The sequence below is a fragment of the Methylorubrum sp. Q1 genome, assembly GCF_004683995.1.
GTDB lineage: Bacteria > Pseudomonadota > Alphaproteobacteria > Rhizobiales > Beijerinckiaceae > Methylobacterium.
Genome location: NZ_SRHQ01000002.1, coordinates 114002 through 226770 on the forward strand (window position 1 = coordinate 114002; position 112769 = coordinate 226770).

Genomic DNA, 112769 nt, shown 5'->3' on the forward strand with positions numbered 1-112769 from the left:
CGATCATGCGGGCGGCCGCGCCGCCGCCGGCCAGAAACGGGAGCAATTCGGTCATGTTCGGATCGGCTTACACAGGTTAAGCTCGTTCGGACAGGGCCGTTTCGAGACCGATGATCGTTGCCGGGCGAGCGTATCCGGGGCGCTACGCCGCGCGCCCGCGCCGCCCCTCGACCAGCCACATCGCCAGCACGGCGGCGGCAAGCGCCACCAAGGCCCACAGGCCGATGCCGAGGGGATAGACCTCGACGCCGCGGACCGTGGCGCTGTCGCTCGGGCGGAAGCCGATCCAGTCGGCGCCGCCCAGACGGCCGCCGCGGGTGATCTGGAGGCGGGGCACCTCGATGCCGCCGCCGGCCGCCGCGACCCGGCGCACCGTGCCGCCGGAGCCGTCCGCCACGCCCTTCAACCGATCGGTATCGCTGAACACGTCGGCGAGTTCGCGCGGGTTGGCCGGGCCGACGCTGACGAAGGCGACGAGGTTGCCCGAGCGGATGGTATGGAGCCCGAGCCCCTCCGCCTCGAAGGTCGCGGTGAACAGGCCGGTCTCGGCCTTCGACAGGTCGAGCTCACGCTCCTTGCCGGTCGGACCGGTGATCGTGACCGGGCCCGCCGCCTCGGCCATGGTCTGGCGCTCGACGCGGACCTCGCGGCCCCGGCCCGTGGTCTGGGCCCGCAGGGCCTCTTCTTCGAGGGCCGGCTCCTTCATCAGCCAGTGGGCGAGGCGCCGCAGCAGATCGAGATAGGGGCCGCCCTGCTGGTAGCCGCGGGCCCAGAGCCAGGCCTGATCGGACAGCATCAGGGCAACGCGGCCCTTCTCCTCACGCGAGAGCGCCAGGAGCGGGAGGCCGTTGGCGCCCGACAGGATCGGCTGCACGCCGGGCCGTGTCTGCGCCGAGACGATGCGCAGCCAGTCGCCCCAGGCCGGCGGATTCGCCTCCGAGCCCGGCAGAGCCCGGGTGACGGGGTGGCGGTGGCCGGTCTCGGTGAGCGTCGCCTTGAACGGCTGCTCGACCACCTTCATCGAGGGATCGCCCGGCAGGATCGAGGCGAGCCGGGTGCGGGCAAGGCTCGCAGGGCCGGCGAATTCCGGCCCGGCGGCGATGAGCAGCGCACCGCCCTCGCGGACATAGCGGGCGATGTTGTCGAAATAGGCGGACGGCAGCACGCTCTGGTTGGCGTAGCGGTCGAAGATGATGAGGTCGAAATCCTTGATCTTCTGGACGAACAGCTCGCGGGTCGGGAAGGCGATCAGCGAGAGTTCGGAGATCGGGGTGCCGTCCTGCTTCTCCGGCGGCCTGAGGATCGTGAAGTGGACGAGATCGACGGAGGCGTCCGACTTCAGGAGGTTGCGCCAGGTGCGCTCGCCCTGATGCGGCTCGCCGGAAACGAGCAGCACCCGCAGTTTCTCACGGATGCCCTCGATCGGCAGCACCGCGCGGTTGTTCACCGTGGTCAGTTCGCCGGGCAGCGGCTCGACCTCGATCTCGACCACGTTCGGGCCGCCATGCTCGATATGCGTGGTGAGCGAGAACGGCACGCCGGTCGCGATGCTCTGCCGGTCGATCTCCTCGCCGTCGCGGCGCACGGTGACGGTCGCCGTGCCGGTGCCGCCGCGCTCCATCACCTCGCCGCGCAAGGTGACGTCCCGGCCGACGATGCCGAAGCGGGGCGCTTCCAGCATCTTGATCTGACGGTCGCGCTCGTCCGGCCGTCCCGTGACGAGAACGTGCAGCGGCGCCTTGAGCCCGAGCGCTTGGAGCGAGGCGGGGATGTCGTGCACCACGCCGTCGGTGAGCATCACCACGCCGGCGATCCGCTCCGGCGGGACATCGGCGAGCGCCTGGGTGAGCGCCGTGAACAGCTTGGTGCCGTCGTCGCCCTCCCCGCCCTGTGCATCGCCGACCTCGATGAAGCGGGGCTCGATGTTCGCGAGCGCACCGAAGCGCCGCTCCAGCTCGGCTTTCACCGCATCGGTCATGGCCGGGCGATCGCCCAAGCTTTGCGAGCCGGAGCGATCGACGACGATGGCCGCCACGTCCTTCACCGGGTCGCGGTCCTCGCGCACGAGCGAGGGGTTGGCGAGCGCGGCGATGACGAGGCCCAGCGCCACCGCCCGCAACAGGGCCGTGCGCCCGCGGGCGAGGACCGCGACGACGGCGAGGATCACGGCGAGCACGCCGAATCCGACGAGCACCGGCCAGGGGACGAGAGGCGTGAAGCTGAGGCTCAGCATCGGGCGGGGCCTTCAGGATGAAGCGCAAAAACCCCTCTCCCCGCAGCGGGGAGAGGGTTCGAGACGCGGCGTGGTCGCGCGGAAAAAATCACTGTCCCAACCGCTCCAGCAACGCCGGCACGTGGACCTGATCGGCCTTGTAGTTCCCGGTCAGGGTGTAGATCACGATGTTGATGCCGCCGCGGAACGCCATCTCGCGCTGGCGCTGGTCGCCGCCGGTGACGGGGTAGAGCGGCTCGCCGTTGCGGCCCACCGCCCAGGCGGCGGCGAGGTCGTTGCCGGTGATGATGAGCGGGGTGACGCCGTCGCCGGCCCGGGCCGGACGGCGCTCGCCGCCCTCGCCCGCGGGCGGAAGCGTCTCGACCCAGGTCTGGCCGGTACTGAGCCGGCCGGGGAAGGAATCCACGAGGTAGAACGCCTTGGTGAGCACGTGGTCGGCCGGCACCGGCTCCAGCTCCGGCACTTCGAGGGTGGCGAGCATCTTGCGGAGATACGCCGCCTCAGGGCTCGGCGGGCCGCCGGGGCGGGCGGGGCGGGCGGTCTGGGCATCGCGGGTGTCGAAGATCACCGTGCCGCCGTTGCGCATGAAGGCGTCGATCTTGCGGATCGCCGCCTCGCTCGGTTGCGGACGGCCGGCGACGATCGGCCAGTAGATCAGCGGGTAGAAGGCGAGTTCGTCCTTCTCCGGATTGAGGCCCGCGGGCTCGCCGGGTTCCAGGGCGGTGCGGGCGGCGAGCATCTGGCTCAGGCCCGACAGGCCCGCCCGGCTCGCCGTATCCGTCGCGGCGTCGCCCGTGACGACGAAGGCGAGGCGGGTGGCGAGCGCCGACTCGATGCCGTTCGGCCGGTTGGCCGGTGGCTCCTGTGCCCGCACCGGCAACGGGGTGCAGGCCAGCGCAAGGCCGAGCAGCGCCGGCAGAAGCAGGGCGGCCGGTGCGGCCTTTCCGTGTGACCCTCGACCGAAACTGCGAAAAAACCCGCCGAGCCAGAGGCCGGCCAGGGTATCGAGGGCCAGCAGCGCGAGGGCGAGGGTGAACAGGAACGCGCGCAGATCCAGTGTCTCGGCGCCCGCGAGCGAACCCGTGCGGGCACCCTTGAGGCCGGTGAGGTCGAGGGGCTGGAGCCGATCGCCGGGCGCCAGGGCGTTGACGGCGATGCCGCCCTCCGCCGTGCCGTAGAAGCCGGGCGGGTGTTCGAGGCCGGCGCGGTCGGCGAAATCGGCCGGCACCGCAGTCGCGCTCGCCGGCGGCGAACCGAGCGCACCGAAGCCGTCGAGGGTCAGGCGCGGCGCCAGCAGCGCCGCCTTCGCCTGACGCCCATCGCCCTCGCCGAGCTTGGCCGACGGGCCGGCGAGTCCGACGACCCGGCGCAGCATGTCCACGAACAGGCCCGACAGGGGCAGGTTCGACCATGTCGTGTCGGCGGTCACATGAAACAGCACCACGAGCCCCTGCCCCCGCTTCTGCGCCGTGACGATGGGCGTGCCGTCCTCAAGCGCCGCCCAGGTCTTGCCCGGCAGGTCGCCATCGGGCTCGGCGAGGATCTGGCGGCGCACGCCGATATCGGCCGGCGGGTTCAGGCCGGCGAAGGGGCTCTCGGGGGCAAACGCCGCAAGCGTGCGCGGCCGGTCCCAGGAGAGGGTGCCGCCGAGGGATCGCCCGCCCCGGCGCAGGCGCACCGGCACGAGCGGGTCGTTGCCGGCGGCGAGGCGGGGGCCGGCGAAGCGCAGCAGCAGCCCGCCCTCGTCCACGAACTGCTCCACCCGCGCCAGCGTCCGGTCGTCCAGCGCGCCGACATCGGCGAGCGCCAGAACCGAGACCTGATTGTCGAGCATCTGGCCGATGGATTCGGCCGTGCCCTGGCCGCCGCGGGGCTGCTGCACGTCGGCGAAGGGGTTGAGCGCCTTGGCGAGGTAGTAGGTCGGCGCGAGCAGCGGCTGGGCCTGATCGAGGGTGCCGCCGAAGACGAGGCCGACCCGGCGGCGCTTGCCGCGCTCGTCCATCAGCACCACGGCGCCGGCCGATCGCTCGCCCTCGATCTCGAGGCGGGCGATGGCGTTGCGCAGTTCCACCGGCAGGTCGAAGCTGACACGCGTCTCGCGTGCCTCCGGTTCCAGGGTGAAGCGGCTCTCGGCGAGCGGCAGGCCCTTCTGATCGAGCGCCCGCACCAGCCCCGCATCGCGGCCGTTTCCTTCGGCCCGCAGCACCTGCGCCGAGAGCTTTTCGCCCGGCTGCACGGGCGAGCCTTCGAGCGCCAGCGCCGGGGATCGCTCGGCCTTCAGCACGGTCACCGCGCTGCCGTGGCGGGTCGCCATCTCGCCGAGGGACGTGGCAAAATCGGCCTCGCCCACGCCGCGCACGCCGTCGCTGATCCAGACGATCGAGGCGCCCGGCACCCGCTCAAGGAAGGTGCCGATCGCGGGCAGGTGCGCCCCGCGGCCACCGAGATGCGGGCGCGGTGTGATCGCGCGCAGGCGCTCCAGCGCGGCGGCCGGGGCCTTCGCCTCGAACGGCGCGGGGGGCTCGGCGCTCGCCACCAGTGCCACCGGGCGCCCGTCGCGGGCGGCGGCCTCGATCTCGTCGGTCGCCGCGCGCAGGCGGTCGCGCCAATCGTGGGCGGCGGCGACACCGTTGTCGAGGATGAGGAGCAGCGGGTTGCGCCCCGAGGCGGCACCGATGCCGCCGGGATTCCAAACCGGCCCGGCCACCGCGAGGATCAGGCAGGCGGCGGCGAGGATGCGCAGGATCAGGAGCCAGGGCGGCGTGCGGGCCGGCGTCTCGCGCTTGGGCAGCAGGTCGGCCATCAGCGCCAGCGGCGGGAAGTGGATGCGGCGCGGGCGCGGCGGCGTGACCCGCAGCAGGATCCACAGGGCCGGCAGCGCGACGAGGGCGGCCAGCGCGAGGGGGGCGGCGAAGGTGAGCGGAATCCCGAACAATGCGCTTCGCCTTTCAGCCGAGGCCGCGCGCGGCGGCGACGAGCGTCAGCAGCCGCAGGGCCGCCTCGCTCGCCGGCCGGTCGGTCCGGTGGATCGTCAGCGTCCAGCCCCGCTGCCGGGCGATCTCGGACAGGCCGTCGCGATGGGCCGCGATGCGGGTGCGATAGGCCTCGCCCCAGGCGCCCGCCTCGCCGATGTCGAGGCTGAGGCCGCCCTCGGGATCGTGCAGCACCGCCTGGCCGGTGAAAGGGAAGGTCTCCTCCACCGGATCGGCCACCAGCACGAGATGGCCGTGGGTGCCGCGCGCCGAGATCGTCTGCACGGCGCTGCGCACCCGATCCAGCGGCGTGAGGAAATCGCTGATCAGCACCACTTCGTCGAACCGGCCGGGTGTGGCTGCCGGCGGCAGGTCCTGGGTCAGACCGGCCCGGTCGTTCACGAGCGCCTGGGCGAGCCGCTCCACGATGCCACGGGTCGCGCTGGAGCGGGTGAGCCCGAGCAGGCCGACGCGCTCGCCGCCCTCGACGAAGGTATCGGCCAGCGCCAACCCCAGCACCAGGGCCCGCTCGACCTTGGAGGTCTGGGCGAGGTCCGAGGCGAAGCCCATGGAGGCGGAGCGGTCGATCCAGATCCAGATGTTGTGGGCCGCCTCCCACTCGCGCTCGCGCACGTAGAGCCGGTCGTCGCGGGCGGAGCGGCGCCAGTCGACCCGCGCCGCGGCCTCGCCGGGCACGAAGGGGCGGAACTGCCAGAAGCTCTCGCCCGGCCCCGCGCGGCGGCGGCCATGCAGGCCGTGCGCCAGGGTGCCGGAGACGCGGCGCGATTCGAGCACGAGCCGCGGCATCACCTCGGCGAGCGCCAGGGCGCCACCGGTCTCGGGACCGCCGGGGCGGCGGCTCTCGGCCTCGACGAGCCGGGTGGAGGCCATCCGCGGCGGGCTCAGAGTTTCGCGGCGAGCTGGCCGATCAGGCCGGTCACCGTCTCGCCGTCGGCGCGCGCCGCGAAGGTCACCGCCATGCGGTGCTTGAGCACCGGCTCGGCCAAAGCCTTCACGTCGGCGACGGAGGGGGCGACCCGCCCCTCGATCAGCGCGCGGGCGCGCACGGCCAGCGTCAGCGCCTGACTGGCGCGGGGGCCCGGCCCCCAGAGCAGCTTCTTGCCAACCGACGGATCGCCGCCCTCGGGACGCGCCGAGCGCACGAGGTCGAGGATGGCGTCGACAACGGCATCGCCCACCGGCAGGCGCCGCACGAGGCGCTGGGCCGTGAGCAACTGCTCGGTGGTCATCACGGTCTTGGCCCGCGCGTCCTCGACGCCCGTCGTCTCGATCAGGATGCGGCGCTCGGCGGCGCGGTCGGGGTAGCCGACATCGATCTCCAAGAGGAAGCGGTCGAGCTGCGCCTCGGGCAGCGGGTAGGTGCCCTCCTGCTCGATCGGGTTCTGCGTCGCCAGCACGTGGAAGGGGCGCGGCAGGTCGTGGCGCTCGCCCGCCACCGAGACGAAATGCTCCTGCATCGCCTGGAGCAGCGCCGATTGCGTGCGCGGGCTGGCGCGGTTGATCTCGTCGGCCATCAGGAGCTGGGTGAAGACCGGGCCCTTGACGAAGCGGAACGAGCGGCGGCGCTCGGCATCCTCATCGAGGATCTCGGTGCCCAGGATGTCGGAGGGCATCAGGTCCGGCGTGAACTGCACGCGGCGGGCGTCGAGACCGAGCACGGTGCCCAGCGTCTCGACCAGCTTGGTCTTGGCCAGGCCCGGCAGGCCGACGAGGAGGCCGTGGCCGCCGGCCAGAATCGTGACCAGCGCCAAGTCGACGATCTTCTCCTGGCCGAAGATGACGCCGTGGATCGCCTCCCGCGCCTGCTCGATCGCGGCGAGGCAGGTCTCGGCGGTGGCGACGATCCCGTCGTCGAGGCTCGTCGTGCTGGCCGATCCGGCGCCCTGTGCCATGAAGTGAACCTTGCGATGGCCGGGCGCGGAGGCCCGGAAAGTGCGGAGTCTGGCGCCGAACGCGGGCCGAACGCAAGCGCGGCGCTGCCGCGCGGCAGATCGGCACTATATGGGCGCTCCAGACCCGGCGGGCAGGACGCCCGCGACATCGTGCATCGCGGGCGCAGCGCGTCCGCCCCGAGGAAAGCGAGACCGGATGACGGACGAGGAGCGCGCGGCCTTCCCCGAGGGGTGGGAGGCTTTCACCGATCCGGGCTTCATCGCCCATGTCGGGCCGGTCTATCACCGGACGGTCGAGGGCACGAAAGCGTTCGCCTTCCGCACCGACGAGCGGCACGGCAACCTCGTCGGCATCGTCCATGGCGGCGCGCTGCTCACCTTCGCCGACCGGGCGCTCAGCATCGTCGTGCGCGACGCCTGCGACGGGGCCCGCGCCGTGACGATCGAGATGTCGAGCCAGTTCGTCGGCGCGGCCCAGATCGGCGACCTGATCGAGACGGTGCCGGAGATCGTGCGGAAAACCGCGTCCCTCGTCTTCGTGCGCGGCACGCTCACCAGCGGCGGCCGGTCGCTGGCGGCGGTGACGGGAATCTGGAAGGTTCTGCGGGACAAGCCCGGCGACAAATCATGACCCAGAGCACACCCGACGATCCGGCGCTCGCCCGCCTCAGCGCCGCCCTCGGCGAGATCGGCAAACGCGGCCTGCCTCCGGTTGAGCGCTGGAATCCGGAGCATTGCGGCACGATCGACATCCGCATCGCCGCCGACGGCACGTGGTTCCACGACGGCTCGGCGATCCGTCGGCCGAAGCTGGTCAAGCTCTTCGCCTCGATCCTGCGCAAGGAGCCCGACGGCTCGACCGTGCTCGTCACACCGGCCGAGAAAGTCCGCATCACCGTCGAGGATGCGGCATTCGCAGCCGTGGAGATGGCGGTGGAGGGCGAGGGCGAAGGCCGCCGCATCGCCTTCCGCACCAACGTGGACGACCTCGTCCCGGCCGATGCCGAACATCGCTTGCGCTTCGAGGACGGGGCGGAGGGTCTCAAGCCCTACATCCATGTCCGCCGCGACCTCTGGGCCCTGGTGAGCCGCCCCCTGACCTACGATCTCGTGGAGATGGGCGAGGAGCGCGAGATCGACGGGCAGAGGTGGTTCGGGCTCTGGGCCGGGGGGCATTTCCACCGCATCGCCCCGGCAGAGGCGGCGTGAGGCTGTCCGAGGCGGCGGCCGGGCCTGGGGCGGAGGGGCGCGCGGATGATTTCGGCCTCGACGCCTTCCTGGCGCGGGCGGAAACCCGCTTGAGCCACGTGCCGCCGGGGCCGGGCGTGCCGCTGTCGAACCCGCGCGGCGACCACGACCTCCAGCCGGAGGGTCTTTCCGTTGCGCCGGCCACGCCCCACCGGCCGGCAGCGGTGCTGGTGCCTGTGATCGACCGGCCCGAGGGTGCGACGCTGCTGTTCACGCGGCGGGCGGCACATCTGCGTGACCATTCGGGGCAGGTCGCCTTCCCCGGCGGCAAGGTCGATCCGGAGGACACCACGCCGATCGACACCGCTTTGCGCGAGGCCTGGGAGGAAATCGGGCTCGAGAGCGACGCCGTGCGCCCGCTGGGCTATCTCGATCCCTATCTCTCCGGCACCGGCTTCCTCGTGATGCCGGTGGTCGGCCTCGTGGCGCGCGACGCCGTGCTGCGGCCGAACCCGGCGGAGGTGGCGGCCGTGTTCGAGGTGCCGCTCGCCTTCCTCATGGACCCGGCGCGTCATCTCGTCCGTTCGGCGGAATGGAAGGGCCGGACGCGCTATTTCTACGCCATCCCCTTCGCCGAGCACCTGATCTGGGGCGTCACGGCAGGGATCGTGCACAACCTCCAAGAATGCCTCTATCCCTGAACGCCTCGACGCTTGACGGGCGCCCCGCGGCCCCTCGCAGAATTGCGCCATCCATGCTCCGCCTCGTCCTCCAGGAAATCCTCCTGTTCTCCCTGCCCTTCCTCGCCTTCGCGGGCTGGCTGCTGTTCGCCCGGCGCTCGCCGCTCGACCATGCGCATTGGAAGCCGCACTGGACGCGGCTGATCCTGGCCGGACTGTTCATCGTCATCGCCTCCCTCATCACGGTCGGGTTGACCGGACAGGACATGAAGGACGGCTACGAGCTGCCGCGCTTCGAGAACGGCCGGCTGGTGCCGGGCCATTTCCGATGATCACCGACACGCTGCCCTCATCCCTTGTCCCGCCGCTGGTCGCGGACGGCCCGGCCCGCCTCCTGGCGCGGGCAGGCGTGCAAGCCTGCCTCGCGGCGCTCGATGCGCCGGGCGAGGAGACGCGTCTCGTCGGCGGCTGCGTGCGCGACGCGCTGCTGGGCGCCATCGTCGCCGACATCGACCTTGCCACCACGCTGCGGCCCGAGGCCGTGATGGCCTGCGCCCGCGCCGCCGGGATCAAGGCCGCGGGCACGGGGATCGAGCACGGCACGGTCACCCTCGTCGTCGGCGGCGAGCCGCACGAGGTGACGACCCTGCGCGAGGACGTGGAGACCGACGGACGCCACGCGGTGGTGCGTTTCGGCCGCGACTTCGTTCGCGATGCCGAGCGGCGCGACTTCACCATCAATGGCCTCTCGCTCGATGCGCAGGGACGCCTCCACGATACGACCGGGGGCGTCGCCGACCTCGCCGCCGGCCGGGTGCGCTTCATCGGCGACGCCGCGACCCGCCTGCGCGAGGATGCCTTGCGGCTGCTGCGCTTCTTCCGCTTCCACGCCCGCTACGGGAGCGGCGCACCGGATGCGGAGGGCCTCGCCGCCTCCATCGCGGCCCGCGGCAGCCTCGACCGGCTCTCGCGGGAGCGGGTGCGCGCCGAGTTCCTGAAGCTGCTGCTCGCGCCCCGCGCCGTCGATGCGGTGGCGATCTTGAGCGAGACCGGCCTGCTCCCGCGCATCCTCGGCGGCGTCGGCGAGCTCGGCCGACTCGCCCGCTGCGCGGCGGCCGAGCTGCGCCTCGACGCCACGGCGCGCTTTTCCGCGCTCGCGGTGCGGACGATCGAGGACGCGGACCGGCTGCAGGCGAGCCTTCGCCTGTCGCGGGCCGAGCACGCGCGCCTCACCGGCTACGCCATCGCCCTCGCGGCCCTCCACGACCGGCCGGTGATCGAGGCCGACGCGGTGCCGGCTCTCGTCGCCACCTACGATGCCGGGCCCCTTCGTGAGTTGCTGATCGCCCTCGATGGCGAGCCGCGCCCGCGCATGACGCCGGAGGCGCGGGCCGTGCTCGATCAGATGGAAGCCGCCGGCACGCGCCCCGTCCTCCCCGTGACGGGCGGCGACCTCGTGGCGCGCGGCGTAAAGCCGGGCCGGGCGGTCGGCACGGGGTTGCGGGCGGCCCGGGAACTCTGGCTCGCCAGCGGATGCCCGGACGACGCCGAGGCGCGCGAGCGGCTGATCGCGCGAGCGCTGGAAGCTGCATCCGCGCCATAGCCGGCTCGCCCGGCAGCATCCGCACGCACGATGCTCTGGCCTCTTGTTTTCGCATCCTCTTTCTTCGAAAGCCGGAGGCCACCTTTCGGGATGGTGCTCCAGCGCAAAAACACGAAAAGGCGCCGGTTTCCCAGCGCCTTCCGAAATCCGAAGCCCTGACGGAAATCAGCGGTTCAGCGTGTTCTTGGCTTCCTGCATCTGAACGATCTGGGCGTTCAGCGCCTCGCGCTTGGCGAGATCCTGGGTCGCATCGCGGGCGAGTTCCGCCGCCTCGATCTCCCTGTCGATCATGGCGGGGGTGACTTCTTCGATCGGCGCGGCGCGCTCGGCCAGAACCGTCACGCTCTTGGGTCCGATATCGGCGAAGCCGCCCTGGACGTAGATGCGCTTGCCGTTGCCGGTCGTCTCCGTGACGGTGATGACGCCGACCTTGAGGGTGGTCAGCACCGGGGCATGGCCCGGCAGCACGGTCATCTCGCCCTCGGAGCCGGGAAGCTGCACGGCCTCGACTTCGCCGGAATACAGCGTCCGCTCGGGGCCGACGAAATCGAAGTGGAAGGTGGCCATCGTCAATCAGGTCCCGAGGTTTGATGTCAGCGCCGGCTGCGGTCGGCGACGAAGCCTGCTCCGAAGCCGACGACGGCGCCGATCAGGGCGAACAGCCCGACATGCTGGAGCTGGCCGGTGGTCAGCTCTCCGCCGCGTGCGCCCGCCGCCGAGTCCTTGTCCTGGATCTCGACGCTGAGCGGGCCGAGCTTGAGCTCGGCGGCCTGCGGCCGGGTCAGGTAGCCGACGAGGCCCCCGACCACGACGCCGACGAGAAGGAGAACGACTTTGGCGTTCATGATCGTTCCCGCGCCCGTGCCTTAGAGCATTGTCTTGGATATCGGATCCACGACAATGCTCTAGCCTTTTGTTCTTGCATCATCTTGTTCCGAAAGCCGGTAACCACCTTTCGGGATGATGCCTTAGGCGGCCGCGAGCTTCTTGGCCTTTTCCTGGGCGTCCTCGATCGTGCCGACCATGTAGAACGCCGCCTCGGGCAGGTCGTCGTACTTGCCTTCGACGAGGCCCTTGAAGCCCTTGATGGTGTCTTCCAGCGGCACCTGGATGCCCGGCGAGCCGGTGAAGATCTCGGCCACCGAGAAGGGCTGCGAGAAGAAGCGCTCGATCTTGCGGGCGCGGGCCACCGTCAGCTTGTCCTCTTCCGACAGCTCGTCCATCCCGAGGATGGCGATGATGTCCTGAAGCGACTTGTAGCGCTGCAGCGTCTGCTGGACCTTACGGGCGACTTCGTAATGCTCTTCGCCGAGGATGGCGGGCGACAGCATGCGCGAGGTCGAGTCGAGCGGATCGACGGCCGGGTAGATGCCCTTCTCGGCGATCGAGCGCGACAGCGTCGTGGTCGCGTCCAAGTGGGCGAAGGAGGCGGCGGGCGCCGGGTCGGTCAGGTCGTCGGCCGGGACGTAGATCGCCTGCACCGAGGTGATCGAGCCCTTGGTCGTCGTGGTGATGCGCTCCTGCAGGGCGCCCATGTCGGTGGAGAGCGTCGGCTGATAGCCCACCGCCGACGGGATGCGGCCGAGCAGCGCCGAAACCTCGGAGCCGGCCTGGGTGAAGCGGAAGATGTTGTCCACGAAGAACAGCACGTCCTGGCCCTGGTCGCGGAAGTCCTCGGCGATGGTCAGGCCGGTGAGCGCGACGCGCGAGCGGGCGCCGGGGGACTCGTTCATCTGGCCGTAGACCAGCGCGCACTTGGAGCCCTCGGCCGAGCCGCCGTTCTCCTTGGGGTTCTTGTTGACGTTGGACTCGATCATCTCGTGGTAGAGATCGTTGCCCTCGCGGGTGCGCTCGCCGACGCCGGCGAAGACCGAGTAGCCCGAGTGAACCTTGGCGATGTTGTTGATCAGCTCCATGATCAGCACGGTCTTGCCGACGCCGGCGCCGCCGAACAGGCCGATCTTGCCGCCCTTGGCGTAGGGGGCGAGCAGGTCGACGACCTTGATGCCGGTCACCAGGATCTGCGACTCGGTCGACTGATCGGTGTAGGGCGGGGCGGGCTGGTGGATGGCGCGCAGGGTGTCCGACTGGATCGGGCCGGCCTCGTCGATCGGCTCGCCGATGACGTTCATGATGCGGCCGAGCGTGTTGTGGCCGACCGGCACCTTGATCGGCGCGCCGGTATCGCGGACTTCCTGGCCACGCACGAGGCCCTCGGAGGTGTCCATCGCGATGCAGCGGACGGTGTTCTCACCGAGCTGCTGAGCGACTTCGAGAACGAGGCGGCTGCCCTGGTTCCGGGTCTCGAGCGCGTTCAGGATTTCCGGCAGGTGGTCTTCGAACTGCACGTCCACGACGGGGCCGATGACCTGGGTGATCTTGCCCTTGGCGCCGGTCGTCTGCAGGGGGGAAGCGGTGTTCGCCATTGCGATGGTTCCTTTATGCGGCGGTCAGAGCGCTTCCGCGCCCGAAATGATCTCGATGAGTTCCTTGGTGATCATGGCCTGACGCGTCCGGTTGTAGATCAGCGTCTGCTTCTTGATCATCTCGCCCGCGTTGCGGGTCGCCGAATCCATGGCGCTCATGCGTGCGCCCTGCTCGGAGGCGGCGTTCTCGAGCAGCGCCCGGAAGATCTGGACGGTGAGGTTCTTCGGGAGCAGCGTCTCGAGGATGATTTCCTCGTTCGGCTCGAATTCCATCGCGGCATCGGAGCCGGCGCCGGTGGCGGCTGCGCCCTCGGCCTTCGGCAGCTCGGCCGGGATGAGCTTCTGCGCCGTCGGGATCTGCGAGATCACCGAACGGAACTCCGAGTAGAACAGCGTCGCGACGTCGAACTCGCCGGCCTCGAAGCGGGCGAGGATGTCGTCGGCGATCTCGGCGGCGAAGGGGTAGTCGACCGGCTTGTTGCCGCGGATGTCGCGGGAGGCGACGATCTGGTCGCGGAACTGCCGGCGCAGGACGTCGAGGCCCTTCTTGCCGATCGTCATGATCTTGACGGTCTTGCCGTCGGCCATCAGCCGGTTGGCGTGGTCGCGGGCGAGACGCGCAATCGAGGAGTTGAAGGCGCCGGCCAAGCCGCGGTCGCCGGTGCAGACGACGAGCAGGTGCACCCGGTCCTGACCCGTGCCGGAGAGCAGGCGCGGGGCGCCGACGCCGCCGATCAGGTTGCCGGCCAGGTTGCCGAGCACCTGGGCCATCTTCTCGGCGTAGGGACGCCCGTTCTCGGCAGCGTTCTGGGCGCGCCGCAGCTTTGCGGCGGCGACCATCTGCATCGCCTTGGTGATCTTCTGCGTCGCCTTCACCGAGGTGATGCGGTTCCGCAGATCCTTCAAGCTGGGCATCGGTGGGCGTCCGGGTCCGTTCGGAAGGGCCTCTCCTCACCCTGCGGGGAGGAGCCGGAGGTCGGGGTGGCTCGAGCGGCGCCGGGAGCTTCGTCCGGCACCGCCCGCCCCCTGCCCCCTCCCGCATGCGGGAGGGGGCGTGCGTTCGTCAGGCGAACGGCGTGTTCTTAAGCGAACGACTTGGCGGTGGCCTCGACCACGCCCTTGAGCGTGTTGGCGTTGGCCTCCGACAGGTCCTTGGAGTCGCGCACCGCGTTCAGCCAATCCTGGTGCTTCGAGCGCAGGGTGCCGAGGAGTTGCTCCTCGAAGGCACGGACCTTCGCCACCGGCAGCTTGTCGAGGTAGCCGTTGACGCCGGCGTAGATCACCGCGACCTGCTCTTCCATCTTCAGCGGCGAGAATTGCGGCTGCTTCAGAAGCTCGGTGAGGCGCGCGCCGCGGTTGAGCAGACGCTGGGTCGAGACGTCGAGATCCGAGCCGAACTGCGCGAAGGCTGCCATCTCGCGGTACTGCGCCAGCTCACCCTTGATCTTGCCGGCGACCTTTTTCATCGCCTTGGTCTGGGCCGAGGAGCCCACCCGCGAGACCGAGAGGCCGACGTTCACCGCCGGGCGGACGCCCTGGTAGAACAGGTCGGTCTCGAGGAAGATCTGGCCGTCGGTGATCGAGATCACGTTGGTCGGGATGTAGGCCGAGACGTCGTTGGCCTGGGTCTCGATCACCGGAAGCGCGGTGAGCGATCCGTTGCCGGCGGCGTCGCCCATCTTGGCGGCGCGCTCGAGCAGGCGCGAGTGGAGGTAGAACACGTCGCCGGGGTAAGCCTCGCGGCCCGGCGGGCGGCGCAGCAGCAGCGACATCTGGCGGTAGGCCACGGCCTGCTTGGAGAGGTCGTCATACACGATCACGGCGTGCATGCCGTTGTCGCGGAAATACTCGCCCATGGCGCAGCCGGCGAACGGCGCGATGAACTGCATCGGCGCGGCGTCCGACGCGGTGGCGGCGACGACGATGGAGTATTCCAGGGCGCCCTGGTCCTCCAGCACCTTCACGAACTGGGCCACCGTCGAGCGCTTCTGGCCGATGGCGACGTAGACGCAGTAGAGCTTGGCGTTCTCGTCCGCGCCGGCATGGGCCGACTTCTGGTTGAGAATGGTGTCGAGCGCGATGGCGGTCTTGCCGGTCTGGCGGTCGCCGATGATCAGCTCGCGCTGGCCGCGGCCGACCGGGATCAGGGCGTCGATCGCCTTGAGGCCGGTGGACATCGGCTCGTGCACCGACTTGCGCGGGATGATGCCCGGCGCCTTCACGTCGACGCGGCGACGCTCGGTCGACTGGATCGGGCCCTTGCCGTCGATCGGGTTGCCGAGACCGTCGACCACGCGGCCGAGCAGGCCCTTGCCGACCGGCACGTCCACGATGGAGCCGGTCCGCTTGACGGTCTGGCCTTCCTTGATGTCGCGGTCGGAGCCGAAGATCACGACGCCGACATTGTCCTGCTCGAGGTTGAGGGCCATGCCGCGCACGCCCGACTCGAACTCGACCATCTCACCGGCCTGGACGTTGTCGAGGCCGTAGACGCGGGCGATGCCGTCGCCGACCGCGAGCACCTGCCCGACTTCCGTGACCTCGGCCTCCTGGCCGAAATTCTTGATCTGCTCTTTCAGGATCGCGGAGATCTCGGCGGCGCGGATGTCCATCGTCGGGCCTCTTTAAAGGTCTGGGGCTGTCTGTTCGGCTGTCGGGAGGTTCGCGAGGGTCTTCTTGAGACCGCTCAGCGGGCTTCCCGCATGGCGAGGCGGATGCTGTTGAGCTTGGTCCGGAGCGAGGCGTCGACCATGCGCGAGCCCATCTTGACGACGATGCCGCCGATCAGGCTCGGGTCGATGTGGAGATCGAGATCGATCTCGCTCTTGGCGACGTCGCGCAGCGAGGCCTTGATGTCCTCGATCACTGCGTCGGAAGGCTTCTCGGCGACGCGGACCTCGGCGCGGATGATGCCCTTGGATTCACGCACCTTCTCGCGATAGGCGCGGATCATGCCCGGCAGGGCGAAGAGGCGGCGGTTGGCTGCCGAGAGCTTGATGAAGTTGGCGGCCAGACCCGAGATCCCCGCCCGATCGAGCAGGGCGCCCATGGCAGCCGTCTGCTCCGCGGCCGAGTAGGCCGGGCTCTTCACGAGGCGGCGCAGGTCGTCGCTCTCGCGATAGAGCGCGTCGAACGCATCGAGGTTCTTCGCGACGTCATCGACCTGACCCTGATCGTGAGCCAGTTCGTACAGGGCCAACGCGTAGCGGCCCGCCACACCGGCCAACAGGGGACCCTCGGAACCGTTCTGCGCCACCCGTCGCTCTCTCTTGTCCTTGCCCGCCGGCCCCTCATGCTCGAACTCGCCTTGTGACGGCGAAAGCGTGAGACCCGTGGGGATTGGAATTGCACCGGGCTCGGAAGGCCTTGATCGGTCTCCCCGCGGCGCGGCTGTCGCCTAGCATGCGTTCCGAGGGGGCGCAAGGCAACGTTAGGGCCATGGTTGAGCGCGTCCGCAGCATGGCGAACCGCCGCGCCGGATCACGACGGACCCTGCGCGGCGTTCTTCGCGCCCGGTCAGATCCAGCCCTGCAACTCCCGCCGCACCACGTTCTCGATCACCCGCATGCCGAGGTCGGAGTCGTTGAGGCAGGGAATGAAGGCGTATTTCTCGCCGCCGTTCTCCTCGAAATAGTGGCGGTTCTCGCCGTCGAGTTCCTCGAGCGTCTCCAGGCAGTCGGCGGTGAAGCCCGGCGCCACGATCGCCATGCGCTTCACGCCGGCCTTGGCCAGGCCCTGCACGGTCTCGTCGGTATAGGGTTTGAGCCATTCCTCGTTGCCGAAGCGCGACTGGAAGGTCACCCGCATCCGCTCGGGCGAGTAGCCCATCGCCTCGCGGATCAGCCGGCCGGTCTTGAGGCACTGGCAATGGTAGGGATCGCCCTTGAGCAGGTAGCTCTTGGGCACGCCGTGGAAGGAGGTGAGGATCACCTCCGGCTCGAAATCGAGCTTGGCCAGCCCCTCGCGGATCGATTGGGCCATGGCTTCGATGTAGACGGGATCGTCGTGGTAGGGGGCTGAGACCCGCACGGTCGGCTGCCAGCGCATCTGCATCAGGGCCTTGAAGGCCTGGTCGCAGGCGGTGGCCGAGGTCGCCGCCGCGTATTGCGGATAGAGCGGCACCAGCAGGATGCGGTCGCAGCCCTGGTCCAGCAGCGCCTGGATGCGCAGGCTCACTTCCGGCTTGCCGTAGCGCATCGCCCAGTCGACCACGACGGAATCGCCCATCGCCGCCTGGAGCTTCTCGCACTGGCCGCGGGTGATCGTCTTGAGCGGGCCTTCGTCGCGCTCGTTGTTCCAGATGCTGGCGTAGTCGCGGCCTTTCGGCCCCGGCCGTTTGGTCAGGATGATGAGATTGAGGAGCGGCCACCAGATCAGCCGCGGCACCTCGATCACCCGGCGGTCGGAGAGGAACTCCTTGAGATAGCGGCGCATCGGCCAGTAGCTCGTGCCCTCGGGGGTGCCGAGATTCATCAGCAGGACGCCGACGCGGCCAGTCCGCACCGCCGGGTGGTCGGGCGGCAGGGCGGTGGGCGCGACCGGCACGGGATCGCGCAGGAGGGTTTGGGGTTCGACGCGTTCGTTCATCGGATTTCCGGTCACGGGCTCCCCGCCTCCCTCAATGCGGCAAGCGATCCGGTTGTGCGGACCGGCCGTTCGATCTAGAGCAGGCGGCTTTTCAAGGCCGAGACTCACCCGAAAGAGAACACTCTTGCGGGGCGTCCGGCCCGAATCTCGGCAAACCCTTTGCCCGAAATCGCTCCGGAGGCCAGCGCGACATGCCGTCCCCCCGCTACTTCCTGAAGCACTTCGTGCCGTTCACCGGCTATCCCTACGAGGGGGCGCCGGCCGCGTGCAACCTGTGCGGATGTCGCGACGCCGTCACCGTGGCCGAGACCGACCGGCGGCTCAAGACCCTGCGCTCGATCGCCTGTCTGCAATGCGGCCTGATCCGCACAGACCCGATGCCGACGCCGGACGAGCTGGCCGAATATTATTCGACCGCCTACCGCGCCGATTACCAGCTCGCCTTCGCGGGCGGGCCGCCGCGCCACCACCTCAACCGCTCGGCCCGCGAGGCGACGTTCCGCGCCGACCTGCTGGCGCCGAAGCTGAAGCCCGGCGCGCAGCTGCTCGATTTCGGCTCAGGATCGGGCGAGTTCCTGGCGGAGGCCAAAAGGCGCGGCTGCGAGGTGATCGGCGTCGAGCCCGGCCGCGACTACGCGACCTTTGCCCGGACACATCACGGCGTCGAGGTGCTCGACGAGGCCGAGGATCCGAACCGCTTCCCCGCCGGCCATTTCGACGTGATCTCGACCCACCACGTGCTGGAGCATCTGCGCAACCCGGCCGAGACGATGGAGCGGCTGGCCGGCTGGCTGAAGCCCGACGGCATCCTCTACGCGGCGGTGCCGAACATGGCCGCCACCGGCAAGCCGCCGCACGAGCGCTTCCACTTCGCCCATGTCCACGGCTACGTGCGCGAGACCTTCGATCTCTTGGCCCGCCGCGCCGGGCTCGTGCCGCATACCGATTACTGGCGCGAGGACACCACGGTGGTCTACCGCAAGACCGATGCGCCCGCCGTGCCGCTGACGAATCCCGGTCTCGCCGACCGGCTCGCCATCGATCTGAAGCCGATGTCGGCGGGGCTCTACTTCGCCTCGGGCGCCTGGATCTGGCCGGCGCTGCGGCGCAACGCCAAGGCGGTGCGGGACGGGATGAGCAAGGACGGGCTCGCCAAGCGCTGAGGCGCCGATGCGCCCCACCCGCCGCGAGACCGTCGCCGGGCTCGGCGCCGGGCTTCTCGCAGCCGGCAGCGGTGCGGCGCTTGCCGGCACGCCGACCTTCACCCTGCTCCTCGTCAACGACATCTACGCGATGGACGCGGTGGAGGGGCGCGGCGGCTTTGCCCGGCTCAATGCGGTGGTGAAGGCCGAGCGCGCCCGCGGCGTGCCACTGCTCTACGCGCATGCCGGCGACAGCTTCTCGCCCTCGCTGATGTCGGGCTTCGACCGGGGCGCGCATATCGTCGAACTGCTGAATCTGGCGCCGCCGGACGTGTTCGTGCCGGGCAACCACGAGTTCGATTTCGGCCCCGAGGTGTTCGCCGAGCGACGGAACGAGGCCCGTTTCCCCTTCCTCGCCGCCAACCTGCGCGGGGCCGACGGCCAAACGCTGCCCGGCATCGAGGATACGCGGCTGATCGAACTCGGCGGCATCCGCGTCGGCCTCGTCGGCATCGCCCTGCAGGCGACGCCGGAAAAATCGCAATCCGGCAACCTCAGCTTCGGCCCCGAGATCGAGACGCTGGCGCGCGAAGCGGACGCCCTGCGCAAGGCCGGCGCGCAGATGATCGTCGGCATCGCCCACACCGCGCGGGTGACCGACGACGCGATCGTGCGGGCGCGCCTCGTCGATATCCTGCTTTCGGGCCACGATCACGACCTCGTCGTGCGCGACGACGGGCAGACGGTGATGGTCGAATCGAGCCACGACGCCCACTCCGTCACCGCGGTCGACGTCTTCGTCACGGCCAAGGCCGACGGCTCGGTGCGCTGGCGCGCCGGCTTCCGCATCCACGACACCGCCGAGGTGACGCCTGATCCGGAAACGCTCGCCGTGGTGCGCCGGCTCAGGGGTGAGCTGTCGCGGGAGCTCGACGTCGTGATCGGCACGACGCAAGGCGCGCTCGACAGCCGGATCACCTCGGTGCGGGTGCGGGAAGCGAGCTTCGGCGATCTCGTCGCCGACGCGGTGCGGGTGGGGACCGAGGCCGAGATCGGCCTGATGAACGGCGGCGGCATCCGCGGCGACCGGCTCTACCCGGCGGGCACGGCGCTCACCCGGCGCGACATCCTCAGCGAATTGCCCTTCGGCAACACCACCGTGCTCGTGGCGATCGACGGGGCGACCCTGCGCGAGGCCCTGGAGAACGGATTTCGCGATCTCGGCCGCCCCTCGGGCCGGTTCCTGCAACTCTCCGGAATGGTGGTGACGCTCGACCCGAACGCGCCGCCCGGCCGGCGCGTCGTGTCCGCGACGATCGACGGCGCCCCCCTGGACGACGCCCGCATCTACCGCGTGGCCGCCAACGACTTCATGCTGCGCGGCGGCAACGATTACGGGATGCTGGCCCGGGGCCGCGTCCTGATCGGCGGCACGGACGGGCGGCTGCTCGCCAACGAGGCGATGGCCTATATCCGGGCCCACACACCGCTGCCGGCCGAAGCCGGCGGGCGAATTCGGGTGCGGCCGTGAAAAGCGGCATGAGAGGGGACTTCACGTGACCGGACCCGTCGAGGCCGCACTCGCCGCGTTTCGCGCCAGCGGCTCCCCCTGGCTCGACCTGCCCTTCTTCCGGGAGGGCGCGGCGGATCGGGTTGCGAAAAAGGTCGAGGCGCGCGTCGCGGCCGGGGCGACGGTGCTACCGGAGCCCGCCGCGATCTTCCGTGCGCTGACGCTGACGCCCCTGCCCGCGGTGAAGGCGGTGATCCTCGGCCAGGACCCCTACCCCACGCCGGGCGACGCCAACGGGCTCGCCTTCTCCTATGTCGGCCCGCGCCGCCTGCCGGCCTCGCTCAAGGTGATCCTGGCCGAACTCGCGCCCGAGGGGGAGACGCCCGACCTCTCGACCGGCGACCTCACACCCTGGGCGGAGCGCGGCGTCCTGCTTCTGAACGCGGCGCTCACGACGGAGGCCGGCAAATCCGGTGCGCATCTGCGGCTCGGTTGGGCGCAGCTCACCGACGAGGCGGTGAAAGCCGTCTCGGCCCGCGACGAGCCGGCGGTGTTCCTGCTCTGGGGCGCCCAGGCCCGCGCCCGCGAGGCGCTGATCGACACCGGCCGTCACGGCATCATCGCCTCGGGTCACCCCTCCCCGCTCAACCGCGCCCGCGACTTTCCGGGCTCGCACCCGTTCGACCGGGCGAATGCGTGGCTCGCGGCGCAGGGCCGCGCGCCGATCGACTGGCGGCTGGATGGGAATTGACATCGCGCCAGTTTGACGCGGCGAGAAGCTGCTTTCGATCCGGCCCGGCGTGAACGCCTGATACGGTTTCCGCTCGATCCAAGCGGGGACCGTATCGCTCAGCCCGCGCGGCGCCTGAGGAGGGTACCCCATCGCGCCAGCGCGATGGGATCCCGCCGAAGCCCAAATCCGCCATCCCGAAGGGATCAAACAGATTTGGTATGATTGCGGTCCCCGGCCCCGTCAGGCGTCCGGTCCATGCCTGCGAACCGGTCTGAGGATCCGAGGGGAAGCCTGATCTTCGGCAGGGACCGCGAGGTTCCGGCAGTCGGCGATCGTCGCCTTCGCTGTGTCGATGGCGATCGAGACCGCGGCCATCGTCCGGTCGTTCGGCTCCCGTTCCCGAGCATAGCGCACCGCTTCCGTTGCGAGCCGGTCGACCTCGACGTTGAGCGCCTCGATGGCGGCCGGATCGGTCAGCGCGCGTGCCTGCTCGGTCACCTCCAGCAATCGGTCGATGATCTCGTCGATCCGCTCGCGGCGCAGGCTGGACAGGCGCTGGCGCAGCCAAGCCAGCGCCGAGAACAGGCCGCCGGCCAGGGCGCCCAGTAGATAGAGCGTGTCGCCGTAGCGATCGACGAAGCCGTGCTGCTCGCGCTCGTAGTAGTCGATCGCGCCGGGATGGATCGGAATGCGTGCGCTCGTCGCTGCCGCCGTCGTGTCGTAGGCCGGTGCCTGCACGTACTCTGCGGCATCCGTCTTCACGGCTGCGGCGGTGCGCTTCTCGAACAGCTGCTGTGTGACATCGGCCGCGATGACACGACCGAGGGAAGCGCGCGCCATCAGCCGGTAGGAGGCCCCCACGGTCTTCACGTCATCGGACGGCAGCTTCGGGTCGCCCGCGAACAGGCCGCCGGGGATCGTCACCGCCTGGAGCCGCGGGAAGCGCTCGAGGATCGCCCCGTCATCCTCGACCGCCACGAACTCGACCTTGCCGTTGCGGGCGACCGAGCGCACGGCGCCGACCAGGGCCAGCGCCTTCGGGGCCGAAGACGCGATGATGCTGACGAAGGCGTCGATGCGCTTGTCCCTGAAGGCAGCAGCGACGGCGTCTTGGTCGATCCGGACGAGATGGACCGTGCCCTCGCGCACCGGCCCGCCGGCTGGCTGCGTGTCGAGGGCAAGGCCGTGATAGCCGAGGATGTTGTTCAGGAGGGAGAAGTCGGCATCGCGGTGTGCGGCGATACCGAGCCGCTTTCCGGCGAGCTTCGGGAAGCTCTTGATGCCGGATTGGGAGGGCGAGGCGATGATCATCGCCTGGTCCCGCAGGATGGCGAGGGTCAACCCGTTGGTCGGCAAGAGCACGTCGGGCCGGACCACCGCGAGATCGGCTCGCCCGTCCTGCAAGGCGGCGGCGCTCTCGCGCACATCATCGAACGAAACGATCTTCAGGCGGATATTCTCGTGGCCCGTATCGAGGGCATCGGCGTAGGCCTTGATGAGTTCCGGCTCGGTGCCGTCACGGGGCGCGACCGCGATCGTGAGCACCGTCGCTTGCAGCAGATACCAAGCGATGCCGAGGCTGGCCCCGATCGCCAGGGTCGCCGCCAGAAGCAGCGTCTCACGACGCATCAGCCAAGCTGGAACGGCAGGCATGGGCGTCGCGCCTTGCGGAGGAGACGAAAGCTGCGCCGTCAATTCCCAAGACCGCGAGAAGTGCCACTACGGCGCACCCCAAAGGCAAAAGTCTCGAAGACCGGACGTCCGATCCGCATGCCGGTCGCTCGAAGCCTGACGTGGCGAGAGAAGATGCGATCACGCGGCCCCTCGGGCGAGCCGGCACTACGATCGATCGAGGGAGGCAGATCGCCCAAAAAGAAACCGCCCCCGGCCGGGCGGCGCGGGGGCGGTTCTGATCGTGCGGAGTGGAAGCGCTGTCAGGCGGCGATCTTGGTCGCGGTGACGGCGATGTTCTCGTTGGCCAGCCTGACGGCGGCAGCCGGAGCGCGGCCGGGGGCCCGGAGGCTGGTCATTTCGCCAGCGGAGGCATGCACGCCGCCCTCGGAGCCGAAACGCTCGGCCAGCATCACGACGAAGATCACGTTGGCGATGGCGGCGGCGAGAACGACGAGGGCGATCATGGCGGGCAGGTCCGTTGCTGCGTTGCGATGAAGCCTATATCGCACCGCACTTCGGTATCTGGTATACCAGATACCGAAGCTCCGACATGCAGCCGACGCATGGCGATGTGCCAGCCGGCCTCTGCTCATTCCCTCAGGGCTTCTTGGTCTCGCCCCCCGCAGGCGCAGAGCCGCTGCCGGCGCGCTCGACCTTGGCCGCCTCGCGCAGCTTCACGATCGTGTCCTGCTGCGCCTTGCGGGTGAGGTACTGGTCGATCTGCTCCTTCATCTCGTCGAAGGTCGGCACGGGCTTCGTCCGCTTCTCCTCCACGCGCAGCACGTGCCAGCCGAACTGGGTCTTCACCGGATCGGAGACCTGCCCCGGCGTCATCTTGAAGGCGGCGTCGGCGAAGGGCTTCACCATCCGCTCCTGGCTGAACCAGCCGAGATCGCCGCCCTCGGTCTTGGAGCCCGGATCCTTCGAGACCTCGCCCGCGATCTTGGCGAAATCCTCGCCGCCCTTGACGCGTGCGGCGATCTTCTTGGCCTCGTCCTCGCTCTCGACGAGGATGTGACGGGCCCGCACCTCCTCCTCGGGCTTCATCGACTTCACGGTCTGTTCGTAGAGCGCCTTGGCGGCCTCGGGCGTCACGGCCTTCTTGGCCTCGCGCTCGAGGTAGTCGTCGAGCAGGAGCTTATCGCGGAAATAAGCGAGCTTACGCTTGAACTCGGGCGCGTCGCCGACCTTGGCAGCTTCGGCGGCCTGCGCGCCGACCTTGAGATCGACCATGTAATCGACGAGCAGGTTCTGCTTGGCCCCCTCGTCGACGCCCGGCAGCGACAGCGCCGGATCCTCGGCGGCGATCGCGAGGTCCGCGGCGGTGATCGCCTGACCGTTGACCCGCGCCACCACCGTCTCCGGCGGAACCGCCGCCGAGACGGGAGCGGGCGCGCTGGGCGTCTTCTGGCCCGCAGGCGCCTGAGCAAGGGCGGCGCCCGGCAGGGTGAGCATCAGCGCGAGGGCGCTCGCGCGCCGGAGGGAGAACGAAATCGGCATCGGAAGCGTCGTTCCTTGGGCGTCATCCCCGCCGGGCCGGTCTTTACGCCGTCCGGCTTCGTCCCGCGGGGCTCGTCGGGAATGCGGCAGGCGCCGCGAAGCGCGACACAGGTGGAACCTCTTCCGGCCAAAGGCAAGCGTGGCCTTGATGGCCGCGCGGTCTCGTGACCGCGGGTCGATGAGGCCGTCGCGCGAAGAGCGATGGCAGCGCCTGTCGGGCGCGAAGAGCGCCGCGCGGAGCGGGCTTTTCAGGGACTTCGGGTCCTGAAACGCGTCGAGCGGAGCGAAAGTTTGAGCCCGCGGAGGCGGGCGCCGGCGACGGAGGCCGGCCAAAAGACAGAGCCGGGCGACCTCCCGGTTGTCCGGTCCGGCACTACCGGATGCGCCTGCGGATATTTACCTCTATAAGCCCGCCCAACACAGGCCGGCGGCGCCCGAAAATGCCGCCCGCGACGACCTCACGACCGCAGGTTCACGATGCTCGGTGCCCTCGCCAAGAAGATTTTCGGCTCGTCCAACGACCGCCGCGTCAAGGGTTTTCGCCCACGCGTCGCGGCCATCAATGCCCTCGAACCGGAAATCAGCGTCCTCTCCGACGAGCAGTTGCGCGCCCGCACGCAGGCATTCCGCGATCAGCTCGCGGCCGGCACCCGCCTCGACGACCTGCTGGTGCCCGCCTTCGCCACGGTGCGCGAGGCGGCCAAGCGCGTGCTCGGCCAGCGCCACTTCGACGTGCAGATGATCGGCGGCATGGTGCTGCACGAGAGCGGCATCTCGGAGATGAAGACCGGTGAGGGCAAGACCCTGGTGGCGACGCTGCCGGTCTACCTCAACGCGCTCGAGGGCAAGGGCGTCCACGTCATCACCGTCAACGACTACCTCGCCTCGCGCGACGCGGAGTGGATGGGCCGGGTCTACCGCTTCCTCGGGCTCACCGTCGGCACCATCGTGCACGGGCTCGACGACGGGCAGCGCAAGGAAGCGTATGCCTGCGACATCACCTACGGCACCAACAACGAGTTCGGCTTCGACTACCTGCGCGACAACATGAAGTACGAGCTCTCGCAGATGACGCAGCGGGGGCACCACTTCGCCATCGTCGACGAGGTCGATTCGATCCTCATCGACGAGGCGCGCACGCCGCTGATCATCTCCGGCCCGGTGGACGACCGCTCGGAACTCTACGTCGCGGTCGATACGGTCATGCCGCGGCTCACCCCCGAGCATTACGACCTCGACGAGAAGCAGCGGCAGGTCTCGCTCACGGAAGCCGGCAACGAGTTCATCGAGGAGGAATTGCGCGCCGAGGGCATCCTCAAGGAGGGCGACCTCTACGACGCGCACAACGTCACCATCGTCCACCACGTGAACCAGGCGCTGCGCGCCCACACCCTGTTCACGCTCGACAAGGACTACATCGTCAAGAACGACGAGGTCGTCATCATCGACGAGTTCACCGGCCGCATGATGCAGGGCCGGCGCTACTCGGAAGGCCTGCACCAGGCGCTGGAGGCCAAGGAGCGGGTGACGATCCAGCCCGAGAACCAGACGCTCGCCTCGATCACCTTCCAGAACTACTTCCGCCTCTACAAGAAGCTCGCCGGCATGACCGGCACCGCCTCGACCGAGGCCGACGAGTTCGCCGAGATCTACAAGCTCGACGTGGTCGACATTCCGACCAACAAGGAGGTCGAGCGCGTCGACGAGGACGACGAGGTCTACCGCACGGTCGAGGAGAAGTACGAGGCGATCATCAAGGAGATCGACAAGGCGCATGCCCGCCACCAGCCGATCCTGGTCGGCACCGGCTCGATCGAGAAGTCGGAGCTGATCGGCGAACTCCTGAAGAAGGCCGGCTACACCCTGCTCGACTATTCCGACCCGAACGCGCTCACCGACGTCTACAAGGCCGCCCGCGAGAACCGGGTCACCAAGCGCTTCGCGGTGCTGAACGCCCGCTTCCACGAGCAGGAAGCCTACATCGTGGCCGAGGCCGGCGTGCCCGGCGCCATCACCATCGCCACCAACATGGCCGGCCGCGGCACCGACATCAAACTCGGCGGCAACCTCGAGATGCGCATCGAGAAGGAACTCGGGCAGATGCCCGAGGGCCCCGAGCGCGACGCCGCGATCGAAGCGCTGAAGGCCGAGATCGCCGAGAACCGCGCCAAGGTGCTGGCCTCGGGCGAGAAGGCCGATCCGGAGGCGGGCCGGAAGAAGGATCTGCCGGGCGGGCTCTACATCATCGGCACCGAGCGCCACGAATCGCGGCGCATCGACAACCAGCTCCGCGGCCGTTCCGGCCGCCAGGGCGATCCCGGCCGCTCGAAATTCTACCTGTCCCTCAAGGACGACCTGATGCGGATCTTCGGCTCCGACCGCATGGACGGGATGCTGCAGCGGCTCGGCCTGGAGCAGGGCGAGGCGATCATCCACCCCTGGATCAACAAGGCGATCGAGAAGGCGCAGCAGAAGGTCGAGGCGCGCAACTTCGACATGCGCAAGAACGTGCTCAAGTACGACAACGTGATGAACGACCAGCGCAAGGTCGTGTTCGAGCAGCGCCGCGACCTGATGGGCCAGGACAGCGTGCGCGAGACCGTGGACGAGATGCGCCACGGCGTGATCGACGACTTCGTCGCCACCCACATCCCCGAGAACGCCTATGCCGAGCAGTGGGACGCCGAAGGGCTGAAGCACCGCGCGCTCGACGTGCTCGGCCTCGACCTTCCGATCGAGGACTGGGTCAAGGAAGAGGGCATCGCCGACGAGGAGATCCGCGAGCGCCTGCGCAAGGCCTCCGACGAATCCTACGCTGCCCGCGTCGAGCGCAACGGCGCGGAGGTGATGACCTATGTCGAGAAGCAGGTGGTGCTGCAGGTGCTCGACCACCTCTGGCGCGAACACCTCGTCACCCTCGACCACCTGCGGCAGGTGATCGGCTGGCGCGGCTTCGCCCAGCGCGACCCGCTCAACGAGTACAAGTCCGAGGCCTTCGAGCTGTTCAACGGCCTCGTCACGGCCCTGCGCGAGCAGGTGACCGCCCAGCTCTCGCATGTCGAGATCATGCAGCAGCAGCCGGAGGGCTTCGCCGAAGGCGGGTTCGAGAGCGCCGGCTTCAGCGAGCCGCAATTGCCGCCGATGTTCCCCGAGCACCGCGACCCGGTGACCGGCGAGAACGAGTTCGCCTTTGCCGGCTCCGGCAGCGACGGCGGGGCGGGCGGCGCCTACGGCTTTGCCGCGCGCGAACTCTCGACGGACGCGGCCGTGCTGGAGCGCAAGCCCGACGACGCCTCGACCTGGGGCCGGGTCGGCCGCAACGAGCCCTGCCCCTGCGGCTCGGGCAAGAAGTACAAGCACTGCCACGGCCGCTTCGCCACCGAGGCGTGAGCCTGCGGTGAGCGGCGCCCTCGTCTACGGGCTCGAGCCGGATCTCGACGCGGCGACCTTCGAAGAGGTTCTCGTCGAATCCGGCCTCGATCCCCGACGGCCCGCGGCAGACCGGGAACGGCTCGATCGGATCCTGCGAGGCTCCGACCTGATCGCCACCGCCCGGCGCGACGGGCGCCTCGTCGGCGTCGCGCGCACGCTCACCGACTTCGCCTTCTGCGCCTATCTCGCCACCCTCGCGGTCGCCCGCGACTGCCAGGGCCTCGGCATCGGCCGCCGGCTGATCGACGAGACCCGGGCGGCGGTGGGCCCCGAGGCCTCCTTGCTACTCACCGCCGCGCCCGGCATCGAGGGCTATTACGAGGCCATCGGCATGCCGCGGGTGCCGCACGCCTTCCGCTACGACCGGGAGCGGTGACGGGTCAGGGCTCCTCGGCCGCCAACGCCTCCAGCACCGCGTGCGCCGCCGCGATGCGCGCTCGGATCGGAAACGCGCGGTTGGCCAGCATGACGAGGCCGATGCGTTTGGCCGGCACGAAGGCGACATAGGCGCCGAAGCCGTTGGTGGAGCCGGTCTTGTCGAACAGCGTGATCTCCGTCGGCGTCTGCGGCGGGTCGAGCCGGGCGGCGGGTTGCGCCTCGAACCGCATCGGCTCGGCATTGCCGGCCTGAAGGCGCTCCAGCGAGATCGGATAGGGCAACTGCTCCCAGCCGAGCCCCTGCACCATCCCGCCGACCCTGACATACCCGATCTGCGTGCCTTGAACCGCCTGCCGCATCGGCGGGTCGAGGCGGGTGGGGTCGAGATTGGCCTCGACGAAGCGGATCATGTCGGCAGCACTGGATTTGACGCCGTAGGCCTCTCCGTCGAGGACGCCCGGATCGACCCGGATCGGCGTGCCGTCCTTGCCGTAGCCCCAGGCGTAGCGCTCGCTCTCCGACGCAGGCACGCGGATGAAGCTGCGCTGCAGGCCGAGCCCCGGAAACAGCCGGGTTTCCATCAGGTCGGCGAAGTCGCCGCCCATGGCCGCGGCGGCGGCGGCTCCGAACAGGCCGAGGCTGGGATTGGAATAGAGCCGCTGCGTCCCGGGCGGCGCGGCGGGTTGCCAGCGGCGAAAGTAGGCGATCATCGCCGCCTCGTCGGCCACCGCATCGGGAAATTGCAGCGGCAGGCCGCCCGCGCTGTAGGTGCCGTAGATCGAGCAGGCTGACGCGATCGAGCGCGCTGCCCCGCAGCTCCGGCAGAAACCGGCTCGGCGCATCGGCGAGCGAGAGCCGGCCAAGCCCCTCCGCATAGGAGACGAGCGTCGCCGTGAAGGTCTTGCTGACCGAGCCGATCTCGAACAGCGTGTCGCGCGTCACCGGCCGCTGCCGCTCCCGGTCGGCGAGCCCGAAGGCGAAGACCGTGGAATGCCCCTCGCGGATGACGGCGACGGCGATGCCGGGCACGTCGTAAGCCTTCAGGAGCGGGCGATAGGCCTGCTCGACCGCGGCGGCGACCCGCGTGGAAGGCTCGGCGGCCAGAGCGGGCGTCGGGACCAGCGGCAAGCCGCTCAGGACGAGGGCGGCCAGCACGCGCTTTCGCATTGCGGAGATGGCGCATTTCCTTCTTGGCTGAGGCAAGAGAGGCGGACGGGCGGCCATGACGGGTGAGGAAAGCGCCGAAAGCGCGGCAGGTGCGGAGGCCGCTGTCCCGCTGGTGCGGAGCCTGCGTCTCACGCTCGAGGCACCCCGGACCGGCCCGATGCAGGCCACCCTGGCGCTCGCGAGCGCATCGCTCGATTGGCTCGACGCCCATCGCGGCGGCTTTCTTCACGCGGACGAGGAGGCGCTGCTCACCGACCGGCTCCATGCCCGCCGCCGCCACGGCCTGTTGATCGGGCGCTACGCGGCGAAATGCGCGCTCGCCGCATTTCGGCCCGACCTCGACCCGCGGGATCTGGCGATCCGGCCGGGTGTGCTGGAGCAGCCGATTCTCTCCGGCACCGGTGTCGAAAACCTCGGCATCAGCCTGTCCCATGCCGGCCCGGTCGCCGTGGCTGTGACCTTTCCCGAGGCCTGCCCGATGGGGATCGATCTGGAGCGGATTCAGCCGGCCAACGTCGCGCTGCTGACGCGCCAGACCCTTGCCGCCGAGCGCCGGCACATCGCCGCCCGGCTCGACGCGCCGGAGGCCGAGCGGCTGACGCGGCTTTGGTGCCTGAAGGAGGCGCTGTCCAAGACCCTGCGCTGCGGCCTCACCGTGCCGCTCGAACATCTCGCCGTCGGCAGCGTCGTGGCGGAGCCGCCGGGGCTCGACGTCACCTTCGCGAATTTCGCGCAATACCGGGGCCTGAGCCTCGCCGCGGGCGATCTCGCCGCCGCGCTCGTTCTGCCGCGCCCTCCGGCGGCGGCGCTTGCGGTCGAGGCGGCGGCCTGGGAAGAGTTGCGATCGGGCTTGGCCGAAGCCGCGATGCGGTGGCAGGCCGAAGACGCCGCACCGCCCCCTCGCGACGGCGATCACGAAGAGACCGGACACCGATGACGACCTGGCGCCCACCCCAACAGATCCGCGTCAAGGTGATCGGGCTGGCCTGGCGCGGGGACGCGCTGCTGGCCGTCGAGGTCCTCGACGATCGCGGCCGGATCAAGGGTGTGCGTCCGCCCGGCGGCAGCGTCGCCTTCGGCGAGACCCGCGAACAGGCCCTGGACCGGGAGTTTCGGGAGGAGCTGGGCTGCGGCGTGACGATAACCGGGCCCTGGACGGTGTTCGAGAACCTCTATCGCCACGAAGGCGCGCTCGGCCACGAGATCGTGTTCGCGGCCGATATCCGCCTTCACGACGCGGCCCTCTACGACCGCGACGTGATCCGTTTCAGCGAGGATGACGGCACGGCCTGCACCGCGCGCTGGCTCCGGCCGAGCGCCCTTCCGGACGGCGCCGTCCTCTTCCCCGACGGCCTTGCGGCCGCGCTGGCGCATCGCCCCGAACGGTGAGGACCGGCTTTCGGGACGATGCTCCGGCCTTGGCTCAACCCTGGCCGCCCGTCAGGCTGTGGCTGAGGAAGAAATCGAGCATCGCGCGCGAGGCATCCGGCCCGTTCGGGTCCGTGTAGCTGCCCGCCGGGCTGCCGCCGCACCACGCGTGGCCCGCGCCCTGCACCGACCATGCCTCGACCTGAACGCGGCCGGCCTCGTCGGCGTAGCGGATGCGGGTGTAGCTGTGACGGCCGTTGATCCCGCCCTCCTGGCGCGGCGTCAGGGCGTCGATGCCGGCCTGCGCCAGCACGGCGTCGGCGTTGCGGGGATGGACGGTGCCGTCACCCTCGCCATGGAAGACGATGGTGGGCACCCGCAATTTCTGCGTCACCGCGCCGGCGCCGAAGCCGGCCGCGCCCCCCGGCTCAGCCGCACCGGGCGCGCCGACCCGCATCGCCGAGAGCGCCGAGGACAGGTCGCGGGCGCAGCCCGCGGCGAGACCCGAATGCACGCCGAGGCCCGCGAACAGGTCGGGATAGGCCCGGGCGATGTTGGCCGCCGCCGCCCCGCCCGCCGAGAGCCCGGCGATGTAGATGCGGGAGCGATCGATCGGATGCTCGGCGCAGATCGCGCGGACGAGGCCCGCCACGATGCCGGCCTCGCCCATCTCCCGGCCCTGGTCGCCGGGCTCGAACCAGTTCCAGCACTTCTGCGCGTTGGCCCGGCTCGTCTGGCGGGGATAGGCGACGTAGGCCCCCTCCTCCTCGGCGAGCGTGTTCATCCGCGTTCCCGCCGCGAAATCCTCCGGCGACTGGCTGCAACCGTGCAGCATCACGAGCAGCGGGCGCGGTCCGCTCCGCGGGCTCGGGATGAACAGCTTGTAGTCCCGCGCCCCGGCGGCGTTGGAGAAGCTGCGCTCGACGAACGGGCCGCCCTCCGACTCGGCCCCGTCGGGTTCGGTACCGTTGGGTCTGGGCGCCTGCTGGCCACCGCCCGTCAGCCCGTTCAGCGAGGGAGCCAGCGAGCGCAGGCCCTGCATGACGTGGTCGATGTTCTCGCGAAGCCGTTCGGGGAGCAGCGTGGCGTGATCCGCATTCCGGGTCGCATCCACCTCCGGATCGAGCCGGGTCGCCGGGCCTTCGAGCCGATGCGTCCCCTGCGGGGCGGGCGACGCATCGGCCGGCCGCGCCCCCTCGGCGGACAGGTCCGCACCACCGAGGCTGCGCTGGATCAGGGCGGTCGCCTCGCCGAACCGTCCGGCCTGAGTCAGGCGGGTGGCCTCGGCGATATCCGTGAAGAAGGCGTTGTGACGTTCGGTCATGCGGGTCTCGCTTTCCGGGTCGGCGACGGGCGCGCGCGAGCGCAGCGGGTCACGAGGGGGATTTCCAGAGGGTCAGGGCAGACGGTCGGCCAGCACCCGCTTCACGGCGGGGCTCGCCTGGAGGCTGCCGAGCACTTCGATCGAGGCGATCGCGGCACTGGCGAGGTCGGCGGGAACGTCGTCGGCGATGACGGCGAGGCCGAGGACGCGGATATCGAGCCGTGCCCCCGCCGCCTGCGCCGCTTCCAGTTCGGCCCGGCCGTAGCGGCGCAGGCCGACTTCGATCGGTTTGCGGGCCACCGACTGGCGGGTGATGTCGGCGTGGCGCTCGATCTGGTTGCGGACCGCCGTGCGGATGAAGTCGCTGCGGTTGGCGTAGACGCCCTCGGACACGAGCAGATCGACATGCCCGAGATCAACGAAGCCGAGATTGACCGTGATCTTCTCATGGTCGCCGGGTTTGGCGCCGAGCCTCACGGCGATCGGAGCATCCGGCCGTGTCTCCTGAATCACGTCCATCATCGCGCGACATCCCTGCGCCAGCCATAGGGCAGGTATGGGAAGGCTTATGCTGCACCGCAAGATGAAGTTTTTTGCATCGCAGCAAGGCAGGCGATGAGGTGGGAGCGGTTCCGCTGGCGCCGCGTCGGCCGAAGGACGGGCGATTCGAACCCAAAGACCGCACGCCGAGAAAGACTTAACGGATCGTTTCCGGTGCGGTCACCGCCGCGGGCATCGGGTCACGGCTCCATGTACTCCCGCCAAATGGCGTTTGTTCCGAGGCTCTCGACAAAGCTGTCATGCCGCAAGCGCTCACCTTCGGTGAGGCGACTGCGAATCGCCCGCGGGCCGACCGGACCCGAATCGGTCAGGGCGCCGAGCGCCAGGGTCCCGACCGGCTCGGCGATGCTGAGCCCCAGGGTGGTCTGCTTGCCGCCGAGCAATTCGACATAGACCTCGGCCAGGATCTGCGCGTCGAGCAGCGCGCCGTGCTTGACGCGGCGGGTGGTGTCCACGCCGTAGCGGTTGCACAGGGCATCGAGGTTGTTGGCCGCGCCCGGATGCTTGCGGCGGGCGAGCAGCAGGGTATCGACCACGTCCTCCAGCGCGATCGGCTTCGGCGCGGCGGGCCCGAGCCGGGCGAACTCCATGTTGAGGAAGCCGACGTCGAAGGGCGCGTTGTGGATCACCAGCCGCGCATCGCCGCAGAATTCGAGGAAGGCATCGACCACCTCGGCGAAGACCGGCTTGTCGGCGAGCATCGCATCCGAGATGCCGTGCACCGCGAACGCCCCTTCGGACACCGCCCGCTGCGGGTTGATGAGCCGGTGGAAGGTCTCGCCGGTCTGGACGTGGTTGATGAGTTCGACGCAGCCGATCTCGATGAGCCGGTCGCCGTTTCGAGCCTCCGTGCCGGTGGTCTCGGTATCGAGGACGATCTCGCGCAGCATTTTTTCCGATCCGATGCAGGTGAACAGCCTGCGCGCAGCTCGCGAAGGATGCGTTAACCCGCAGAGCCCTTCAGCGGGTTCGGCTGGTCAGTTCCTCGACGATCCGCTCCACCTCCGCCTCCGCGTGTGCAAACCCGCGGCTCGTATCGATCACGTAGTCCGCCCGCGCCCGCTTCTCGGCATCCGGCATCTGCTTGGCGCGGATCGCCTCGAAGGCGTCCTCGGTCATGCCGGGGCGGGCGAGCACGCGGGCGCGCTGCACCGGCGCCGGGGCGGTGACGACGAGGACGGCGTCGCAGCGGGCGTCGGCCCCGGTCTCGAACAGGAGCGGGATGTCGAGGACGACCAGCGGCGCCCCGGCGTTGCGGGCGAGGAAGGCGCGGCTCTCGTCCCGGACCAGCGGATGTACGATCGCTTCCAGCCGGGCGAGTTTTTCCGCATCGCCCAGCACCGCCTTGCGCAGGGCCGGCCGGTCGACGCCGCCCTCCGGCGTCAGGGTGCCCGGAAAGGCCTCGCCGATCGCCTGCGCCGCGCCGCCGCCCGGCCCGTAGAGGGCGTGGACCGCCGCGTCCGAATCGTGGACCGGCACGCCGCGGGTGGAGAACATCGCGGCGGTGGCCGACTTGCCCATGCCGATCGAGCCGGTGAGGCCGAGTACCACGGGCGGGCGGGGGTGTTCAGGCGCGTTCATTTCGCGACGAGATCCGCGACGATGGTTTGGCGCAGGGCCGGCGTCACCTCGGGCCGCAGGCCGAACCAGGCTTCGAATCCCGGCACCGCCTGGTGCAGCAGCATGCCGAGCCCGTCGACCGCCGCGAGCCCCCGCGCCCGCGCCGCGGCGAGTAGCTTCGTCTCCAAGGGCACGTAGACGATGTCGGCCACCGCCGCGCGGTCCAGGAGCGGGGCGAGGTCGAGGTCGAGCGGCGGGTGGCCTGCCATGCCGAGCGACGTGGTGTTGACGAGAAGCCCGGTGTCGGAAAGTGCATCCGGCACGGCCTCCCAGGCCAGCGCCTCGATGTGTTCGGGATCGAGTTCGGCGAGCGCCCGCGCCCGCTCGGGGCTGCGGTTGGCGACGCGGACCGAGAGCCCCCGCTCCACCAGCCCGACGACGATGGCCCGCGCCGCGCCGCCCGCGCCGAGCACGAGGGCGGACCCGCCGGTCCGCTCGGGCCAACGCTGCCCGAGGCTGTGGTCGAGATGGGCGATGAAGCCCGGCGCGTCGGTGTTGTCGCCGCGCACGCGGTCGCCCTCGACGATCAGCGTGTTCACCGCGCCGATCGTCCTGGCCCGCTCCGTCAGGGAATCGGCCAACTGATAGGCCGCCTCCTTGTGCGGGATGGTGACGTTGCCGCCAGCAAATCCCGAGGCCGGAAGCCCGCGGATGAAGGCTTCGAACGCCTCCGGCGCCACGTCGAGGCGCTCGTAGCTGCCTTCAAGGCCGTGCTCGGCGAGCCAGTGCCCGTGGATCAGCGGCGAGCGGGAATGCCGGATCGGATGGCCGACGACGAAGGCCCTAATTGTCATGGAAACCTGCTGGGAAAGTCGAGAGGCATCACGCGACGCAGCTCGTCGGCAGCGTGCAGGCGGTCTGCCCCTCGATCTCGATCTGAAGGGTGGCGTGACCGATCCCGAAGCGCGCCCGCAACGCGTCCGCCGTCTCCTTGAGGAAGAGCCGGTCGGGCGCCGCGTCGGCGATCACGAGATGGGCGGTGAGGGCGACTTCGGTGGTGCTCATCGGCCAGATGTGCAGGTCGTGCAGCCCGCGCACGCCGGGGCGCGCGGCGAGATAAGCGCGAACGGCCTCCGGGTCGATGCCGGGCGGCACCGCGGCAAGCGACATCGCCACGCTGTCGCGCAGGAGCCCCCAGGTCGCGGCGATGATGAGCGCGGCGATGGCGAGGCTCACCAGCGGGTCGATCCAGTCGAAACCGGTGGCGAGGATGACGAGGCCCGCGAGCACCACGCCGGCCGAGACCGCTGCGTCGGCCACCATGTGCAGATAGGCGCCGCGGATGTTGATGTCGTCCTTGGAGCCCGAGGCGAACAGCCAGGCGGTGAAACCGTTGATGAGGATGCCGATGCCGGCCACCACCATCACCGTGGTGCCGGCGACGGGGGCCGGCTCGAGGAAGCGCTGCACCGCCTCGACGATGATGCCGCCGGTCGCGACCAGAAGCACCACCGCATTGAACAGCGCGGCCAGGATCGAGGAGCCGCGCAGGCCGTAGGTGAAGCGCGCCGACGGCGCCCGCCTCACCAGCACCGCGGCGATCCAGGCGGCGGCAAGTCCCAGCACGTCGGAGAGGTTGTGGCCCGCATCGGCCACCAGCGCCATGGAATTCGAGAGCCAGCCATAGGCCGCCTCGACGCCGACGAAGCCGAGATTCAGCGCGATGCCGATGGCGAAGGCCGGCCCGAAATTCTTCGGAGCGTGGACGTGCCCGAGCCCGCCATGCCCAAGCCCCCCATGTCCATGACCGTGGTCATGCTCATGCCCGGCATGATCGTGGCCGTGATCCGGATGGGCGTGGGCGTGCCGATGATCCTGCCGGTGGTCGTCCATCGTCCCTCGCCGTGTCAGAACGCCAGCAGGCCCATGCCCCGCAGCCGCGCGAGAAGGGGCGTGAGCGGCAGGCCGAGAACCGTCGAATGGTCGCCCTCGACCCGCTCGAACAGGTGGATGCCGAGCCCCTCAAGCTGGTAGGCGCCGACGGAAGCCGTGACCGCCGCGCCTGCGAGCCGCAGATAGGCGTCGATGGCGCCCGCATCGAGGGGGCGCAGGGTCAGCCGCGCGGTTTCGACGAAATCCTCGGCGCTGCCGCCGCGCCGGATCGCGACCGCCGAATGCAGCGCGTGGGTCCGGCCCTGGAGCCGGGCGAGATGGGCGTGCGCGTCCGCGAGGTCGGCGGGCTTGTGGAAGATCTGGCCCTCGCATTCGAGCACTTGGTCGGCGCCGATCACGACGCGGCCGGGATGGCGGACCGCCACCTCCTCCGCCTTGGCCTGGGCGAGCCGCCGCGCCAGTTCGACCGGGGCCAGGGCGCCGCCCTCGGCCTCCAAGGCGCGCTCGTCGATCCGCGCGGGCGCCGTCTCCACCGGCAGGCCGGCCCCCGTCAGGAGATCGCGCCGGGTGGCGCTCGCCGAGGCGAGAAGGAGCGGTGCGGGCGCAAGCCAGAGGGGGGAAGCGTTCACGTCGAAAATGATTCCGTCAGCGCAGGCCGCGCCAGTCGAGCCAATCGAACAGGAAGTCGATATCCTCGGGCGCCACCGAGAAGAACCCCTCCTCCGATCGTTCCGAGCCGATCACATAGCCGCTGGCATGGCCCAGCGTGTGGTCGATCGAGCTTTGCAGGAAGCCAAGTTCGAGCCCGTTGTCGCGCAAGGCCACCACGGTGGTGCCGGGCGGCGCGAACAGCGAACCGTGCAGCCCCGAACCGTACTCGCCGATGATCGTGCCGGCCGAGCGGAACAGGGCGATCTGTTCGGGCACGCTCAGCCGCTCGGGCCGGACGGGGGTGAAGCCGCGGGCCACCGCCTTCTCCTCGAACGCCGCCCGCTCCGCGAGGGTGCGCCGGTTATGCGTATCGGCATTGTCCGAGCGGGAGATCAGGAGTTTTTCGCTCCCCGGCTTCTCCCGCCGGCGGCGCGGCCGCCACAGGGGCCGCCAGCGAGCGGCGGGCGCCGCGCGCTCGAGAAGGAAGCGGCGGGCCTGCCGCATCAGCGGCGAGGCGCGGCTGATGAAGCGCAAAGCCGTCGGCACGAGGAGGGAGCGGCAGACGACGAGATCGCGGGTGCGGTCGTAGACGACGAGGCGGTCCTCTCCGATGCCGAGGAGGCCAAGCCAGTCTCGCGCGAAACGCGGCGTGTCGGCGGGCAGGAGGTAGGCCAGCCGCGTGATGTCGTGGCCGGCCCGGTCGAGCAGGAACAGCTTCGGCAGGAAATCGACCAGCCAGTGGCCGTACATCTGATGGCCCATGCCGGTCAGCAGCACGACCGGCTCCTCGACCGTGACCCGCCGCAGATCCGGCAGCCGCGCGGCGATGGCGCGGAAATGCCCCTCGAAATTGACGGAGAAGATGTTGAGCTGGGCGGCGTACTGGAACACGCCGTCGAGGAGCACGACGCCCTCCTCGGTCACCGCCGCCCCCGGCAATTCGTAGAGGCTCGTCCCGAGCACGGTGGTCTGCTCGTGGTAGACGCGCAGCAGCTTGGGCGTCACCGCGCCGACCAGCAATTCGGGCGGAGGCGCCCAGTCCCGGTAGGACAGGCTGAGATCGGTGCAGCGCCCGCGCCCGGCCTGGACGGTCTCGCGCAGATCGGCCGCGGCGAGGCCGGCGTCGTCCATATGCCGGAGCCTCAGGTCGCGATGAACTTGAGGCGGTGCTCACGGTAGAGATCGAGGATCGCGGCGGCCGTCTCCTCGATCGAGCGGCGGGTCACGTCGATGGTCGGCCAGCGGTACTTGGCGCAGAGCCGGCGCGAGGCGGCGATCTCGTCGGAGACCGATTGCCGATCGACATAGGAGGAGTTGTCGTCGGCCTTCAGGCTGAGCAGGCGGTTCTGGCGGATCTGCACGATCCGCTCCGGGCTGGCGATCAGCCCGACGATCAGCGCCTTCTTGACCCGGTCGAAGCTCGGCGGCAGCGGCATCGAGGGGACCAGCGGCAGGTTCGCGGTCTTGAGCCCGCGATTGGCGAGATAGATCGAGGTCGGCGTCTTCGAGGTGCGGCTGACGCCGACCAGCACCACGTCGGCCTCGTCGAGATCCGCCGGCAGGTTGCCGTCGTCGTGGGCCAGCGTGAAGTTCATCGCGTCGATGCGCTTGAAGTACTCGGCGTTGAGCATGTGCTGGGCGCCCGGCCGCTCGGTCGAGGTCGCGCCGAGATAGGAGCGCAGGAGCGCGTGCACCGGCTGGAGCACGTTGAGCGTCGGCGAGCCGGTCTCGCGGCAGGCCTCCTCCAGGCGCTCGATCAGTTCGTGGCCGACCAGCGTGTAAAGCACGAGGCCCGGCGCCGCCTTGATCTCGGAGATCACGCGTTCGAGCTGCGCGCCCGAGCGCACCAGCGGGTAGACGTGCTCGATCGCCGAGATGCCCTCGTACTGCACGGCCGCCGCGCGCCCGACATTGATCAGGGTCTCGCCGGTGGAATCCGAGACGAGATGAAGATGGAAATAGCTGCGGCTCATCGTCGGCCCGTCTCTGCCGTGACGCTCGGTCCGGGGCGACACACCCGCCCCGAGGGGATGCTTAGTGTCTCTCACAAAGCTCCCGCCGCGCTGTCATCGCCAGAGCGAGAACGGTCGGAGACCGGGAGTTTTGTGAGGCACTCTTAGAGCATTTTCTCGGGCAAGCGCGATGCCGAATTGCCGTCGGCCGTGGGGACTTCGGCTGCCATGCGGCCGGACAGCCCGTTACCGTGGCGGCCCGAGCGCGTCGCCGACCCTCGCGGATCATGCCGGAGCCCGACCCGCTCCGTGATGGAAAGACGGAGCCGAACCGTTCCGGCAGGGCGGCGCAGCGGCCGATTCCGTCACCACCCCGGAAAATTTCGATTGTGTTGTCAGCGCTTTAGCGTTCCGCCACCGCCACGCTGTCCCCAGGGCGCGTCCGGGGAGTCGATAAGTGGGGAAAACCAGGCCCCATCGGAGCGCGACGGTGGGTTGCCCCGAAATCCATCGACTCCGCCCTCAACACCCCGACCTTGCGCACACGGTGGAGTCGCCCGAATGGGAGAATCCGGGACCGAGGCGGCCATCAGGGCATACGGGCCCATGCAAGCCTCTGCTGAGCTTGGCCTATCGTGGACATTAGATCCAATCCGTTAAGAGGCGATTAACGCCGTGGCCGTGGGGAGGGCCTGTGGACGCGCTTGCGGCATCACGATCCAACGTCCAAGAGAAAAAACAGAGATTCTAGAATCTCTCTTTCTTTGAGTAGGACCGGGGTGGGGATGGCGCGGTCGCGATCCCTCCGGTCTCCCTCGAACGGCAATCAGGCAGGATGCGGACTTCAGGCATGGCGGAGGCAAAGACGGCGAATAGACCGGTGCTGCGGGTGCTGTCGGGAGAGGCGATCTCCCCGCCCCCGGCCTGGATGATGCGCCAAGCCGGCCGCTACCTGCCGGAATACCGGGCGACGCGGGCGGAGGCCGGATCCTTCCTCGATCTCTGCTACAACCCGGCCTTCGCCACCGAGGTGACGCTCCAGCCGATCCGCCGCTTCGGCTTCGAGGCGTCGATCCTGTTCTCCGACATCCTCGTGATCCCCCACGCGCTCGGCCAGGACGTGCGTTTCGTCGAGGGCGAGGGGCCGCGCCTCGATGCGCTCGAAGGCCGCGCCCAGTTCGACCGCCTGCGCGAGGCCGGCGACCCGGCGATCTTTTCGCATCTGGCACCGGTCTTCGAGGCCGTCGAGCGCATCCGCGGGGCGCTTCCCGACGAGACGACGCTGCTCGGCTTCTGCGGCGCGCCCTGGACCGTGGCGAGCTACATGATCGGCGGACGCGGCACGGTGGACCTCGCCCCGGCCCGGGCGCTGGCGGCGGCCGACCCTGCGCTGCTCGACGCGCTGCTCGACCGGCTCGTCGCCGTCCAGACCGAATATCTCGTGCGTCAGCTCCTGGCCGGCGCCGACGCGGTGCAGATCTTCGAATCCCATGCCGGCGTGCTGCCCGAGTCGAGCGATGGGGATGCCCTCAAGCGCTTCTCGCTCGGGCCGATCACGCGGATGGTTCAAGGCGTGCGAGCACAGGTTCCGGACGCGAAGATCATCGTCTTCGCCAAGGGCTCCGGGCTGGAGGGCCATGCCCGCGTCGTGCCCGAGACCGGCGCGAGTGCCGTCGGCGTCGATTGGGGTGTCGATCTGGCCGCCCTGCGCGCCCGTGTGCCGGCCTCGACGGTCACCCAGGGCAACCTCCACCCCGAGACGCTGATCGAGGGCGGGCGGGCCCTGGACGCGGCCGTGGATGCCATCCTGGCGGCGACCGAGGGCCTGCCGCACATCTTCAACCTCGGCCACGGCATCACCCCGCAGACGCCGATCGCCCATGTCGAGCAGATGCTGGCCCGGCTCAGAGGCGGCCGGTGACGCGTATCCGCGTCGTGGCCCTGGCTCTGACGCGCCGGGACGAGACGGGCGAGGCGTTGCTGCTGGTGCGCAAGCGCGGCAGCCTCCGCTTCATGCTCCCGGGCGGCAAGTTCGAGGCGGATGAGACCGACGCTGCCTGCCTTGCCCGCGAACTCCGGGAGGAACTCGCGCTCGCCTTCGACCCCCGCACGGCTGTGCGGCTCGGCCGGTTCGAGGCGGAGGCGACCAACGAGCCCGGCCACATCGTCGAAGCGACCGTCTATCGGCAGGCCGCCGCACCCGGCCTGAACCCCGTCTGCGGTGCGGAGATCGAGGAGATCCGCTGGCTCTCGCTCACCGGCGGAACGGACGCGGCCGCTTTGCCGCTCGCACCGCTTCTGACCGGACAAGTCCTGGCGCTCTTAAGCGCCGCATCCCCCACACGGAGTGCCTCAGCCGGTGCTTGAGACCCTGTACCCCTGGATCAAGGCCGTCCACGTCATCGCGGTCATCTCTTGGATGGCGGCGATGCTCTACCTGCCGCGCCTGTTCGTCTATCACGCGGCGCTGCCGGCGGGCTCGCGGGTGCAGTCCGAGACCTTCAAGGTCATGGAGCGGCGCCTGCTCAAGGCGATCATGACGCCGGCCATGATCGTCACCTGGATCCTCGGCCTGTGGCTGGCGTGGCAGAGCGGCTACTACGCCGCGCCCTGGCTCCAGGCGAAGTTCGCCCTGGTGCTGGCGATGAGCGGCGTACACGGCTTCCTCTCTCGCACGGTCAAGGACTTCGCCGCCGACCGCAACACCCGCAGCCAGCGCTTCTACCGGGTGATCAACGAGGTGCCGACGCTCCTGATGATCGGCATCGTCATCCTCGCGATCGTGAAGCCCTGGAGCTGATTCTTTTTTGCCCGGCTCCGGGCACCGGGGCGCGAACGAGCCGTTGGAAGGGCAAAGCGTGGCCGTTGCTCACGCGGGAGCCTGTCCGATGCGTACGCTGTTTCTCGCCCTCTCTCTGAGCCTCGCTGCGGCCTCCCCCGCAGCGGCAGCGAGCTTTGCCTGCGCCAAGGCCGAGACGCCGGACGAGAAGACGATCTGCGACACCCGCGCCCTCAACGATCTCGACGTCGAGATGGCGGTGCGCTTCGACATCCTCAAAGACCTGCTGCCGATGGGCAACCGCACCAAGATGCAGGACGATCAGGAGGCCTGGCTCAAGGACCGCCGCGCCTGCGGTGCCGATGTGGCCTGCCTCACCGCGGCCTACGAGGGCCGGCTCAAGATCCTTCGCGCCGTTCTGTCGGAGTTCGCCAAGCAGGGCGGGCAGTAGGGCGCTCTCCCACCGAGCCCCTCATCCCGAGGTCGCGGATGGGGGAAGCCTAGCTCAGAGCCGCGCCAGCAGCCGCTCCGCCAGCGGGTTCTCCGCCGCGAAGGCGTAGTCGATCCGCCGCACGGTGACGGACCGCGCCCCCGCCTGCACCAGGGCGTCGGAGAGGTCGAACACCGCGTCGACGGGGCAGCGCATCACGATCTCGCCGTCGGCGCCGCGCGGGGCGCCGTAGGGCAGTTCGGCCTCGTGCAGGCCGGCGAGGGTGGCCAGATCGATCACGCCGGATTCGGGCAGTCCCGCGCGCACCTCGCGGCTGGTGCGGGCGCGCTCCTCCGCCGCGATGCGGCCGAGCACGGTGCGCAAGGCGGCCCGCGCCGTCTCGCCCCAAGGGGCTTTCAGCGACGCGACGAGGTTGGCCTCCGAGCGCAGCATCACCCCGTCATCGAGAATCTTCAGCGCGTTGGCCGCGAGCGTGGTGCCGGTGGTGGTGATGTCGACGATGATCTCCGCCGAGCCCGCCGCCGGCGCGCCCTCGGTGGCGCCCAGGCTCTCGACGATGCGGTAATCGGCGATGCCGGCCTCGGCGAAGAAGCGGCGCGTCAGGTTCACGTATTTGGTGGCGATGCGCATCCGCCGGCCCTGGCGCAGGCGCATTTCGCTCGCCACCTCGTCGAGGTCGCTCATGGCGCGCACGTCGATCCAGGCTTGGGGCACCGCCACGACCACGCTGGCATGGCCGAAGCCGAGCGGCGTCAGCAGTTCGACGCTCGCGCCCGGATCGGGCAGCATCTCGCGGATCAGATCTTCGCCGGTCACGCCGAGATGGGCGGCGCCGCTGGCGAGCTGGCCGGCGATCTCGGAGGCCGAGAGGTAGCGCACCTCGACGCCGGGCAGGCCGGCGAGCGTACCGCGATACTCACGCGCGCCCGCCTTCTGCACGAGCTTGAGGCCCGCACGGGAGAAGAAGGCGCTGGCATTCTCCTGAAGCCGGCCCTTCGAGGGGACGGCGAGAACGAGGGGCGAATCGGTCACGCGGCAACTCCTTCGCTTCCGCCCGTGGTGCCTTCGCCCGTGGTGCCTTGGGCGCAACGCGACAGCCAGAACGCGCAGCCCACCGCCGGCAGCGGCACCGGGCTGCCGAGCTGCTGCAGGAGCCCGTCGTAGCGCCCGCCGCCGACCAGGGTCGGGCCACCCTGAGGACCCGTCACCTCGAAGATGAAGCCGGTATAATAGTCGAGGTTGCGCGCGAACCCGCCGTTGAACCGGAAGCGCTCGACCGGAAGACCCCGCGCCGCCATGAAGCCGGTGCGTTCCTCGAACAGGGCGAGCGCCGCCTCCAACCCTTCGTGGGTCAGCCCCGCCTCGCGCGCCAGCGCCCGCACCGCGGCCACGGCCGCATCGGGATCGCCGGAGATGGCGCAGTAGCGCTCGATCAGTTCGCGGTTCGTCGCGTTGAGGCCGGCGCCCCCATGCGCCTGCGCCGAGGCCTTGGCGAGGAAGCGCTCGGCGATGGCCCCGGCGCTGCGCCCGCCCACCTGCGAGATGCCGGCGATGGACAGCACGTCCTCCACGAAGGCGCGCACGGCCCCGGCATCCTGGCCCTGGATCGCGGCGAGCAGGCCGGCATGGCGATCCTCGGCCTGCACGCTGTTGGCGACCTCGTCGAGGGAGCGCCCGGCGGCGATGGCCCGCAGCGTCCGGCGCTTGGCCACCGGCGGCACGTGGAGGGCGTCGAGGAAGGCGTGGGTCAGGCCCATATCGCCGAGCCGCACGATAACGTCGGAGCGACCGAACAGATCGAGCCCCTCGAGGGCGAGCCCCAGCACCTCGGCATCCGCCGCCGGGGTGTCGGTGCGCCCGATCGATTCGATGCCGCCCTGGACGAACTCGTCGGGCTCGCCCGCCACGAGGCGGAAGACCGGGCCGAGATAGCTGTAATCGGCGCTCTCGCCGGGCCGGGTCGCCTGATGCAGGCGGCAGACCGGAATGGTGAATTCCGGCCGCAGGCACAGTTCGGCCCCGTTGGCGTCCTGCGTCACGAAGATGCGCCGCCGGATGTCCTCGCCCGACAATTCGAGGAACGGCTCCACTGGCTGCAGCACGGGGGGGGACGCGGGCACGTATCCGCAGGCGGAAAAATGCGCCGACAGGCGCACATGGCGCACCACCTCCGCGCCGCTCGGGCCGCCTGCCTCCGGTCTCGTCATCGTCTCGGATCCAGCTTGATTTCGGCCCCCATAGCAATCGCGTCACCGGTTGGCGACCGTGCCGAGGTCTTTCCGCGCGGATCGGACTGCGTAAGAGCCATAGAATGGGAAGGCAGGGGGGCCGGCTTTCCGCTGACCTCCTCGATTACCAGACCAGCCGCTCGATCACCGCGTCGGGCTTCACCTCCTGGCGCGACAGCCAATCGGCGATGTCGCCGAGGCTGTGATGCTCGGCTGTGACGCCGAGTTCCTCCGCATGGATGCCGCGGGCCACCAGCACCGAGGGGATGCCGTAACCGGCCGCACCGGCGATGTCGGTGCGGATCGCATCGCCCACGGCCACCGTGCGGCGCACATCCGGCGCAGGCATCCGATCGAGTTCCCCGGCCATGGCCAGCGCCGTCTCGTAGACCGGCCGATAGGGTTTGCCCGCATAGACGACCGCGCCGCCGATCGCCTCGTAGGCCTGGGCGATCAGGCCGGCGCAGGGGATCAGTTTCTTGTCGCGCTCGACCACGAGATCGGGGTTGGCGCAGATCATCGGCACCTTGCGCTGGCGGAACGCGGCCAGCGTCTCGCGGTAATCCTCCGCCGTCTCGGTGTCATCGTCGAACAGACCGGTGCAGACGATGCGCTGCGCCTCTGCCGCCGGCACCAGGGTGAGGTCGAGGCGATCGAAGACCGGCGCGTCGCGCTCCGGCCCCAGGTGATACACCCGCTCACCCGGATGCTCGGCGATCAGCCGCCGGGTCAGGTCGCCGGAGGTGAGGATCGCGTCGTAGGCCTCCCGCTTCACGCCGTAGCCGTCGAGGATTTTTTGGACGCCTTGCCAGGGGCGAGGGGCGTTCGAGACGAGAATGACGCGACGCGGCCGGAGTCCGGGGAGCCCGCGGAAGCGGATCAGCGCCTCGCCGGCCGCGACATGGCCCCGCGTCCCGTCATGCAGCACGCCCCAGACGTCGCACAGGATCAGGTCGTAGCGCTCGGCCACCGCCTCGAAGTGGCGCAGCGTCGGGACGGAAGGGTGGGTCATCGAAGGATCCGGTCGGGCGGTGTCAGCGGGCTCTATACCCGTCTTCGCGTCTCACTGAAGACCGCCGGCCGGTCCCGCTCGCGCGCCGCCCCTTCCCGCCGGGCGGAAAGGATCGCAAAACATCACCCGAGAAACCGCCCCACCAGCAGCCGGGCGAGATCCCGCGGCGGGTCGGGGGTGAGCACGGCGAGCTTGCGCGAGGTCGAGAGCGAGGCGAGCCCGTGCAGGGCGGCCCAGAGGGCGGCCACCGCCCGGCGGCGCTCGTCGGCCAGGACGATCAGCGGCGCCAGCACCGTATCGACGAGCATGACCGGCTCGGCCAGGGCCGCGGCGTACCAGTCCGGAAACGGCTGGTCCGGCGCGACGAGATGCTCGAACAGCAGGCTCCAGACCCGCGGGTCGGCGGCGACGAAGACGAGATAGGCGTCGGCCAGCGCCAGCGCGTTGTCCCGTGCCGCCCGCTCCGGATCGATCACGGCGCTCAGCGCCGTGTGCAGCCGGGCCAGGGTGCGGGCATTGACCCGCAGGACCACCTGATCGAGGTCGCCCACGGCGTTGTAGATCGAGTTCGGCGCATAGCCGATGGAAGCCGCCAGCCGCCGCATGCCGAGCGCACGATAGCCTTCGTTGCGGACGAGGCTCTCCGCCGCGCCCGCGACCAGGGCGATGAAACCCTCGCGGTCGTGCTCGCCCCGCGGTCCGCTGCCCCGTGCCTTGGGCGCCGCCTCTTTTGCCGCCTCTTTTGCCAATTCGTCTCCGTGCCTGCGTGCCGCCCGTTCCCGTGCCGGTTCGCACGCCTCGTCCGGGGTAAATTGCACGCCGTGCAATATCAAGCTTGCGGCCAGCGCGGACCCCGTTCATTTTGAACAACGTGCAAAATACGGATTTGACGCCTTGGCCGTCGGCAGGCAGTCATGCCCGGAGCCGGGAGAGACGACGATGTTCCGCACACTGATGACGACGCGACGCTTCGCGCCGCTGTTCTGGTGCCAATTCTTTTCAGCCTTCAACGACAATTTCCTCAAGAATGCGCTCGCCCTGCTGATCCTGTTTCAGGTCAGCGCGCGGGGGGAGAGTTCGGGCGGGGTGCTGGTGACGCTGGCGAGCGCCGTGTTCATCGGCCCGTTCTTCATCCTGTCGGGCCTCGGCGGGCAGATGGCCGACCGCTACGACAAGGCGGTGCTGGCCAAGCGGCTGAAATTCGCGGAGATTTTCGCGGCCCTGCTCTCGGTGCTCGGCTTCTGGCTCCACTCGGTGCCGCTGCTGTTTGGGGCACTCGGCCTGTTCGGGATCATCGCGGCGCTGTTCGGGCCGATCAAGTACGGCATCCTGCCCGACCACCTGAAGCGCGAGGAGCTGACCGCCGGCAACGCCCTGGTCGAGGCCGCGACCTTCCTCGCGATCCTGCTCGGCACCATCACCGCGGGTCTCGCCATGGCGATGGGCGGCCACGCGCTGGGGCTCGGCGCCGGCTTGATGGGCATGGCGGTGCTGTGCTGGCTCGCCGCCCGGATGATCCCGGCCACCGGCGAGGGCGCGCCGGACCTGCGCGTCGACCGCAACGTCGCCCGCTCCACCGCCGAACTCCTGCGCGACCTGTGGTCCGACACGCGGCTGTGGCGCGGCTCGGTGATCGTGAGCTGGTTCTGGCTCGTCGGCGTGGTCATCCTCTCGCTGCTGCCCGTGCTGGTGCGCCAGACCCTCAACGGCACCGAGATCGTCGCCACCACGCTGCTGGCGATCTTCTCCGTCGGCATCGCGGTCGGCTCCGGCCTCGCCTCGTGGCTCGCGAGCGGGCGTATCGTGCTGCTGCCGACGCCCGTCGGCGCGGTGCTGATGGGTCTGTTCGGCCTCGACCTCGCCTGGACGGTCTCGCAGGTGAGCCCGGCCGTGGGCGAGCCGGTCGGCGCCTGGGACTTCATCACCGGCGGCTCGGGCCTGCGCATCGCCGTCGACTTCTTCGGTCTCGCCGTCGCGGGCGGGCTCTACGTCGTGCCCTCGTTTGCCGCGGTGCAGGCCTGGACCGAGAAAGCCAAGCGCGCCCGCGTCATCGGCGCGGTCAACGTGCTGACGGCCGCCTTCATGGTCGCCGGCACCTTGGCGCTCGCGGTGCTTCAAGGCATCGGCCTCTCTACGGCGCAGCTTCTCGGCCTCGTGGCCGTGCTGAACCTGATCGCCGGCGCGGTGATCCTCGTGACCCTGCCGACGAACCCCCTGCGCGACGCCCTCTCGATCCTGTTCCGCGCCTTCTACCGCCTGGAGGTGAAGGGCCTGGAGAACGTGGAGAAGGCCGGCCCGAACGCGATCGTCGCCCTCAACCACGTCTCCTTCCTCGACGCGCCGCTGGCGCTCTCGCTCCTCGACAAGGAGCCCGTCTTCGCCATCGACCACGGCATCGCCCAGCGCTGGTGGGTGAAGCCGTTCCTCAAGGTGACGAAGGCGATGCCGCTCGACCCGACGCGGCCGCTCGCCACCCGCACGCTGATCAACGCGGTCAAGAGCGGCGAGACGCTGATCATCTTCCCCGAGGGCCGGCTCACCGTCACGGGCAGCCTGATGAAGGTCTATGACGGCGCGGGCCTCATCGCCGACAAGTCCGGCGCCATGGTCGTGCCGGTGAAGATCGACGGGCCGGAGCGCACCATCTTCTCGCGCCTGAAGCGCGATCAGGTCCGCCGGGCGTGGTGGCCGAAGGTGACGGTGACGATCATGCCGCCGGTCCGCCTCCACGTCGATCCGGAGCTCAAGGGCAAGAACCGCCGTCGCGCCGCCGGTGCGGCCCTCTACGACATCATGTCGGATCTCGTGTTCGAGACCGCCGACATCGACCGCGGCGTCTTCTCCGCGCTCATCGAGGCGGGCCAGCTTCACGGCTGGCGGCGCACGGCGCTCGAAGATCCGGTCTCGGGCACGATGAGCTATGCCCGACTCGTGATGGGCGCCAACATCCTCGGCCGCAAGCTCCAGGCGCTGCTGCCGGACCCGAAGAAACCGGTCGGGCTGATGCTGCCCAACGCCAACGGCGCGGCGGTGACGTTCTTCGCGCTGGCCAGCGCCGGCCGCGTGCCGGCGATGATCAACTTCTCCGCCGGGCCCGCCGCGGTGCTCTCGGCCTGCCGGGCGGCGCAGGTCGACACCATCCTCACCTCCCGCGCCTTCATCGAGAAGGGACGCCTCGGCGCTCTGATCGAGGGCATCCAGGGGACGATCCGCCTGATCTATCTCGAGGACGTGCGGGCGGGCGTCACCACCGGCGACAAGATCCGCGGGTTCTTGGAGCCCCGCCGTCCGCTGGTCGCGCGGCAGGGCCGCGATCCGGCCGCGATCCTGTTCACCTCGGGGAGCGAGGGCACGCCCAAGGGCGTGATGCTCGCCAATCGGGCGATGCTCGCCAACACCGCGCAGGTCGCCGCGCGCATCGATTTCGGGCCGCGCGACAAGGTGTTCAACGTGCTGCCGGTCTTCCACGCCTTCGGGCTGACGGCGGGGCTCGTGCTGCCGCTGATCTCGGGCGTGCCGGTCTACCTCTACCCCTCGCCGCTGCACTACCGGATCGTGCCCGAACTCATCTACGGCACCAACGCCACGGTCCTGTTCGGCACCGACACCTTCCTCACCGGCTACGCGAAGATGGCCCATTCCTACGACCTGCGGAGCCTGCGCTACGTCGTGGCCGGGGCGGAAGCCGTGAAGCAGGCCACCCGCAAGACCTGGGCGGAGAAGTTCGGGCTGCGCATCCTTGAAGGCTACGGCGTCACCGAGTGCGGCCCGGTGCTCGCGCTCAACACGCCGATGTTCAACCGCTTCGGCACCGTCGGCCGGCTGCTGCCGGGGATCGAATCGCGGCTCGAACCGGTGCCCGGCATCGAGGAGGGCGGGCGCCTTATCGTCCGCGGCCCCAACATCATGCTCGGCTACCTGCGGGCGGAGAATCCCGGCGTGCTCGAGCCGCCCGCCGACGGCTGGTACGACACCGGCGACATCGTCGCTCTTGATGCCGACGGCTTCGTGACGATCAAGGGCCGGGCCAAGCGCTTCGCCAAGATCGCCGGCGAGATGGTGTCGCTGGCCAGCGTCGAGGCGCTCGCCGCCGAACTCTGGCCCGACGCCCCGAGCGCGGTGGCCGCCGTGCCCGACGCCCGCAAGGGCGAGCGCCTGATCCTGTTCACGCAGGCCAAGGGCGCGACGCGGGCCGCCTACCAGAGCCACGCCAAGAGCCGGGGCGCGGCCGACGTCGCGGTTCCCGCCGAGGTGGTCGTCGTGGAAGGACTGCCGATGCTCGGCACCGGCAAGGTCGATCAGGTCGGCGTCGTCAAACTCGCCAAGGAGCGGGCGGCGACGGCCGAGGCGGCGTGAGGAGCCCGGCGCGGGCGGGCTCTGACCTCGTTTCCGGTTGATGGACTCGGTTCCTCACCCGTCATCGCGAGGCGAGGCGTGAGCGGTCCAGGGCACGACCCCTCCGAGTAGGGCGGTGCCCTGGATCGCTTCGCATTCGCTCGCGATGACGGAGGGGGCAAAGACCGGAGCGAGCAACCGGATGCCGTATGATCGGTCCGCCGATCCCGCGCGATCACGGGAGGATCCCGCGATGATGCCGGGCTGAAGCGGTGCAAAAATAAACCATGCTCGGTGGATACGGCGTGGCATGCGCGGTCCGCTCAGGCCGCGCCCGATCAGGGATCCGTCCATGAGCCTCGACCGCCGCCGCTTCCTCGCCTCCTCGCTCGGTCTCGCGATCGCCGGCCCCGCCGCCGCGCAGAGCTACGGCCAGACCTTCAAGGTCGAGAACGACGAGGGCCGGCCGGTCGCCAACATGCGGCTGCCCGGCGAGATCACCGGGCAGATCCAGGAATTGCGCGGCGTCACCTATGTCGGGCCGCGCGAGGCCGAGGTGACCCTCTACGAGTTCTTCGACTACAACTGCCCCTGGTGCCGCAAGGCCGCCGCCGACGTCACGGCGCTCGCCGCCAGCGATCCGGCCCTGCGGATCGGCCTCGTCCACAACCCGATCCTCTCGCCGATGTCGGCCCAGGCCGCCAAGGTCTCGCTCGCGGTCCAGCGCAAGCTCGGCTCGGCCGCCGCCTTCGCCTTCTACGGCCAGTTGCTCGCCACCAAGGGCCAGATCGACGGGAACAAGGCGCTCGACATCGGCGCCAAGGCCGGGGTGAGGCGGGTGGAGCTCGAAGAGATCGCCGACAGCGAGGAGGTGCGCGAGGCGATGCGCGGGCACATGAACGTCGCGGCCAATCTCGGCCTCACCGCGACGCCCTCCTACGTGCTCGGCAACACCGGCGTGCTCGGCCATCCCGGCGTGAAGTCGCTGGCGCGGATGATCGCGGCGATGCGGCGCTGCGACCAGATCGCCTGCGGGTAGGCGTGGCCTTTCGCCGTCGCGTCAGGCGCCGCCGATGAGGATGCCCGTCGCCAGCACGAGGGCGCCGCCGAGCACGATCTGGAAGGCGGCGCGCAGGAACGGCGTCTCCATGTAGCGGTTCTGGATCCAGACGATGGCCCAGAGCTCGAAGAAGACCACGGCGAAGGCGATGCTCGTCGCCAGCCAGAAATTCGGGATCAGGTAGGGCAGCGCGTGGCCGAGGCCGCCGAGCGCGGTCATCACGCCGGAGGCGAGGCCGCGCTTGAGCGGTGAGCCGCGCCCGGAGATCTTGCCGTCGTCGTGCGCGGCTTCCGTAAAGCCCATCGAGATGCCCGCGCCGATCGAGGCCGAGAGCCCGACGAGGAAGGTCGTCCACGGATTCTGGGTGGCGAAGGCGGTGGCGAAGATCGGGGCGAGCGTCGAGACCGAGCCGTCCATGAGGCCGGCAAGCCCCGGCTGGACCCAGGTCAGGATAAACTGGCGATGCGCGACCGCGTCCTCCTCGTCGCGGACGGAGCCGCCGAGATGCTCGTCCGTCAGCGCCTCGGCCGTCCGCTCGTGCGCGCTCTCCGCTGCGGCGAGGTCGCCGAGCAGGCGGCGCGTGTCGGCGTCGGTCGAGCGCCGGGCGGCGGCGAGGTAGAAGTCGCGCGCTTGCCGCTCCATCGCGGCGGCCTCCTCGCGGACGCGGTCGAGCCCGAGATTGCGCATCAGCCAGACCGGCTTGCGGCTGTAATAGCCGGCGATGTGCTCGCGCCGGATCGGGATGATGAAGTCGCCGAAGCGCTGCTTGTAGCACGCGATCAGGCGGCGGCGGTGCTCGTCCTCGGCCTCCGCCATCGCGTCGAACAGGGCGGCCGAATGGGGATAGTCTCCGCGCAGGCGCCCGGCATAGGCGCGGTAGATCTGGCCGTCCTCCTCCTCGGAGCCGATCGCCAGCGCCAGGATCTCCTGCTCGCTGAGATCGTCGAACCGTTTCCGGCCGCCGAGCGTCAGCATCGAGAGACGGCTCATCATGGCTCTATCGACTCTGGGGACGGCGCGTTGGAGAGGGCGTGGATGGCCCTACCCCTCCTGCTCCTGCAGCAGCCGGTACTCGCGCCCGTGCCGGCAATAGCCCTCGACGATGTGGCTCATCATCGCGCGCTTGGTCGGGTCGAGGGCGCCGAGGATGCGCGCGGGCCGCCCGCCCCAGAGATGGCCGCCCTCCAGCAACTGGCCCGGATCGGTGGTCGAGCCGCCGGCCAGCATCACGTCGTCGGCCACCACGGTGCCCGGCGCCAGCACCGAGCCGATGCCGATGAGGCTGCGGGCGCCGATCCGGCAATCGGCCATGCGCACGTTGTGGCCGATGGTGGTGTCGCGCCCGATCACCACGCCCTCGCCGCGGCTGCGGATCACGGTGTTATCCTGGATGTTGGTGTCGGCGCCGACCACGATCGGCCCGACCTCCGCGGCAAGTTCGCAGGAGAACAGCACCGTCGATCCGGCGCCCAGCGCGATGCGGCCGGAGAGCCGAGCGGTGCGGGCCACGAACACGCTGGCCTCGGTCTCCTGCGGCTCGGGTGGCGCGGGCGGGCTCGCCGCCTCGCCGGAGGCCTCGCGCAGGCGCTCGGCCCGCTCGGCCAGTTCCTCCGGCGTGACGGCGCGCAGGCGCTTGGCCGGGTTGCCGCCATAGGCGAAGCCGCTCTCGAGCTTCGAGCGGGGGAAGATGGTGGCGCCGGCCTCGATCAGGACGTTGTCGCCGACGACAGCGCCATCGAGGATGATCGCGTCGTCCTCGATCACCACGTCCGAGCCCACGGTGCAGGCATGCACCACCGCGTTGCGGCCGACCGTGACCCGGTCGCCGATCTGCGTCGGCAGCGATTCGGTGGCGATGTGGACGGTGGAGCGGGCCCCGAGCCAGAAGCGCTCGCCCGCGGTGATCGGCTGGCCGTCGCTGCGGATCACGCTGTCGTCGCCGAGCCAGGCCTGGCTCCCGAGGGTGGCGGCGCCGATCACGGTGCTGGCCCGCCCGCACCAGACGGGGCGGCTCGCGAAGACGGGCAGGATGCCGTCGTAGGGCAGGATCAGGTCGGGCGTCACGTCGCGGCTCGCTGTTCGTCGAAACGGCGCCGGTGGCGCGGTCCCATTCTTGAGCCATATAGGCTCACGGGCAAATGGGGTCACGGGCCGGCGCGACAAAGCCGGGGTTGGCCTGTCGGCGCCGCGTACGCGTTCGCGAAGAGTGGGTCATGACGGTCAGCATCCAGTCCGAGCCGTTCGACACCGCCGCCGAGATCGCCCGGATCGAGGCGGACCTGGCCGGGCGGGCGGGGGCGGTCGTGACCTTCTCCGGCCTGTGCCGCGACGAGGCGGGCCGGCTCGCCGCGCTGGAGCTGGAGCACTACCCCGGCATGGCCGAGGCCGAGATCGCCCGCGTGGTGGAGGAGGCGCGTGCCCGCTGGCCGGTCCAGGCCCTGCGGGTGATCCACCGCCACGGGCTGGTGCGGCCGGGCGAGGGCATCGTCCTCGTCGTCAGCGCCTCGCCCCACCGCAAGGCCGCCTTCGCCGCGGCCGACTTCCTGATGGACTACCTCAAGACCCGCGCCCCGTTCTGGAAGCGCGAGCACCTCGCCGACGGCACCACCGGCGGCTGGGTCGCGGCGACGGAGGCCGACGCCGCCGCCGCCCAAGCCTGGGCGTGATACACATTTGATTGTCCCGGGGTCCCCTGCGGCCCCGCATGAACCGCGAACGGATCCCCCGAACCATGACGGCTCCCCCTTTCAGCCCGCCGGCCAACCCGCCGGGCGCGCGGCGCCTCGCGGCCGCGGGCATCGCGGTCGTGGCCTTTGCCGCCGCCCTCTGGCTCGCCTGGACCGCGGCGGCGACGCTGCTGCTGATCTTTTCCGGCATCCTGTTCGCCGTCTTCCTCGACGGGTTGACGCGGGGCCTGGGCTACCTGCTGCCGATCGGGCGCGGCTGGCGCCTCACGCTCGTCTGCCTCGTGCTCGCCGCCCTCGCCCTCGGGCTCTCGGCCTTCGGCGGCGCCACCGTGGCGAGCCAGGCGCGCGACCTCGGCACCACGGTGCGCCAGCAATCGGAGACCGTGCGCGACTGGCTGAAGGAGCGCGGCGTCGAGATCGACCTGTCGCAGGGCGCGCCCGCAGGCGACGGTCAGGGCGGTGAGGGCAAGGACAAGAAGGAGGGCGGCCTCGCCGGCCTCGCCTCGGGCGCCCTCAAGAGCCCCGGCTCGCTCCTGTCGGATGCCGGCAGCGTGCTCGGGCCGGCGGCGAGCGTGGTGCTGGCGCTGTTCAACGCGCTGGGCAACGTCCTCGTCATCGTCTTCCTCGGCGTCGCCGTCGCCGCCGACCCGGGGAGCTACCGCGACGGCGCCCTGCGGCTCGTGCCCCCGCGCCACCGCGAGAAGGGTGCGCGCGTCCTCGACGGGTCGGGCGAGACCCTGCGGCACTGGCTGTTCGGGCAGCTCGTGACCATGGCCGCGATCTTCCTGCTGACCTGGGCGGGCTTGAGCTTCCTCGGGATCGGCGGCGCGCTGATCCTCGGGCTCCAGGCGGGCCTGCTCGCCTTCGTGCCGACCATCGGGCCGTTGATCGCGGGTCTGGTGATCGTGCTGAGCAGCCTCGCTTCGGGGCTGAACGGATTGCTCGGGGCGCTCGGCGTCTACCTCGCGGTGCAGGCGGCGGAGAGCTACGGGCTCACCCCGTTCATCCAGCGCCGCGCCCTCGACCTGCCGGCAGCGACGATCTTCGCCGGCCAGCTCCTGCTCGGCGTGCTGTTCGGCCTGTGGGGCGTGGCGCTCGCGCTGCCGCTCGTGGCCGTGATCAAGGTGCTGCTGGAAGAACTCTACATCGAGGACGGGGCCGAAGCGGAGGCCTGACGGTCCGCTCCGGCTGATCGCCGCGCAAGGTGCGGAGCCCCCCTCTCCCCGCTTGCGGTGAGAGGGGAACCGACGGCTCCCGAAGTCATCATCAGGAAACCGTACAGCGGTCCGCTCCGGCCCCGGTCGTCTTACGGCGCCGTGTTACGGCGCCATGTCGGGGACCGGCTTGACGGTCCCCATCTCGGCCGCGGGCGTCGGCTGGGCCGGAGCCCCGATCTGCGGCGGCGGGGTGAGCTGCAGGTGCTCGCTGGTATAGGCCAGCGCCTGCTGCACCCGCTGCGGATCGTCGTTCAGCCGCGTGCCGTAGCTCGGCACGATCTGGCGGATCTTCGCCTGCCACTCGGGGCTGGCGACCTTCTGCGCAAACACCTTCTCCAGCACGTTCAGCATGATCGGCGCGGCGGTGGAGGCGCCCGGCGAGGCGCCGAGCAGGGCGGCGATGCTGCCGTCCTTGGCGCTCACGACCTCGGTGCCGAGCTTGAGCACGCCGCCCTTCTCCGGGTCGCGCTTGATGATCTGCACGCGCTGCCCGGCCTGGACGAGGCGCCACTCGTCCTTCTTCGCGTCGGGGAAGTACTCGCGCAGGGCCTGGTGGCGGTCCTCGTCGGAGAGCATCACTTGGCCGGCGAGGTACTCGATCAGCGGGTACTGCTCGACGCCGACGCGGACCATCGGCCAGACATTGCTGGTCGTGGTCGAGGTCAGCAGGTCGAAATACGAGCCTTCCTTCAGGAACTTGGTCGAGAAGGTCGCGAACGGTCCGAACAGGATCACGCGCTTGCCGTCGAGCATCCGCGTGTCGAGATGCGGCACGGACATCGGCGGCGAGCCGACCGAGGCCTTGCCGTAGGCCTTGGCGAGGTGGCGCAGGGCCACGTCCTGGTTCTCGGTGACGAGGAACGAGCCGCCGACGGGGAAGCCGCCATAGTCGTCGGCCTCGGGAATGCCGGAGGCCTGAAGCAGGTGCAGGGCGCCGCCGCCCGCGCCGATGAACACGAACCGGGCATCGACCGTGTGGCGGCCGCCGTCCTTCAGGTTCTTCGACGTGACGCGCCAGGTCCCGTCCTTGTTACGCTCGAAGCTCTCGACCTCGGTGGAGAGGCGAAGGTCGAACTTCGGGCCGTTCTTCAGCGAGGCGATGTACTGGCGGGTCACCTCGCCCCATTCGCAATCGGTGCCGAGCGGCGACCAGGTGGCGGCGACCTTCTGCTTCGGGTCGCGCCCCTCCATCATCAGGGGGACCCACTTCTTGAGCTGCTCGGGGTCGGTCGAGAACTCCATCCCGGCAAACAGCGGGCTCGCCTTCAGCGCCTCGTAGCGCTTGCGCAGGAAGGTGATGTTGTCATCGCCCCAGACGAAGCTCATGTGGGGCGTGGAATTGATGAAGGAGCGGGGGTTCTTCAGCACGCCCTTTTGGACCTGCCAGGCCATGAACTGGCGCGTGACCTGGAAGGCCTCGTTGATCTCGACGGCCTTGTCGATCTGGACGTTCCCCTTGGAATCCTCCGGGGTGTAGTTCAGCTCCGCCAGGGCCGAGTGGCCGGTGCCGGCGTTGTTCCAGCCGTTGGAGCTTTCCAGCGCCACGCCGTCGAGCCGCTCGACCATCTCCAGCGACCAGTCGGGCTCGAGTTCGCGCAGCCAGACACCGAGCGTCGCGCTCATGATGCCGCCGCCGATCAGCAGGACATCGACCTTGCGGGGCTCGCCCGCGGCGAGCAGGGGCGAACCCGGCAGAGCCGTCGCCGCCAAACCCGCCAGTGCGCCGCCGAGAACATGACGCCGGTTCATCGGCATCAGATTATGCTGCACATTGGCGGGGCGGATGTGCAGTTTATCGTCATTATTCATTTTATTTTTCGCGCCGCTCAAAAATTTATTGGCCCGACAGGTCCGCTACAATACGCTCGGGCGAGCGACAACCCATCGATTACATGGCTGCCATGCCCTGAAATTTTGAACACTTGCAGCCGATTGTCAGGCCAACCCCAGGTCGCCCATCGCCCATTTTATGAACCCGTGGGCAAGCCCTCAGCGCGCCGCCGAGCGCTCCACCCGACGGACGCTGCCCAGCAGGGCGCGGGCGGCCCGGTGGCGGACTGCGCCGGTCTCGCAGGTCTTGCAGATCACCCCGAGAAAGCGGCCGTCGATCACGGTCTCGGCGAACAGGCCCGACTTGAACCGCGGCGCCGCCTCGGTCTCGACCGCAAACCACTCGCGGGCGCCGAATCGCTCGGGCCCGAGCGGCCGGCGGATCGTGGCGCCCGGGCTCGTGCTCTTCAGGACCGCGCGCAGGCGGAAGTAGCGGGAGAGCGGTGCGGTGTAGAGCCCGGTAAGCCTGGCCGCGTCGTCCGCGCCCTCGACCGGGGCGGTTCGCAGGCGCAGGGTGCAGGCCTCCTTGGTGTGGGCGCAGGCCGGCGTCTCGCACACGATCCGCACGACGCGCCGGCCGCGGGCGTCGCCAGGATCCTCATCGGCATCCTCCAGCACCCAGCCCGGCGGCAGGTCGAGCGTGAAGCCCTGGTCGAGGCGCAGCGTCGTCGGTCCCGGAAGGGCCTTCTCCGCGTCGGTGCTCGCCTCCGGTGCGGGTTCCTCGGTGGTGGTCGGCATCTCCTCGGCCCGGGCCGGAGCGATGCCGAGCAGGCACGACAGGAGAAGAGCCGCAGGGCCGTGGCGGAAAAGATCGGTCATCGGGCGCGAGCCTCCGGGAGGTGGCGTTCGATCAGGGCCTCGGCGCGGGCGCGCGCCTCCGGCTCGAAGATCCGCAGCGGCACGGGCAGCACCTCGTCCCAGCGCATCGGCAGGATCATCAGGTCGCCGGCCTGCGCGCGCCCGCGGAACAGCGGCCAGCCGAGATGAGCGTGCGCCCCGTCCTTCGCGGTGACGATGCCGGTCTCGCCGATCGCGATCTCGGCCTCGCCGGGCGGCGCCTCGGCTTCGAGCCGACGGGCGAGATCACCCGCGAACCAGCGGCGCGCGTAAGCGTGGACCGCGAAGACCCCTGCGATCACCACGGCGGTGAAGGCGGCGGGCTTCCAGAAGTCGCTGGCGATCATCTCTGCGAAGAGCGGCAGCGTATCGGACAGTGGCACCCGGTAGGGATCGACCGCCCAGAGCATCAGGAGCAGGGCGGGATAGAGCAGGGACAGGCCGAGGAGCCACGCGGCAGCCCCGGTGAGCCGGGCGCGGCGAGCCCAGGGATTCTCCAGGCTGCGCAGGATGAGCGGCACCCGCTCCTGCGCGGTCAGGCGCATCGTGGCGCGCACGGAATCGGGCCCCGTCTCCGGTTCGGCCGGCGGCGGGGCGGGGGCGGGCCGGTCGGCGCAGGCCTCGACCCAGCGCCGGATGCCCGCGAGGGTCTCCGCGCTCAGGGACGCCTTGGGCAGGACGATCGGCACCTCGCCGATCTGCGTCGTCAAGAAGAGGTGGTACCGGTCTTCCGCGAGGCCGCCGATGCGCGGCCAGGGTACGAAGCTCACGAGATCCGGCGCGGTCTGGGTCAGACCGGCCCCGTCGAGACGGTAGCGCACGGGGACCGGACCCGGATCGTGGCCGTCGCCGCCCGGTGGCCCCATCAGGGCCCGCACCCGGCGGCGGGCGAACCAGGGGTGGAGTGCGTGATTCGTAAGCAGGGCCAGCGCGATCAGCCCGAGGCCGGCGGCGAGCGGCAGCCAGTCGAAGCCCGGCAGGTCGCGCCAGAGCGCCGAAAGGCTGCGCCGGCCGCCGGACGTCGCCCAGGCCGAGACCGCGCCGAGCAGGGCGAGGAACCACAGCACCGGCAGGCCGAGGGTGAGGATGCGCCGCCGCTGCGCCGCGAGCGGCCCCCTCTGCGCGTAGAGGTTGCCCGTGACCCGGTGCTCGAAGGTGAGCGGGGCCTCGAAGCTCAGCGGCGCCTCCGGGACGGGCGGGCGGCCGGAGATGGCGGGGACGACGGGCAGGAAGAGCCTCCCGGGTTTCAGGTTTCGAGGAGACCGGAGCGCTCAGCCGTCGCGGGCGGCGGCCGGGACCGCGGCGATGCCGGCGCCGGCGGCCCAGGCGGCGAGATCCTGCTTGCGGATCGCCGCCGCCATCATGTCGGGGAAGAGATCCGGCGTGCAGGCGAAGGCTGGCACGCCGAGTGCGGCGAGCCGCGCGGCCAGCCCCCGGTCGTAGGCCGGCGCGCCCTCGTCGGAGAGAGCGAGCAAGGCCACCACCTGCACGCCAGCCGCAACGAGGCGCTGGGCCTGGGCGAGCAAGCCGGCCTCGACCCCGCCCTCGTAGAGGTCGGAGATCAGCACCAGCACCGTGTCCTCCGGCCGGGTGATGCGCGAGGCACAGTAGCCCACCGCCCGGTTGATGTCGGTGCCGCCGCCGAGCTGGACCGAGAACAGCACCTCGACCGGATCGTCCATCGCGTCGGAGAGATCGACCACCTCGGTGTCGAACACCACGAGCCGGGTCGAGACGGCCGGCAGCGAGGCCATCACCGCCCCGAAGATCGATGAGTAGACCACGGAATTGGCCATCGAGCCCGACTGGTCGATGCACAGGATCACGTCTTTGAGCGATCCGCGGCTCTTGCGCCCGTGGCCGAGGCGGGTCTCGGGGATGATGGTGCGATACTCCGCCTGATAGTGGCGCAGGTTCGCCCGGATGGTGCGGTTCCAGTCGATCTCGGCGTGGCGCGGGCGGCGGTTGAGGCTGGCGCGGTCGATCGCCCCGGTCACGGCCTGCCGCAGCGGCTCCTCCAGCCGCTTCATCAACGCGTCCACGACCTTGCGCACGACGAGCCGCGCCGTCTCCTTGGTGCGGCCGCCGAGCAGGCCGCGCATCGAGATCAGGGTCGAGACGAGGCTGACGTCGGGCTGGACCGCCTCCAGCATCTCCGGCTCGGTCAGCATCCGCTTGAGGTCGAGCCGCTCGAAGGCGTCGCGCTGCATCACCTGCACCACGGAGGCCGGGAAGTAGTCGCGGATGTCGCCGAGCCAGCGCGGCACGGAGGGCGCGGAGGCGCCGAGACCCCCCTTGCGGTCCGAATCGTAGAGGGCGCCCATCGCCCGGTCGAGGCGCCCGTCGCGCTCGGTGAGGGTGCAGCCGGTGCCCTCGGCCGCCCCGCCGCCGAGCACGAGGCGCCAGCGGCGCAGGCGTTCCGCTTCGCGCGCACTCATGCGGCGTCTCCCGTGGTTTCGTCCACCGTGCCGGCAGGCTCGGGGCCGAGCAGCAGGCGCAGGATCGGCAGCACCTTGGCCGCCCGCGCCGCGTCGAAGCCCTGGGCGCCTTCCGCCTCGCCGGGAGCGGCCCCGCCCGGCCGGGCCAGGGCCTCGCCGACCGCCCGGCGCTCGGCCGGCGCCAGGGTCGCGAAGGTGCGGCGCACGAGCGGCAGCAACTCGGTGAAGAGATCCGCGTCGAGGCCGCAGAGCCATTCATCGACCACCGCGAGCAATTCGCGCCCGTGGATCAGCACGGTGCCGCTATCCTCCAGAAACCCCTCGATCCAGGCGGCGGCCGGTCCCGCACCCGAGGCCCGCGACAGGGCGAGGCGCAGGCGCTCGCCGGCCGCATCCGCTGCAATGGCGCGGTCGTCGAACAGCAGGCGCACGGCGCGGCCGACGACGCGGCCGTGGACATGCTCCTGATCGGCCAGCGCCTGCAACGCCTCCCCCCAGACCGCCTTCAACCCCGGCTCCTCGATCAGCGCCACCGCGCCGGAGACGGCGACGATGCGCGCCTTGGCGGCGCTCGCCGCGTCGTCGTCGAGGCTCTGGCAGGCGGCGACGAGCCCGGCGGCGGCGCGGGGCACGAGGCCCCGCACCACGGCGAGCACGGGTTCGGTGTCGGAGGAGCGCACCGAGCCGTAGCGGGCGAGTTCGGCGAGCGGTGGCAGCGCGTCCATCAGGTCGAACACGTCGGCCGAGACCGCGGCGCGGTCGTTGAGCGCGCGGATCACCTCCGCCGTGGCCCCGGCGAGATCGGCGTCGAGCAGGGTGCCGATCAGGCCGGAAAGCTCGGCGACGCGGGTCGCCTCCCGCGCGCGGACCCGCACCCGGCCGGCGGCGGCCTCGGCGACGGTGCCGCCCTCGGCCGAGGCCGCCACCAGCTCCACCACCCATTCCGGCTGCCACGCCAGGAACCAGCCCTCCTTGAAGGTGCCGCGCCCGCGCGCCTCGCGCCGCTCCCCCCAGGGGATGCCGATCAGGGTCAGCCGGTTGAGGAAATGGCTGCGGGCGAGATCCGTCTCCTTGCGCAGATCGAGGGTGATCTCGCCGGCGGAAGCACCCGGCTTGAGGCGCAGGCGCTTGCACTGCGCCTCGAAATCCGCCTCGACCGGGGTGCCGGGGCTGTCCGGCGGGGTGGCACCGAGGCGCTCGCCGATGACGAGCTTGCGCCGGATCAGCCCCATCGGCGCCGGGTCGGCGAAGCAGAGCGTGGCCTGGGCGGCTTCATCGAGGTCGTCGAGGGAGGGCCGGGACCGGCCGCGGAATCCCGCCAGCGCCTCGGCGAGCCGGGCCGCCTCGATCACCGAGGCCGGCGAGGCGTCGAGGTCGGCCTCCCGCAGCAGGGCGGCGGCGCGGGCGAGCCAGCGGGCGGCGACCCGACCCTCGTGGTGCCACAGGGTGTCGTACCATTCCGGCGAGAGCACCCCGGCGCGGTAGCCGGAGGCGAAGGCGAGGCGCTCGTAGGACCAGGGCGCCCAGGCGGCGGCGACCTTGGTCTTGGGCAGGTTCTTCAGCGTTGCGGCATCGGCGCCGGCCTGGCCCCTGGCGTCGTGGCGGGCGAGCGCCGGCACGTGCCACGCGCCGCAGACCACGGCGATGCGCGCGAACCCCTCCTTGGCCGCCCGCCGGATCGAGCTGCGCATATGCGCCTCGCGCGCCTCCTCGCGGAAGGCCTCGTCGGGGTCGGTCCCGGCGCCCTCGCGCAGGGCCGCCATCGCCTCGCCGATGGCGGCGAACACGTCGCCGTCGGCGCCCGCGCGGCTCTCGACCAGCGCGTCCCACCAGCGCTCGCCGTCCGGGTAGCCGGCGAGTGCCGCGAGTTCGCCGAGCGGATCGCGCCGGATCGCGGCCGGCGCCGGCCCGTCCCCGGATGGGGTTTCGGCCGCCTCGGAGACCGGCTCCGCATCGATCGGTGCGGCCTCCGGCGGGGCTTCCGGCGTGCCGAAGCCGTCGGCGAGCTGGATCGCGTGCGGCAGGTCGATGAAGCGCAGGGTCGCGCCCGCCGCGATGCCGAAGCGCATCGCCACCCATTCCGGCGAGAAGGCCGCGAAGGGAAAGAAGGCGCATTCGCGCGGCCGGTCCGGCCGGTAGACGAGGAGCGCGACGGGGGGCGCCATGCCCTCCTGCGCGACGAGCGGGATCAGCGCGTCGGCGTCCGGCGGCCCCTCGATCAGCAGGCAATCGGGGTTGAGCGCGTCGAGCGCCGCCTTGAGCGAGCGGGCGGAGCCCGGGCCGTGGTGGCGGATGCCGAAGAGACGGATATCGGGCATCGCTCGGGTCACGCGCTCGCGCGGGCGGCCTTGTAGAAATCCTTCCAGCCGTCGCGCTCCTTCACCACGGTTTCGAGATACTCGCGCCAGACGATGGCGTCCTGCACCGGGTCCTTCACCACGGCCCCACTGATCCCCGAGACGAGGTCGTGGGCCGAGAGGCGGCCGTCGCCGAAATGCGCGGCGAGCGCCAGCCCGCTGCCGACGACGCTGATCGCTTCGGCCGTCGAGAGCGTGCCCGAGGGCTGTTTCACCTTGCTCTTGCCATCCGCCGTCACCCCCTCGCGCAGCTCGCGAAAGATCGTGACGACGCGGCGGATCTGCTCGGCGCCCGGCGGCTCGGCGGGGATCTCGAAGGCGCGCCCGAGCGCGGCGACACGGGTTTCGACGATGGCGATCTCGGCCTCGATCGTGGCCGGCGGCGGCAGCACCACGGTGTTGAAGCGGCGCTTCAAGGCGCTCGACAACTCGTTGACGCCGCGGTCCCGGTTGTTGGCCGTGGCGATGAGGTTGAAGCCCTTCTGGGCCGCGACCTCCTCGTTCAGCTCGGGGATCGGCAGGGTCTTTTCCGAGAGGACGGTGATGAAGCTGTCCTGCGTCTCGGAGGGGATGCGGGTCAGTTCCTCGACGCGGGCGATGCGACCCTCGTTCATCGCCCGCATGATCGGCGAGGCCACCACCGCCTCGCGGCTCGGGCCCTTGGCCAGCAGCAGCGCGTAGTTCCAGCCGTAGCGGATCGCCTCCTCGCTGGTGCCGGCGGTGCCCTGCACGATCAGGCGCGATGTGCCGCAGATCGCGGCGGCCAGATGCTCGCTGACCCAGCTCTTGGCGGTGCCCGGCACGCCGAGCAGCAGCAGCGCCCGGTCGGTGGCGAGCGTGGCCACCGCGACCTCCATCAGGCGCCGGTCGCCGATATATTTCGGGCTGACCTCGAAGCCCGACGGGAGTTTGCCGCCGAGCAGGTAGGTGACGACGGCCTGCGGCGACATCTGCCAGTTCGGCGGGCGCGGCCGGTCGTCGGATTCGCGCAGGGCGGCGATCTCCTCGGCGAAGGCATCCTCGGCGGCTTGGCGCAGCTGCGCGGTCTTGACGGCGTGGGTCGATGTCATCCTTGAGCCGTTCCCCCTGTGGTGGTCTCCGGTCGGAAGTCGCGCCGGATCGCGGCGCGCAGTTCCAGCACGCCCGTCAATCCCGTGAGCTGCGTGCGCAGGCGGTCGCCGTCCTCCTCCGGCAGGCGTGCCAGGATGGCGGCGGCGGCGGCCGCGCTGTCGTCGCTTGGCCAGAGCCGGTTGCCGAGGCGGGCGATCACCCAGGGCTTGGCCAGATCGCGCCGCAGGGCGTCGGAACCGCGGGTGACGAAGGCGAGCCAGTCGAGCAGTACGGCGCTGAAGGACTCGGAAAAGTGCTCCGGGCCTTGGCCCAGCACGGCCAGCACCACCTCGATCTTGCGGGCGCGGATCAGGCCTGCGACCCGGGCCTCCCATTCGGCGTCTGGGAGAAGGTCGAGCGCCTCCGCCCACATCCCCAAAACCTCGTTGGTGCGGCGGACACCGGTGACCTTGCCCTCGTAGGCGTCCGCCGTGATGTCGGCCATTGCCTCCGCCCAGGCCGGGTCGCGTGTGCGCTTGGCTGCCGAGAACAGGCCGTGGAAGACCGGGTCGGCCCACTCGCTGCGCAAAGCGAGTTCGATCCAGAGCCGCGGCGGATGCTCGGCGAAGGCGTGGAGCGGCGCGCGCGCCAGGATTGCTCGCAGCAAGCCGGCCCGGGCACCGCCGCCGCGCCGCTCCCAGCTGTTCGCTTCGACGCCGTCACGGGCCAGTTCCGGGCTCTCCTCCGGCAGGGTGACGACGAGATTGTACGTGGTGCCGCCCAGCAGCTTGCGCTTGCTCTCGACGCTCAGCGCGGCCCGGGCGCGGGCCGCCATGCGCTCGGCAGAGCGCGAGCCGGGAAGGCTTGGCAGCAGGTGCTGCGCGGCGAGCCGCACCCCGCTCGCGCGGTCGTCGAGGCAAGCTTCGAGGAAGGGCTCGTCGACCGCCGACAGGCCGGTCGCCAGGGCGTGAACCAGGGCCTCGCGCGCATCGGCCTTCTCCTTGCGGAAGACCGGCTCCAGCGCGGCGCGGGCGCCTTCGGGATCGCGGGCGCGGAACGCGGTGAAGGCGGCGCGCCGCTCGGCCACCGTGCCCTCGGTCCAGTCCGAAGCCTCCGCCGCGTCCGATCCTTCGGCCGGGGCCTCGCCGCAGGCACGGGCGAGCCAGTCGAGTTCGGCGCCCACGACCGCCTGCGCCGTGGCGGGCAGGGTGCCGCGCTGCTGCATCAAGGCCTGGAGCAGCCAAGCGGGTGGGCGCGCGCCCGTGGCTGCGGCGAGTTCGAACCACTCCTCCACGCGGTCGCGCGCGCGAGTGCCCTCGGTGAGGAGGCCATAGAGCCGCGTCGCGGCGGCGGGCGGGCAGTCCGGCCCGAAGCGGCCGCGCTCCTCCGGCGGCGCCAGCGCCTCCGGCCCGAGTTCAAGACCGGCGAGGTGGTGGGCGCCCTCGGCGGCGAGCCGAGCCAGCAGGGCGGCGCCGGGATCGGCCTCGGCGACGAGGGCGGTCAGCGCCGAGGGCGCCGAGGGCGGGGCGCGCTCGGCCCCGAGCAGCGCGGCGGCGAGCGTCGGCTCCCAACCGTCCGGGGCACGTTCGGTCGCGTCCATCAGGCCACCTGCAGAAGGATGGGCTGCGAATCCTGCGCCGGCATCGCGTAGAGCCGGCCCTCCGCGATCAGGGCGAGGGGGCTCAGGCCGTAGCCGTCGTAGAGGCCGAACAGATCGACCGGGCGGCCTGCCGCCACCGCGAGCAGACTCGGCAGGCGCGGCTCGGCCCGCAGCGCGAGGCTGCCGGTGGCGTCGCCCGCCGCGAAGGCCGCCGCGCTGCCGGTGGCGAGGCGCCCGAGCCGCACGCTCCCCAGCCGCACCGGCCAGCGCTCGAGCCAGGGCGCACGCGACAGCATCTCGGAGAAGGCGTCCCGCGCCGCCGCGACGCTGGCCGCGCCGGGCAGCACAGCCTGTGCCGCCGGGCCGGCACGGCCCTCGCGGAAAACAGCGCGCAACGGCGGGTCGCCGGGCTGGAAGGCGAGCGCGCCGGAAAAATCCTGGCCGGCGGCGGGGGCCGGCGGCAGGGGCGAGCCCACGGTCCCGTAATCGATGACCTGGGCCAGGGCGCCGCTGGCGCGACCGATGAGCCAGACCGAGCGGGCGGTCAGCCGCTCCTCCTCCTCGACCGCATGGGCCATCACCGCCCAGCTATCGGCATGGTCCGGCCGGGCCGCCATCTCCTCGGCGGTGACGGGGTAGCCGAGCGCGGCGCGCACGCCCGCCGCCTGATCGGGCGACAGCGCATCGAGGCGGCGGGCGGCCCGGAGCAACAGGGCGAGCCGGCCGAGGCCGAGCCCGAGTGCGGCTTCCGGCCGGGGCGCGCCGGCCTGAGGCGCCGCCGCGATCAGCCCCGGCAGGGCACGCACCCGGCGGGCGAGGCCCGGCGCCTGCCCGTCCACGAGGCGCCCGGCCATGCTGTCCCAGAAGGCGTAGGGTTCGGCGCGCGCGGCCGCGAGGCCGCGCCGCATCAGGTCGCGCAGCCAGAGGTCGAGTTCGTCGCGTGCTGCCGCGACCCGGTCCTCGCGGGCCTGACGCCGCTTGGCCTGTGCCCGCTCGTCGACGGGCTTGGCGGGTTCCTTCGCCCGGGTCTCGGCCGCGGCGGCGCGGCTCTCGCGCCCCTTCATCCAGGCGGCGGCCCAGTCCGGCGGCTCGCCCTCGGCGATCGGAGCGCTCGCATCGACCAGCATCAGGCCGAGGCCGTGCTTGCAGGGAAACTTGCGGCTCGGGCAGGTGCATTTCGAGGACGGCCCGGCGAGATCCGCGACCGTGCGGTAGGGGCTCGCCCCGCTGCCCTTGATCTCGCCCCAGATCACCGTACCCGCCCGGCCGAGACCGGCCCATTTCTGCGGTTTTCCCTGATCCTGCCCGGCCTTGCGGCTCGACGCGTCGGGGGCGAGATCAAGGATTTGGGCAGTCGTCAGGCTCATGCGGCTCGCGTGGCTGAATGTCCGTCAGTCGAATCGTTGGACAACCAGATTAGACAGATCGGCTCGATGAGCAAGTTTTCCTGCGATCCCGCTTTTCGGTGAGCCGGCAATCGTCTTGACGACGGCTGATCTGTGACTAAGCTGAGAATTATTCCAATTTATCGCCCGAGGCACGAATCATTGCCTGCGGGACGCTCAGCCCTGCTCGTCGGTGTTGCGCCATTCCCGCTCGAAGGGCAGACGCCACGCCTGGGGTGCCACGAGCTGGTGGATCGATTTCGGGCCCCAGGAGCCCGGCGCGTAGAGCCGCACCGGCGGCGGCGCCTCGAGCAACGGCGTCGAGACCTCCCACAGCCGCTCGATGCCCTCGGCCGTGGTGAACAGGGTGTGGTCGCCGCGCATGGCGTCGAGGATCAGCCGCTCATAGGCCTCCAGCACCTCGCCCATGAGGCCGGTATCCTTCATGTTGAACTGGAGCGAGAGCTTGTCGAGCCGCATGCCCGGCCCCGGCCGCTTGCCGTAGAACGACAGCGACATCTTCGAGGCGTCGGCCAGATCGAAGGTGAGATGGTCGGGCCCCTGCGCACCGACCCCCGAATTGACCGGGAACATGCTTTTGGGCGGCTCGCGGAAGGCGATCGAGATGATGCGCTGCCCCTCCGCCATCCGCTTGCCGGTGCGCAGGAAGAACGGCACCCCGGCCCAGCGCCAGTTGTCGATGCGGCACTTGAGGGCGATGAAGGTCTCGGTGTCCGATTGCGGATCGACGCCGGGCTCGGCGCGGTAGCCGGCATATTGTCCCCGCACCACCTCGCGCGGGTCGAGCGGGAGCATCGAGCGGAACACCTTGTTCTTCTCTTCCGAGATCGGGCCGGGTTCCAGCGAGGTCGGCGGCTCCATCGCCATGAAGCCGAGGATCTGGAACAGGTGGGTCACCACCATGTCGCGATAGGCGCCGGTCGCCTCGTAGAAGGCGGCGCGGGTGCTGAGCCCCAGCGTCTCCGGCACGTCGATCTGCACGTGGTCGATGAAGGTGCGGTTCCAGATCGGCTCGAACAGACCGTTGGCGAAGCGGAAGGCCAGGATGTTCTGCGCCGGCTCCTTGCCGAGGAAGTGGTCGATGCGGAAGATCTGGTCCTCGGAAAAAACCTCGTGCAGCCGATCGTTGAGCGCCACTGCGCTCTCCAGATCGGTGCCGAACGGCTTCTCCATGACGATGCGCGAGCCCGCGGCCAGATCCGCCTCGGCGAGCAGGTGCACCACGGTGAGCGCCGCGGCCGGCGGCACGCTGAGGTAGTGCAGGCGCCGACTCTCCTGCCCGAAGCTCGCCTCGGCCCGGGCCACCGCCGCGGCGAGCGCTTCGGCGCCGGCGGAGAGCGGCACGTAGTCGAGCCGCTCGGCGAAGGCCGCCCATTCCCCGGCCCCGGCCTGGCGGGTGAAGAACTGGTCGATCGCCTTGTGCGCACGTTCGCGGAACGCCTCGACGCCGATGTCGTCCAGCGACACGCCGACGATGCGCAGGTCTGGGATGAAGCCGGCACTGAACAGGTGGAACAGGCCGGGCAGCAGCTTTCGCTGGGCAAGGTCGCCGGTGGCGCCGACGAGGACGACGACCTGCGGATATTTCGGGCCGACGCCCGCCCCCAGCCGTGACGCGCGCGATCCTGCCAAGCGGGGCCTCCATCGGCGCGCCCGAGATGCGCGCCATGAGTGAGGTAGGGCCGGCGCGATTCGTGCCAAGCTTGTTCGGACGTAACGGATTGGGCGCGGTGCCGCATCGCGCCGCCGGATGATCCACCCCATTTCCGGGGCGATGTCCGCCACTCCTGATCACTTCGACGCCACCGTCGCTCGCCTGCGCGCCTGCCGGATCTGCCGCGACGCGCCCCTCTACGGCGTGCCCCTGCCGCATGAGCCGCGGCCCGTGGTTCAGGGCTCGACCACCGCGCGGCTGCTGATCGCGAGCCAGGCGCCGGGCAACCGGGCGCATCGCAGCGGCATCCCGTTCAGCGACCCGTCCGGCCGGCGCCTGCGGGCGTGGCTCGGGCTCGACGAGGCGGAATTCTACGATCCCAGACGGGTGGCGATCCTGCCGATGGGCGCCTGCTTTCCCGGCCTCGACGCCAAGGGCGGCGACCGGCCACCGCGGCGGGAATGCGCGCCGACCTGGCGGGCCGACCTCCTCGCCGGGCTGCCGCAGCTCGATCTGATCCTGGTGATCGGCCAGTACGCCCAAGCCTGGCATCTCGGGCCGCGGCCCGGCGGCCTCACCGAGACGGTCGCCCGCTGGCGCGAGATCCTCGCGGCCTCGGCGCGACCGCGGGTGCTGCCCCTGCCCCACCCCTCCTGGCGCAACAACGGCTGGCTCCGCACGAATCCGTGGTTCGAGGCGGAGCTGCTGCCGGTGCTGCGCGCCGAGGTGGCGGCGGCGATGGCGGGTGAACCGCCGGCCCCGCGTTCGGCTCAGAAGAAGAACGTCGTCGTCATGTAGCCGTAGATCGTGTCGCCGGTGTTCGGCGCGTTGGGCGCATTGCGCAGGACGTCGCCCTTGAGGAGGTAGGCGACGCCGCTGTCGAGCACGATCGAGCGCGGCACCAGCCAGTAGCGCACCCGCCCCTCGAGCTGGTGCCCGGCGAAGGTGCCGGAGCGGCCGGTCCGGTCCCGCACGCCGGTGGCGGCGAAGCTGTCGGTCGGGTTTTCGAGCCAGAGGGTGCGGTAATCGATGAAGGCGTCCCAATCGGGGTCCGGCGCGACCTCGAACCGGACGCCCGGCGAGATCAGGTTCGCCCGCTGCACGGCGCCGTAGAGGCTCGTCGGGCCGTAATCGAAGCGCCGCGCGCCGTAGAGTGTGTCGAAGCGGGTGTAGCTGTTGGGGTTGGCGCTGTCGCCGCTGGCGTGGTCGTAGTGGAGCGAGATCCGGGGCGCCCAGGCGGTCTTGAAGGTGTAGCCGGCCTCCGCGTGCACGAAGTAGGCCGAGACGGGCACGTCGGTCACGTCGGTGACGGCGGCGGTGTTGCGCGCGACGCCGAGCTGACCGATCACTTCGAGTTCGTGGTCGAACTGCCCCGGCTTGGGCACGCGGTAGAGCCGGAAGCCCGGCGTGAACAGGCGCCGGTCCCGGGTCTGGATGCCTTCGAGCTGCGAGCCGGAATCGCGTTCGAGCAGGCCGAAGCCGTAGGCTTCCAGGATGCCGCCGAGCACGCCCGCCTTGGTGAAGATGCCACCGAAGAGCTGCGTGTCGAGACCCTCGTGATCCCACGCGATGCTGTTGCTGAGGAGGCCGGCGCGATCATCCGGCAGCCGGTAATGCGGCAGGGTGTAGAACAGGCGCAGCCGGTCCTTGGCCGCGTTCTCCCAATCATAGGCGATGCCGGTGAAGGCGTTGATGGTGTTGCGGAACTGGTTGCGGGCGATGAGGCGGCGCGAGCCGACATTCTGCGTGAAGCGCCCGACGGTGAGCGTGCTCACGGTGCCAAGGCCCGCGGCATCCGCCATGTCGAAGCCGAGATAGGCTTGGCCGAGTTCGAACGCGTTCACCTCGGTGGTCGCGATGGAGTTCGAGTTCCGGCGCTGAAAATAGGCCCGGCTGTCGAAGATCTCGCCGCCGAACCGGACCGGGCCGCTGTCGTACTCGGCAAACAACGTGGTCTGCATCGAGAACAGGTCGTTGGTGGCCGGCGCGGGGGCGGGGCGGAACTGCCCGCCGAGCCCTTCGGCCCGCGGCCGGAAGCTGCCGTAGATCTTCCAGTTCTCGGGTTTGCCGAGCGCCTCGTAGAGGGCGAAGTACGGCTTCAGCTGCAGGGTCTGGCCGGGCGCGACCTGAGCCGCCCCCTGGGCGGCGGCCGCCGCCGGAACGAGGGCGCTCAGAAGGGCCGCGAGACGGATCGACCGCATCCCCGGCTGGCGCGATGCTGTGCCCCGAGGGGCGGAGCCTCGGCCCGACCGGATCGCATCGCCCCGCCTCTCGAGGACGCTCGATGGATGGGCTCGCCCGTGGGCAGCCCCGAAAACACCAAACACAGGAACCCTCGGCACTGAAAATCTTGTCGGATCGCTTCGAATTATGCGTGTAAGTAGCTGATGTTAAAACAGAAACTTGTACCAATTTTCCAAGGGACGGGAGGAGTTCCTCATAAGCCCAAGCTTCAACGATAAGAAGATTTTTCCGTCGATCCCCTACGTCCGAGAAAGATTTTTAATCCGACGCACGAGCCGGAATCCGTGACACGTCACGGGTTCCGCCGCGATCTCCCGGCCCACCTGCTCGCGGAGGAGCGCCGCCGCGCGGCGAAGGATGCGGCCGGAAAGCGGCCGGCGAAAGCCGTGCGGCGGGCCTTCTCGATCCTTCGCGTGCCGCGCAAAATGCCCGTTCGCCGGACCGTACGCACGCGGACGGTGACGGTGCGGCGGGCGTTATGTGAGAGACACGAGGGGCGATCCGGCGTTGACAGGCGGCCCCCCTTGGGAGGATCGCTGCCGCCGCCTGTGCCACGAACGAGAGCCCGATGCCGGAGCCTGCCGACCCTCGCGACCGCCTGATCGTCGCCCTCGACCTGCCCGACGTGGAGCAGGCGGAGCGGCTCGTCGCGCGCATCGGCGACGCGGCGACCTTCTACAAGATCGGCTACCGGCTGGCCTATGCGGGCGGGCTCGCTTTCGCCGCGCGGCTGGCGGGCCAGGGCAAGAAGACCTTTCTCGATCTCAAGCTCCACGACATCGGCAACACCGTGGAGGAGGGGGTGCGCTCGGCCTCCGCCCTGGGCGCGACCTTCCTCACCGTGCACGCCTATCCGCAGACCATGCGCGCGGCCGTGCGCGGACGGGGGCTGAGCCTGAAGATTCTCGCCGTCACCGTGCTGACCTCCTACGATGACGCCGACGCGGCGGAAGCCGGCTACGCACTCTCCGTCGCCGACCTCGTGGCGCGCCGTGCGGAGCAGGCGGCTGAGATCGGCATCGACGGGATCGTCTGCTCGGCAGTGGAAGCCGCCGCGGTCCGCGGAAAAATCGGCCCGTCGGGGCTGATCGTGACGCCCGGCATCCGCCCGGCGGGCGCGGAGGCCGGCGACCAGAAGCGGGTGATGACGCCGGGGCAGGCGCGGGCGGCGGGCATCGACCATGTGGTGGTCGGACGCCCGATCACCGGAGCCGACGACCCCCGCGCGGTCGCTCAGAGAATCGTTGCCGAGATGGAGGACGTTTAAGACATGGCCAAGGGTTTCTGGATCGTGCGGGTCGATGTGAGCGACGCGGAGGCCTACAAGGCCTATGCGGCCGCCAACGGCGCCGCCTTCGCCCGGTTCGGCGGGCGTTTCCTCGTGCGCGGCGGCGCCTTCGAAGCGGTGGCGGGGCAGGCGCGGGCGCGCAACGTCATCGTCGAGTTTCCGAGCTACGACGACGCCCTCGCCTGCTGGAACTCCGACCTCTACCAATCCGCCCGCGCCCTGCAGAAGGGCGGCGCCGAGGCCGACATCCTGGTGATCGAAGGGTATGACGGACCGCAGCCCGTCGTCTCCGAGCCCTCGCCGACGCCGGGCACCGCGTCGGAGTAGATCCTCGCGTCGGGCGGGTTCAGCCGCCCGACCGCAGGGCGCCGAGCAGGAAGGCGATCATCACCGGCAGCGGCGGATCGATCGTGTTGGGCTGGCGGCCCACCAGCATCGGGTGGCAGTAGCGGGTGATCCCGGCCTGCAGGCAGGCCGCCGCGCTCTTCGGGTCGGCGACGGTGAAGGCGCCCTCGCGCACGCCGTCGGCCACCACCCGCGCCAGTACTGCGCCGATGCGATCGACATGCGCTTGGCAGACGCCCCAGCTCTCGCTCATCGCCGCCTCGACCATTTCGTGGACGCGCGGATGTGCCTCGAAGCGGCGGCGGCAATCGTCGTGGAGCGCGGTGATGATCCGGGCGAGCCGCTCGGGCGCGTCGCGTTTCGGCGCATCGGCGATCGCGACGATCATCGCCTCGATCTCGGCGGTCAATTGCTCGACCACCGCCTCGTTGATCGCCTTCTTCGATTCGAAGAAGCGATAGACGTTGGCCGGACTCATCTTGAGGGTGCGGGCGATGTCGGCGACCGTGGTCTTCTGATAGCCGATGTCCTGGAACGAGCGGGCCGCCGCCTCCACGATCCGGTCACGCGTCGTCGGCGCGGCTTCGCTGGACGAAGGAAGAATCTGGGCCGTGGCGGCGGGCATCGTCGTCGGTACCTAAGCTTCGACTCCGGCTGCTTTGAACACTTGCGAGTCCGGTCATCCGGTCCTCAAAGCGGAATTGTGCGAGCCGTTCCACACACAAGCTCTTAGCCGGTGAAAGAACGCTGAAAAAATGCTTCGGCCGCACGCGGGATGCCGACCCGCGCCGATCCTGCCGCAGAGCCTGGAAACCGGCGGAACCCTGTCAGATCCTGAGACGAGCCGTCAGGAGCCGAATTGCGAGCCGAGCTGTTCGAGATACTCGGCCAAGTCGAGGCCGCCGACGCGCCGACCGTACTCGAACCGCATCCCGCGCCGGATATCGACCTGGGTGGATCGGGTGTTGAGCGTGAAGGGTTTCACACAGATCCAGGCGCCGTCGCTACGGTGCTCGAAGAAACCGAGGATGTCGTGGGGGGCGGCCATGGTTCGTCTCGCAGGTGGATGCGGGGAACCAACGGGATGCGGACAAAAGAGTTCAATCGTTCCGGTGCCGTTTCTCTCGAGCAAGCTTGTCCGATCGATAGCTTGAGCTTCGAATGGCCAAGCTTGTACTGAAATTCACCGAAGATCGTCGGCGAGGTGGGTTCCGGTGACTGAGCCGGCTTTCAGCGCCGGCCGGTCGAGCCGAAACCGCCCTGCCCCCGGCTCCCCTGCCTGTTTGGCTCCGGCGCACCGTCGCAGATCTCGAAATCCGGCCGCAGGACGCGGGTGAAGACGAGTTGGGCGATGCGCTCCCCCGGCTCGATACGGATCGCCGCGCCGCTGCCGGGTGGGTTGCGGTTCCAGGCGGAGATCAGGAGCGGGCCCTCGTAATCGGCATCGATCACCCCGGTGCCGTTGCCGAGCACCAAGCCCTCCCGGTGCCCGAGGCCGGAGCGGGCGAAGACCAGTCCGCACCAGTCGGATTCGCCGATCCGCAGCGAGAAGCCGGCCGGGATCAGCGCGGGCGGCGCCTGCGGCTCCAGCACCAGGGGGGCGTCGAGGCAGGCATGCAGATCGAGCCCCGCGGCCGCAGCGCTGCCCCAGCGGGGAAAGCCCCATCCGGTGAGCCGCGGATCGAGGATGTGAAGGCCGACCTTCGAAGCGGATTGTGACAAAGGGTTCCTCTCGACGGCCGCGCGGGACTGCGGGAAGACCTTTCTCCGAAGCGGCGGCGTGGAGCAATCGGGGTGAGCGGATGACACGCTGGGTGGCGGGGCTGGATGGGTGCCGTGGAGCCTGGGCGGGCGCCTTGCTCGATCTCGACGATCCGGCGCGCTGGCGCTGTGCCCGCTTCCCGCGGGTGATCGACCTGCTCGACGGGCCGGAGGCTCCGGTCTGCGTCGGCATCGACGTGCCGATCGGCCTGCCCGACCGGGTGAGCGGGGGACGCTCGGCCGACCGGGCGGCGCGGGCGTTTCTCGGGGCGGGGCGTTCCAGCGTCTTCCCGGTGCCGCCCCGCGCAGCGGTCTATGCCGAGAGCTACGACGAGGCGAAGGCCCTGTCGCGGGCGCATTCGGAGCCGCCCTTCGCGCCCTCGATCCAGTGCTGGAACATCCTGCGCTCCGTGCGGGAAGCCGACGAACTCCTGCGCGCGCGGTCCGATCTCGTGACGCGCCTGCACGAGGTGCATCCGGAGGTCGCCTTCTTCCGCCTCAACGGCGAGCGGCGTCTCGGGGCCGGCAAGAAGGGCCCGGCCCGTGCCGAGGGTCTTGCCGCACGCCGGGCCCTCCTGATCGCGGCCGGGCTGCCCGCGGCGATGGTCGGTTCGCCGCCGCCTCCGGGTGTCGCTGCCGACGACCATCTCGACGCCATGGCCGCCCTCGTCGTCGCCCGCGACATCGCCGAAGACCGCGCCGAGCCGCTTCCCAACGCGATCGAGCGCGACAACTATGGCCTGCCGATCGTGATCTGGGCGCCCGCGCCTCTTCCTGCGCCTCTTCCTGAGCCCCTTCCCGCGCCGCAACCGGTGCCCCTTGCCATGAGGAGTCGAGCCCCGTGACCGATCACCCCGACGCGGATCCACCGACCCGCGACATCGCCCGCGCCTTGGTCTTCGATCCTTCGAACCGCCTTCTCCTGATCGAGTACGAAGCGCTGCGCCCGATCAATCCTTCCGATCCCGATGCCCGCGGCTTCTGGTTCATGCCCGGCGGCGGGCTGGAGCCGGGCGAGAACCACGAGGAGGCGTGCCGGCGCGAACTCTCGGAGGAGATCGGCGTCGCGGAGGTGGAACTCGGACCCTGCGTCGCCGTCTGCGACGGGCCGTTCCACCTGTTCCGCAAGCCGCGTCATGCCCGCGAGCGCTACTTCGTGGTCCGGCTCGCGAGCGACAGCGTCGATACGAGCCGGCTGGCCGAGACCGAGGACAATCCCGTGCGCGGCACCCGGTGGTGGCCGCTCGATGAACTCGCCGCCTCGGCCGAGCGCGTCGAACCCGCAGGACTGGCCGAGCTGGCGCAACGAATCGCCGCCGGCGACGTTCCGGATCAGCCCGTTCGCCTCACTTGGCGAGACGCTTGAGCCTCCTTTCACGGCATGCCGGCCACCCCGTGCGGCGAGCACGCCGATGCGTGGAAGCCGCGCGCGCTTGCCCGGCCAGCACCAGGGATCGGCTCCCCCGGCTTTCGCCTGCGCCGTCGGCCACACGCCATGTGCGCAAGCGCATCCGCCGGAGGGGATGGATTCGGCGGGTCAGACCGTTTGGTAAGCGCGTCACCAACACAGCAAGGATGAAAGGACAACCGCCCATGTTTCCTCAGGTTCTGACCGACGGTTACCGCAGCTTCCTTGGCGAGCGGCTGCCGAACGAACGGCGCAAGTACGAGACGCTCGGCAAGGAAGGCCAGGAGCCTGAAGTGCTTCTGATCGGCTGCTGCGACAGCCGCGTCGCCCCGGAAGTGATCTTCGATACGGGCCCGGGCCAGATCTTCACGATCCGCAACGTGGCCAACATCGTGCCGCCCGCCGAGCGCGACGGCGGCTATCACGGCACCTCTTCGGCGATCGAGTTCGCGGTGCAGGCACTGAAGGTGAAGCACATCGTCGTGCTCGGCCACGCCACCTGCGGCGGCATCAAGGCGGCCGGTCTCGGCGCCGACCCGCTCTCCGCGGGCAACTTCATCGGCCGCTGGGTCTCGCTGGTGAAGCCGGCCAAGGAGAAACTCACCGCATCCGGCGACACCCCGGACAAGGACGGCTTCCTCACCCGCCTCGAATACACGATGATCGGGCAGAGCCTCGAGAACCTGATGACCTTCGACTTCATCCGCGAGGCGGTCGAGGCGGGCAAGCTGCATCTGCACGGCGCGCATTTCGGCATCGAGACGGGTGAACTGCGCATCCGCGATCCGAAGACCGGCGAGTTCGAATCCGTGGTCTCCCGCGACGGCCAGACGCTCGCGGCGTCCGCCCTGATCGGCTGCACCGCGGCTTAAAACAGCCTGTGTGAGGTCTTCTGCGGCCGTCCCCATCGGTCTCGTTATGCCAACACGAGGTCCGCTCGGCGGGGAGCCGGGTGGAGAGCCGGTGCAGGCAGGCCTGGACGAGGCGGTCCGCTCTCCGGAGCGGGCCGTCTCGTCGGGACGTCGGGATGCGACGCCGACCCGCGGGGGCTCGTGGGAATCGGTTGGCATTGGCGGACGGGCGGCGGGGCGAGCGCTGCCGACCGGCTTTGCGCCTTCTATTCCTGCCCGGCGGCCTCGACCGCCCCCGCGCGGCGCCGGTCGAAATAGGACACGGCGCTCTGCTGCGGCAGGGCGAGCGCGTCGCGGTAGGCCGCCGAGGCGAGCGCCGCGAAGGGGCCGTTGCGGTAGAAGCGGGCATGGTGGCCGTAGGTGATCGTGGCGCCGTCGGGCCCGACGACGTGCCCGCCGGCCATGGTCAGCACGTGGTCGCCGGCCGCCGTGTCCCACTCCATGGTGGGGACGCAGCGCACGTAGATGTCCGCCTCGCCCGCCGCGATCAGGCAGAACTTGAGCGCCGAGGAAGCGACCCGCCGCTCGCCGACCGGCAGCCGTTCCAGGCAGGCATCGGTGTCGCTGTCGCCGTGCAGGCGGCTGACGAGGGCGACGAGACCGTCGGCGGGGGCCGGGCGCACGCTCACCGGCCGGAACGCGCCCGGCCGCCCCTCGCGGATCGGCGCCTCGCGGGCGGTGGTGCCCGCCGCCCAGACCCGGCCGAGCCCCGGCGCCGCCAAAGCGGCGGCGACCGGGCGGTCTCCCTGAATGAGGCCGATATTGACGCAGTACTGTTCGCTGCCGGCCAGGAAGTCGCGGGTGCCGTCGAGCGGATCGACGAGGAAGAACAGCGAGGCGGGCTGCGCGGTGCAGGAGGTCTCCTCGGCGATCACCGGGATGCCGGGGAAAGCGTGTCCCAGGGCCGTGACGATCAGCTCCTCGGAGCGGGTGTCGGCGAGGCTGGCCGGCGAGCCGTCGGGCTTGATGACGTGCGGGCAGTCGCTGCCGTGATACCCCCGCAGGATGCGCCCGGCCTCGCAGGCGATTCCGGCCAGTTGCTCCGCGATGGCGTCCCGCATCGCGGCCGGAACGGGGGCCGTCAGGGATGCCGGCGGGACGGCCAGGGTGGGAGCGGGGGCGGTCATCGCAATGTCTTCAATGAAGGAAAGGGGCTTGTCGATCCGAAGCCTGAGCAAATCCGGTGCGCAAGCCTGCGTGACCCGGTCCCCATGAGCGCCGGTTGCGGCGAATTGGGGACACCTGTGCCGTCGCGGCGGCCTTGTCCGGGAAAGGCACGCCGCAATGGGGATCGACGATTGGCCGTGGCGCCCTCGCGCGCGACCGGCGAGCCGGACGGATTGATGTCGCCGGCTTTCCAAAGCGGCCGCCGGTGACTATTCGCTTGGCCCTATCCGGTGTCCGCGGCATCCGAGGGGGCAGGCCACCTCCGCGATCGACGACACCTCGCGACACCACTTTCGAATAGCCGGTTTCGACAACCGGGAACGGAGCGCGCCATGAGCGGTAGTATGAGCGGTACCAGCAGCCTCACCCTCGACGCCCTCGATCTCTCGGCGCTGCTGTGCTCGCGCGTGTGCCACGATGTGATCAGCCCGATCGGCGCGATCGTGAACGGGCTCGAAGTGCTGGAGGACGACGACGACCCCTCGATGCGCGAATTCGCGCTGGAGTTGATCCGCAAGAGCGCGCGCACTGCCTCGGCCCGGATCCAGTTCGCCCGTATCGCCTTCGGCGCGGCGGGCTCGGCCGGCGCCTCGATCGATCTGGCCGATGCCGAGAAGGTCTCGAAGGCCATGTTCGCCGACGAGAAGACGCAGATCGCCTGGAGCGCGCCTCAGGCGCTGTTTCCGAAGAACAAGGTCAAGCTGCTGCTCAACCTCGTGGTGATCGCCTCGAGCGCGATCCCGCGCGGCGGCCTGATCGACGTGGCGGTGACCGGCGGCGGCGATGCTCCGCGCTTCATCCTGCGCGCCAAGGGCAGCCATGCGCGCATCCCGCCCCATGTCGAGGGGCTGATCGCCGGCACGCCCGAGGGCGGCACCGTCGATGCCCACGGCATCCTGCCGTTCTATGCCGGTCTCGTCGCCCGCGCGGCGGCGATGGACGTGCGCTTCACCATCGAGGGCGACGAGGTGACGGTCGCCGCCACGCCGACCGAGGCCGCGGTCGGGCTGCCCGGCGCCCCCGCCCCCAGCATCGAGGACGAGCGCCCCTCCGACAGCGCCCCGCCGGATACGCAGCTCGCCTGACGCGGCCGACGCCGCCACCATCCCACGGGAAAGCAAGCCGAGGCGGGTTCGCGCAAATTCTTGCAGCCGTCTTCTCAAAACAATTGTGAAGTCGGCCCCACCCTCAACGCTTCAATAACTTTCCGAGGCGAGAGTGCTCGTCGCACGTCCCTTTGTGCGCGTAGACGAGTACCCCCCATGGACGATCTGCTTCGCGAGTTTCTGGTCGAGAGCGCCGAGCATCTGGACACCGTCGATGCGGAGCTGGTCCGTTTCGAACAGGACCCCAATAACCAGCAGATCTTGCGCAATATCTTCCGGCTCGTCCACACCATCAAGGGGACGTGCGGGTTTCTCGGCCTGCCGCGCCTCGAAGCGCTGGCGCACGCCGCCGAGACCTTGATGGGGCGCTTCCGCGACGGCTATCCCGTCAGCGGCGCCTCGGTCACGTTGATCCTGGCCACCCTCGACCGCCTCAAGGCGATCCTGGGCGACTTGGAAGCCACCGGCTCCGAGCCGGGCGGCGCCGACGAAGACCTGATCGGGGCCCTGGAGAAGATGGCCTCCGAGGAATCGCCCGTCGCCGCGGCTCCGCCGCCGCCGCCGCTTCCCGAGCTGCCGCCGATCGTCGAGCGCGAGCTCAAGCCCGGTGAAGTCTCGCTGGACGATCTCGAACGGGCTTTCATGGAAGCCCCCGGCCCCGACGACTTTGCCGCCGCGCCCGCCATGGACGCTCCGGCCCACGTCTTCGACGCGGGCGAGCCCGCTTTCGACAGCGCCCCCGAGCCCGCGGCCCCGGCTCCGGAGCGCCCTGCGGCCACGGCGGCCGCGTCGCCCGCCGCCGAGGGCGGTGAGAGTGCGGTGGCCGCCAAGGTGCAGACGATCCGCGTGAACGTCGACACCATCGAGCACCTGATGACGATGGTCTCGGAACTGGTGCTGACCCGCAACCAGCTCCTCGAGATCGCCCGCCGTCACGAGGATTCCGGCTACAAGGTCCCGCTCCAGCGCCTCAGCCACGTCACGGCCGAGCTGCAGGAAGGCGTGATGAAGACGCGCATGCAGCCGATCGGCAATGCGTGGCAGAAGCTGCCCCGCGTCGTGCGCGACCTCTCGGCCGAACTCGGCAAGGGTATCGACCTCGTGATGTCGGGCGCCGAGACCGAACTCGACCGCCAGGTGCTCGACGTCATCAAGGACCCGCTCACCCACATGGTGCGCAACTCGGCCGATCACGGCATCGAGTCCACCAACGAGCGCATCAAGGCCGGCAAGCCCGCCCGTGGCGCGATCCGTCTCTCCGCCTACCACGAGGGCGGCACGATCACGATCGAGATCGCCGACGACGGCAAGGGCCTCGACCTCGCCGCGATCCGCAAGAAGGCGGTCGAGCGCAACTTCGCGCCCGCCGCCGACATCGAGCGGATGACCGACGCGCAGGTCGCGAAGTTCATCTTCCACGCCGGCTTCTCCACCGCCAAGGCGGTGACCTCGGTCTCCGGCCGCGGCGTCGGCATGGACGTTGTCAAGACCAACATCGAAACCATCGGCGGCGTGGTCGACATCGCCACCGAACTGGGCAAGGGCACGACCTTCACCATCAAGATCCCGCTGACGCTCGCCATCGTCTCGGCGCTGATCGTCAAGGCCGGCGCACAGCGCTACGCCGTGCCGCAGATTGCGGTGCTGGAGCTGGTGCGGGTCGATCCCAAGGGTGACAACACCAGCGCGAACTCCATCGAGCGCATCCACGGCGCGCCGGTGCTGCGCCTGCGCGAGCGGCTCCTGCCGATCGTCACCCTCAACGGGCTGATGCGCGGGCAGGCGACCGTCGAGGAGGGCGAGGTCGTGGAATCCGGCTTCGTGGTGGTGGCTCAGGTCGGCCGGCAGCGCTTCGGCGTGCTCGTGGACGAGGTCTTCCACACGGAAGAGATCGTCGTGAAGCCGATGTCGTCGAAGCTGCGGCACATCCCACTCTTTGCCGGCAACACGATCCTCGGCGACGGCGCCGTGGTACTGATCGTCGATCCCAACGGCGTCGCCAAGCTGGTGGGCCAGAGCGCCCAGTCCGGCGCGGCGACGGAGACCGAGTCCGAGGAGGTCGAGGCCGGCGACGCCAAGGCGACGCTCCTCGTGTTCAAGGGCGGCGGCGGCGGCTTCAAGGCGGTGCCGCTCTCGCTCGTCACCCGGCTGGAGGAGATCGACGCCTCGAAGATCGAGCATCTCGGCGGGCGTCCGCTGATCCAGTACCGCGGCCGCCTCATGCCGCTGGTGCCGGCCGATCCGGCGGTTCCGATCCGCTCGGAGGGCAGCCAGGCGCTGGTCGTGTTCTCCGACGGCGACCGGGCGATGGGCCTCGTCGTGGACGAGATCGTCGACATCGTCGAGGAGCGCCTCGACATCGAGATCTCGGCGGACCGCTCCGACCTCATCGGCTCGGCGGTTCTGCGGGGCCGGGCGACCGACATCATCAACATCGCCCACTTCCTGCCGCTCGCCTACGACGACTGGGCGCGGGGCCCGCGCAAGTCGGTGGTCAAGGCGCCCTCGCTCCTGCTCGTGGACGACTCGGCCTTCTTCCGCGACATGCTCACCCCCGTCCTCAAGGCGGCGGGCTACGGCGTGACGACCGCGTCCTCCGCCGAAGAGGCACTCGGTCTGCTCAAGGGGAGTGCCAGCATCGACCTCGTGGTCAGCGATCTCGACATGCCCGGCCGCAGCGGCTTCGACCTCGTCGCCGCCATGCGCAAGAGCGGCGGGCGGCTGGCCGCGATGCCGGTGATCGCGCTCACCGGCACGGTCGCCCCCGACGCCATCGAACAGGCGCGACGCCTCGCCATCAGCGATCTCGTCGCCAAGTTCGACCGCAGCGGCCTGATCGCGGCGCTCGCCGAGATCGGCGAAGCCGCCCAAGCGGCCGACGCCCGCGCCGCTGCCTGAACCACGAACGGACCGGAAGAGGATACGCCGCCATGCAGGCCGCCAACGGAAACACCGTTCCCACCGACACCACCGACTACGTCACCGTCTTCGTCGGCGAGACGATGTTCGGGCTCACCATCGACCGGGTGCACGACGTGTTCGTGCCCGCCGGCATCACCCCGGTGCCGCTCTCGCCCCGGGAAATCGTCGGCCTCCTGAACCTGCGCGGACGGGTCGTCACGGCCCTGTGCCTGCGCCGCCGCCTCGGCATCCCCGGCCGCGAGGCGGGCGCGGCCGAGATGGCGATCGGCCTGGAGCAGGCGGGCGAGACCTTCGCGCTCATCGTCGACGGTGTCGGCGAGGTGCTGAAGCTCGGCGCCGACACGCAGGAGCCGGTGCCGATCAACCTCGATCCCCGCTGGCGCGACCTCTCGCTCGGCGTCCACCGTCTCGACGGGCGCCTCCTGGTCATCCTCGACGTCGATGCGCTGCTCGCCTTCGGCGATGCCCGCGAGGCGAAGGTCGCCTGAAGCCAAGGGATGCGCGCGTGATGACCGGCCCGACCAAGAAATCGACCAAGAACCCGGCGAAGACGGCGCTGATCGTCGATGACTCGGCGGTGATCCGCAAGGTCGCCCGCCGCATCCTGGAAACCCTCGACTTCAGCGTCCGCGACGCGGAAGACGGCGTCACGGCGCTGGCGATGTGCGCGGAAGCGATGCCGACGGTGATCCTGCTCGACTGGAACATGCCGAACATGGACGGCTACGAGGTGCTGCGGCACCTGCGTCAGTCCCCGCTCGGCGACCAGCCGAAGGTTCTGTTCTGCACCACCGAGAACGATCTCGGCGCCATCGCCCGGGCGCTCCGCGCGGGCGCCGACGAGTACATCATGAAGCCCTTCGACCGGGAGATCATGATGGCCAAGCTCGATCAGGTCGGCTTCGCGGTCCATCCGTCCGTAGCCGCCTGATCCGTCTCCGGGGGTTTGCCCAGGCCTCCGCCCTTCATTTCGCTCCCCCGGAAACGAGTTCCCCCATGTCGGCATTCCCGGCCGTCGCACAGGCTCCGGCGGCGCGCAGCCCGATCAAGGTGCTGGTCGCCGACGATTCGGCGGTGGTGCGCGGGCTCGTCTCGCGCTGGCTCGGCGAGGCGGGCCACGAGGTGGTCGCCACCGCGCCCAACGGCCGCGCCGCCGTGGACGCGCTGGCCCGCTGCAACCCCGACGTGGTGCTCCTCGACATCGAGATGCCGGAACTCGACGGCATCCAGGCCCTGCCCCTGATGCTCGCCAAGCAGCCGGGGATCCAGGTCGTGATGATGTCGACGCTGACCCAGCGCAACGCCGATGTCTCCTTGCGCTGCCTCGCGCTCGGTGCGGTCGATTACATCCCCAAGCCCGAGAGCAACCGCGGCGTCACCACCTCGGACGGCTTCCGCAACGACCTGATCGAGCGCATCCGGGTGTTCGGGGCCGCCCGCGCCCGGCGCCGGCCCGCGCCGACCGCGGTCGAATCCGCCTCCTCCGCAGCGCCCGCCGCACCGGCCGTCTCGCGCCTGTCGGGCACGGTGACGCTGCGGCCGAAGCCGCGCACCGTGGTGCCGCCGCGCGCCCTGCTGATCGGCTCCTCGACCGGCGGCCCGCGGGCGGTCGGCGAGGTGCTGGAGAAGATCGGCGCGGCCACGCTCCGGCGCCTGCCGGTGCTGATCGTCCAGCACATGCCGCCGGTCTTCACCGCCGTCTTCGCCGAGCATCTCGGCGCCCGGATCGGGCTGCCGGCCGCCGAGGGCAAGGCCGACGAGCGGTTGCAGCCCGGCCGCATCTACGTCGCCCCGGGCGGGCGCCACATGCGGCTCGCAGGCTCCGCGACCGAGACCATCATCCGCCTCGACGACGGGCCACCGGTGAACTTCTGCCGCCCGGCGGTGGACGTCATGTTCCTCGATGCCGCCGCGCTCTACGGCGGGGCGACGCTGAGCGTCATCCTCACCGGCATGGGTTCGGACGGCACGGCCGGCGCCCGCGCGCTGGTGGAGGCCGGCGGCATCATGCTCGCTCAGGACGAAGCCACCAGCACGGTCTGGGGCATGCCCGGAAGCGTCGCCAAAGCGGGCCTGTGCCACGCCGTCCTGCCGCTCCCCGAGATCGGACCGGCTCTGCGCAACGCGATCGCGGAGCGGGTTTGATGACCGAAGCGGATTTCACGTTCCTGCGCGACTATCTCAGGAAGCGCTCCGGGCTCAGCCTCGGCGCGGAGAAGCGTTACCTGGTGGAGAGCCGGCTCACCCCCGTCTGCCGCCGTTTCGGGATCGCGACGCTCACCGACCTCGTCGGCACCCTGCGGGTGTCGCGCGAGGGGGCGCTGGAGAAGGCCGTGGTCGAGGCGATGACCACCAACGAGACGTTCTTCTTCCGCGATCGCGCGCCGTTCGACCTGTTCCGCGACGTGCTGCTGCCGAAAGCCATCGCGGCACGCGCGCCCCAGCGGCGCCTGCGGATCTGGTCGGCGGCGGCCTCCACGGGGCAGGAGCCGTACTCGCTCGCGATGATGATCCAAGAGGCCGTGGCGCAACTCGCCGGCTGGCAGATCGAGATCGTCGGCACCGACCTCTCGACCGAGGTCTTGGAGAAGGCGCGGCTGGGCCTCTACAGCCATTTCGAGGTGCAGCGCGGCCTGCCGGTGCAGCTCCTCGTGAAGCACTTCACCCAGATCGGCGAGCAGTGGCGGATCAGCCCGGCGCTCGCCGGAATGGTGAGCTTCCGGCCGCTCAACCTGTTGAGCCCGTTCGAGCATCTCGGCCAGTTCGACATCGTCTACTGCCGCAACGTGCTGATCTATTTCGACGCGCCGACCAAGACCGAGGTGTTGGAGCGGATCGCCAAGACGCTCGCCCCCGACGGCGCGCTGCTGCTCGGCGCCGCCGAGACCGTGATCGGCCTCACCGAGGCGCTGGTGCCCGATCCCCAGCACCGCGGACTCTACCGCCAGGCCGCAGCCGCCGGGCGAACGGCGGTGCCCCACCGCCTCGCGGCCGGGTTCTGACGATCGACGTCTCGCGGCGGGCTGCCCGATTGGGTAACCTGCCGCCATGATGCACGACGCGCCGCGGCTGCTGCCCTGCGGAGATACGGCCTTCACCATCGAGTTCGGCTCAGGCATCGATGCGCGCCTCAGCGCCCGCGTGCTGGCCCTCGATACGGCGCTCGCGGAGCGGGCCCTCCCCGGCGTGCTGGAGACGGTGCCGACCTACCGCTCGCTGACCGTCCATCTCGATCCGCTCCGCGCCGATCCGGCCGCACTCGGCCGGGCCGTCCTGGCGCTCGCGGGCGAATTGCTCGCCGTGGTTCCGGCCCCGCGCCTGTGGCGCATCCCCGTGGTCTATGGCGGCGCGTTCGGGATCGATCTCGACGCGGTCGCCGCCCATCACGGGCTCGCGCCCGAAGCGGTGATCGCGCGCCACAGCGCCCCGGAATACCGGGTCGCGATGATCGGCTTCCTGCCGGGCTACGCCTATCTCGAAGGGCTCGATTCCGGGCTCGCCCTGTCGCGCCGGCCCGCCCCGCGCCCGGTCACGCCGGCCGGCACCATCTCCATCGGCGGCGCCCAGGCGCTGGTGGCGAGCATCGCGGCCCCGAGCGGCTGGCATCTTCTGGGGCGAACCCCCGAAAAGACCTTCGTGCCGGAGCGCGACCCCGTCTTCCTGCTCCGCCCCGGCGACCGGGTGCGGTTCGTCCCGACCCCGGCCGGGCGCTGGGACGCGCTCACCGCCGCGGCGGAGGCCGGCGAACCGGTGGCCGAGTTGTGCGAGGGATGAGCGCCCACCTCCATCTCGCCCGCCTCACCGGCGCGGCCTCGCTTCAGGATGGCGGGCGGCGGGGCTATCTCCGCTTCGGGCTTTCGGCCTCCGGGCCGATGGACCCGCTCGCCTTCGCCGCCGCCAACCGCCTCGTCGGCAACCCGGCCGATGCGGCGGCGCTCGAACTGGGGCTGGCCGGGGCGAGCCTGCGCGTCGAGGGCGGGGCCGTGCGCCTCGCGCTGGCGGGAGCGCCGAGCGGACTGCGCCTCGATGGCGAGCCGCTCGCCGCGCATCGCTCCTTCGTCCTGCGCGAGGGCTCGGCGTTGACGGTCGAGCGACCGCGCGAGGGCGTGTTCGCCTATCTCGCGGCGGCCGGCGGCTTTCCCGTCCGCAGCGTCATGGGCAGCCGGGCGCTCCACCAGCGCGCGGCACTCGGCGGCCTCGACGGGCGCGCATGCCGCGAGGGCGACCGCCTGCCGCTCGCCGCCCCGGCCTCGGGCGAGGCGGACTCGAGCCTCGATCCGATCCCGCTGGAGCGCGATGCGCCGATCCGCGTCGTCCTCGGGCCGCAGGACGACCTGTTCTCGCAAGCCAGCCTCGCGACCTTCCTCAGCGAGCCCTTCACGGTGTCGAACCGGGCCGACCGGATGGGCTATCAGCTCGACGGACCGGAGATCGCCCACGGTGCGGGCGGCTTCAACATCGTCTCCGACGCCACCGTGGCCGGGTCGGTCCAGGTGCCGGGTTCGGGCCGCCCCATCGTCCTGCTCGCCGACCGCCAGACCACCGGCGGCTATCCGAAGGTCGCCACCGTGATCTCCGCCGATCTGCGACGGATCGCCCAGCGTCGGCCGGGCGAGACGGTGCGGTTCGCGGCGGTCGATCTCGCCACCGCCACCCGGCTTGCCCGCGAGGCGGCAGCGCGGATCGCGGCCCTGGGCGCCCGCCTCCGGCCGGTCGAGGGCGAGGCCGAGCGGCTGATGGCGGCCAACCTCGCCGGGGCGGCGGTGGACGCTTTGCGCGCGGAGGATTGATCTTTTTTGCCGGGGGCCGAAGCCGGCCCTGACGCGTTATCGGCCCATGTCGCGCAAGCCCAACCCCCCCAGTCCCAACACCTCCGAGCCGCCTCGCCTCGGCTTCTGCTGCACCTTCATCCCCGATCCGGACCCGGCCCACAAAACCCTGAAGGCCGCCAAGGACGCGGCCAAGCTGATGAATCTCGGCACGGTGACGATGGCGCATCTGGAGCGCCTCGAACCCACCGCGCGCTTCGAGAAGCTGGAGGGCGTGGTCCGCCACAACCTCGCGGCGCTGGAACGCCAGATCGCCTGGGTGTCGGCCCGGCCGCCCCTGGAGCGGCTGCTGCGCATGGCGAGTTCGGTGCTCCCCGGCTACACCCATCCGGTGGCAGAGCCGCTTTATGCGCAAGCCCCGATGCGCGCCCTGATCGAGGCCGGCCTCGCGCGGATCGGCGCGCAGGCGCGGGCGGGGGACGTGCGGCTCAGCATGCATCCCGGTCCGTTCTGCATCATCGCCTCGCGCAACCCGAACGCGCAGAAAAACGGCATCGCCGAACTCGAATACCATGCCGAGGTGATGGCGATGCTGGGCTACGGCTCCGGCTGGCACCCGCATGGCGCCCACGTGAACATCCATATCGGCGGGCGCGAGCCCGGCATCGAGGGATTTCGGGATAGCCTGTCGCTGATCTCGGAGACGGCGCGCAACCTGCTCACCGTCGAGAACGACGAGTCGCTGTTCGGCCTCGACGCGGTGCTGCGGCTCGGCGACCGGGTGCCGGTGGTGCTCGATCTCCACCATCACTGGGTCGAGAGCCGCGGCGCCTATCTCGAACCCGACGATCCCCGGATCCCGGCGGTGATCGCCTCGTGGCGCGGGGTGCGGCCGGTGAGCCATATCAGTGTTTCACGGGAAACGGTCCTGCCCGAGCACGATACCGGCACGCTGCCGGACTACGCGGCGCTGTCCGAGCAGGGGCATTCCTGGCGCGATCTGGCCGCCCATTCCGACCTGATGTGGAACGAGGCGGTCAACGCGCTCGTCGCCCGGCACCTCGCCTGGACCGATTTCGAGATCGAGGCCAAGGGAAAGAACCGAGCGAGCGTGCCGCTCGCCGCTCGGATCGGTCGCGACCTGTCGTTGGCCGCGGCCTGACGGCACCAAGCGCGGCTGGGCGGATTTGACCCGGCGGAGCGCGCCCGTCACCATGCTAGCTTCCTCATTCGTGCGCGGGGCTCGTCTGCCCGGCGCCCGCGGGAGCCGCGACCGGACACGATGAGCGAGGCCGAACGGACGAATTCGAGCAGCGGCGATCCAAAGGGCGCGCCGCGCCGCCGCCTCGACCGGCTGGTGGCGCAGGCGCGGGCTGCGGGCCTGTGGGAGCGGGCTTGGCCGGTGCTGTGGCGCGGGCTTGGCGTCGTCCTGGCTTTCCTCGCCGCCTCCTGGCTCGGCCTGTGGCTCGATTTGTCCCCGGTTGGGCGCATGGTCGGGCTCGGGTTCTTCGCCGCTCTGTTCGCCGCCGCTTTGTGGCCGGCCGTTCGGCTCCGCGCCCTGAGCCGGCGCGAGGCGCTCGCCCGGATCGACCGCGAGGCCGCCCGCAAGGGGGGGACCGCGCATGATCCGGCTTCTTCGATCGAGGACACGCTAGCTGTCGGCCAGAGCGATCCGGTCACCCGCGCCCTGTGGGCCCTGCATCAGTCGCGGGCCGCCGCCGCCGTCGCGCGGCTGAAGGCCGGGCGCCCGCGCCCGCATATGCCGGGCCACGATCCGCTGGCGCTCCGCGCGGGCGTCCTCGTCGCGGCGCTGGCCGCCCTGTTCGTCGCCGGCCCCGAATGGCGCGGGCGCGTCGCCGCCGCCTTCGACTGGCGCGAGCCCCAGGCCGCGGCACCGAGCTTCCGCGTCGATGGCTGGATCGACCCGCCGATCTACACCCGCGTGCCGCCGCTGATCGTGACGATGTCGGGCACCCCGAAGGACCCGGTGCAGCGCCTGCGCGCGCCGGTCAATTCCACCCTGATCGTGCGCATCGCCGGCCAGGGCGAGGCGGAGCTGACCCCGAACGCCGCCCTTGTGCCGGTGGCCAAGGACGAGAAGGACACCGCCGGCCGGCCCGCTCCGCAGAGCATCGTGCAGAACGGCGCGAAGGCCAACGAGACCCGCGCGACCCTGCGGGAGGAGCGCTTCCGGCTCGCGGGCGGCACCGCCGAACTCGGCATCGCCACCTCCGGATCGGAGCCGCAGCGCCTCGTGATCGAGACGATCCCCGACCGGCCGCCCGAGGTCAGCCAGGTCGGCGACCTCGAAGTGAACGGGCGCGGCACCTTCAATCTCAGCTACCGCGCCAAGGACGATTACGGCATCGCCGCCGCCGAGGGGCTGGTCGAGCCGGTGAAGCCCGGCCGCTCGCTCGTTCCGGTGCCGAAGATCCCGCTCGCGCTGCCGGCCGACGCCACGGGCGAGACCGACACCAAGACGCTGGTCGACCTCACCGACAATCCCTGGTCCGGCGCACGGGTGAAGCTCACCCTCGTGGTGCGCGACGAGGCCGGGCAGGAGGGCCGCACCGAGACCGCCGAGATCGTGCTGCCGGCCCGTCCCTTCAGCCAGCCGCTCGCCCGCGCGCTCGCCGAGGAGCGCCGCCGCCTCGTCACCGCGCCCGACGCGGACCGCGCCCGCGTCCAGACCGCGCTCGACGCCCTGCGGATCGCGCCGGAGCGCTTCACGCCGCAGCCCGCGATCTTCCTCGGCCTCACCACCGCCGCCAACCGGCTGCGGGCGGCGAAGTCGGACGAGGATCTCACCAACGTCGCCGACCTCCTGTGGGAGATGGCCCTCAAGATCGAGGACGGCGACCTCTCGGATGCCGAGAAGGCCCTGCGCGCCGCCCAGGACCGCCTCAAGGAGGCGATCGAGCGCAACGCCCCGGACGAGGAGGTCAAGAAGCTCACCGAGGATCTGAAACAGGCCCTCGACAAGTTCATGAAGGAGTTCGCCCAGCGGGCGAAGCCGCAGAACCGGCAGCAATCGGAGCGCCAGCAACAGCAGCAGAACGGCCAGACCGTCACGCCCGACGATCTCGAGAAGATGATCAAGGACATGCAGGAGGCGATGCAGCGCGGCGACACGGCGGAAGCCCAGCGCCTGCTCGAACAACTCCGCAACGTGCTCGAAAACCTCCAGAACGCCGAGAACGGCCAGAAGTCCGACGGCGGCATGGCCGAGATGAACCGGCAGCTCGACGAACTCGACAAGATGTCCCGCGAGCAGCAGGACCTGCGCGACGAGACCTACAAGGAAGGCCAGCAGGGCCAGCAGCGTCCCGGCCAGCGCCAGCGACCGCAGCCGGGCCAGCAGCAGGGGCAGCAAGGCCAGCGCGGGCAGCAGCCCGGCCGGCAGGGCGAGGGCCAGGAAGGCCAACAGGAGGGGCAGCAGGGCCGCGGCCAGCAGGGGCAGCGCGGCCAGGGCCAGCAAGGTCAGGGCGGCGGGCAGCAGGGCCAGAACATGGGCCAGCGCCAGCAGGGCCTGCGCGAGCAGCTCCAGGATCTCAAGAACCGGATGAAGCAGCAGGGGCTTCAGGGGGAAGAGGGGCTGGCGGATGCCGAGGAGGCCATGCGCGAGGCCGAGGAATCCCTCGGCCAGGGCCGCAACGGCGACGCGGTGGACGCGCAGGGCCGCGCCCTCGACGGGCTGAAGCGCGGTGCCGAGGGCATGCAGAAGCAGATGCAGCAGATGGCCGAGGGCCAGGAGGGCGAGGGCCAGCAGGAGGGCCAGTCCCAGGGCCGGCAGGGCCGCTCGGGCTCCGCCGACGACGACCCGCTCGGCCGTCCGACCCGTGGGCGCGACCTCTCGAACGGCAACGTGCGGGTGCCCAATGCCGACGAATCCGCGGTCCAGCGCGCCCGCCGGATCATGGAGGAGTTGCGGCGCAAGCTCGGCGACCCCTCGCGCCCGCAGGAAGAACTCGATTACTTCGAGCGTCTGCTCCGCCGGAACTGAACCCCGCCGATCGAACCCCATTTCGGGCCGTGCTCGCGCGGGCACGGCCTCTCACGAGATCAACGACCCATGTCTGCCAACCAGCTTGTTCTCCTCGCCTGCCTCGCCGTGGCCGCCGTGCTGCTCTTGGGCCTCGTCAACATGATGCGGGGCGGCAGCGCCAACGTCTCGCAGAAGCTGATGCGCCTGCGCGTGCTCCTGCAATTCGTCGCGATCATCGTCATCATGGGCGTGGTCTGGTGGCGGGCCGCCTGACCGCCCGACACGGCCGATCTCACTCCTTCGCGCGCTCGAAGGTCACGATGCTGCGGGTCTCGCCCCTGTCGGCCCAGTTCGGCATCACCCGCCAGGGGGTGAGTACCTGCAGCCGGTCGCCGTCGAGCGTGAACATCCGGGTCTGCTGCGTGCCGACCCACTTCGGATCCCAGGCGACGTCGAGATCGGCGGTCCAGCTGTCACCGTCGAGGCGGAATTTTCCGGAGTAGGAGACGAGGGTGCCCATCAGGGCCGCGCGCTCCGCCTCGGTCTCGGCGGGCTTGCGGCCCTCCCCGGTCAGGACGAAGAAGACGCGCTTCTCCGGCGTGAAATAGGCGTAGCCGGTCGGGTGCGCGCCCATCACCGGCAGCTTCTCGCCGTCCTTGCGGACCTCGACCTCGTAGGAGACGAGCTTCCACAGCCCGGTCAGCCGGGCCCCGTCCGCCGCCCGGGCCGGCTGCAGGCCGGCGGCCAGAACCGCTGCGCCCACCATCGCCATCGTCGTCCGCATCGCTTCCCCCCGGCTCCGGCACGTCCCCGACACGGGATCGCCCACCCCAACGCGAGAGGCGCGCGGTGGATGCATGATCGCGGCTCACGCACCCTGCGCGGTCACCGCCTCCGACGGACGCGTCCGTGACGTGACCGGCGATGCCGGCTCCCGACCGGAGTGTGGCGTCGGCGCCCCACCGGGCGGCCAAAAGCGTTGGAGCCGGATGAATCCGCGGGCTGCGTCCGGAGCGGCATGATATTCGAGGCGGGTTGAAACGGACGGACCGCCCGCCGATGAAGTCACCCCTTGCCCGGATTCTCGTCGGCGCCCTGGCCGCTTCGGCTGTCACGGCCACGCAGGCCGCCGATCTCGGCGCCGCCCGGGCTCCCGCTCCGCCGCCCTACTTCGCCCCCGTCCAGCCCTACTCCATCGTCTCCGAGGTCCGCATCGGCGGCTCGGTGCAGGATCCGGGCAGCGCCGAGGGCAAGCTGCCGGGCTTCAGCACCGCGAACGTCAACGGCGAGATCCTGTTCGCCAAGCCGTTGATCACCACCGATCCGTTCTGGCAGGCCTTCGTGCCGCGGCCCACCGTCGGCGGCAGCTACAACACCGGCGGCCGCACCAGCTACGCCTATATCGGCGCCACCTGGACCGTGGATCTCTTCCCCGAGACCCTGAACCGGCGCGTCTTCCTCGAAGGCTTCTTCGGCGGTGCGGCGCATAACGGCTATACCGGCCTGAAGGCGAATGCGCCCTACGGCTTCAACGCGCTGGGCTGCAATCCGCTGTTCCGCGAGGCGGCGGCGCTCGGCTTCCGCATCGACGCGCACTGGAGCGTCATGGCCACCGTCGAGCACATGTCGAATGCCGGCCTGTGCGGCGACAATCGCGGCCTGACCAATTTCGGCGGCAAGCTCGGCTACACCTTCTGACCAAAAGCCGCTTTTGCGGCTTGCCAGAGTTTTACGGGTTGCAAAGACCCGCCGGGCGCGAAACATCGCCCGGCGGGTCTTCTCTTTGAAGAACACTTAAAGGCCCGCGGGAGAGACGCCGTGGTCAAGCTCAACCGCATCTACACCCGCACCGGCGACCAGGGGACGACCGGGCTCGCCAACGGCGAGCGCCGCTCCAAGGCGGACCTGCGGGTGGAGGCCTACGGCACGGTCGACGAGACCAATGCCTGCATCGGCCTCGCCCGCCTCACCGCCGAGCCCGCCCTCGACGCGATGCTGGCGCGCATCCAGAACGACCTGTTCGATCTCGGCGCCGACCTCGCCACCCCGCCGAGCGACACGCCGCTGGGCTACGAGCCCCTGCGGATCGTGCCCGCTCAGGTGCAGCGGCTGGAGGCGGAGATCGACGCGCTCAACGCGAACATCCCGCCGCTGACATCCTTCGTCCTGCCCGGCGGTTCGGCCACGGCCGCCGCGCTCCACCTCGCCCGCACGGTCTGCCGCCGCGCCGAGCGGCTGGTGGTCGCGCTGTCGGGCGTCGAGAGCGAGGCAATTTCGGGGGAAGCCCTGCAATATCTCAACCGGCTGTCGGACTTCCTGTTCGTGGCCTCCCGCGCGGCCAACCGCGACGGCGCCGACGACGTGCTCTGGGTGCCCGGCCAGAACCGGTGAATCGCCGCGGGTCACGCCCCCGATAAGGCGCGTTGACAAGCGGGAAATCGCCTCGTTACGGTCCCGCCGCCCTGACAATCCCATCGATCGCGGTCAAGCGGGTCCGAGAGCCGTCCGTCAAGTGACGCCGGGACTTCGCAGGAGCGGAGGAAAGCGACAGCCATGAAGGTTCTGGTGCCCGTCAAGCGGGTCGTCGATTACAACGTGAAGATCCGCGTCAAGGCCGACGGGTCGGGCGTGGAACTCGCCAACGTCAAGATGTCGATGAACCCCTTCGACGAGATCGCCGTCGAAGAGGCGATCCGTCTGAAGGAAAAGGGCAAGGTCACCGAGATCGTCGCCGTCTCGATCGGCCCGCAGCAGGCCCAGGAGACCCTGCGCACCGCGCTCGCCATGGGCGCCGACCGGGCCATCCTGGTCAAGACCGATGTGAATTGCGAGCCGCTCGCCGTCGCCAAGGTGCTGAAGGCGATCGTCGGACGAGAGAGCCCGAATCTCGTCATCCTCGGCAAGCAGGCGATCGACGACGATTCGAACCAGACCGGCCAGATGCTCGCCGCACTCCTCGGCTGGCCACAGGGCACCTTCGCCTTCAAACTCGAATTCGGCGAGGGCGCGATCGACGTGACCCGCGAGGTCGATGGCGGCCTTCAGACCGTGTCGCTCAAGCTGCCGGCGATCGTCACGACGGATCTGCGCCTCAACGAGCCGCGCTACGCGAGCTTGCCCAACATCATGAAGGCGAAGAAGAAGCCGCTGGAGGAGCTGACTCCGGAGGGGCTCGGGATCGACGTCGCGCCGAAGCTGACCGTGCTCAAGGTCGTCGAGCCGTCGGGCCGGCAGGCGGGCGTCAAGGTCGGCTCCGCGGCCGAGCTGGTGCAGAAGCTCAAGGTCGAAGCCGGCGTGCTCTGATCCCGCTCCGATCCTCGCGGCGCCGCTCCCGGCCTCCGGTCGAGCGGCGCGCCTCCCCTCTTGTCGAGAAGTTTCGCCGATGACCACGCTCCTCTACGTCGAGCACGCCAACGGGCAGATCAAGGACGGTACGCTGAAGGCGCTGACCGCTGCCAAGGAACTGGGCGCGCCCATCCACGCTCTGGTGCTCGGCACCGGCTCGAAGGCGGCGGCCGAGGCTGTGGCCAAGTTCGAGGGCATCGAGACGGTGCTGAATTCCGAGGACGGCGCCTACGACCACGACCTCGCCGAGACGACCGCCGCCCTGATCGCCGCGATCGCCGAGCCCTACGACGCGATCGTCGCCGCCGCCACGACCACGGGCAAGAATACCCTGCCCCGCGTCGCCGCGCTCCTCGACGTCGCCCAGGTCTCCGACATCATCAAGGTCGTCTCGCCCGACACCTTCGAGCGGCCGATCTACGCCGGCAACGCGATCCAGACCGTGCAGTCCGGTGCGGGCAAGCGGGTCATCACCGTGCGCACCGCCGCCTTCAAGCCCGCGGAACCGGGCAGCGCCTCCGCCGCGATCGAGGCGGTCTCGGCGGCCGCGCCCGACGCGCTGGGCGCCGCCTATAAGTCGGAAGAGATCGCCAAGTCCGACCGGCCGGAGCTGGCCTCGGCCAAGTTCATCGTCTCCGGCGGCCGTTCGCTCGGCTCGGCGGAGAAGTTCAAGGAGCTGATCGAGCCGCTGGCCGACGCGCTGGGCGGCGCGGTCGGTGCCTCGCGCGCGGCGGTGGATGCCGGCTACGCCCCGAACGATTGGCAGGTGGGTCAGACCGGCAAGGTGGTGGCGCCCGACCTCTACGTCGCGGTCGGCATCTCCGGCGCGATCCAGCATCTGGCCGGCATGAAGGACTCGAAGGTCATCGTCGCCGTCAACAAGGACGAGGACGCGCCGATCTTCCAAGTGGCGGATTACGGGCTGGTCGGCGACCTGTTTCAGGTCGTGCCGGACTTGCAGGCCGAGATCGCCAAGGCCAAGGATCGTTAGACGCATCGGTAGACGGATCGGTAACGCACCTCGCGACACCGTCGAACCGGCTTGGGCGCCTGCGGCTTGAGCCCGGTTTGACGCATTTGTTGCAGTGCCGCATTCTAGAGGTGCGGTCGAGAGGACGATGCCGCAGCAGGTAGGACGCGATACGGTTATGGGCATCGAGATCAAGACGGTCGGCATCGTCGGTGCCGGCCAGATGGGGAACGGCATCGCGCATGTCTGCGCGACGTCGGGCCTCCAAGTGCGGCTGAACGACCGCGATCCCCAGCGGATCGATGCCGGTCTCGCGCAGATCGACGCGAACCTCACACGTCAGGTCCAGAAGGGAACGCTGAGCGACGAGCAGCGCCGCAGCGCCCTGGATCGCATCGCGGCGGCGCGCAGCTACGACGACCTCGCGCCCTGCGACCTCGTCATCGAGGCGGCGACCGAGGACGAGGCGACCAAGCGCAAGATCTTCCAGGCGCTCTGCCCCTCGCTCAAGCCCGACGCCTTGGTCGCGACCAACACCTCCTCGATCTCGATCACGCGGTTGGCTGCGGCGACCGATCGGCCGGACCGCTTCATCGGCATCCACTTCATGAACCCGGTGCCGGTGATGCAGCTCGTCGAGCTGATTCGCGGCATCGCCACCGAAGATCCGACCTACGAATCGGCCAAGGCCTTCATCGCCAAGCTCGGCAAGACCTCGACCATGTCCGAGGACTTCCCGGCCTTCATCGTCAACCGCATCCTGCTGCCGATGATCAACGAGGCGATCTACACGCTCTACGAGGGCGTGGGTTCGGTCGAGTCGATCGATACCGCGATGCGCCTCGGCGCGAACCACCCGATGGGGCCGCTGCAGCTCGCCGACTTCATCGGCCTCGATACCTGCCTGTCCGTGATGCAGGTGCTCTACGAGGGGCTGGCGGATTCGAAGTACCGCCCCTGCCCGCTGCTGGTGAAGTACGTCGAGGCCGGCTGGCTCGGCCGCAAGACCAAGCGCGGATTCTACGATTACCGCGGCGAGACGCCGATCCCGACGCGCTGAGGCCTCGCGCTGCGAGAGCGCATTCCGACGAAAAAGAAAAAGCCGCCCGAGACATCGTCCCGGGCGGCTTTTCGTGATCGTGCGGCTTGGCCTTACTGAGCCGACTTCTGCGCCGGCTGCGGATAGGCCGGGTTCTCGGCCGGAACGTTGCCGCTGTTGGAGGACGGGGCCTTGTTGACGGAACCCGTGGTTATCTCACGCGAGGATTCCTGGCTCTTGCCGGCGTAATCGGACGTCGTCTCCGCCCGGTTCCAGCTCAGGAGGCCGACTGCGGCCACCGCCAGCAGGACGAGGCTCGCCACCAGCACGTAGAGGACAGGCTTGCCCTTCGCACCCTGGCGGGCATCGGTTTGGGTCTCGATCTGGGCCATGAAATTCCCTCTCTTCCGCCCGACGAAAGGGGCGGCGTCGGCATCGGTTATGCTTGGCCAACGCCGGTCCGGCTCCGAGAGTTCCTGAGTAAGCTGCGCCTTGAGGCTCGTTCCGCATTCGGGACGAAGCTCAAGGTTCTCAGTTCGGCAGCCCTTCTTTCAAACTGCCGGGAACATCTTCGGGATGAGGCTTCAGCGGCCCGTCGTGAGCAGGATCTTGCCCGTGTGGCTGCTGGTTTCCATCAACTCGTGCGCCTTGCGCGCTTCCTCCAGCGGGAAGGTGGCGTGAACGACGGGCCGGATCTTGCCCGCCTCGACCAGCGGCCAGACATCCCGCTTCAACCCCTCGGCGATGGCGGCCTTCGCCTCCTTGGCCTGGGCCCGAAGGGTCGCGCCGGTGATGGTCAGGCGCTTGAGCATGATCGGGGTGAGCGTCAGGTTCTCGGCCTTGAAGCCCTTCATGAAGGCGATCTGGACGAGGCGCCCTTCCACCGCCAGCGAGGCGATGTTCCGCGAGAGGTAAGCCGCTCCGACCATGTCGAGGATCACATCGACCCCCTGACCGTCGGTGAGGCGCTTCACCTCCTCGGCGAAATCGGCCTCGCGGTAGTTGATGGCGGCATCCGCGCCCAGCTCTTCGCAGAACCGGCATTTCTCGGCGGAGCCGGCGGTGGTGAGGACGCGGGCGCCGTGCTGCTTGGCGATCTGGATCGCGGTGGTCCCGATGCCGCTCGACCCGCCATGCACGAGGAAGGTCTCGCCTTTCTGCAGGCGCCCGCGCTGGATCACCGTGGAATAGACGGTGAAGGTGGTCTCGGGCAGGCCGGCGGCCTCCACCAGCGAGAGCGGCCCGGGCTTCTTCAGCACCTGCCCGGCCTCGGCGACGGCGAATTCGGCGTAACCGCCGCTGATGACGAGGGCGCAGACCTCGTCGCCCTCCGAAAAACCCGTCACGCCCTCGCCCAGCGCCGCAATCCGGCCGGCGATCTCGAGGCCCGGAATCTCGGTCGCGCCCTTGGGCGGCGGGTAGCTGCCCTGGCGCTGCATGATGTCGGGCCGGTTGACCCCCGCCGCGACCACTTCGACCAGAACCTGCCCGGCCGCGGGCTCGGGCAGCGGCACGGTCTCGACCGCGATGACCTCAGGACCGCCCGCGCCAGTGAAGCGGATCTGGCGCATGGTCTCGGGCAGGTTTGTGGGCATGGGGTCTCCTCGGACTCACGCGGCGGGTCGGTCGCTCGCAGTTCGGGTCACATGGCGCACGCGACGGGGCGCGTCGAGCGGTGAACCGCCTTCGTCGTCGCGAGCGAACGCGAAGCGATCCGGCGGCGCGACCCTTCCGGACAGGGCCGAGCCCTGGTTCGCGTCGGCCCCGCCGCGCGATGACGCCGGCCACGGCGTGACGACCAACGGAATACCGGACCCGACGGCAAAAAAGTCAGCGGGTGCCGTACATCCGGTCGCCGGCATCGCCGAGGCCCGGCACGATGTAGCCGTGGTCGTTGAGGTGGCTGTCGATGGCTGCGGTCCAGACCGGCACGTCCGGATGCGCCGCCTGGAAGCGGGCGATCCCTTCGGGCGCGGCGAGCAGGCAGACGAAGCGGAGATCCTTCGCGCCCCGGCTCTTCAGCCGCTCCACCGCCGCGACCGCGGAATTGGCGGTGGCGAGCATGGGGTCGAGCACCAGCACGGTCCGGTCGGCCAGATCCGACGGGCTCTTGAAATAATACTCCACCGCCTGGAGCGTGTCGGGATCGCGGTAGAGCCCGACATGGGCGACGCGGGCCGAGGGCATCAGCGAGAGCATGCCGTCGAGAAAGCCGACGCCGGCCCGCAGGATCGGGGCGAGCACGAGCTTCTTGCCGGCGATCCGGCGCCCTTCCATGGGTTGAATCGGCGTCTGGATGGTGACCGGTTCGAGCGGCAGGTCGCGGGTCACCTCATAGGCGAGCAGCATCCCGATCTCGTTGAGGAGTTCGCGGAAACCCTTCGTCGAGCGCTCGCCGTCGCGCATCATCGTCAGCTTGTGCTGGACGAGGGGGTGATCGACCACCGTCACCCGCGCCGCGCCGCCGCTTTCCGCCTGCATCGATACCGTCCCTGTGCCTGTCGTGATCCGGGCCGCACGATGCCACGGGGGGCGGAGGAAGCCGAGACGCGCGGGACGTTTTCTCGCCTGAGCGGATCAATCGAGGAGGGGCGGCGACTTCAGCACCAGCACCGCCCGCTCGGGCAGATCGACGGTGCCGCCGACCGGAACCGGCGGACGCGCGTCGTCGGGGACCGTGCCGGTGTCGCGGGTGGTGTCGAAGACCGGGCGCCATGGGCCGCCGAGTTCCGGCGGCAGGGCGAAGGGGCAGGGCTCCGGCGCCGCGTTCATGAGGATGAGGACGCGCTCCGATCCCTCGATGTCGTTGCTCATCTGCATGCCGAAGGCGCGGCGCTCGCCGTCGCCCCAGGCGGCCGCGTCCATCTCGGTCCCGTCGGGGGAGAGCCAGTGCACGTCCTTCAGGGCCGTCTCGCCGACGCGGCTGCCGACGAGGAAGTGCCGCCGCCTCAAGGAACGGCAGACCCGGCGGAGCGCGGCGAGGTTCGCGACGAACTCGGTGAGCGTCGGATCGGGATCGGTCTCCCAATCCATCCAGCTCAACGCGCCGTCCTGGCAATAGGCGTTGTTGTTGCCGCCTTGCGTGCGGGATCGCTCGTCGCCCATCAGCAGCATCGGCACGCCCTGCGCGAAGAACACGCAGGCCAGCATGTTGCGCTTCTGCCGGGCGCGTAAGGCCAGGATACGGGTATCGTCGGTCGGCCCCTCGACGCCGTAATTGGCCGAGAGGTTGTGGCCGTGGCCGTCGCGGTTCTCCTCGCCGTTGGCCTCGTTGTGCTTCTCCTCGTAGGCCACCACGTCGGCGAGCGTGTAGCCGTCATGCGAGGCGACGAAGTTGATGCTGGCGAGCGGCGAGCGGCCGGAGGGCAGGAAGATCTCGCGCGAGCCGGAGAGTCCCTGAGTCAGCTTGGCGAGCGTGCCGGAATCCCCCCGCCAGAAGCCGCGGAGGTTGTCGCGGAACTGGTCGTTCCACTCGCTCCAGCCATAGGGATAGCCGCCGAGCTGGTAGCCGCCTCCGCCGATATCCCAGGGCTCGGCGATGAGCTTGACCCGCGAGAGAACGGGGTCCTGCTGCACCGCCTGGAAGAAGGCGGCCTGGGGTGAGAAGTCGCTCGGCGCGCGGCCGAGGCTCGTCGCGAGATCGAAGCGGAAACCCGCCACGCCGTAAGCGGTCACCCAGTGGCGCAAGCTGTCGAGCACCATCCGCATCACCCGCGGATGGGCGACGTTCAGGGTGTTGCCGCAGCCGGTACAGTCGATGTTGCGGCGTGGATTGTCGGGGTCGAGCTTGTAGTAGCTCGCATTGTCGATGCCGCGGAAGGCGAGGGTCGGCCCGAGATGATCACCCTCCGCCGTGTGATTGTAGACCACGTCGATCAGGGTCTCGATGCCGGCCGAGGCCAGTTCGCGGATGGCGAAGCGCAGCCCGCTCGCCCCGCCCTCGCCGAGATAGCGCGGCTCCGGCGCGAAGTAGTTGTAGGGCTGGTAGCCCCAGAAATTGACGAGGCCCTTGTCGATCAGGAAGCGGTCGTCGGCGAAGGCCTGGATCGGCAGGAGTTCGAGGGCGGTGACGCCGAGCTTCAAGAGGTGCTCGATGATCGCCGGGTGGGCGAGGCCGAGATAGGTCCCGCGCTCGGCCTCCGACAGCGCCGGATGCGTCCGGGTCAGCGCCTTGACGTGCGCCTCGTAGATCACCGTCTCTTGGAGCGGGCGCGGTGCGGGCAGGGCGATCGCGTCGGGGGTGTCGGGGCGGGCGACCACGCCGCGGGGCACGAACGGAGCGCTGTCGCGCCGGTCCATCTGGTCCTCACGGGCGCCGCCATGGCGATGGCTGTAGAGGGCGTCGTGCCAGCGGATGCGGCCGGCGATCTCGCGGGCATAGGGGTCGAGGACGAGTTTGGCCGGGTTGAAGCGGTGACCGGCCGCCGGATCCCAGGGACCGAACACGCGGTAGGCATATTGCTGCCCCGGCAGAAGGCCGTGGAGATAGCCGTGGAAGACGTCGTCGGTCCGGCAGGGCAGGCGGATCGTGCGCGATTCGTGACGCGCCCCGGGATCGAACAGGCAAAGATCGACCCGGGTCGCGTTCTGCGAGAAGAGGGCGAAGTTGACGCCGCGGCCGTCGAAATGCGCGCCAAGCGGTGTCGGCAGGCCCTCCTCGATGACAATCATTCCGGTCTTTCGTGAAGTGGGCCCAAAATGAAAGGCCACGCTTCGACTGAGGCCGATTCGTCGCCGAGGCGGAAGCCCCGCTCTACTCCGCCGCCGCCGCCGTCGTGCTCGGCGGCTCGCGCTCGACGGTGCGGAAGGTCTCCAGCTCCACCATGAAGCAGCGGGCCCACCAATCCACGTCCTCGCGCCGCATGCGGTCCGCCATCGGCTTCCAGCGCTCCAGGCGCTCGCCGCGGGGCATGTAGAGCGCCTGCCGGATCGCCTCGGCGACCTCGAAGCGGTCGTAGGGATTCACGAGCAGCGCCTCGGGCAACTGCCGGGCTGCGCCTGCGAATTTCGAGAGGACGAGGACGCCGGGATCCTCCTCGCTCTGGGCGACGACGTATTCCTTGGCCACCAAGTTCATGCCGTCGCGCATGGGCGTGACGAGGCCGACGCGGGCGGCCCGGTAGAGCCCGGCGAGAACGGGGCGCGGATAGGCCTTGGTGACGTATTGGATCGGTGTCCAGGCCGGCTCGCCGAGCATGCCGTTGATGTCGCCGACCTTCTCGTTCACCTCGCGCGAGAGCTGCTCGTATTCCGGCACCTCACTGCGGGATTTCGGCGTGATCTGGATGTAGACGACGTTGCCGCGCTGGTCCGGATTCGAGGCGAAGAAGCGGTCCACCGCCTCCATGCGCTCGGGCACGCCCTTCGAGTAGTCGAGCCGATCGACGCCGATGAGCAGCTTGCGGGTGCGCAGGCCCGCCATGGTCTCGCGCACCACCTTGTTGGAGCCGGCCTTGTCGGCGGCCTCCTTGAAGCTGGCGACATCGATGCCGATGGGGAAGCTGCGGATCCGCGTGCGCCGCCCGTCCACCATCATCGAGCCGCCGCCGAGCGGGATCGCCCGCATCGTGTCGATGAAGTTGCGCGAGAGGTTCTGCACGTCGGCATCGGTCTGCAGGCCGATCAGGTCGTAATCGGCTATGGCGCGCAGCAGCTCGTTGCTGGCGGGCAGGGTGTTGAACACGTCGGCGGCGGGCCACGGGATGTGGTGGAAGTAGCCGATCGGGTTGGCGATACCCTGGCCGCGCAGCTCGCTCGCCAGCGGCAGCAGATGGTAGTCGTGGACCCAGATCAGGTCGTCCGGCTCGACGAGCTTGGCGAGCGCCTGGGCGAAGGTCTGGTTGACGCGCTGGTAGCCGGCATAATCCGAGCGGGAGAACGTCCCGAGCCCGATCCGGTAATGCATGATCGGCCAGAGCGCCCGGTTGGCAAAGCCGGCGTAGTACTCGCGGTGGTCTTGCGGCGAGAGGTCGAGGACGGCGTACTGGATCGATCCGCGGTCGATCAGTTCCGGCTCGGTGCTCGGGTTGTCGCGGATGTTCCCGCTCCAGCCGAACCACAACCCCTCGTAGGAGGAGAAAGCTTCCTTGACCGCAACGGCGAGTCCCCCTGCGGAGACCGCATCCTTACCCTCGGCGGGTACGGCAACACGGTTGGAGACGATGATCAGACGTGCCACGAACCCGGCTCCGGTCCTTGCTGGGGCCGGCACGCGGCGCGCGCCAGCCGAAGGGTCTTGCGTCTGGGTGAAAACGCGCGGAAGCCTGGCGCGATCCGTCGAGATGCAGCCAAACGCATCCCCCCCTGCAGGTCAAGCGGGCGGACCGACGATGTTACCGCTGTTCGATCCCGCATCCGCCCGACCGGCCCCCACGCCTTCCCGCGTTCCCCGCAGTGCAGCAGAGCCGCCGCAACCATGCAAGGGCCAAGCTGAATAGGCGATGACATCCGGTCCTGAACCGGCCTGGGGCCGGAGAGCATGATCGACGCTGGTATCGGCATCGGAGCGGCGGCGCTTCCTCGCTTGTTCTGACTTCCGTTCGCGGAAGGCCGTTCGTTCGGCGACCGCGGCCCGGAAGGGTGTCGTGAAACGGAACTCCGCGAGGCAGCCAACGGTTCTCCGGCCACGTTAATCGCAGATCGAAGCGCATCCGCGCCGGTCCAGCGACCTTGACCAGCCATCCTGCCCGGAGACAAGCCCATGACATCGTCCGCGTCCCCAGATCCCGTCGGCGGCCCCAGGGCGGCCGACACCAAGGCCGACCTGGAGGATCTGCGCCACGACGTGGAAGACACCGCAAGTCTGGCGGCCGAGCGCGGCAAGGGGCTCGCCGCGGCCGCGCGCCAGCAGGCCCTCTCCTACGTCGACGACCGCAAGGGCGAGGCGGCCCGTTCCGTCTCGGACCTCGCCAAGTCCCTGCGCGATTCAGGCAAGACCTTCGACGATCGCCCCAACATCCGCGCCTTCTTCGACAGCGCGGCGGAAGGGCTCGACGACCTCGCCGGCTCGATCGAGCGGCGCAGCCTCGAGGACTTCTACCGTCAGGCGGAAACCTACGCCCGGCGCTCCCCGGTGACGGTGGCGGTCGGCGCGTTCGCGGCGGGCTTCCTGCTGTCGCGCTTCGTCAAGGCGTCGGGCAGCGCCGAGACGGACCACGCCTACGACGACTACCGGGTCTGAAGGGACGCGCCATGACAGGCCCCAACCCCTCCCCTCCCCCCTCCTCGATCCAAGCCCTCGTCGCCGATGCCCTGCGCGAGGCGAGTGAGCTTGCCAGCAAGGAGATCGCCCTCTTCCGCACGGAGATGACGAACAACGTCCGCTCGTTGTTCATCGGCCTCGCGATGATGGTGCTGGCCGCGGTGTTCGCGGTCACGGCGATGCTGGTGCTCATCGGCGCGCTCGTGAAGTTCGTCGCGACCCTCGTGGGGTCCGAATGGCTCGCGGCCCTGCTGGTGGGCGGCGGCATGCTGCTCGTGGCCGTCGTGCTCGGCGTCATCGGCGCCCGGGCGATGTCGCTGTCCAACCTCGCGCCGACCCGGACCTCGCGGCAGGTCCGGCAGGATGCCCGCGCGCTGACGGAAAGGGTTTCGGGATGAGCGAATCGATCTCTGATCTCGAGAAGGACATCGAGCAGAGCCGTGCCCGTCTCGATGAGACCATCGACCGGATCCAGGGGCGCCTGAACGCGTCGAGCCTCGTCGACGAGATGCTCGGTTCGGCCCGGCAGACGCCCTATAGCGGCTTCTACGACGACGCCCTGCTGGCGGTGCGGCGCAACCCCGTGCCGGTGCTGCTGATCGCGGCCGGCGTCGGCCTCCTGCTCAACGGCATGCGGACCGTCCGCCGTCCCTCTCCCTCCCGTGCCGTGGTGCCGGTGGAGGCCAAGCCCGTCATCGTGACGGGGGCCGACCGCACCTACGACCCCGACGCCCCCGGCGGGCGCCCCCTCCACGATCTGCCGCCTGAGCGTCAGGTCTGACCCCTCATCTCAGGCCGCGCGCGGAACGCCCCGCGCCGACGGCCGACCAGGAAACGGAGTCCATCATGAGCCAAGGCCCCAACCATCAAGGCCCTGTCACCACGCCGCCCTCCGGCGCGCCGGTGGAGACCCTGCCCGAGAACATCGCCGCCCGCTCCGGCATGCCCCGCGAGTCCGGCGTCGAGCACAATCTGCACGACATCTCCGACCGGGCGACCGCGCAGGGCCGCGACGCCAATGCCCGCCTGCAAGCCGGCCTGCAGGATACGACCGAACAGGCGCGGGAAGGCGCACGCAACCTGCGCGACCAGGCCGCGGACCGGGCTTCCGAGCTGAAGAACCGCGTGAGCGAGGCCGCCGATTCCACCCGCGCCCAGGCCAGCGACACGGTGCGCGCCGCCCGCGAACGGGCGGGCGAGACCTACGAGGATGCCCGCTCCTGGGTCGAGGACCGCTACGAGACGCAGCGCCAACGCGCCGCCGACCTTGCGGATCGCGGCTATCGCCGCCTGCACGAGGGCCGCACCGCTACGGAGCACTTCGTCTCCGAGAACCCGCTCCTCGTCGGCGTGGTCGGCCTTGCCGCCGGCCTGCTGCTCGGCGCGCTCCTGCCGCGCACCCGCCAGGAAGACCGGGCGCTCGGCCCCTATGCCGACGACCTGCGCGACCAGGGCATTCGCTACGCCCGCGACCTGACCCATCGCGGCCGCGCCTTCGTCGAGACGGCGCTCGATCCCGAAAACCTCGATGCGGCGGTCAAGCGCGCGAGCGCGGAAGGCGGCCCGCAGAGTGGTCAGCAGGGCGGACCGGCGACCGCCCAAGCGACCGGCTCGCGGCCCGGCTTCAACGAGACCGGACGGCCGGCGCAGAATCTGTAAGGGACAAGCGCGGGTCTTCCCCTCTCCCTGCACCCTGTCATGCGGGCCGGGAGCGGAGACCACGCCGGGGCATGGGGACGGTTCTCGACGAGGCTCGTCGGAACCGCCCCCTCACCTTCGGCCGCCGCCTCGCTTTGCCGACGATCCAAGTCGGGCCTGCCCGACTTGGGCCACGTGGATCAGAACTCGGGAACACCCGAGCTCTGTGGGCGTCAAAGCCCTCTCCTCGCACAGCGGGGCGAGGGGATGCTCTTCAAGGAGAGAATCGCCCTCCCGCCTCAAGCATCGTCCTGGATCCCCCAGATCCAGGACGATGCTTGAGGCTCTTGTTTTCGCATCATCTTTTTTCCGAAAGCCGGCAACCACCTTTCGGGACGATGCTCTGGCGCCTCACCCGAAATGCCGGGCCAGCGTTTCGCGAACCGCCTCGACCATCCGTTCCACCGGCACCGACACCTGGGCCGGGCGGGCGGCCTTCCATTCGGCATTGCTGGCGATGGCTTCGGCCGCGCGGGCACCCGCGATCAGATCCTTGATCTGGACCTCGCCGGCCTCGCGCTCGTTCGAGCCCTGGATGACGACGGCCGGCGCGCGGCGGCGGTCGGCGTATTTCATCTGCGCCTTCATCCCGGCCGCACCCAGATAGAGTTCGGCCCGGATGTTGTCCGCGCGCAGCCGCGCGACCAGCGCCTGATACTCGGCGATGTTCTCGCGATCGAGCACCAGCACCACGACCGGGCCGGGTTTGGCTGCGCCTTCCACCAGCGGGCTCTTGGTCAGCCGCAGGGCCGAGAACAGCCGCGAGACGCCGATGGAGAAGCCGGTCGCCGGCACCGGCTCGCTGCGGAAGCGACCGACGAGGCCGTCATAGCGACCGCCGCCCGCCACCGAGCCGAAGCGGACGGTCTGGCCGTCCTCGTTGGTGACGGGGAACGTCAGCTCCGCCTCGTAGACGGGGCCGGTATAGTATTCGAGACCGCGCACCACGGAGGGGTCGGCCCGCACCCGGTCATGGCCGTAGCCCGCCGCCTCGCAGAGCCGCATGATCGCGTGGAGTTCGGCGATGCCCTCGCGGCCGGTCTCGGAGGTGCCGACGACCTCCTGCCAGGAGCCGAAGAACTTTTCCCAGAACGCCATCCGGTCGGCGCCCTCGTGCGGGCTCGCCTCGAAGCCGACATAGGCGAGGATGCGCTCGATGGCGTCGTCGCCAAGCCCGGCGCCCTTGGTGAAGTCGCCGCTCTCGTCCTTGCGGCCGGGGCCGAGCAGGAGGCGAACGCCGTCGGCGCCGAGGCGGTCGAGCTTGTCGATGGCGCGCAGCACGGTGAGCCGCTGGCCGGCCTTGTCGGCCCCCGCGAGGCCGATCGCCTCCATCACGCCGTCGAGCACCTTGCGGTTGTTGACCTTGACGACGTACTGGCCGGCGAGCCCGAGGCGCTCCAGCGTGTCGGCCATCAGCATGCAGGTCTCGGCATCGGCCGCGACGCTGCCCGCGCCGACGATGTCGGCATCGAACTGCATGAACTGGCGGAAGCGGCCCGGCCCCGGCTTCTCGTTGCGGAAGACGTAGCCCGCCCGGTAGCTGCGATAGGGCTTCGGGATCGCGTCGAAGTTCTCGGCGACATGGCGGGCGAGCGGCGCGGTGAGATCGTAGCGCAGCGAGAGCCACTGCTCGTCGTCGTCCTGGAACGAGAACACGCCCTCGTTCGGTCGGTCGAGGTCGGGCAGAAACTTTCCCAGCGTCTCGGTGTACTCGACGAAGGGGGTCTCCAGCGCCTCGAAGCCGTAGAGTTCGAAGGTCTGCCGGATCGTGTCGAGCATCCGCCCCTGGGCCAGGATGTCGGCCTCCGTGCGGTCGGGGAAGCCGCGCGGCAGGCGGGGTTTCAGGGTGTCGGCCTTGGCCATGTCGTCGCCGATCGAGCGGGATGGGTCGGAAATGAGGTCCGGCTCTATCGCAGCCGCGGGCGGGGCGGCAACCCGATGGTGCGTTAGAAGAGCCGGCTGCCGTCCGGCACCGGGTGGTCGGGGGCGAACAGCACGACGGCGCCGGCCGGGTCGGCAAAGCCGAGCGTCAGCACCTCCGACAGGAACTTGCCGATCTGGCGCGGCGGGAAGTTCACCACCGCCGCGACCTGCCGGCCGACCAGGGTGTCGGGCCCGTAATGCTCGGTGATTTGCGCGCTGGAGCGCTTGGCACCGATCACCGGCCCGAAATCGATGACGAGTTTGATCGCGGGTTTGCGCGCCTCGGGGAAAGGCTCGGCGGAGACGACGGTGCCGACGCGGATATCGACGGCGAGGAAGGCGTCGAACCCGATCGTTTCGGATGCCGGGGCGGTGGGATCGTGGCTGACATGCATGGGGCGGTCGGAAAACGGGCTGGAGGGTCGGTGCGGGCTTTTACGAAAGCCGCCGACATTCTCCAATCCGCCCCCTCATCCTGAGGGACCCGCGTCAGGATGCGGGGCGTGAGGGCCCCCCGCCGAACGCGGACTCAGAGCGTGAAGCGGTAGGCCAGCAGGGCGGCGAGGCTGAGCACGGCGAGCGGGATCTGAGCCGGCCGCAGGCGCTCGAAGAACAGGGGCGCCTCGCCGCGGCGGCGGCGATGGGATCGAGGATCGTGATCGCGGTGAAGCCCGCGATCACCAGCATCAGTGCGAGGTTGGGAGAGCCGAGGGCGGAGGCGACGAGGGCCCAGAACCCAGGGAGAACAGGCCGAGCATGGTGGCGATCTGCGCCAGCGTCGCCCCGCCCCCGGGGCAACGCTCACCGCCGCCGGCCGCGCAACCCGGCTATCGTGGTGCGAGCCAGCGCTGGAAGCCGTCGGCGTAATCGTTGGCGGCCCGGTCGAACTGGTCGTCGGCCCCGGCCGACACCATGACGGCATCCACCAGCGCGACCGCGCCCTGGCCGGCGGGGCGGGTGCCGATCGCGCCCCGGTACGTCGTCAGCAGCGCACCCGAGCGCGCGTCGACCACGGCGATGTCGGCCTGCACGCTCGGATGGCCGCCGATGAGCACCCGCTGCGCCGCGGAGGGGATGTCGACCCGGTTGATCGTGGCGACGAGCCGCACCGGCCGGGTGCCCTCGGGCCGTTGCGCGACCGCGCGCTCCAGGGCGCGCTTGAGGCGACCGGCGGCGAGGTCGCGCAGATGGGCGCGGGCCTCCGGCGTCGCGGTCAGGGCCGGATCGGTCTGCGACAGGCCGCGGGCGCGCAGGTAATCGTCTTCGGCGGCGCTCCAGCGGATCGCGGCCTCGGGCGGGATGCGAACCTCCATGCTGGTGAAGCGCAGGTTGGCGGTCTCCTGCGGGGAGAGCGTATTGGGCGCGACGGTGGTGCAGGCGGACAGGCCGAGCGCCAGGAGAAGCGCGGCAAAGGTCGGACGGCGGAACATCGGCAAGGCTCGGGTCGGCAGCCAAAATCGGCTGCACCGGCGCGCTAGCACAGCCGTTGCGCGAGCCCTGCGGCCGACAGGTCACAAGGCGGCCAAAAACAAACAAATGATCGAAAATAAAAAACCCCGGGGCCGTCGGCTCCGGGGTTTTGCTCAGAGAATGCGAGAATCTGATCGAAAGCTGTCCCCGAAGGAGCGCCTCAGGAGGCGAGCGGTGCGCCCGGCTGGCCGCCCTGGGCCTGGGCTTCCATCATCTTCTGCTGATAGAGGCCGACGAAATCGATCGGGTCGATGTAGAGCGGCGGGAAGCCGCCGTTGCGCACGGCCTCGGCGACGATCTGGCGCGCGAACGGGAAGAGCAGGCGCGGGCACTCGATCATCACCGCCGGATGGATCTGCTCCTGCGGGATGTTGCGCATGCGGAAGATGCCGGCGTACTTCAGCTCGAAGGCGAACAGCACCTCGTTCTGGATCTTGGCATCGCCCTCGAGCGTCAGCTCGACCTCGAAGTCGGCCTCGGCGATCTGCTGGGCGTTGACGTTGACCTGAATGTTGATCTGAGGGCCGCCCTCCTGCGGCTGCAGGGAGCGCGGCGCGTTCGGGTTCTCGAAGGAAAGATCCTTGGCGTATTGCGCCAGTGCGTTGATCGCGGGCGCGAGATCCTGGCCCTGCGCGCCGTTGCCGTTCGGTGCCGCGGTATCGGCCATGGCGTCTCTCCTTCTTGCGTCGTCTTCGGCGCGCACGTGTCCCGCGCAAAGAGCGCCCCTCCGGCGCGGGCTGCGGCTACCATGCCCGTATCCAGCGAACAAGCCGAACCGAAGCAATCGCCCCGGCCCGCGCGAGGCTTCGAAGCCCGGTTCTGCGGCTCTCGCCGGGGAGCGCGTGAATGGGACGCGGACGCTCGTCTTGCGCGTTTCCCTGGAATACCTCGCAGGTCCGCCCATATGACGTTAAGGTCACGGACTTCGAACAGTCGGAGACACTCAGACCCAAGCGCCTACCAAGGTCTCCGTTCCCGGGTCGATCCCCGCGCCGCCCTCGGCTAAGAGCCGGTCTTGCGAACCCCTCTCCGGCTCCGGTCGGGAGCCTCGCGAAACCATCTCCCGGAGCGCGGCGAGCGGGATCAGGGGGCGGAGCTTTCCCGTCCAGGTGGCCTTACGGGTGCCGGACTCACGTGTGCGACGGTCACGATTCGGATCGGTGATGCAGGATTCCTTCGACGCAACCACTCTGATTTTCCTGGCGCTGGCCGTCTTCGTGATCTGGCGGTTGCGCTCGGTCCTGGGCCAGAAGACCGGTACCGAGCGCTCGCCCTTCCGGCCGGTGGAGCGCAACCGCACCGAGCCGCCGGGCGGCCGCGGTGAGGGCGACAACGTGGTGCGCCTGCCCGGCGCCGACCGTAGCCCGGCGGGCGCGGCGGCGGTGCAGACCGCGACCCGCGACTGGCGCGGCATCGCCGAGCCGGGCTCGGCGGTCGCCCGCGGCCTCGAGCAGGTGGTGCAGCTCGAACCGACCTTCGAGCCCCGCGCCTTCCTCGAGGGAGCCAAGGGCGCCTACGAGACCATCGTCACCGCCTTCGCCAAGGGGGACCGCAAGACCTTGCGCGCGCTCCTCTCGCGGGAGGTCTGCGAGGGCTTCGAGCGGGCGATCTCCGAGCGCGAGAAGCGCAACGAGACGGCGGAGACGACCTTCATCTCCATCGACAAGGCGGAGATCGCCGCCGTCGAGGTGAAGAACCGTGCCGCCCAGATCACCGTGCGCTTCCTCTCGAACCTTATCACCGCCACGCGCGACGCGGACGGCAAGGTGATCGACGGCCATGCCGAGACCGGCGTCGAGGTGCCCGACGTGTGGACCTTCGCCCGCACGCTCGGCTCGCGCGACCCGAACTGGCAACTCGTCGCCACCGACGCGGGCGGCTAATCGTTTCGCCTCATGCCGTGTTTGCGCGTTTCCCTTCCGGCCGCAGCGGTCCTCGCCGCTGCGGCCGTTTCCATTCCCGCCGGACCCTCGCACGCGGCTGAAGCGTTGCGCGTCCCTCCCCCGGTGGCGGGCGCCGTGCTGGAGCCAGTCTCCCTCGCCGCCCTGCCCGGCTGGCGCGAGGATGACGGGGCGGCGTCCCTCGACGCCTTCCGCCGCACCTGCGCCGGGCCCGGCCCCAATCCGCCCCAGATCGAGGGCGTGACGGGCTCGCCCGCCGACCTCGCGGCGGCCTGCGCCGCCGCAGCCGAGGTGAGGCCGAACGAGGCAAAAAAATTCTTCGAGGCGCGGTTCTCCGCCTACCGCATCGTCCGACCGGCGTCCGGAACGGAGCCTGAGCGCCGGGTCGGCTTCCTCACCGGCTATTTCGAGCCCGAGCTGACGGGGTCGCTCGAGCCGGGGCCCGGCTATACCGCACCCGTGCTGGCCCGGCCGGACGATCTCGTCAGCCTCGCTCCCGGCGAGACGGTGCCGGGGCTCGATCCGCTCTACCGGGCGGGCCGGCGCACCGAGACCGGGCTCGTCCCCTATCCCGAGCGCGCGGCGATCGAGGATGGGGCACTCGGCGAGCGGACCCGGCCGCTGCTGTGGCTGCGCGACGCCGTGGACCTCTTCGTGTTGCAGGTGCAGGGGTCCGGGCGGGTCCGCCTGCCCGATGGGCGCGGCATGCGGGTGCTCTACGACGGCAAGAACGGCCAGCCCTACACCTCGATCGGCAAGCTGCTCGTCAACGAGGGCCACCTGCCGATCAACGGGCTGAGCCTGGAGCGCTGGACGGCGTGGCTGCGGGCCAACCCCGATCATGCCCGCCGATTGATGCGGATGAACGCGTCCTACATCTTCTTCCGGATCGAGCCGGTGACCGACCCCGCCCTCGGGCCGCCCGGCGCCGCCGGCGTACCGCTGAGCCCGGGGCGCAGCATGGCCGTCGACGGGAACCTCTGGCGCTACGGCCTGCCGTTCTGGCTGGAAGGCAAGCTGCCGGGCCAGCCCGGCCGCGGCCATCTGGTCGTCGCCGCCGATACCGGTTCGGCCATCGTCGGCCCGGCGCGCGGCGACCTCTATGTCGGCACCGGCGCTGCCGCCGGACGGGCGGCGGGCGACCTGCACGACCGGATGGGCTTCGTGGTGCTGATCCCGAAGCCCGCCCCGGATGGCGCTGCCAAGGACGCGGCTGCACCGGAGGCCGCTGCCGGAGAGGCACGGCCGTGAGCGCGCGACCGCCGCGGCGCTCGCGCCTGCTCTCGCGCGAGGAGGCGCATCTCTGGGGCGAGATCGCCAAGCTGATCACGCCCCTGCGGGGTCGCGCCAAGCCGAAAAAGCCCGCTCAGAAGGGCGCCGAACAGCCCGCGCCGCCGGTCGCCGGTCCTGCGGCGAAGGTTGCCGAGCCAGCTCCGACGCCTGCCGCCAAGCCTGCCTGGAAACCCACCTCCCCTCCCCCGGCCGCCCCCACCAAGCCTGTCCCACCCAAGCCTGGCCCTCCCAAGCCTGGCCCTCTCGTCTCCCTGTCGCGAGCCGCGTCGAAGCCGCTCAAGCTCGGCGACCTCGCTCCCGAGATCGCCCGAGCCAGCGCCGCGCCCACTCCCCCCCTTCCCCCAGCGTCCCTGGGGGCGCCGGGTCTGGAGCGGCGGGAGCGGCGCGGGTTGGAGCGGGGTACGCTGACGATCGAGGCACGCATCGATCTGCACGGGTTGTATCAGGCGGAGGCGCATGCGGCCCTGGTCGGCTTCCTGCTACGCTCCCGCGCGGCGGGGCATGCCCGCGTGCTCGTGGTGACCGGCAAGGGCGGCGAGGATTTCGGCGGTCGCGACCGCGCCGGCTTCTCCGAGCGCGGCGTGCTCCGCCGCAGCGTGCCGCACTGGCTGCGGGGCCCGGAATTGCGCGGCCTCGTGCTCGGTTTCGAGGAGGCGGCCCGCCACCACGGTGGAGGCGGCGCCCTCTACGTGCGCCTGCGGCGGCGGTAGGCCGACTCGCCAAACCCTAAGATGGAAATCGGCGGGCGGGGTCTTGAGCTGGGTGGCGAAACGCGCTACTGAACGATGCTCTCCCATTGCAGCCGTGTCGCATTCCGAGGTCTTTCTGACCGAGCGGAACCGATGCGCGGGCCGGGCCGCGCGCCCGCGACGGCTACGGACCCCGGGGCGCTTCCCCAGCGCCCGGCTCTGCTCCCGAACCGGCCGACCATTCCCCGCCCTTCGTTGGTTGCATCTCCCCACATGACGTCACAGAACGACGCTCTCACCCCCGTTGAAGCTCCGGCGGAAGCCGTCGTCGCGCCGGCCGATCTCGTCGCCCGGCGTGAGGTGAAGCTTCAGGACCTCAAGTCCAAATCGCCGACCGAGCTCACGGCCTTCGCGGAGGAGGTCGATGTCGAGAACGCCTCGACCATGCGTAAGCAGGAGCTGATGTTCGCGATCCTCAAGCAGCTCGCGGCCAACGAGACCGAGATCATCGGCGCCGGCACGGTCGAGGTGCTCCAGGACGGGTTCGGCTTCCTGCGCTCGCACGATTCGAACTATCTGCCCGGCCCGGACGACATCTACATCTCGCCGACCCAGATCCGCCGCTTCGGCCTGCGCACGGGCGACACCGTCGAGGGCCCGATCCGCGGCCCCAAGGACGGCGAGCGCTATTTCGCGCTGCTCAAGGTCAACACGATCAACTTCGAGAACCCGGAGAAGATCAAGCACAAGGTCCACTTCGACAACCTGACGCCGCTGTTCCCGACGCAGCGCTTCAAGCTCGAACTCGACAATCCGCCGAAAAAAGACTTCAGCCCCCGGATCATCGACATCGTCTCGCCGATCGGCAAGGGCCAGCGCGCGCTGATCGTCGCGCCGCCGCGCACCGGCAAGACCGTGCTGATGCAGAACATCGCGCAGTCGATCACGATCAACCATCCGGAATGCTACCTCATCGTGCTGCTCATCGACGAGCGCCCGGAAGAGGTGACCGACATGATCCGCTCGGTGAAGGGCGAGGTCATCGCCTCGACCTTCGACGAGCCGGCCACCCGCCACGTGCAGGTCGCCGAGATGGTGATCGAGAAGGCCAAGCGCTTGGTCGAGCACGGCCGCGACGTGGTGATCCTCCTCGACTCCATCACCCGCCTCGGCCGCGCCTACAACACGGTGGTGCCGTCCTCCGGCAAGGTGCTGACCGGCGGTGTCGATGCCAACGCCCTGCAGCGGCCCAAGCGCTTCTTCGGCGCGGCCCGCAACATCGAGGAGGGCGGCTCGCTCTCCATCATCGCGACCGCGCTGATCGACACCGGCTCGCGCATGGACGAGGTGATCTTCGAGGAGTTCAAGGGCACCGGCAACTCCGAGATCATTCTCGACCGCAAGGTCTCCGACAAGCGCATCTTCCCGGCCATCGACATCACCCGCTCCGGCACCCGTAAGGAAGAGCTGCTGGTGCCGCCGGACGCGCTCAAGAAGACTTACGTCCTGCGCCGCATCCTCAACCCGATGGGCGTCACCGACGCGATCGAGTTCCTGATGGACAAGCTGCGCCAGACGAAGAGCAACGGCGACTTCTTCGACTCGATGAACACGTAAGGCGAGGCACCTCGCCGAGGCTTTTTGCCGAGAGGCCGGCCGACACGATCGGCCGGCCTTTTTTTATTTCGGACCGTATCGCGCGAAGGGCTGGTTCGGGCACAGTGCGGCCCGGATGACAAAGGGCCTTCGCCGATCCGGTCCGGCCGGTATCGACGAAGTCACGATCCTGCCGGAGGCGACGCGCCCGGTATGTGAAATTGTGCAGTCATTGCAAAATCTTCGACCCATCCGAACCTTCGCTTGCGTCTGACGTTGGCCCGCCGTCACTGCCTTTCGAGGCGGTTCTGTTCGGAGACGGCGCATGGCAACCCGCAACGTATCGGATC

105 protein-coding genes and 2 pseudogenes (2 of these 107 running past the window's edge) are annotated in these 112769 nt (G+C 70.2%); 51 read left to right on the forward strand and 56 right to left on the reverse strand.

The window, feature by feature from the left end; translation table 11 throughout:
* The 5 genes from E4V01_RS02445 to E4V01_RS02465 form a co-directional block, all read right to left on the reverse strand.
* A protein-coding gene (locus E4V01_RS02445) for a PAS domain-containing protein (RefSeq protein ID WP_135297277.1) crosses the window boundary here: on the reverse strand, positions 1-55 show its start. The gene continues 3224 nt to the left of window position 1, outside the view; only the first 55 of its 3279 coding nucleotides appear in the window; it begins with the start codon at positions 53-55; the stop codon falls past the left edge of the window.
* Positions 56-142: 87 nt separating this feature from the next.
* Positions 143-2233, reverse strand: coding sequence for a hypothetical protein (locus tag E4V01_RS02450; protein ID WP_135297278.1), 2091 nt, complete (start codon positions 2231-2233; stop codon positions 143-145).
* Between the two features lie 88 nt (positions 2234-2321).
* Positions 2322-5168 (reverse strand): DUF4159 domain-containing protein, encoded by a 2847-nt coding sequence (locus tag E4V01_RS02455; protein ID WP_135297279.1) that lies wholly within the window; start codon positions 5166-5168, stop codon positions 2322-2324.
* 13 nt (positions 5169-5181) lie between these two features.
* Positions 5182-6096, reverse strand: a complete 915-nt coding sequence (locus E4V01_RS02460; protein ID WP_060769128.1) for a DUF58 domain-containing protein — start codon at positions 6094-6096, stop codon at positions 5182-5184.
* Between the two features lie 11 nt (positions 6097-6107).
* Positions 6108-7118 carry a MoxR family ATPase gene (locus E4V01_RS02465; RefSeq protein WP_060769129.1) on the reverse strand — a complete coding sequence of 337 codons (1011 nt, stop codon included), beginning with the start codon at positions 7116-7118 and terminating at the stop codon, positions 6108-6110.
* A gap of 196 nt (positions 7119-7314) precedes the next feature.
* Between E4V01_RS02465 and E4V01_RS02470 the strand changes: the two genes are divergently transcribed.
* Genes E4V01_RS02470 through E4V01_RS02490 form a run of 5 tightly spaced genes read left to right on the forward strand, consistent with a single transcriptional unit; the run spans position 7315 to position 10589 of the window.
* Positions 7315-7749 (forward strand): PaaI family thioesterase, encoded by a 435-nt coding sequence (locus E4V01_RS02470; protein ID WP_135297280.1) that lies wholly within the window; start codon positions 7315-7317, stop codon positions 7747-7749.
* Positions 7746-8327, forward strand: coding sequence for a DUF1285 domain-containing protein (locus E4V01_RS02475; protein WP_135297281.1), 582 nt, complete (start codon positions 7746-7748; stop codon positions 8325-8327). Before E4V01_RS02470 ends, E4V01_RS02475 begins: the two co-directional genes overlap by 4 nt.
* Positions 8324-9007 carry a CoA pyrophosphatase gene (locus tag E4V01_RS02480; RefSeq protein ID WP_135297282.1) on the forward strand — a complete coding sequence of 228 codons (684 nt, stop codon included), beginning with the start codon at positions 8324-8326 and terminating at the stop codon, positions 9005-9007. The genes E4V01_RS02475 and E4V01_RS02480 overlap by 4 nt, the downstream gene beginning before the upstream one ends.
* Before the next feature lie 53 nt (positions 9008-9060).
* Positions 9061-9318 carry a DUF6111 family protein gene (locus tag E4V01_RS02485; protein WP_135297283.1) on the forward strand — a complete coding sequence of 86 codons (258 nt, stop codon included), beginning with the start codon at positions 9061-9063 and terminating at the stop codon, positions 9316-9318.
* On the forward strand, positions 9315-10589 hold the full coding sequence (locus E4V01_RS02490) for a CCA tRNA nucleotidyltransferase (RefSeq protein WP_135297284.1): 1275 nt from the start codon (positions 9315-9317) through the stop codon (positions 10587-10589). The genes E4V01_RS02485 and E4V01_RS02490 overlap by 4 nt, the downstream gene beginning before the upstream one ends.
* Positions 10590-10754: 165 nt before the next feature.
* On the opposite strand, the gene E4V01_RS02495 is transcribed toward E4V01_RS02490, so the two are convergent.
* From E4V01_RS02495 to hemH, 7 genes are all read right to left on the reverse strand, one after another.
* The gene (locus E4V01_RS02495) at positions 10755-11156 is read right to left on the reverse strand and encodes a F0F1 ATP synthase subunit epsilon (RefSeq protein WP_060769135.1); all 402 of its coding nucleotides are present in this window, start codon (positions 11154-11156) and stop codon (positions 10755-10757) included.
* A gap of 26 nt (positions 11157-11182) precedes the next feature.
* A complete protein-coding gene (locus E4V01_RS02500; RefSeq protein ID WP_060769136.1) occupies positions 11183-11434 on the reverse strand; it encodes a hypothetical protein in 252 nt (83 codons plus the stop codon).
* 123 nt (positions 11435-11557) lie between these two features.
* Entirely contained in the window at positions 11558-13015 is a 1458-nt protein-coding gene (gene atpD / locus E4V01_RS02505) for a F0F1 ATP synthase subunit beta (RefSeq protein WP_060769137.1), read from the reverse strand.
* A gap of 24 nt (positions 13016-13039) precedes the next feature.
* On the reverse strand, positions 13040-13930 hold the full coding sequence (locus E4V01_RS02510) for a F0F1 ATP synthase subunit gamma (protein ID WP_135297285.1): 891 nt from the start codon (positions 13928-13930) through the stop codon (positions 13040-13042).
* 167 nt (positions 13931-14097) lie between these two features.
* On the reverse strand, positions 14098-15627 hold the full coding sequence (atpA, locus tag E4V01_RS02515) for a F0F1 ATP synthase subunit alpha (RefSeq protein ID WP_060769139.1): 1530 nt from the start codon (positions 15625-15627) through the stop codon (positions 14098-14100).
* A gap of 74 nt (positions 15628-15701) precedes the next feature.
* The gene (locus E4V01_RS02520) at positions 15702-16271 is read right to left on the reverse strand and encodes a F0F1 ATP synthase subunit delta (RefSeq protein WP_135297286.1); all 570 of its coding nucleotides are present in this window, start codon (positions 16269-16271) and stop codon (positions 15702-15704) included.
* 260 nt (positions 16272-16531) lie between these two features.
* Entirely contained in the window at positions 16532-17602 is a 1071-nt protein-coding gene (gene hemH, locus E4V01_RS02525; RefSeq protein WP_060769141.1) for a ferrochelatase, read from the reverse strand.
* Between the two features lie 191 nt (positions 17603-17793).
* Between hemH and E4V01_RS02530 the strand changes: the two genes are divergently transcribed.
* Genes E4V01_RS02530 through E4V01_RS02540 form a run of 3 tightly spaced genes read left to right on the forward strand, consistent with a single transcriptional unit; the run spans position 17794 to position 21005 of the window.
* Positions 17794-18765, forward strand: a complete 972-nt coding sequence (locus E4V01_RS02530) for a bifunctional 2-polyprenyl-6-hydroxyphenol methylase/3-demethylubiquinol 3-O-methyltransferase UbiG (RefSeq protein ID WP_135297287.1) — start codon at positions 17794-17796, stop codon at positions 18763-18765.
* A 7-nt stretch (positions 18766-18772) separates the two neighbouring features.
* Complete coding sequence (locus E4V01_RS02535; RefSeq protein WP_135297288.1) at positions 18773-20275, forward strand: bifunctional UDP-sugar hydrolase/5'-nucleotidase; 1503 nt, start codon at positions 18773-18775, stop codon at positions 20273-20275.
* Positions 20276-20300: 25 nt separating this feature from the next.
* Complete coding sequence (locus E4V01_RS02540) at positions 20301-21005, forward strand: uracil-DNA glycosylase (RefSeq protein ID WP_135297289.1); 705 nt, start codon at positions 20301-20303, stop codon at positions 21003-21005.
* A gap of 222 nt (positions 21006-21227) precedes the next feature.
* Here the strand turns inward: E4V01_RS02540 and E4V01_RS02545 are convergent, their stop codons facing one another.
* The 3 genes from E4V01_RS02545 to E4V01_RS02555 form a co-directional block, all read right to left on the reverse strand.
* The gene (locus E4V01_RS02545; protein ID WP_135297290.1) at positions 21228-22640 is read right to left on the reverse strand and encodes a TAXI family TRAP transporter solute-binding subunit; all 1413 of its coding nucleotides are present in this window, start codon (positions 22638-22640) and stop codon (positions 21228-21230) included.
* Positions 22641-22921: 281 nt separating this feature from the next.
* On the reverse strand, positions 22922-23125 hold the full coding sequence (locus E4V01_RS02550) for a hypothetical protein (RefSeq protein WP_135297291.1): 204 nt from the start codon (positions 23123-23125) through the stop codon (positions 22922-22924).
* Between the two features lie 133 nt (positions 23126-23258).
* Positions 23259-24161: a peptidylprolyl isomerase gene (locus tag E4V01_RS02555; protein ID WP_060769147.1), complete on the reverse strand. Its 903-nt coding sequence runs from the start codon at positions 24159-24161 to the stop codon at positions 23259-23261.
* A gap of 477 nt (positions 24162-24638) precedes the next feature.
* Here E4V01_RS02555 and secA point away from each other — a divergent pair, with 477 nt between their 5' ends.
* Together secA and E4V01_RS02565 are read left to right on the forward strand one after the other, a co-directional pair.
* Positions 24639-27551: a preprotein translocase subunit SecA gene (gene secA / locus E4V01_RS02560; RefSeq protein WP_060769148.1), complete on the forward strand. Its 2913-nt coding sequence runs from the start codon at positions 24639-24641 to the stop codon at positions 27549-27551.
* A 7-nt stretch (positions 27552-27558) separates the two neighbouring features.
* The gene (locus tag E4V01_RS02565; RefSeq protein WP_135297292.1) at positions 27559-27969 is read left to right on the forward strand and encodes a GNAT family N-acetyltransferase; all 411 of its coding nucleotides are present in this window, start codon (positions 27559-27561) and stop codon (positions 27967-27969) included.
* 4 nt (positions 27970-27973) lie between these two features.
* Here the strand turns inward: E4V01_RS02565 and ampC are convergent.
* A pseudogene (gene ampC / locus E4V01_RS26650) lies at positions 27974-29138 on the reverse strand (class C beta-lactamase).
* Positions 29139-29193: 55 nt separating this feature from the next.
* Between ampC and E4V01_RS02575 the strand changes: the two are divergent.
* Both E4V01_RS02575 and E4V01_RS02580 read left to right on the forward strand, forming a co-directional pair.
* Positions 29194-30075, forward strand: coding sequence for a 4'-phosphopantetheinyl transferase superfamily protein (locus E4V01_RS02575; RefSeq protein ID WP_135297293.1), 882 nt, complete (start codon positions 29194-29196; stop codon positions 30073-30075).
* The gene (locus E4V01_RS02580; protein ID WP_135297294.1) at positions 30072-30527 is read left to right on the forward strand and encodes an NUDIX hydrolase; all 456 of its coding nucleotides are present in this window, start codon (positions 30072-30074) and stop codon (positions 30525-30527) included. The genes E4V01_RS02575 and E4V01_RS02580 overlap by 4 nt, the downstream gene beginning before the upstream one ends.
* A gap of 34 nt (positions 30528-30561) precedes the next feature.
* On the opposite strand, the gene E4V01_RS02585 is transcribed toward E4V01_RS02580, so the two are convergent.
* From E4V01_RS02585 to E4V01_RS02625, 9 genes are all read right to left on the reverse strand, one after another.
* The gene (locus E4V01_RS02585; protein ID WP_135297295.1) at positions 30562-31830 is read right to left on the reverse strand and encodes a PHB depolymerase family esterase; all 1269 of its coding nucleotides are present in this window, start codon (positions 31828-31830) and stop codon (positions 30562-30564) included.
* 72 nt (positions 31831-31902) lie between these two features.
* On the reverse strand, positions 31903-32352 hold the full coding sequence (locus E4V01_RS02590) for a CopG family transcriptional regulator (protein WP_135297296.1): 450 nt from the start codon (positions 32350-32352) through the stop codon (positions 31903-31905).
* A gap of 218 nt (positions 32353-32570) precedes the next feature.
* On the reverse strand, positions 32571-33281 hold the full coding sequence (gene dnaQ / locus E4V01_RS02595) for a DNA polymerase III subunit epsilon (protein WP_135297297.1): 711 nt from the start codon (positions 33279-33281) through the stop codon (positions 32571-32573).
* Between the two features lie 70 nt (positions 33282-33351).
* Positions 33352-33972, reverse strand: a complete 621-nt coding sequence (gene coaE / locus E4V01_RS02600; protein WP_135297298.1) for a dephospho-CoA kinase — start codon at positions 33970-33972, stop codon at positions 33352-33354.
* Positions 33969-34805, reverse strand: coding sequence for a shikimate dehydrogenase (locus tag E4V01_RS02605; RefSeq protein WP_135297299.1), 837 nt, complete (start codon positions 34803-34805; stop codon positions 33969-33971). Before E4V01_RS02605 ends, coaE begins: the two co-directional genes overlap by 4 nt.
* 28 nt (positions 34806-34833) lie before the next feature.
* Positions 34834-35844: a cation diffusion facilitator family transporter gene (locus E4V01_RS02610; RefSeq protein WP_135297300.1), complete on the reverse strand. Its 1011-nt coding sequence runs from the start codon at positions 35842-35844 to the stop codon at positions 34834-34836.
* Between the two features lie 14 nt (positions 35845-35858).
* Entirely contained in the window at positions 35859-36473 is a 615-nt protein-coding gene (locus tag E4V01_RS02615) for a nucleoside triphosphate pyrophosphatase (protein WP_135297301.1), read from the reverse strand.
* Between the two features lie 16 nt (positions 36474-36489).
* Entirely contained in the window at positions 36490-37626 is a 1137-nt protein-coding gene (locus tag E4V01_RS02620) for a DUF563 domain-containing protein (RefSeq protein ID WP_135297302.1), read from the reverse strand.
* Between the two features lie 11 nt (positions 37627-37637).
* On the reverse strand, positions 37638-38468 hold the full coding sequence (locus E4V01_RS02625) for a pyruvate, water dikinase regulatory protein (protein ID WP_060769161.1): 831 nt from the start codon (positions 38466-38468) through the stop codon (positions 37638-37640).
* 829 nt (positions 38469-39297) lie between these two features.
* Here E4V01_RS02625 and hemE point away from each other — a divergent pair.
* The 4 genes from hemE to E4V01_RS02645 all read left to right on the forward strand — a co-directional run bounded on the left by hemE (position 39298) and on the right by E4V01_RS02645 (position 41677).
* Positions 39298-40368 (forward strand): uroporphyrinogen decarboxylase, encoded by a 1071-nt coding sequence (gene hemE, locus E4V01_RS02630; RefSeq protein ID WP_135297303.1) that lies wholly within the window; start codon positions 39298-39300, stop codon positions 40366-40368.
* Positions 40365-40814 carry an NUDIX domain-containing protein gene (locus E4V01_RS02635; protein WP_135297304.1) on the forward strand — a complete coding sequence of 150 codons (450 nt, stop codon included), beginning with the start codon at positions 40365-40367 and terminating at the stop codon, positions 40812-40814. The genes hemE and E4V01_RS02635 overlap by 4 nt, the downstream gene beginning before the upstream one ends.
* Positions 40807-41247: a protoporphyrinogen oxidase HemJ gene (hemJ, locus tag E4V01_RS02640; protein ID WP_135297305.1), complete on the forward strand. Its 441-nt coding sequence runs from the start codon at positions 40807-40809 to the stop codon at positions 41245-41247. The genes E4V01_RS02635 and hemJ overlap by 8 nt, the downstream gene beginning before the upstream one ends.
* A gap of 88 nt (positions 41248-41335) precedes the next feature.
* Complete coding sequence (locus E4V01_RS02645) at positions 41336-41677, forward strand: lysozyme inhibitor LprI family protein (protein ID WP_060769164.1); 342 nt, start codon at positions 41336-41338, stop codon at positions 41675-41677.
* Positions 41678-41731: 54 nt separating this feature from the next.
* Here the strand turns inward: E4V01_RS02645 and hisG are convergent, their stop codons facing one another.
* The 4 genes from hisG to E4V01_RS02665 all read right to left on the reverse strand — a co-directional run bounded on the left by hisG (position 41732) and on the right by E4V01_RS02665 (position 45522).
* The gene (gene hisG / locus E4V01_RS02650) at positions 41732-42709 is read right to left on the reverse strand and encodes an ATP phosphoribosyltransferase (RefSeq protein WP_135297306.1); all 978 of its coding nucleotides are present in this window, start codon (positions 42707-42709) and stop codon (positions 41732-41734) included.
* Positions 42706-43884: an ATP phosphoribosyltransferase regulatory subunit gene (locus E4V01_RS02655; protein ID WP_135297307.1), complete on the reverse strand. Its 1179-nt coding sequence runs from the start codon at positions 43882-43884 to the stop codon at positions 42706-42708. Before E4V01_RS02655 ends, hisG begins: the two co-directional genes overlap by 4 nt.
* A gap of 145 nt (positions 43885-44029) precedes the next feature.
* On the reverse strand, positions 44030-44917 hold the full coding sequence (locus E4V01_RS02660; protein ID WP_135297308.1) for a TIGR01459 family HAD-type hydrolase: 888 nt from the start codon (positions 44915-44917) through the stop codon (positions 44030-44032).
* A gap of 122 nt (positions 44918-45039) precedes the next feature.
* Positions 45040-45522: a TetR-like C-terminal domain-containing protein gene (locus E4V01_RS02665; RefSeq protein WP_371688506.1), complete on the reverse strand. Its 483-nt coding sequence runs from the start codon at positions 45520-45522 to the stop codon at positions 45040-45042.
* Between the two features lie 334 nt (positions 45523-45856).
* Between E4V01_RS02665 and E4V01_RS02670 the strand changes: the two genes are divergently transcribed.
* The gene (locus E4V01_RS02670; protein ID WP_135297310.1) at positions 45857-49273 is read left to right on the forward strand and encodes an acyl-[ACP]--phospholipid O-acyltransferase; all 3417 of its coding nucleotides are present in this window, start codon (positions 45857-45859) and stop codon (positions 49271-49273) included.
* Between the two features lie 331 nt (positions 49274-49604).
* Complete coding sequence (locus tag E4V01_RS02675; RefSeq protein WP_135297311.1) at positions 49605-50291, forward strand: DsbA family protein; 687 nt, start codon at positions 49605-49607, stop codon at positions 50289-50291.
* 21 nt (positions 50292-50312) lie between these two features.
* Here the strand turns inward: E4V01_RS02675 and mbfA are convergent, their stop codons facing one another.
* The gene (gene mbfA / locus E4V01_RS02680) at positions 50313-51305 is read right to left on the reverse strand and encodes an iron exporter MbfA (protein WP_135297312.1); all 993 of its coding nucleotides are present in this window, start codon (positions 51303-51305) and stop codon (positions 50313-50315) included.
* 48 nt (positions 51306-51353) lie between these two features.
* Positions 51354-52376, reverse strand: coding sequence for a gamma carbonic anhydrase family protein (locus E4V01_RS02685; protein WP_060769171.1), 1023 nt, complete (start codon positions 52374-52376; stop codon positions 51354-51356).
* A 149-nt stretch (positions 52377-52525) separates the two neighbouring features.
* Here E4V01_RS02685 and E4V01_RS02690 point away from each other — a divergent pair, with 149 nt between their 5' ends.
* Complete coding sequence (locus E4V01_RS02690; protein ID WP_060769172.1) at positions 52526-52978, forward strand: molybdenum cofactor biosynthesis protein MoaE; 453 nt, start codon at positions 52526-52528, stop codon at positions 52976-52978.
* Positions 52979-53043: 65 nt separating this feature from the next.
* Positions 53044-54174, forward strand: coding sequence for an AI-2E family transporter (locus tag E4V01_RS02695; protein WP_135297313.1), 1131 nt, complete (start codon positions 53044-53046; stop codon positions 54172-54174).
* A gap of 144 nt (positions 54175-54318) precedes the next feature.
* Here the strand turns inward: E4V01_RS02695 and mqo are convergent, their stop codons facing one another.
* The 9 genes from mqo to zwf form a co-directional block, all read right to left on the reverse strand.
* A complete protein-coding gene (gene mqo / locus E4V01_RS02700) occupies positions 54319-56025 on the reverse strand; it encodes a malate dehydrogenase (quinone) (protein ID WP_371688504.1) in 1707 nt (568 codons plus the stop codon).
* A gap of 180 nt (positions 56026-56205) precedes the next feature.
* Positions 56206-56865, reverse strand: a complete 660-nt coding sequence (locus E4V01_RS02705) for a hypothetical protein (protein WP_135297314.1) — start codon at positions 56863-56865, stop codon at positions 56206-56208.
* A complete protein-coding gene (locus E4V01_RS02710) occupies positions 56862-57950 on the reverse strand; it encodes a hypothetical protein (RefSeq protein WP_135297315.1) in 1089 nt (362 codons plus the stop codon). Before E4V01_RS02710 ends, E4V01_RS02705 begins: the two co-directional genes overlap by 4 nt.
* Positions 57951-58154: 204 nt before the next feature.
* Complete coding sequence (locus E4V01_RS02715; RefSeq protein ID WP_060769176.1) at positions 58155-59321, reverse strand: VWA domain-containing protein; 1167 nt, start codon at positions 59319-59321, stop codon at positions 58155-58157.
* A complete protein-coding gene (locus tag E4V01_RS02720; RefSeq protein ID WP_193763132.1) occupies positions 59318-61639 on the reverse strand; it encodes a DUF5682 family protein in 2322 nt (773 codons plus the stop codon). The genes E4V01_RS02715 and E4V01_RS02720 overlap by 4 nt, the downstream gene beginning before the upstream one ends.
* An 8-nt stretch (positions 61640-61647) precedes the next feature.
* Positions 61648-62748: an AAA family ATPase gene (locus E4V01_RS02725; protein ID WP_060769178.1), complete on the reverse strand. Its 1101-nt coding sequence runs from the start codon at positions 62746-62748 to the stop codon at positions 61648-61650.
* Positions 62745-64328 carry a DUF5691 domain-containing protein gene (locus E4V01_RS02730; protein ID WP_135297317.1) on the reverse strand — a complete coding sequence of 528 codons (1584 nt, stop codon included), beginning with the start codon at positions 64326-64328 and terminating at the stop codon, positions 62745-62747. The genes E4V01_RS02725 and E4V01_RS02730 overlap by 4 nt, the downstream gene beginning before the upstream one ends.
* Positions 64328-65695, reverse strand: coding sequence for an SWIM zinc finger family protein (locus E4V01_RS02735; protein ID WP_135297318.1), 1368 nt, complete (start codon positions 65693-65695; stop codon positions 64328-64330). Before E4V01_RS02735 ends, E4V01_RS02730 begins: the two co-directional genes overlap by 1 nt.
* Positions 65696-65890: 195 nt before the next feature.
* Positions 65891-67366, reverse strand: coding sequence for a glucose-6-phosphate dehydrogenase (zwf, locus tag E4V01_RS02740; protein ID WP_060769181.1), 1476 nt, complete (start codon positions 67364-67366; stop codon positions 65891-65893).
* Between the two features lie 142 nt (positions 67367-67508).
* Between zwf and E4V01_RS02745 the strand changes: the two genes are divergently transcribed.
* Complete coding sequence (locus E4V01_RS02745; protein ID WP_135297319.1) at positions 67509-68186, forward strand: uracil-DNA glycosylase family protein; 678 nt, start codon at positions 67509-67511, stop codon at positions 68184-68186.
* Here the strand turns inward: E4V01_RS02745 and E4V01_RS02750 are convergent.
* Positions 68159-69589: an alginate export family protein gene (locus E4V01_RS02750; protein ID WP_245517399.1), complete on the reverse strand. Its 1431-nt coding sequence runs from the start codon at positions 69587-69589 to the stop codon at positions 68159-68161. The genes E4V01_RS02745 and E4V01_RS02750 overlap by 28 nt on opposite strands.
* Before the next feature lie 611 nt (positions 69590-70200).
* Here E4V01_RS02750 and pyrF point away from each other — a divergent pair.
* Entirely contained in the window at positions 70201-70899 is a 699-nt protein-coding gene (gene pyrF, locus E4V01_RS02755) for an orotidine-5'-phosphate decarboxylase (RefSeq protein WP_060769184.1), read from the forward strand.
* 3 nt (positions 70900-70902) lie between these two features.
* Positions 70903-71247: a DUF1330 domain-containing protein gene (locus E4V01_RS02760; RefSeq protein WP_135297321.1), complete on the forward strand. Its 345-nt coding sequence runs from the start codon at positions 70903-70905 to the stop codon at positions 71245-71247.
* A 19-nt stretch (positions 71248-71266) separates the two neighbouring features.
* On the opposite strand, the gene E4V01_RS02765 is transcribed toward E4V01_RS02760, so the two are convergent.
* The 3 genes from E4V01_RS02765 to dut all read right to left on the reverse strand — a co-directional run bounded on the left by E4V01_RS02765 (position 71267) and on the right by dut (position 72987).
* A complete protein-coding gene (locus tag E4V01_RS02765) occupies positions 71267-71890 on the reverse strand; it encodes a TetR/AcrR family transcriptional regulator (protein ID WP_060769186.1) in 624 nt (207 codons plus the stop codon).
* 222 nt (positions 71891-72112) lie between these two features.
* On the reverse strand, positions 72113-72313 hold the full coding sequence (locus E4V01_RS02770; RefSeq protein ID WP_060769187.1) for a hypothetical protein: 201 nt from the start codon (positions 72311-72313) through the stop codon (positions 72113-72115).
* 182 nt (positions 72314-72495) lie between these two features.
* Positions 72496-72987, reverse strand: coding sequence for a dUTP diphosphatase (gene dut / locus E4V01_RS02775; protein ID WP_060769188.1), 492 nt, complete (start codon positions 72985-72987; stop codon positions 72496-72498).
* 80 nt (positions 72988-73067) lie between these two features.
* Between dut and E4V01_RS02780 the strand changes: the two genes are divergently transcribed.
* From E4V01_RS02780 to E4V01_RS02790, 3 genes are all read left to right on the forward strand, one after another.
* Positions 73068-73871, forward strand: coding sequence for a DUF429 domain-containing protein (locus E4V01_RS02780; RefSeq protein WP_135297322.1), 804 nt, complete (start codon positions 73068-73070; stop codon positions 73869-73871).
* Positions 73868-74392 carry an NUDIX hydrolase gene (locus E4V01_RS02785; RefSeq protein WP_135297323.1) on the forward strand — a complete coding sequence of 175 codons (525 nt, stop codon included), beginning with the start codon at positions 73868-73870 and terminating at the stop codon, positions 74390-74392. The genes E4V01_RS02780 and E4V01_RS02785 overlap by 4 nt, the downstream gene beginning before the upstream one ends.
* 227 nt (positions 74393-74619) lie before the next feature.
* Positions 74620-75306, forward strand: a complete 687-nt coding sequence (locus E4V01_RS02790) for a carbonic anhydrase (protein ID WP_060769191.1) — start codon at positions 74620-74622, stop codon at positions 75304-75306.
* Between the two features lie 245 nt (positions 75307-75551).
* Here the strand turns inward: E4V01_RS02790 and E4V01_RS02795 are convergent, their stop codons facing one another.
* Positions 75552-76472, reverse strand: a complete 921-nt coding sequence (locus E4V01_RS02795) for a 3'(2'),5'-bisphosphate nucleotidase CysQ (protein ID WP_135297324.1) — start codon at positions 76470-76472, stop codon at positions 75552-75554.
* A 384-nt stretch (positions 76473-76856) separates the two neighbouring features.
* Here E4V01_RS02795 and chpT point away from each other — a divergent pair, with 384 nt between their 5' ends.
* From chpT to E4V01_RS02850, 11 genes are all read left to right on the forward strand, one after another.
* Positions 76857-77597 (forward strand): histidine phosphotransferase ChpT, encoded by a 741-nt coding sequence (chpT, locus tag E4V01_RS02800; protein ID WP_060769193.1) that lies wholly within the window; start codon positions 76857-76859, stop codon positions 77595-77597.
* 177 nt (positions 77598-77774) lie between these two features.
* Complete coding sequence (locus E4V01_RS02805) at positions 77775-80516, forward strand: hybrid sensor histidine kinase/response regulator (protein ID WP_135297325.1); 2742 nt, start codon at positions 77775-77777, stop codon at positions 80514-80516.
* A gap of 32 nt (positions 80517-80548) precedes the next feature.
* On the forward strand, positions 80549-81028 hold the full coding sequence (locus tag E4V01_RS02810) for a chemotaxis protein CheW (protein ID WP_056204746.1): 480 nt from the start codon (positions 80549-80551) through the stop codon (positions 81026-81028).
* A 20-nt stretch (positions 81029-81048) separates the two neighbouring features.
* On the forward strand, positions 81049-81471 hold the full coding sequence (locus E4V01_RS02815; protein ID WP_135297326.1) for a PleD family two-component system response regulator: 423 nt from the start codon (positions 81049-81051) through the stop codon (positions 81469-81471).
* Positions 81472-81536: 65 nt separating this feature from the next.
* Positions 81537-82685: a chemotaxis response regulator protein-glutamate methylesterase gene (locus tag E4V01_RS02820; protein ID WP_135297327.1), complete on the forward strand. Its 1149-nt coding sequence runs from the start codon at positions 81537-81539 to the stop codon at positions 82683-82685.
* Positions 82685-83542, forward strand: coding sequence for a protein-glutamate O-methyltransferase CheR (locus tag E4V01_RS02825; RefSeq protein ID WP_135297328.1), 858 nt, complete (start codon positions 82685-82687; stop codon positions 83540-83542). The genes E4V01_RS02820 and E4V01_RS02825 overlap by 1 nt, the downstream gene beginning before the upstream one ends.
* A 46-nt stretch (positions 83543-83588) precedes the next feature.
* Positions 83589-84314, forward strand: a complete 726-nt coding sequence (pxpB, locus tag E4V01_RS02830; RefSeq protein WP_135297329.1) for a 5-oxoprolinase subunit PxpB — start codon at positions 83589-83591, stop codon at positions 84312-84314.
* Positions 84311-85330: a biotin-dependent carboxyltransferase family protein gene (locus E4V01_RS02835; RefSeq protein WP_135297330.1), complete on the forward strand. Its 1020-nt coding sequence runs from the start codon at positions 84311-84313 to the stop codon at positions 85328-85330. Before pxpB ends, E4V01_RS02835 begins: the two co-directional genes overlap by 4 nt.
* A gap of 46 nt (positions 85331-85376) precedes the next feature.
* The gene (locus tag E4V01_RS02840) at positions 85377-86471 is read left to right on the forward strand and encodes a UV damage endonuclease UvsE (RefSeq protein WP_135297331.1); all 1095 of its coding nucleotides are present in this window, start codon (positions 85377-85379) and stop codon (positions 86469-86471) included.
* Between the two features lie 120 nt (positions 86472-86591).
* Entirely contained in the window at positions 86592-89312 is a 2721-nt protein-coding gene (locus E4V01_RS02845; RefSeq protein WP_135297332.1) for a TIGR02302 family protein, read from the forward strand.
* A 69-nt stretch (positions 89313-89381) separates the two neighbouring features.
* Entirely contained in the window at positions 89382-89567 is a 186-nt protein-coding gene (locus E4V01_RS02850; RefSeq protein ID WP_060769201.1) for a twin transmembrane helix small protein, read from the forward strand.
* Positions 89568-89586: 19 nt separating this feature from the next.
* On the opposite strand, the gene E4V01_RS02855 is transcribed toward E4V01_RS02850, so the two are convergent.
* Positions 89587-90078 carry a lipocalin-like domain-containing protein gene (locus E4V01_RS02855; RefSeq protein ID WP_193763133.1) on the reverse strand — a complete coding sequence of 164 codons (492 nt, stop codon included), beginning with the start codon at positions 90076-90078 and terminating at the stop codon, positions 89587-89589.
* A gap of 275 nt (positions 90079-90353) precedes the next feature.
* On the opposite strand from E4V01_RS02855, the gene E4V01_RS02860 reads away from it, so the two are divergent.
* The 5 genes from E4V01_RS02860 to E4V01_RS02880 all read left to right on the forward strand — a co-directional run bounded on the left by E4V01_RS02860 (position 90354) and on the right by E4V01_RS02880 (position 94669).
* Positions 90354-90992 (forward strand): acyloxyacyl hydrolase, encoded by a 639-nt coding sequence (locus tag E4V01_RS02860; RefSeq protein ID WP_060769203.1) that lies wholly within the window; start codon positions 90354-90356, stop codon positions 90990-90992.
* 120 nt (positions 90993-91112) lie between these two features.
* Complete coding sequence (locus tag E4V01_RS02865) at positions 91113-91685, forward strand: cob(I)yrinic acid a,c-diamide adenosyltransferase (protein WP_060769204.1); 573 nt, start codon at positions 91113-91115, stop codon at positions 91683-91685.
* Between the two features lie 162 nt (positions 91686-91847).
* Positions 91848-92597 (forward strand): electron transfer flavoprotein subunit beta/FixA family protein, encoded by a 750-nt coding sequence (locus E4V01_RS02870; protein WP_060769205.1) that lies wholly within the window; start codon positions 91848-91850, stop codon positions 92595-92597.
* A 79-nt stretch (positions 92598-92676) separates the two neighbouring features.
* Positions 92677-93630 carry an electron transfer flavoprotein subunit alpha/FixB family protein gene (locus tag E4V01_RS02875; RefSeq protein ID WP_135297333.1) on the forward strand — a complete coding sequence of 318 codons (954 nt, stop codon included), beginning with the start codon at positions 92677-92679 and terminating at the stop codon, positions 93628-93630.
* Positions 93631-93787: 157 nt separating this feature from the next.
* Positions 93788-94669: a 3-hydroxybutyryl-CoA dehydrogenase gene (locus tag E4V01_RS02880; protein ID WP_060769207.1), complete on the forward strand. Its 882-nt coding sequence runs from the start codon at positions 93788-93790 to the stop codon at positions 94667-94669.
* Between the two features lie 92 nt (positions 94670-94761).
* Here E4V01_RS02880 and E4V01_RS02885 read toward each other — a convergent pair whose 3' ends face one another.
* The 5 genes from E4V01_RS02885 to E4V01_RS02905 form a co-directional block, all read right to left on the reverse strand.
* Complete coding sequence (locus E4V01_RS02885) at positions 94762-95040, reverse strand: hypothetical protein (RefSeq protein WP_060769208.1); 279 nt, start codon at positions 95038-95040, stop codon at positions 94762-94764.
* A 192-nt stretch (positions 95041-95232) separates the two neighbouring features.
* Positions 95233-96243, reverse strand: a complete 1011-nt coding sequence (locus tag E4V01_RS02890) for an NAD(P)H-quinone oxidoreductase (RefSeq protein ID WP_060769209.1) — start codon at positions 96241-96243, stop codon at positions 95233-95235.
* Positions 96244-96478: 235 nt separating this feature from the next.
* A complete protein-coding gene (gene upp, locus E4V01_RS02895; RefSeq protein WP_060769210.1) occupies positions 96479-97129 on the reverse strand; it encodes a uracil phosphoribosyltransferase in 651 nt (216 codons plus the stop codon).
* Positions 97130-97225: 96 nt separating this feature from the next.
* Complete coding sequence (glgX, locus tag E4V01_RS02900; RefSeq protein WP_135297334.1) at positions 97226-99319, reverse strand: glycogen debranching protein GlgX; 2094 nt, start codon at positions 99317-99319, stop codon at positions 97226-97228.
* 82 nt (positions 99320-99401) lie between these two features.
* Complete coding sequence (locus E4V01_RS02905) at positions 99402-100826, reverse strand: trehalose-6-phosphate synthase (RefSeq protein ID WP_135297335.1); 1425 nt, start codon at positions 100824-100826, stop codon at positions 99402-99404.
* A 522-nt stretch (positions 100827-101348) separates the two neighbouring features.
* On the opposite strand from E4V01_RS02905, the gene E4V01_RS02910 reads away from it, so the two are divergent.
* The 4 genes from E4V01_RS02910 (at position 101349) to E4V01_RS02925 (ending at position 103508) form a co-directional block, all read left to right on the forward strand.
* Positions 101349-101828, forward strand: a complete 480-nt coding sequence (locus E4V01_RS02910) for a hypothetical protein (RefSeq protein ID WP_135297336.1) — start codon at positions 101349-101351, stop codon at positions 101826-101828.
* An 11-nt stretch (positions 101829-101839) separates the two neighbouring features.
* A complete protein-coding gene (locus E4V01_RS02915; protein WP_060769214.1) occupies positions 101840-102247 on the forward strand; it encodes a phage holin family protein in 408 nt (135 codons plus the stop codon).
* The gene (locus tag E4V01_RS02920) at positions 102244-102630 is read left to right on the forward strand and encodes a DUF3618 domain-containing protein (RefSeq protein WP_060769215.1); all 387 of its coding nucleotides are present in this window, start codon (positions 102244-102246) and stop codon (positions 102628-102630) included. The genes E4V01_RS02915 and E4V01_RS02920 overlap by 4 nt, the downstream gene beginning before the upstream one ends.
* Before the next feature lie 65 nt (positions 102631-102695).
* The gene (locus E4V01_RS02925; RefSeq protein ID WP_135297337.1) at positions 102696-103508 is read left to right on the forward strand and encodes a DUF883 family protein; all 813 of its coding nucleotides are present in this window, start codon (positions 102696-102698) and stop codon (positions 103506-103508) included.
* Between the two features lie 390 nt (positions 103509-103898).
* Here the strand turns inward: E4V01_RS02925 and hisS are convergent, their stop codons facing one another.
* The 5 genes and pseudogenes from hisS to secB form a co-directional block, all read right to left on the reverse strand.
* Positions 103899-105410: a histidine--tRNA ligase gene (gene hisS, locus E4V01_RS02930; protein WP_060769217.1), complete on the reverse strand. Its 1512-nt coding sequence runs from the start codon at positions 105408-105410 to the stop codon at positions 103899-103901.
* An 83-nt stretch (positions 105411-105493) separates the two neighbouring features.
* A complete protein-coding gene (locus E4V01_RS02935) occupies positions 105494-105865 on the reverse strand; it encodes a tRNA-binding protein (RefSeq protein ID WP_135297338.1) in 372 nt (123 codons plus the stop codon).
* Between the two features lie 134 nt (positions 105866-105999).
* Positions 106000-106258, reverse strand: a pseudogene (locus E4V01_RS26655) (DUF3429 domain-containing protein); the annotation flags it as partial.
* A 39-nt stretch (positions 106259-106297) separates the two neighbouring features.
* Entirely contained in the window at positions 106298-106900 is a 603-nt protein-coding gene (locus E4V01_RS02945; protein WP_135297339.1) for a hypothetical protein, read from the reverse strand.
* A 200-nt stretch (positions 106901-107100) separates the two neighbouring features.
* The gene (gene secB, locus E4V01_RS02950) at positions 107101-107607 is read right to left on the reverse strand and encodes a protein-export chaperone SecB (RefSeq protein ID WP_003601188.1); all 507 of its coding nucleotides are present in this window, start codon (positions 107605-107607) and stop codon (positions 107101-107103) included.
* Between the two features lie 496 nt (positions 107608-108103).
* Between secB and E4V01_RS02955 the strand changes: the two genes are divergently transcribed.
* From E4V01_RS02955 to poxB, 5 genes are all read left to right on the forward strand, one after another.
* Positions 108104-108823, forward strand: coding sequence for a Tim44/TimA family putative adaptor protein (locus E4V01_RS02955; RefSeq protein WP_060769220.1), 720 nt, complete (start codon positions 108104-108106; stop codon positions 108821-108823).
* Between the two features lie 12 nt (positions 108824-108835).
* On the forward strand, positions 108836-110092 hold the full coding sequence (locus E4V01_RS02960) for a murein transglycosylase A (protein WP_193763134.1): 1257 nt from the start codon (positions 108836-108838) through the stop codon (positions 110090-110092).
* Complete coding sequence (locus E4V01_RS02965; protein WP_135297341.1) at positions 110089-110844, forward strand: Smr/MutS family protein; 756 nt, start codon at positions 110089-110091, stop codon at positions 110842-110844. Before E4V01_RS02960 ends, E4V01_RS02965 begins: the two co-directional genes overlap by 4 nt.
* Before the next feature lie 252 nt (positions 110845-111096).
* Positions 111097-112440: a transcription termination factor Rho gene (gene rho, locus E4V01_RS02970; protein ID WP_060769223.1), complete on the forward strand. Its 1344-nt coding sequence runs from the start codon at positions 111097-111099 to the stop codon at positions 112438-112440.
* A 304-nt stretch (positions 112441-112744) separates the two neighbouring features.
* Positions 112745-112769, forward strand: partial view of a ubiquinone-dependent pyruvate dehydrogenase gene (gene poxB / locus E4V01_RS02975; RefSeq protein ID WP_060769224.1) — the beginning only. Its footprint extends 1709 nt past the window's final position; only the first 25 of its 1734 coding nucleotides appear in the window; its start codon is at positions 112745-112747; the stop codon falls past the right edge of the window.

What these genes read in the sequence shown, in the direction of transcription:
- E4V01_RS02960 (WP_193763134.1), top strand. Translation starts at nt 108,836, where the DNA reads ATGCCGTGTTTGCGCGTTTCCCTTCCGGCCGCAGCGGTCCTCGCCGCT.
- mbfA (WP_135297312.1), bottom strand. Translation starts at nt 51,305, where the DNA reads ATGATGAGCCGTCTCTCGATGCTGACGCTCGGCGGCCGGAAACGGTTC.
- E4V01_RS02620 (WP_135297302.1), bottom strand. Translation starts at nt 37,626, where the DNA reads ATGGACGACGCCGGCCTCGCCGCGGCCGATCTGCGCGAGACCGTCCAG.
- E4V01_RS02760 (WP_135297321.1), top strand. Translation starts at nt 70,903, where the DNA reads ATGGCCAAGGGTTTCTGGATCGTGCGGGTCGATGTGAGCGACGCGGAG.
- E4V01_RS02495 (WP_060769135.1), bottom strand. Translation starts at nt 11,156, where the DNA reads ATGGCCACCTTCCACTTCGATTTCGTCGGCCCCGAGCGGACGCTGTAT.
- E4V01_RS02605 (WP_135297299.1), bottom strand. Translation starts at nt 34,805, where the DNA reads ATGACAATTAGGGCCTTCGTCGTCGGCCATCCGATCCGGCATTCCCGC.
- E4V01_RS02955 (WP_060769220.1), top strand. Translation starts at nt 108,104, where the DNA reads ATGCAGGATTCCTTCGACGCAACCACTCTGATTTTCCTGGCGCTGGCC.
- E4V01_RS02855 (WP_193763133.1), bottom strand. Translation starts at nt 90,078, where the DNA reads ATGCGGACGACGATGGCGATGGTGGGCGCAGCGGTTCTGGCCGCCGGC.
- mqo (WP_371688504.1), bottom strand. Translation starts at nt 56,025, where the DNA reads ATGAATAATGACGATAAACTGCACATCCGCCCCGCCAATGTGCAGCAT.
- E4V01_RS02890 (WP_060769209.1), bottom strand. Translation starts at nt 96,243, where the DNA reads ATGCCCACAAACCTGCCCGAGACCATGCGCCAGATCCGCTTCACTGGC.
- E4V01_RS02845 (WP_135297332.1), top strand. Translation starts at nt 86,592, where the DNA reads ATGAGCGAGGCCGAACGGACGAATTCGAGCAGCGGCGATCCAAAGGGC.
- atpA (WP_060769139.1), bottom strand. Translation starts at nt 15,627, where the DNA reads ATGGACATCCGCGCCGCCGAGATCTCCGCGATCCTGAAAGAGCAGATC.
- pxpB (WP_135297329.1), top strand. Translation starts at nt 83,589, where the DNA reads ATGATGCACGACGCGCCGCGGCTGCTGCCCTGCGGAGATACGGCCTTC.
- E4V01_RS02475 (WP_135297281.1), top strand. Translation starts at nt 7,746, where the DNA reads ATGACCCAGAGCACACCCGACGATCCGGCGCTCGCCCGCCTCAGCGCC.
- E4V01_RS02705 (WP_135297314.1), bottom strand. Translation starts at nt 56,865, where the DNA reads ATGACCGATCTTTTCCGCCACGGCCCTGCGGCTCTTCTCCTGTCGTGC.
- E4V01_RS02750 (WP_245517399.1), bottom strand. Translation starts at nt 69,589, where the DNA reads ATGCGGTCGATCCGTCTCGCGGCCCTTCTGAGCGCCCTCGTTCCGGCG.
- E4V01_RS02735 (WP_135297318.1), bottom strand. Translation starts at nt 65,695, where the DNA reads ATGAGCCTGACGACTGCCCAAATCCTTGATCTCGCCCCCGACGCGTCG.
- E4V01_RS02920 (WP_060769215.1), top strand. Translation starts at nt 102,244, where the DNA reads ATGAGCGAATCGATCTCTGATCTCGAGAAGGACATCGAGCAGAGCCGT.
- E4V01_RS02590 (WP_135297296.1), bottom strand. Translation starts at nt 32,352, where the DNA reads ATGATGGACGTGATTCAGGAGACACGGCCGGATGCTCCGATCGCCGTG.
- dnaQ (WP_135297297.1), bottom strand. Translation starts at nt 33,281, where the DNA reads ATGCTGCGCGAGATCGTCCTCGATACCGAGACCACCGGCACGGAGGCT.
- E4V01_RS02935 (WP_135297338.1), bottom strand. Translation starts at nt 105,865, where the DNA reads ATGCATGTCAGCCACGATCCCACCGCCCCGGCATCCGAAACGATCGGG.
- E4V01_RS02810 (WP_056204746.1), top strand. Translation starts at nt 80,549, where the DNA reads ATGCAGGCCGCCAACGGAAACACCGTTCCCACCGACACCACCGACTAC.
- E4V01_RS02860 (WP_060769203.1), top strand. Translation starts at nt 90,354, where the DNA reads ATGAAGTCACCCCTTGCCCGGATTCTCGTCGGCGCCCTGGCCGCTTCG.
- E4V01_RS02885 (WP_060769208.1), bottom strand. Translation starts at nt 95,040, where the DNA reads ATGGCCCAGATCGAGACCCAAACCGATGCCCGCCAGGGTGCGAAGGGC.
- secB (WP_003601188.1), bottom strand. Translation starts at nt 107,607, where the DNA reads ATGGCCGATACCGCGGCACCGAACGGCAACGGCGCGCAGGGCCAGGAT.
- chpT (WP_060769193.1), top strand. Translation starts at nt 76,857, where the DNA reads ATGAGCGGTACCAGCAGCCTCACCCTCGACGCCCTCGATCTCTCGGCG.
- E4V01_RS02695 (WP_135297313.1), top strand. Translation starts at nt 53,044, where the DNA reads ATGACGGCTCCCCCTTTCAGCCCGCCGGCCAACCCGCCGGGCGCGCGG.
- E4V01_RS02825 (WP_135297328.1), top strand. Translation starts at nt 82,685, where the DNA reads ATGACCGAAGCGGATTTCACGTTCCTGCGCGACTATCTCAGGAAGCGC.
- E4V01_RS02550 (WP_135297291.1), bottom strand. Translation starts at nt 23,125, where the DNA reads ATGATCGCCCTCGTCGTTCTCGCCGCCGCCATCGCCAACGTGATCTTC.
- E4V01_RS02580 (WP_135297294.1), top strand. Translation starts at nt 30,072, where the DNA reads ATGACGACCTGGCGCCCACCCCAACAGATCCGCGTCAAGGTGATCGGG.
- hemH (WP_060769141.1), bottom strand. Translation starts at nt 17,602, where the DNA reads ATGAACGAACGCGTCGAACCCCAAACCCTCCTGCGCGATCCCGTGCCG.
- hisS (WP_060769217.1), bottom strand. Translation starts at nt 105,410, where the DNA reads ATGGCCAAGGCCGACACCCTGAAACCCCGCCTGCCGCGCGGCTTCCCC.
- E4V01_RS02765 (WP_060769186.1), bottom strand. Translation starts at nt 71,890, where the DNA reads ATGCCCGCCGCCACGGCCCAGATTCTTCCTTCGTCCAGCGAAGCCGCG.
- E4V01_RS02850 (WP_060769201.1), top strand. Translation starts at nt 89,382, where the DNA reads ATGTCTGCCAACCAGCTTGTTCTCCTCGCCTGCCTCGCCGTGGCCGCC.
- E4V01_RS02815 (WP_135297326.1), top strand. Translation starts at nt 81,049, where the DNA reads ATGACCGGCCCGACCAAGAAATCGACCAAGAACCCGGCGAAGACGGCG.
- E4V01_RS02665 (WP_371688506.1), bottom strand. Translation starts at nt 45,522, where the DNA reads ATGCGGCGGCTGGCGGCTTCCATCGGCTATGCGCCGAACTCGATCTAC.
- E4V01_RS02875 (WP_135297333.1), top strand. Translation starts at nt 92,677, where the DNA reads ATGACCACGCTCCTCTACGTCGAGCACGCCAACGGGCAGATCAAGGAC.
- E4V01_RS02500 (WP_060769136.1), bottom strand. Translation starts at nt 11,434, where the DNA reads ATGAACGCCAAAGTCGTTCTCCTTCTCGTCGGCGTCGTGGTCGGGGGC.
- hemE (WP_135297303.1), top strand. Translation starts at nt 39,298, where the DNA reads ATGGCGGAGGCAAAGACGGCGAATAGACCGGTGCTGCGGGTGCTGTCG.
- E4V01_RS02645 (WP_060769164.1), top strand. Translation starts at nt 41,336, where the DNA reads ATGCGTACGCTGTTTCTCGCCCTCTCTCTGAGCCTCGCTGCGGCCTCC.
- E4V01_RS02545 (WP_135297290.1), bottom strand. Translation starts at nt 22,640, where the DNA reads ATGCCTGCCGTTCCAGCTTGGCTGATGCGTCGTGAGACGCTGCTTCTG.
- E4V01_RS02585 (WP_135297295.1), bottom strand. Translation starts at nt 31,830, where the DNA reads ATGACCGAACGTCACAACGCCTTCTTCACGGATATCGCCGAGGCCACC.
- E4V01_RS02715 (WP_060769176.1), bottom strand. Translation starts at nt 59,321, where the DNA reads ATGAGTGCGCGCGAAGCGGAACGCCTGCGCCGCTGGCGCCTCGTGCTC.
- E4V01_RS02805 (WP_135297325.1), top strand. Translation starts at nt 77,775, where the DNA reads ATGGACGATCTGCTTCGCGAGTTTCTGGTCGAGAGCGCCGAGCATCTG.
- E4V01_RS02610 (WP_135297300.1), bottom strand. Translation starts at nt 35,844, where the DNA reads ATGGACGACCACCGGCAGGATCATCGGCACGCCCACGCCCATCCGGAT.
- glgX (WP_135297334.1), bottom strand. Translation starts at nt 99,319, where the DNA reads ATGATTGTCATCGAGGAGGGCCTGCCGACACCGCTTGGCGCGCATTTC.
- upp (WP_060769210.1), bottom strand. Translation starts at nt 97,129, where the DNA reads ATGCAGGCGGAAAGCGGCGGCGCGGCGCGGGTGACGGTGGTCGATCAC.
- E4V01_RS02655 (WP_135297307.1), bottom strand. Translation starts at nt 43,884, where the DNA reads ATGACGAGACCGGAGGCAGGCGGCCCGAGCGGCGCGGAGGTGGTGCGC.
- E4V01_RS02470 (WP_135297280.1), top strand. Translation starts at nt 7,315, where the DNA reads ATGACGGACGAGGAGCGCGCGGCCTTCCCCGAGGGGTGGGAGGCTTTC.
- E4V01_RS02660 (WP_135297308.1), bottom strand. Translation starts at nt 44,917, where the DNA reads ATGACCCACCCTTCCGTCCCGACGCTGCGCCACTTCGAGGCGGTGGCC.
- E4V01_RS02820 (WP_135297327.1), top strand. Translation starts at nt 81,537, where the DNA reads ATGTCGGCATTCCCGGCCGTCGCACAGGCTCCGGCGGCGCGCAGCCCG.
- E4V01_RS02530 (WP_135297287.1), top strand. Translation starts at nt 17,794, where the DNA reads ATGCCGTCCCCCCGCTACTTCCTGAAGCACTTCGTGCCGTTCACCGGC.
- E4V01_RS02535 (WP_135297288.1), top strand. Translation starts at nt 18,773, where the DNA reads ATGCGCCCCACCCGCCGCGAGACCGTCGCCGGGCTCGGCGCCGGGCTT.
- E4V01_RS02910 (WP_135297336.1), top strand. Translation starts at nt 101,349, where the DNA reads ATGACATCGTCCGCGTCCCCAGATCCCGTCGGCGGCCCCAGGGCGGCC.
- E4V01_RS02675 (WP_135297311.1), top strand. Translation starts at nt 49,605, where the DNA reads ATGAGCCTCGACCGCCGCCGCTTCCTCGCCTCCTCGCTCGGTCTCGCG.
- E4V01_RS02625 (WP_060769161.1), bottom strand. Translation starts at nt 38,468, where the DNA reads ATGAGCCGCAGCTATTTCCATCTTCATCTCGTCTCGGATTCCACCGGC.
- E4V01_RS02450 (WP_135297278.1), bottom strand. Translation starts at nt 2,233, where the DNA reads ATGCTGAGCCTCAGCTTCACGCCTCTCGTCCCCTGGCCGGTGCTCGTC.
- E4V01_RS02945 (WP_135297339.1), bottom strand. Translation starts at nt 106,900, where the DNA reads ATGTTCCGCCGTCCGACCTTTGCCGCGCTTCTCCTGGCGCTCGGCCTG.
- E4V01_RS02870 (WP_060769205.1), top strand. Translation starts at nt 91,848, where the DNA reads ATGAAGGTTCTGGTGCCCGTCAAGCGGGTCGTCGATTACAACGTGAAG.
- E4V01_RS02780 (WP_135297322.1), top strand. Translation starts at nt 73,068, where the DNA reads ATGACACGCTGGGTGGCGGGGCTGGATGGGTGCCGTGGAGCCTGGGCG.
- pyrF (WP_060769184.1), top strand. Translation starts at nt 70,201, where the DNA reads ATGCCGGAGCCTGCCGACCCTCGCGACCGCCTGATCGTCGCCCTCGAC.
- E4V01_RS02575 (WP_135297293.1), top strand. Translation starts at nt 29,194, where the DNA reads ATGACGGGTGAGGAAAGCGCCGAAAGCGCGGCAGGTGCGGAGGCCGCT.
- E4V01_RS02510 (WP_135297285.1), bottom strand. Translation starts at nt 13,930, where the DNA reads ATGCCCAGCTTGAAGGATCTGCGGAACCGCATCACCTCGGTGAAGGCG.
- E4V01_RS02915 (WP_060769214.1), top strand. Translation starts at nt 101,840, where the DNA reads ATGACAGGCCCCAACCCCTCCCCTCCCCCCTCCTCGATCCAAGCCCTC.
- secA (WP_060769148.1), top strand. Translation starts at nt 24,639, where the DNA reads ATGCTCGGTGCCCTCGCCAAGAAGATTTTCGGCTCGTCCAACGACCGC.
- E4V01_RS02770 (WP_060769187.1), bottom strand. Translation starts at nt 72,313, where the DNA reads ATGGCCGCCCCCCACGACATCCTCGGTTTCTTCGAGCACCGTAGCGAC.
- E4V01_RS02670 (WP_135297310.1), top strand. Translation starts at nt 45,857, where the DNA reads ATGTTCCGCACACTGATGACGACGCGACGCTTCGCGCCGCTGTTCTGG.
- E4V01_RS02730 (WP_135297317.1), bottom strand. Translation starts at nt 64,328, where the DNA reads ATGGACGCGACCGAACGTGCCCCGGACGGTTGGGAGCCGACGCTCGCC.
- E4V01_RS02840 (WP_135297331.1), top strand. Translation starts at nt 85,377, where the DNA reads ATGTCGCGCAAGCCCAACCCCCCCAGTCCCAACACCTCCGAGCCGCCT.
- E4V01_RS02460 (WP_060769128.1), bottom strand. Translation starts at nt 6,096, where the DNA reads ATGGCCTCCACCCGGCTCGTCGAGGCCGAGAGCCGCCGCCCCGGCGGT.
- E4V01_RS02490 (WP_135297284.1), top strand. Translation starts at nt 9,315, where the DNA reads ATGATCACCGACACGCTGCCCTCATCCCTTGTCCCGCCGCTGGTCGCG.
- E4V01_RS02720 (WP_193763132.1), bottom strand. Translation starts at nt 61,639, where the DNA reads ATGCCCGATATCCGTCTCTTCGGCATCCGCCACCACGGCCCGGGCTCC.
- E4V01_RS02745 (WP_135297319.1), top strand. Translation starts at nt 67,509, where the DNA reads ATGTCCGCCACTCCTGATCACTTCGACGCCACCGTCGCTCGCCTGCGC.
- E4V01_RS02485 (WP_135297283.1), top strand. Translation starts at nt 9,061, where the DNA reads ATGCTCCGCCTCGTCCTCCAGGAAATCCTCCTGTTCTCCCTGCCCTTC.
- E4V01_RS02465 (WP_060769129.1), bottom strand. Translation starts at nt 7,118, where the DNA reads ATGGCACAGGGCGCCGGATCGGCCAGCACGACGAGCCTCGACGACGGG.
- coaE (WP_135297298.1), bottom strand. Translation starts at nt 33,972, where the DNA reads ATGAACGCGCCTGAACACCCCCGCCCGCCCGTGGTACTCGGCCTCACC.
- E4V01_RS02795 (WP_135297324.1), bottom strand. Translation starts at nt 76,472, where the DNA reads ATGACCGCCCCCGCTCCCACCCTGGCCGTCCCGCCGGCATCCCTGACG.
- E4V01_RS02555 (WP_060769147.1), bottom strand. Translation starts at nt 24,161, where the DNA reads ATGCCGATTTCGTTCTCCCTCCGGCGCGCGAGCGCCCTCGCGCTGATG.
- E4V01_RS02835 (WP_135297330.1), top strand. Translation starts at nt 84,311, where the DNA reads ATGAGCGCCCACCTCCATCTCGCCCGCCTCACCGGCGCGGCCTCGCTT.
- E4V01_RS02725 (WP_060769178.1), bottom strand. Translation starts at nt 62,748, where the DNA reads ATGACATCGACCCACGCCGTCAAGACCGCGCAGCTGCGCCAAGCCGCC.
- atpD (WP_060769137.1), bottom strand. Translation starts at nt 13,015, where the DNA reads ATGGCGAACACCGCTTCCCCCCTGCAGACGACCGGCGCCAAGGGCAAG.
- E4V01_RS02925 (WP_135297337.1), top strand. Translation starts at nt 102,696, where the DNA reads ATGAGCCAAGGCCCCAACCATCAAGGCCCTGTCACCACGCCGCCCTCC.
- rho (WP_060769223.1), top strand. Translation starts at nt 111,097, where the DNA reads ATGACGTCACAGAACGACGCTCTCACCCCCGTTGAAGCTCCGGCGGAA.
- E4V01_RS02690 (WP_060769172.1), top strand. Translation starts at nt 52,526, where the DNA reads ATGACGGTCAGCATCCAGTCCGAGCCGTTCGACACCGCCGCCGAGATC.
- E4V01_RS02880 (WP_060769207.1), top strand. Translation starts at nt 93,788, where the DNA reads ATGGGCATCGAGATCAAGACGGTCGGCATCGTCGGTGCCGGCCAGATG.
- E4V01_RS02790 (WP_060769191.1), top strand. Translation starts at nt 74,620, where the DNA reads ATGTTTCCTCAGGTTCTGACCGACGGTTACCGCAGCTTCCTTGGCGAG.